This window comes from Vicinamibacterales bacterium (assembly GCA_041659285.1).
Lineage (GTDB): Bacteria > Acidobacteriota > Vicinamibacteria > Vicinamibacterales > UBA2999 > 12-FULL-67-14b.
In genome coordinates this window covers 344,784-460,126 of record JBAZYO010000002.1, presented here as the reverse complement: position 1 = coordinate 460,126, position 115,343 = coordinate 344,784, and the positions used below count along the sequence as shown (strand labels likewise).

General features: G+C 67.8%; 88 protein-coding genes, 1 tRNA gene and 1 riboswitch (2 of these 90 cut by a window edge). Of the genes, 60 read left to right on the top strand and 29 right to left on the bottom strand.

Annotation, left to right across the window (positions count from 1 at the left end; genetic code table 11):
* On the bottom strand, positions 1 to 583 hold the beginning of the coding sequence (locus tag WC815_04575; protein MFA5908034.1) for a hypothetical protein. Its footprint begins 2,216 nt before the window's first position; the window shows 583 of its 2,799 coding nt (coding positions 1–583); its start codon is at positions 581 to 583; its stop codon lies beyond the left edge, outside the window.
* Positions 584 to 668: 85 nt separating this feature from the next.
* Here WC815_04575 and WC815_04570 point away from each other — a divergent pair, with 85 nt between their 5' ends.
* The 5 genes from WC815_04570 (at position 669) to WC815_04550 (ending at position 6,806) form a co-directional block, all read left to right on the top strand.
* The gene (locus tag WC815_04570; GenBank protein ID MFA5908033.1) at positions 669 to 2,387 is read left to right on the top strand and encodes a D-aminoacylase; all 1,719 of its coding nucleotides are present in this window, start codon (positions 669 to 671) and stop codon (positions 2,385 to 2,387) included.
* A gap of 111 nt (positions 2,388 to 2,498) precedes the next feature.
* Positions 2,499 to 3,263, top strand: a complete 765-nt coding sequence (locus tag WC815_04565; protein MFA5908032.1) for a hypothetical protein — start codon at positions 2,499 to 2,501, stop codon at positions 3,261 to 3,263.
* Between the two features lie 15 nt (positions 3,264 to 3,278).
* Complete coding sequence (locus WC815_04560; GenBank protein ID MFA5908031.1) at positions 3,279 to 4,223, top strand: ROK family protein; 945 nt, start codon at positions 3,279 to 3,281, stop codon at positions 4,221 to 4,223.
* A 24-nt stretch (positions 4,224 to 4,247) separates the two neighbouring features.
* Positions 4,248 to 6,353, top strand: a complete 2,106-nt coding sequence (locus WC815_04555) for a PQQ-binding-like beta-propeller repeat protein (GenBank protein MFA5908030.1) — start codon at positions 4,248 to 4,250, stop codon at positions 6,351 to 6,353.
* 12 nt (positions 6,354 to 6,365) lie between these two features.
* Positions 6,366 to 6,806 carry a c-type cytochrome gene (locus WC815_04550; GenBank protein ID MFA5908029.1) on the top strand — a complete coding sequence of 147 codons (441 nt, stop codon included), beginning with the start codon at positions 6,366 to 6,368 and terminating at the stop codon, positions 6,804 to 6,806.
* A gap of 4 nt (positions 6,807 to 6,810) precedes the next feature.
* Here WC815_04550 and WC815_04545 read toward each other — a convergent pair whose 3' ends face one another.
* Positions 6,811 to 7,398, bottom strand: a complete 588-nt coding sequence (locus tag WC815_04545; protein MFA5908028.1) for a hypothetical protein — start codon at positions 7,396 to 7,398, stop codon at positions 6,811 to 6,813.
* Positions 7,399 to 7,453: 55 nt separating this feature from the next.
* Here WC815_04545 and WC815_04540 point away from each other — a divergent pair, with 55 nt between their 5' ends.
* Complete coding sequence (locus WC815_04540; protein ID MFA5908027.1) at positions 7,454 to 8,533, top strand: 6-bladed beta-propeller; 1,080 nt, start codon at positions 7,454 to 7,456, stop codon at positions 8,531 to 8,533.
* A 65-nt stretch (positions 8,534 to 8,598) separates the two neighbouring features.
* On the opposite strand, the gene WC815_04535 is transcribed toward WC815_04540, so the two are convergent.
* On the bottom strand, positions 8,599 to 9,693 hold the full coding sequence (locus tag WC815_04535; protein ID MFA5908026.1) for a HupE/UreJ family protein: 1,095 nt from the start codon (positions 9,691 to 9,693) through the stop codon (positions 8,599 to 8,601).
* A 22-nt stretch (positions 9,694 to 9,715) separates the two neighbouring features.
* Here WC815_04535 and WC815_04530 point away from each other — a divergent pair, with 22 nt between their 5' ends.
* A complete protein-coding gene (locus tag WC815_04530) occupies positions 9,716 to 10,087 on the top strand; it encodes a hypothetical protein (GenBank protein MFA5908025.1) in 372 nt (123 codons plus the stop codon).
* A gap of 181 nt (positions 10,088 to 10,268) precedes the next feature.
* Positions 10,269 to 11,702, top strand: a complete 1,434-nt coding sequence (locus WC815_04525) for a cytochrome c (GenBank protein MFA5908024.1) — start codon at positions 10,269 to 10,271, stop codon at positions 11,700 to 11,702.
* Positions 11,703 to 11,738: 36 nt separating this feature from the next.
* On the opposite strand, the gene WC815_04520 is transcribed toward WC815_04525, so the two are convergent.
* Both WC815_04520 and soxC read right to left on the bottom strand, forming a co-directional pair.
* A complete protein-coding gene (locus WC815_04520; GenBank protein MFA5908023.1) occupies positions 11,739 to 12,320 on the bottom strand; it encodes a cytochrome c in 582 nt (193 codons plus the stop codon).
* Positions 12,320 to 13,564, bottom strand: coding sequence for a sulfite dehydrogenase (soxC, locus tag WC815_04515; GenBank protein ID MFA5908022.1), 1,245 nt, complete (start codon positions 13,562 to 13,564; stop codon positions 12,320 to 12,322). The genes WC815_04520 and soxC overlap by 1 nt, the downstream gene beginning before the upstream one ends.
* Positions 13,565 to 13,804: 240 nt before the next feature.
* Here soxC and WC815_04510 point away from each other — a divergent pair, with 240 nt between their 5' ends.
* From WC815_04510 to WC815_04465, 10 genes are all read left to right on the top strand, one after another.
* Positions 13,805 to 16,318 carry a DUF1592 domain-containing protein gene (locus WC815_04510; protein ID MFA5908021.1) on the top strand — a complete coding sequence of 838 codons (2,514 nt, stop codon included), beginning with the start codon at positions 13,805 to 13,807 and terminating at the stop codon, positions 16,316 to 16,318.
* 5 nt (positions 16,319 to 16,323) lie between these two features.
* The gene (locus tag WC815_04505; GenBank protein ID MFA5908020.1) at positions 16,324 to 17,733 is read left to right on the top strand and encodes a DUF1552 domain-containing protein; all 1,410 of its coding nucleotides are present in this window, start codon (positions 16,324 to 16,326) and stop codon (positions 17,731 to 17,733) included.
* 97 nt (positions 17,734 to 17,830) lie between these two features.
* Entirely contained in the window at positions 17,831 to 19,693 is a 1,863-nt protein-coding gene (locus WC815_04500) for an ankyrin repeat domain-containing protein (protein ID MFA5908019.1), read from the top strand.
* A 110-nt stretch (positions 19,694 to 19,803) separates the two neighbouring features.
* Positions 19,804 to 22,278, top strand: coding sequence for a DUF1592 domain-containing protein (locus tag WC815_04495; protein ID MFA5908018.1), 2,475 nt, complete (start codon positions 19,804 to 19,806; stop codon positions 22,276 to 22,278).
* Positions 22,279 to 22,382: 104 nt separating this feature from the next.
* Entirely contained in the window at positions 22,383 to 23,813 is a 1,431-nt protein-coding gene (locus tag WC815_04490; protein MFA5908017.1) for a DUF1552 domain-containing protein, read from the top strand.
* Positions 23,814 to 23,815: 2 nt separating this feature from the next.
* The gene (locus tag WC815_04485) at positions 23,816 to 25,579 is read left to right on the top strand and encodes an ankyrin repeat domain-containing protein (protein MFA5908016.1); all 1,764 of its coding nucleotides are present in this window, start codon (positions 23,816 to 23,818) and stop codon (positions 25,577 to 25,579) included.
* On the top strand, positions 25,573 to 28,086 hold the full coding sequence (locus WC815_04480) for a DUF1592 domain-containing protein (GenBank protein ID MFA5908015.1): 2,514 nt from the start codon (positions 25,573 to 25,575) through the stop codon (positions 28,084 to 28,086). Before WC815_04485 ends, WC815_04480 begins: the two co-directional genes overlap by 7 nt.
* A 98-nt stretch (positions 28,087 to 28,184) precedes the next feature.
* Positions 28,185 to 29,588 carry a DUF1552 domain-containing protein gene (locus tag WC815_04475; protein ID MFA5908014.1) on the top strand — a complete coding sequence of 468 codons (1,404 nt, stop codon included), beginning with the start codon at positions 28,185 to 28,187 and terminating at the stop codon, positions 29,586 to 29,588.
* Between the two features lie 88 nt (positions 29,589 to 29,676).
* A complete protein-coding gene (locus WC815_04470; GenBank protein MFA5908013.1) occupies positions 29,677 to 31,455 on the top strand; it encodes an ankyrin repeat domain-containing protein in 1,779 nt (592 codons plus the stop codon).
* On the top strand, positions 31,440 to 33,728 hold the full coding sequence (locus WC815_04465) for a DUF5916 domain-containing protein (GenBank protein ID MFA5908012.1): 2,289 nt from the start codon (positions 31,440 to 31,442) through the stop codon (positions 33,726 to 33,728). Before WC815_04470 ends, WC815_04465 begins: the two co-directional genes overlap by 16 nt.
* A gap of 10 nt (positions 33,729 to 33,738) precedes the next feature.
* On the opposite strand, the gene WC815_04460 is transcribed toward WC815_04465, so the two are convergent.
* Genes WC815_04460 through lon form a run of 3 tightly spaced genes read right to left on the bottom strand, consistent with a single transcriptional unit; the run spans position 33,739 to position 38,691 of the window.
* Positions 33,739 to 35,901, bottom strand: coding sequence for a molybdopterin cofactor-binding domain-containing protein (locus WC815_04460; GenBank protein MFA5908011.1), 2,163 nt, complete (start codon positions 35,899 to 35,901; stop codon positions 33,739 to 33,741).
* Positions 35,898 to 36,365 (bottom strand): (2Fe-2S)-binding protein, encoded by a 468-nt coding sequence (locus tag WC815_04455; GenBank protein MFA5908010.1) that lies wholly within the window; start codon positions 36,363 to 36,365, stop codon positions 35,898 to 35,900. Before WC815_04455 ends, WC815_04460 begins: the two co-directional genes overlap by 4 nt.
* Positions 36,366 to 36,408: 43 nt before the next feature.
* Positions 36,409 to 38,691 carry an endopeptidase La gene (lon, locus tag WC815_04450; protein ID MFA5908009.1) on the bottom strand — a complete coding sequence of 761 codons (2,283 nt, stop codon included), beginning with the start codon at positions 38,689 to 38,691 and terminating at the stop codon, positions 36,409 to 36,411.
* A gap of 66 nt (positions 38,692 to 38,757) precedes the next feature.
* Between lon and WC815_04445 the strand changes: the two genes are divergently transcribed.
* Complete coding sequence (locus WC815_04445) at positions 38,758 to 39,183, top strand: MarR family transcriptional regulator (protein ID MFA5908008.1); 426 nt, start codon at positions 38,758 to 38,760, stop codon at positions 39,181 to 39,183.
* 2 nt (positions 39,184 to 39,185) lie between these two features.
* Here the strand turns inward: WC815_04445 and WC815_04440 are convergent, their stop codons facing one another.
* Both WC815_04440 and WC815_04435 read right to left on the bottom strand, forming a co-directional pair.
* The gene (locus WC815_04440) at positions 39,186 to 39,899 is read right to left on the bottom strand and encodes a hypothetical protein (GenBank protein MFA5908007.1); all 714 of its coding nucleotides are present in this window, start codon (positions 39,897 to 39,899) and stop codon (positions 39,186 to 39,188) included.
* An 86-nt stretch (positions 39,900 to 39,985) separates the two neighbouring features.
* Positions 39,986 to 43,090 (bottom strand): hypothetical protein, encoded by a 3,105-nt coding sequence (locus WC815_04435; GenBank protein ID MFA5908006.1) that lies wholly within the window; start codon positions 43,088 to 43,090, stop codon positions 39,986 to 39,988.
* Positions 43,091 to 43,357: 267 nt separating this feature from the next.
* Here WC815_04435 and WC815_04430 point away from each other — a divergent pair, with 267 nt between their 5' ends.
* The 3 genes from WC815_04430 to WC815_04420 all read left to right on the top strand — a co-directional run bounded on the left by WC815_04430 (position 43,358) and on the right by WC815_04420 (position 47,150).
* Complete coding sequence (locus WC815_04430) at positions 43,358 to 44,161, top strand: hypothetical protein (GenBank protein MFA5908005.1); 804 nt, start codon at positions 43,358 to 43,360, stop codon at positions 44,159 to 44,161.
* A 61-nt stretch (positions 44,162 to 44,222) separates the two neighbouring features.
* A complete protein-coding gene (locus tag WC815_04425; protein ID MFA5908004.1) occupies positions 44,223 to 46,019 on the top strand; it encodes a hypothetical protein in 1,797 nt (598 codons plus the stop codon).
* 36 nt (positions 46,020 to 46,055) lie between these two features.
* On the top strand, positions 46,056 to 47,150 hold the full coding sequence (locus WC815_04420) for a tetratricopeptide repeat protein (protein ID MFA5908003.1): 1,095 nt from the start codon (positions 46,056 to 46,058) through the stop codon (positions 47,148 to 47,150).
* A 47-nt stretch (positions 47,151 to 47,197) separates the two neighbouring features.
* Here WC815_04420 and ilvA read toward each other — a convergent pair whose 3' ends face one another.
* Together ilvA and WC815_04410 are read right to left on the bottom strand one after the other, a co-directional pair.
* Complete coding sequence (gene ilvA, locus WC815_04415; GenBank protein ID MFA5908002.1) at positions 47,198 to 48,751, bottom strand: threonine ammonia-lyase, biosynthetic; 1,554 nt, start codon at positions 48,749 to 48,751, stop codon at positions 47,198 to 47,200.
* Positions 48,748 to 51,198, bottom strand: coding sequence for an aspartate kinase (locus tag WC815_04410; GenBank protein ID MFA5908001.1), 2,451 nt, complete (start codon positions 51,196 to 51,198; stop codon positions 48,748 to 48,750). The genes ilvA and WC815_04410 overlap by 4 nt, the downstream gene beginning before the upstream one ends.
* 379 nt (positions 51,199 to 51,577) lie before the next feature.
* On the opposite strand from WC815_04410, the gene WC815_04405 reads away from it, so the two are divergent.
* Both WC815_04405 and WC815_04400 read left to right on the top strand, forming a co-directional pair.
* A complete protein-coding gene (locus WC815_04405; protein MFA5908000.1) occupies positions 51,578 to 53,158 on the top strand; it encodes a serine/threonine-protein kinase in 1,581 nt (526 codons plus the stop codon).
* A gap of 49 nt (positions 53,159 to 53,207) precedes the next feature.
* Entirely contained in the window at positions 53,208 to 55,682 is a 2,475-nt protein-coding gene (locus WC815_04400; protein MFA5907999.1) for a DUF5916 domain-containing protein, read from the top strand.
* On the opposite strand, the gene WC815_04395 is transcribed toward WC815_04400, so the two are convergent.
* Positions 55,679 to 56,242, bottom strand: coding sequence for a hypothetical protein (locus WC815_04395; GenBank protein ID MFA5907998.1), 564 nt, complete (start codon positions 56,240 to 56,242; stop codon positions 55,679 to 55,681). The two genes, WC815_04400 and WC815_04395, sit on opposite strands and share 4 nt — an antisense overlap.
* A 77-nt stretch (positions 56,243 to 56,319) precedes the next feature.
* Positions 56,320 to 56,460: a hypothetical protein gene (locus WC815_04390; GenBank protein MFA5907997.1), complete on the bottom strand. Its 141-nt coding sequence runs from the start codon at positions 56,458 to 56,460 to the stop codon at positions 56,320 to 56,322.
* A gap of 143 nt (positions 56,461 to 56,603) precedes the next feature.
* On the opposite strand from WC815_04390, the gene WC815_04385 reads away from it, so the two are divergent.
* Positions 56,604 to 56,680, top strand: a tRNA-Pro gene (locus WC815_04385).
* A gap of 22 nt (positions 56,681 to 56,702) precedes the next feature.
* On the opposite strand, the gene argH is transcribed toward WC815_04385, so the two are convergent.
* Together argH and WC815_04375 are read right to left on the bottom strand one after the other, a co-directional pair.
* Positions 56,703 to 58,181, bottom strand: coding sequence for an argininosuccinate lyase (argH, locus tag WC815_04380; protein MFA5907996.1), 1,479 nt, complete (start codon positions 58,179 to 58,181; stop codon positions 56,703 to 56,705).
* Between the two features lie 25 nt (positions 58,182 to 58,206).
* Positions 58,207 to 59,802 (bottom strand): M1 family metallopeptidase, encoded by a 1,596-nt coding sequence (locus tag WC815_04375; protein MFA5907995.1) that lies wholly within the window; start codon positions 59,800 to 59,802, stop codon positions 58,207 to 58,209.
* Positions 59,803 to 59,881: 79 nt separating this feature from the next.
* Positions 59,882 to 59,984: riboswitch (SAM riboswitch) on the top strand.
* Positions 59,985 to 59,986: 2 nt separating this feature from the next.
* On the opposite strand from WC815_04375, the gene WC815_04370 reads away from it, so the two are divergent.
* The 3 genes from WC815_04370 (at position 59,987) to WC815_04360 (ending at position 63,051) form a co-directional block, all read left to right on the top strand.
* On the top strand, positions 59,987 to 60,817 hold the full coding sequence (locus tag WC815_04370) for a hypothetical protein (protein ID MFA5907994.1): 831 nt from the start codon (positions 59,987 to 59,989) through the stop codon (positions 60,815 to 60,817).
* A complete protein-coding gene (locus WC815_04365) occupies positions 60,814 to 62,004 on the top strand; it encodes a cystathionine gamma-synthase (GenBank protein MFA5907993.1) in 1,191 nt (396 codons plus the stop codon). The genes WC815_04370 and WC815_04365 overlap by 4 nt, the downstream gene beginning before the upstream one ends.
* Positions 62,005 to 62,067: 63 nt before the next feature.
* Entirely contained in the window at positions 62,068 to 63,051 is a 984-nt protein-coding gene (locus WC815_04360) for an NAD-dependent epimerase/dehydratase family protein (GenBank protein ID MFA5907992.1), read from the top strand.
* A 19-nt stretch (positions 63,052 to 63,070) separates the two neighbouring features.
* Here WC815_04360 and rdgB read toward each other — a convergent pair whose 3' ends face one another.
* From rdgB to WC815_04335, 5 genes are all read right to left on the bottom strand, one after another.
* Positions 63,071 to 63,703: an RdgB/HAM1 family non-canonical purine NTP pyrophosphatase gene (gene rdgB / locus WC815_04355; GenBank protein MFA5907991.1), complete on the bottom strand. Its 633-nt coding sequence runs from the start codon at positions 63,701 to 63,703 to the stop codon at positions 63,071 to 63,073.
* Positions 63,700 to 64,431, bottom strand: coding sequence for a ribonuclease PH (gene rph, locus WC815_04350; GenBank protein ID MFA5907990.1), 732 nt, complete (start codon positions 64,429 to 64,431; stop codon positions 63,700 to 63,702). Before rph ends, rdgB begins: the two co-directional genes overlap by 4 nt.
* The gene (locus WC815_04345; GenBank protein ID MFA5907989.1) at positions 64,428 to 65,051 is read right to left on the bottom strand and encodes a GerMN domain-containing protein; all 624 of its coding nucleotides are present in this window, start codon (positions 65,049 to 65,051) and stop codon (positions 64,428 to 64,430) included. Before WC815_04345 ends, rph begins: the two co-directional genes overlap by 4 nt.
* Entirely contained in the window at positions 65,041 to 66,540 is a 1,500-nt protein-coding gene (locus WC815_04340) for an N-acetylmuramoyl-L-alanine amidase (GenBank protein ID MFA5907988.1), read from the bottom strand. Before WC815_04340 ends, WC815_04345 begins: the two co-directional genes overlap by 11 nt.
* A gap of 144 nt (positions 66,541 to 66,684) precedes the next feature.
* Entirely contained in the window at positions 66,685 to 67,188 is a 504-nt protein-coding gene (locus WC815_04335) for a GNAT family N-acetyltransferase (GenBank protein ID MFA5907987.1), read from the bottom strand.
* A 151-nt stretch (positions 67,189 to 67,339) separates the two neighbouring features.
* On the opposite strand from WC815_04335, the gene WC815_04330 reads away from it, so the two are divergent.
* From WC815_04330 to WC815_04300, 7 genes are read left to right on the top strand one after another with little or no spacing between them, the layout of a single operon-like run.
* Positions 67,340 to 67,777, top strand: a complete 438-nt coding sequence (locus WC815_04330) for a cytochrome c (protein ID MFA5907986.1) — start codon at positions 67,340 to 67,342, stop codon at positions 67,775 to 67,777.
* Positions 67,758 to 68,393 (top strand): cytochrome c3 family protein, encoded by a 636-nt coding sequence (locus tag WC815_04325; protein MFA5907985.1) that lies wholly within the window; start codon positions 67,758 to 67,760, stop codon positions 68,391 to 68,393. Before WC815_04330 ends, WC815_04325 begins: the two co-directional genes overlap by 20 nt.
* Before the next feature lie 15 nt (positions 68,394 to 68,408).
* Positions 68,409 to 70,532, top strand: a complete 2,124-nt coding sequence (locus WC815_04320; GenBank protein MFA5907984.1) for a molybdopterin-dependent oxidoreductase — start codon at positions 68,409 to 68,411, stop codon at positions 70,530 to 70,532.
* A complete protein-coding gene (locus WC815_04315; GenBank protein MFA5907983.1) occupies positions 70,532 to 71,239 on the top strand; it encodes a 4Fe-4S dicluster domain-containing protein in 708 nt (235 codons plus the stop codon). Before WC815_04320 ends, WC815_04315 begins: the two co-directional genes overlap by 1 nt.
* Positions 71,240 to 71,289: 50 nt before the next feature.
* Positions 71,290 to 72,690, top strand: a complete 1,401-nt coding sequence (gene nrfD, locus WC815_04310; GenBank protein ID MFA5907982.1) for an NrfD/PsrC family molybdoenzyme membrane anchor subunit — start codon at positions 71,290 to 71,292, stop codon at positions 72,688 to 72,690.
* Entirely contained in the window at positions 72,687 to 73,181 is a 495-nt protein-coding gene (locus tag WC815_04305; GenBank protein MFA5907981.1) for a quinol:electron acceptor oxidoreductase subunit ActD, read from the top strand. The genes nrfD and WC815_04305 overlap by 4 nt, the downstream gene beginning before the upstream one ends.
* Positions 73,182 to 73,225: 44 nt before the next feature.
* On the top strand, positions 73,226 to 75,856 hold the full coding sequence (locus WC815_04300; protein ID MFA5907980.1) for a DUF5916 domain-containing protein: 2,631 nt from the start codon (positions 73,226 to 73,228) through the stop codon (positions 75,854 to 75,856).
* 52 nt (positions 75,857 to 75,908) lie between these two features.
* On the opposite strand, the gene WC815_04295 is transcribed toward WC815_04300, so the two are convergent.
* A complete protein-coding gene (locus WC815_04295; GenBank protein MFA5907979.1) occupies positions 75,909 to 77,939 on the bottom strand; it encodes a PQQ-binding-like beta-propeller repeat protein in 2,031 nt (676 codons plus the stop codon).
* Between the two features lie 79 nt (positions 77,940 to 78,018).
* Here WC815_04295 and WC815_04290 point away from each other — a divergent pair, with 79 nt between their 5' ends.
* Positions 78,019 to 78,594: a YbhB/YbcL family Raf kinase inhibitor-like protein gene (locus tag WC815_04290; protein ID MFA5907978.1), complete on the top strand. Its 576-nt coding sequence runs from the start codon at positions 78,019 to 78,021 to the stop codon at positions 78,592 to 78,594.
* Between the two features lie 35 nt (positions 78,595 to 78,629).
* Here the strand turns inward: WC815_04290 and WC815_04285 are convergent, their stop codons facing one another.
* Positions 78,630 to 80,333 (bottom strand): GMC family oxidoreductase, encoded by a 1,704-nt coding sequence (locus tag WC815_04285; GenBank protein ID MFA5907977.1) that lies wholly within the window; start codon positions 80,331 to 80,333, stop codon positions 78,630 to 78,632.
* Positions 80,323 to 81,108, bottom strand: coding sequence for a gluconate 2-dehydrogenase subunit 3 family protein (locus tag WC815_04280; protein MFA5907976.1), 786 nt, complete (start codon positions 81,106 to 81,108; stop codon positions 80,323 to 80,325). Before WC815_04280 ends, WC815_04285 begins: the two co-directional genes overlap by 11 nt.
* A gap of 350 nt (positions 81,109 to 81,458) precedes the next feature.
* Between WC815_04280 and WC815_04275 the strand changes: the two genes are divergently transcribed.
* From WC815_04275 to WC815_04250, 6 genes are all read left to right on the top strand, one after another.
* Entirely contained in the window at positions 81,459 to 82,334 is an 876-nt protein-coding gene (locus tag WC815_04275) for an aldolase/citrate lyase family protein (GenBank protein ID MFA5907975.1), read from the top strand.
* The gene (locus tag WC815_04270; protein ID MFA5907974.1) at positions 82,334 to 82,846 is read left to right on the top strand and encodes a hypothetical protein; all 513 of its coding nucleotides are present in this window, start codon (positions 82,334 to 82,336) and stop codon (positions 82,844 to 82,846) included. The genes WC815_04275 and WC815_04270 overlap by 1 nt, the downstream gene beginning before the upstream one ends.
* Before the next feature lie 73 nt (positions 82,847 to 82,919).
* The gene (locus WC815_04265; protein MFA5907973.1) at positions 82,920 to 85,415 is read left to right on the top strand and encodes a DUF1592 domain-containing protein; all 2,496 of its coding nucleotides are present in this window, start codon (positions 82,920 to 82,922) and stop codon (positions 85,413 to 85,415) included.
* Between the two features lie 54 nt (positions 85,416 to 85,469).
* Positions 85,470 to 86,648: a DUF1552 domain-containing protein gene (locus tag WC815_04260; protein MFA5907972.1), complete on the top strand. Its 1,179-nt coding sequence runs from the start codon at positions 85,470 to 85,472 to the stop codon at positions 86,646 to 86,648.
* Between the two features lie 3 nt (positions 86,649 to 86,651).
* Entirely contained in the window at positions 86,652 to 86,861 is a 210-nt protein-coding gene (locus WC815_04255) for a hypothetical protein (protein ID MFA5907971.1), read from the top strand.
* Between the two features lie 40 nt (positions 86,862 to 86,901).
* Entirely contained in the window at positions 86,902 to 88,569 is a 1,668-nt protein-coding gene (locus tag WC815_04250; protein ID MFA5907970.1) for an ankyrin repeat domain-containing protein, read from the top strand.
* Here WC815_04250 and WC815_04245 read toward each other — a convergent pair.
* The gene (locus WC815_04245; protein ID MFA5907969.1) at positions 88,566 to 89,570 is read right to left on the bottom strand and encodes an aldolase/citrate lyase family protein; all 1,005 of its coding nucleotides are present in this window, start codon (positions 89,568 to 89,570) and stop codon (positions 88,566 to 88,568) included. The genes WC815_04250 and WC815_04245 overlap by 4 nt on opposite strands.
* A gap of 98 nt (positions 89,571 to 89,668) precedes the next feature.
* On the opposite strand from WC815_04245, the gene WC815_04240 reads away from it, so the two are divergent.
* From WC815_04240 to WC815_04155, 18 genes are all read left to right on the top strand, one after another.
* Positions 89,669 to 90,433: a uroporphyrinogen-III synthase gene (locus WC815_04240; protein ID MFA5907968.1), complete on the top strand. Its 765-nt coding sequence runs from the start codon at positions 89,669 to 89,671 to the stop codon at positions 90,431 to 90,433.
* 13 nt (positions 90,434 to 90,446) lie between these two features.
* Positions 90,447 to 91,697, top strand: coding sequence for a sensor histidine kinase (locus WC815_04235; protein ID MFA5907967.1), 1,251 nt, complete (start codon positions 90,447 to 90,449; stop codon positions 91,695 to 91,697).
* A complete protein-coding gene (locus WC815_04230; GenBank protein ID MFA5907966.1) occupies positions 91,694 to 92,353 on the top strand; it encodes a response regulator transcription factor in 660 nt (219 codons plus the stop codon). The genes WC815_04235 and WC815_04230 overlap by 4 nt, the downstream gene beginning before the upstream one ends.
* A 71-nt stretch (positions 92,354 to 92,424) precedes the next feature.
* On the top strand, positions 92,425 to 93,525 hold the full coding sequence (locus tag WC815_04225; protein ID MFA5907965.1) for an NAD(P)-dependent oxidoreductase: 1,101 nt from the start codon (positions 92,425 to 92,427) through the stop codon (positions 93,523 to 93,525).
* Positions 93,522 to 94,451 (top strand): hydroxymethylbilane synthase, encoded by a 930-nt coding sequence (hemC, locus tag WC815_04220; GenBank protein ID MFA5907964.1) that lies wholly within the window; start codon positions 93,522 to 93,524, stop codon positions 94,449 to 94,451. The genes WC815_04225 and hemC overlap by 4 nt, the downstream gene beginning before the upstream one ends.
* Positions 94,448 to 95,431: a porphobilinogen synthase gene (gene hemB, locus WC815_04215; protein ID MFA5907963.1), complete on the top strand. Its 984-nt coding sequence runs from the start codon at positions 94,448 to 94,450 to the stop codon at positions 95,429 to 95,431. Before hemC ends, hemB begins: the two co-directional genes overlap by 4 nt.
* Positions 95,428 to 96,726 carry a glutamate-1-semialdehyde 2,1-aminomutase gene (gene hemL, locus WC815_04210; GenBank protein MFA5907962.1) on the top strand — a complete coding sequence of 433 codons (1,299 nt, stop codon included), beginning with the start codon at positions 95,428 to 95,430 and terminating at the stop codon, positions 96,724 to 96,726. Before hemB ends, hemL begins: the two co-directional genes overlap by 4 nt.
* Entirely contained in the window at positions 96,723 to 97,763 is a 1,041-nt protein-coding gene (gene hemE, locus WC815_04205; protein ID MFA5907961.1) for a uroporphyrinogen decarboxylase, read from the top strand. The genes hemL and hemE overlap by 4 nt, the downstream gene beginning before the upstream one ends.
* Positions 97,751 to 99,157 carry an oxygen-independent coproporphyrinogen III oxidase gene (gene hemN / locus WC815_04200; GenBank protein MFA5907960.1) on the top strand — a complete coding sequence of 469 codons (1,407 nt, stop codon included), beginning with the start codon at positions 97,751 to 97,753 and terminating at the stop codon, positions 99,155 to 99,157. Before hemE ends, hemN begins: the two co-directional genes overlap by 13 nt.
* Complete coding sequence (hemG, locus tag WC815_04195; GenBank protein MFA5907959.1) at positions 99,154 to 100,527, top strand: protoporphyrinogen oxidase; 1,374 nt, start codon at positions 99,154 to 99,156, stop codon at positions 100,525 to 100,527. The genes hemN and hemG overlap by 4 nt, the downstream gene beginning before the upstream one ends.
* Before the next feature lie 2 nt (positions 100,528 to 100,529).
* Complete coding sequence (locus WC815_04190; GenBank protein MFA5907958.1) at positions 100,530 to 101,459, top strand: ferrochelatase; 930 nt, start codon at positions 100,530 to 100,532, stop codon at positions 101,457 to 101,459.
* A gap of 2 nt (positions 101,460 to 101,461) precedes the next feature.
* Positions 101,462 to 103,873 (top strand): TonB-dependent receptor, encoded by a 2,412-nt coding sequence (locus WC815_04185; protein ID MFA5907957.1) that lies wholly within the window; start codon positions 101,462 to 101,464, stop codon positions 103,871 to 103,873.
* 41 nt (positions 103,874 to 103,914) lie between these two features.
* Positions 103,915 to 105,729, top strand: a complete 1,815-nt coding sequence (locus WC815_04180; protein ID MFA5907956.1) for a VWA domain-containing protein — start codon at positions 103,915 to 103,917, stop codon at positions 105,727 to 105,729.
* Between the two features lie 210 nt (positions 105,730 to 105,939).
* The gene (locus WC815_04175; protein MFA5907955.1) at positions 105,940 to 107,331 is read left to right on the top strand and encodes a cytochrome c; all 1,392 of its coding nucleotides are present in this window, start codon (positions 105,940 to 105,942) and stop codon (positions 107,329 to 107,331) included.
* A complete protein-coding gene (locus WC815_04170; GenBank protein MFA5907954.1) occupies positions 107,328 to 108,245 on the top strand; it encodes a hypothetical protein in 918 nt (305 codons plus the stop codon). The genes WC815_04175 and WC815_04170 overlap by 4 nt, the downstream gene beginning before the upstream one ends.
* A gap of 63 nt (positions 108,246 to 108,308) precedes the next feature.
* A complete protein-coding gene (locus WC815_04165) occupies positions 108,309 to 108,461 on the top strand; it encodes a hypothetical protein (protein ID MFA5907953.1) in 153 nt (50 codons plus the stop codon).
* 2 nt (positions 108,462 to 108,463) lie between these two features.
* Positions 108,464 to 109,993, top strand: a complete 1,530-nt coding sequence (locus tag WC815_04160) for a phospholipase D-like domain-containing protein (protein ID MFA5907952.1) — start codon at positions 108,464 to 108,466, stop codon at positions 109,991 to 109,993.
* Positions 109,968 to 111,038, top strand: coding sequence for an AI-2E family transporter (locus WC815_04155; GenBank protein ID MFA5907951.1), 1,071 nt, complete (start codon positions 109,968 to 109,970; stop codon positions 111,036 to 111,038). The genes WC815_04160 and WC815_04155 overlap by 26 nt, the downstream gene beginning before the upstream one ends.
* On the opposite strand, the gene WC815_04150 is transcribed toward WC815_04155, so the two are convergent.
* The 4 genes from WC815_04150 to WC815_04135 form a co-directional block, all read right to left on the bottom strand.
* Entirely contained in the window at positions 111,035 to 111,415 is a 381-nt protein-coding gene (locus WC815_04150) for a response regulator (protein ID MFA5907950.1), read from the bottom strand. The genes WC815_04155 and WC815_04150 overlap by 4 nt on opposite strands.
* On the bottom strand, positions 111,415 to 113,913 hold the full coding sequence (locus WC815_04145; GenBank protein MFA5907949.1) for a response regulator: 2,499 nt from the start codon (positions 113,911 to 113,913) through the stop codon (positions 111,415 to 111,417). The genes WC815_04150 and WC815_04145 overlap by 1 nt, the downstream gene beginning before the upstream one ends.
* 17 nt (positions 113,914 to 113,930) lie before the next feature.
* Positions 113,931 to 115,022: a HAMP domain-containing sensor histidine kinase gene (locus WC815_04140; GenBank protein MFA5907948.1), complete on the bottom strand. Its 1,092-nt coding sequence runs from the start codon at positions 115,020 to 115,022 to the stop codon at positions 113,931 to 113,933.
* 280 nt (positions 115,023 to 115,302) lie between these two features.
* Positions 115,303 to 115,343, bottom strand: the final stretch of a protein-coding gene (locus WC815_04135) for a hypothetical protein (GenBank protein MFA5907947.1). It continues 457 nt past the right edge of the window; 41 of the gene's 498 nt are visible here — the last part of the coding sequence; its start codon lies beyond the right edge, outside the window; the stop codon is at positions 115,303 to 115,305.

Genomic DNA, 115,343 nt, shown 5'->3' with positions numbered 1-115,343 from the left:
AGTCGCCGTCGCGCCACAGGCTCTGCGCGATCACCAGGTAGTGCGGCTCATCGCCGGATGGAAACAGCGGCGTGCCGGTCAACCGGGCGCCGGCCAGGCCGGCGAGCACGGCGGTGGCGATCCAAATCGCGGCGGTCACCCTGCCCACGGACCACTTCTCGATCCAGCGCGGGACGAGCAGGCGGTTCTGCCACAGCGTCCACGCCTGCTGGCCGGCCACGGTCAGCCACACCACCGCGCCAAGCGGGCTCGCCAGCGCCTGGAACACCGGCCAGCGATCCGGCACCGCCGGCAGGAACGGCACCACCAGGACGATCAGCGACATCAGCGGCAGCACCAGCTCGCCCAGCCGCGGGCGGCGGTTCGTCGTCGTGCCCTTGGGCGCGTTCAGGTGATCGATGCCGACCAGCACCAGCGCCGCCAGGCAAGTGAACCCGAGCAGCGCCTGCCACGGCGGCAGCAACGCGAAGCGGACGACGCCGCCAGGCGTGACGGTTTGATCGAGCACGCCGCGCGTGGCGTAGAGGGCCGCGCCGGTAATCGCGCAGGCGATCGCGGGCCACAGAAAGGCGATGCTCGACATCCGTCAGTGATTCTACATAGGATCCTGTCCGTCCGCCTTCGCTCTTGACCGGCTCGGGAGCTTCGGCGCGACCAGGAGGATGTGCATGAAGCGGTCATTTCTCATCGCGTGCGTAGCCGGAGTGCTCAGCGCGTGTCAGACGACAACGCCACCGGCACCCGCCGCCACGCCCGCGACCAGCGCCGACTTTGACGTGCTCATCACCGGCGGGCGCATCGTTGACGGCACCGGCTCGCCGTGGTGCCGGGGCGACCTCGGCATCACCGGCGATCGCATCACGGCGATCGGCCAGCTGGCGGGTCGCAAGGCCGCCACCCGCATCGACGCCACCAACCTGGTCGTCGCGCCCGGCTTCATCGACATGCTCGGGCAGTCGGAATTCAACGTGCTGGTGGACCCCCGCGCCGCCAGCAAGATCACGCAGGGCATCACCACCGAGATCACCGGCGAAGGCACGTCGATCGCGCCGGTCAACGATCGCCTGGCCGCCGCCGTGAAAGCGCAGTACGACCGCTTCAAGGTGGTGCTCGACTTCCGCACCCTGGGCGACTACTTCGCCCGTCTCGAGAAAAATCGGCCGGCCATCAATCTCGGCACCTTCGTCGGCGCCGGGCGCCTGCGCGCCTACGTGGTGGGCGACAGCCAGCGCGCGGCCTCGGCCGCCGAGCTCGCGGAAATGCAGCAGCTGGTCGAGCAGGCGATGGAGCAGGGCGCGCTCGGCGTCAGCACCTCGCTGCAGTACGTGCCGGACCGGTTTGCCTCCACCGACGAGATCGTGGAGCTGGCGAAGGCCGCGCGCAAGCATGGCGGCATCTACATTTCGCATCAACGCTCGGAGTCAGGCCAGATCATCCCGTCGCTGGATGAAGTGTTTGCGGTGGCCGAACGCGCCAACATTCCCGCCGAGGTGTGGCACCTCAAGACCGCCTACAAGGCGAACTGGGGCCGCATGCCCGAGGTGTTGAAGCACTTCGAGGCGGCCCGCGCCCGCGGGCTCGACGTCACCGCCAACATGTACCCCTACGACCGCGCCTCGAACGGACTCGACGCGTGCCTGCCGCTGTGGGTGCGCGAAGGCGGGCTCGACACCATGCTCCAGCGCCTGAAGGATCCCACCCTGCGCGATCGCATCAAGCGCGACATGGACGACCCGGCGGCCAGGGATTGGGAAAACCAGTGGTACGGTTCCGGCGGCGGCGCCGGCGTCATGGTGTCCACGGTGCTCGACCCGGCGCTGCGCCAATGGGAAGGCAAGAACCTGATTGAGATCGGCAAGGCCATGGGCAAGGATCCGCGCGACGCGGCGATGGATCTCGTGATTGCCGACCGCGCCGAGACCTCCGTGATCATCTCGATCATGCGCGAAGACGATGTCCGGCTGGCGATTGCGAATCCGCTGGTCGCGATCGGCACCGACTCGGGCGCGAGGGCCGAAGACGGGCCGTTCTCGGAATCGAAGTCCCATCCGCGAGCCTGGGGATCGTTCCCGCGCGTGCTCGGCAAATACGTGCGCGACGAGAAGCTGATCACCCTGGAAGACGCGGTGCGCCGCTTCACCTCGCGCCCGGCCGCGCGCGTCGGCATCACCGACCGCGGCCTGCTGCGCCCCGGCATGAAGGCCGACGTCACCATTTTCGATCCCGCCACCATTCGCGACGTTGCCACGTTCGTGGACCCGAACCACTACTCGACGGGCATCTCCCATGTGCTGGTGAACGGCAAGGCCGTGGTGTCGGACGGCAGGATCACGGCCGAACGGCCCGGCCAGCCCATTCGCGGGCCTGGCTACAAGGCCCAGCCGTGATACCAGGCAACCTCGAGGGCCGCGAAGGAAGCGACATTCGGCGCCGCGCGGTCGGCCCGAATCTGCGCAACCGCCACGGTGAAGCCGCATTAGTATTGCCGCGGAGGAGCCATGGTCGTCTTGCAGCGGAGCCGTCGAGTGCTCGCCGCGGCGGTGGTCGCCGCACTGATCGTCAGCCCGGTTCTTCACGCGCAGATGGCCCATCGCCTCAAGGGCTCCATCCGCACGGACGCCGGCGTGCCGCTGAACCAGGCCACCATTCGCGCCGACGTGTTGAGCGGGTTCCGCGGTGAGCCGTTTGCGGGACAGAAGGAACACCGCATCACCTCCACCGACAAGGGCGAATGGAGCATGGCCGGCATCGAGGCTGGGTTGTGGCTGTTTTCCACCAGCGCGCCGGACATGCTGCCGGCGGTGATCGTGCTGCCCGTGAAGTTTTCGCAACGTCAGCAGGTCAGCGCCGTCGGCAACTCGCTGACGTGGCAGCTGCCGCTGTGGGCGTCACCCGCCAGCGAGCATCCGATGTTGAAGATTGCCGCCGACTTGTTGGCCGCCGGCAAGAAGGACGAAGCGGCGCAGGCGCTCACCGTGGCGCTGGGTCCCGATGTGCCGGCGGCGACGCGCGTGGCCGCCGGTGAGATGGCGCTCCTGGCGCTGCAGCCGAGCCTGGCCAGGACGATTTTCGCGATGGTGCTGCAGGCTGATCCGAAGCACCCGCGCGCGCTGGTCGGGTCGGCATCCGCCGCGCTCCTGGGCCGCGATTGGGAGACCGCGGGGAAGGTGCTGTGGGCGGCGCGCGACCTGGCGCCGAAGGAGCAGCGCCAGGCGCTGGCTTCTGCGATCGGCGACCTGCAGGGCATCTCGCGCGTGCAGTAGCAAGTATCCTTGCCCATGCGCATCGGCATCGATCTCGGCGGCACCAAGATCGAAGGCATTGCCCTGGCCGCCGACGGCCGCGCGCTGCAGCGGCGCCGTATCCCCGCGCCGCGGGGCGACTACGACGACTCGGTGCGCGCGGTGGCGGGCCTGGTCGAATCGCTCGAGCACGACACCAACGCACGCGGCACCGTCGGGGTCGGCATTCCCGGCGCCGTGTCACCGGCAACCGGCCTCCTCAAGAACGCCAACTCCACGTGGTTGATCGGGCGGCCCCTCGCCGAGGACCTGTCACACGCGCTCGATCGGCCGGTGCGCCTGGCCAACGACGCCAACTGCTTCGCGCTGTCGGAGGCGACCGATGGCGCCGGCGCGGGCGCCGGCGTCGTGTTCGGCGTGATCATCGGCACCGGCACGGGCGGCGGCATCGTCGTGAACGGCCGCGTCGTGGTGGGTGCGAACGCGATTGCCGGCGAATGGGGGCACAACCCGCTGCCCGCCCCGCGAGACGATGAGCGCCCGGGGCCGGCGTGCTACTGCGGGCGGTTCGGCTGCATCGAGACGTTCCTGTGCGGGCCGGCGTTGAGCCGCGATTACGCCGCCGCCGGCGGCGAGGGCGTTTTTCGTGGCCTGACCCCAATCATCCCTGGAGAGGCGGTCACCGCCGAGGAGGTGGCGCGCCGCGCGGCGCAAGGCGAGCCCCGGGCCGAGGCGGCGCTGTCGCGCTACGAAGACCGCTTCGCGCGCGCGGTGGCCAGCGTCATCAACTTGCTCGATCCCGACGTGATCGTGTTGGGCGGCGGGCTGTCGAACATCGAACGGCTCTACACGCGCGTGCCGGCGCTGTGGCCGGCCTACGTCTTTTCCGACCGCGTCACCACGCGCCTGGCCCGCGCCGCCCACGGCGACGCCAGCGGGGTGCGCGGCGCGGCGTGGCTTTGGGAGCCCGCGGGACTATAATCCGGCCGTCAAAGGGGGAACGTTATGTCACGTATCGCACGGGTAAGCTTGGCGGCCATCGTCCTGGTGGCCGGCATCGCAGCACTGAATGTCGGCCTTTCGGGTCAGGCCGGCACCGTCAACCTCGCCGACGGCACCACGAAAGGCGAGTGGCCGTATTACACCGGCGATGTCAGGGGCACGCGCTTTTCTCCCCTCGATCAGATCAACGCCGCCAACTTCAACTCGCTCGAGGTGGCGTGGCGGTTCAAGACCGACAATCTCGGCTCGCGCCCCGAGTACAAGCTCGAAGGCACGCCGTTGATGGTGAAGGGCGTGATCTACACGACCGGCGGTTCGCGCCGCGCCGTGATCGCGCTCGACGCCCGCACCGGCGAGCAGCTGTGGGTGTTCAACGGCATCCGCGAAGGCATGCGCGCCGGCGGCGCCCCGCGCCAGCTGTCGGGCCGCGGCGTGTCGTACTGGACCGACAACAAGGGCGACGATCGCATCATCTACGTGACCACCGGCTATCGGCTGGTCGCGCTCAACGCCAAGACCGGGCAGCCCATCCCCAGCTTTGGCCGCGACGGCATCGTTGACATGAAGGTCGGCGCCGTCTATGGGCGCGGCCAGCAGATCGATCTCGAGACCGGTGAGATCGGGTTGCACTCCACGCCCACGATCATTCGCGACATGGTGATTGTCGGCTCGTCGTTCAAGGAGGGCATGACCGTCAAGACCCACAACAACACCAAGGGCATGGTTCGCGCCTATGACGCGCGCTCCGGCAAGGTGCTGTGGACGTTCAACACCATCGCCAAGCCCGGTGAAGTCGGCGGCGACACCTGGGAGAACGAGTCGTGGGCCAACAACGGCAACACCGGCGTGTGGGCGCAGATCACCGTTGATGAAGAACTCGGCACGGTCTACCTCCCCGTCGAGACGCCGTCGTCCGACTTCTACGGCGGTCACCGCCCGGGCGACAACCTGTTCGCGGAGAGTCTCGTCGCGGTGGATCTGAAGACCGGCGCCCGCAAGTGGCACTTCCAGTTCATTCACCACGGCATCTGGGATCACGACATGTCGTCGGCGCCGCTGCTGGTGGACGTCACCGTCGACGGCAAGCCGATCAAGGCCGTGGCCGTGCCCAGCAAGCAGGGCTGGCTCTACATGTTCGATCGCGTGTCGGGCAAGCCGATCTGGCCGATGCCGGAGACGGCGGTCCCACAGAGCGACGCGCCCGGCGAGAAGTCGGCGAAGACGCAGCCCATCCCGAGCAAGCCGCCGGCCTACGCCCGCACCTTCGTCAAGATCCCCGACGATGTGATCGACTACACGCCGGCGTTGCGCGCCGAGGGCCTGACGCTGCTCAAGCGCTACCGCACCGATCAGTCGCCGTACGTGCCCTACATCCTCGGCGACGTCAACGGCCTGCTCGGCGCGCTGAACATCGGCAACACCGGCGGCGGCACCAACTGGCCCGGCGCCGGACTCGATCCGGAAACCAAGGTCGCCTACCTGCCCGCGAGTAACTCGGGCGTGACGGCCGGTTCGCTGGTCGAGGGGCCTCCGGGCTACTCCGACATCCGCTACCTCGCCGGCGTCAAGGGCGCGCAGTTCTCGCTGCGTGAAGGCCCCGGCTTTGGCAGCGCCGCGGACGCCCCGCGCGCGGCCGAACCGGCCGCGGCGGCGGGCGCCGCCGCACTGCCGCCGCCGCCGGCGCTGAACGTCCAGGGCCTGCCGGTCGTGAAGCCGCCGTACGGCGTGCTGGCCGCCATCGATCTGAACAAGGGCGACCTGATGTGGCAGGTGCCGCACGGCGACACGCCCGACGTGGTCCGCAATCACCCGCTGCTCAAGGGCCTGGACATCCCCAAGACCGGGCAGAACGGCGCCGTCGGCCTGGTGATCACGCGCACGCTGGTCGTGCTCGGTGATCCGCAGGTCACGTCGGCGCCCGGGCGGCCGCGTGGCGCCATGCTGCGCGCCTACGACAAGAAGACCGGCGCCCAGGTAGGCGCGGTCTACCTGCCGGCTCAGCAGAGCGGCTCACCGATGACCTACATGCTTGACGGCAGGCAATACATCGTCGTGGCCGTGAGCGGTGGCAACTACTCAGGTGAGTACATTGCCTTCCGCCTGCCCTGATACAATGCCGGTATGAAGCTTCGCATCGCATTTGTGGCAGTGGCGGCAATTTGGACGGTCGGCGTGATGCAGTCGTCGGCTCGGGTGGCGCAGGAACCGGCGGGCCGCACCGTGTGGGACGGCGTGTTCACCGCGGAACAGGCAGCGCGCGGCGCGGCGGAGTACAAGACCGCGTGCTCCGAGTGCCACGGCAACGACCTCGCCGGCGACGGGTTTGCTCCCGCGCTCTCGGGTGGCGACTTCGCCGGAAACTGGAACGAGTTGTCGGTGGGCGACCTTTTCGAACGCATCCGTATTTCGATGCCGCCGAGCGGGCCCAGCACGGTGACGCCGGCCCTGAAGGCCGACATCGTCGCGCACATCCTCAACTACAACAAGTACCCGGCCGGGAAGACCGAGCTCGAGGGCAAGACCGAAGTCCTCAAGCTGATCAAGATCGAGATGAAGAAGTAAGGGGCTAGGGGTTCTTTCGCCACCACGGGTTACCGAGGTTGGTGAAAGGACCCCCATCCACTGAAATGCTGCTGGCCACGCGGTAGCCGAGCGGCGACATCAGCCGCAACGTGTTCTTCAGGCGGATGGTCTTGCCGCCATACGTGAACGGCATGCTCTCGTAGATCAAGTTGTAGATCCCGCCCAGGTCCCCGCCCACCGGACCAAACTCCATCCGGCCGTGCCCGCGTGAATCCGTGACCTGTCGCGCCACCACCTTGTTTTCGCGGTGGTAGGCGATCACTTCGCGCACCGTGAACGGGCCCGCCGGGCCCTGGCCTTCGGTCACCGCTTCGTAGAAGCGGCCATCGATCTTGGTGTAGACCGTGGTGCCGGTGTAGTCGCCGGCGGGGCCGAGCGCGGTCTCCGGCATCGACCACTCGAAGGTCCACTTGCCGAGGAAGTAGGCGTCGAAATCCAGGAGCGGGACCTGGTCGCCGCTCTCGGTGGGCCGGCCGAGCGTCGGCATCTGGCCCTTGGGGACTTGTTGCGCATCAAGGGCGACCGACGCCAGCGCGATCGCGAGCAGGGCCAGGGTCCAGTGTCGTGTCATGTGGTGTATCCTCTCTCACCGAAAGCCAGAAGGCAAAAGGCAAAGGCAGAAACGCATGCGAAAGATCCTCGTCTCTTCGACCCTCGCCGCCGCGCTCATGCTCACCTCGTCGGGCGCGTTCGCGCAAGGTGATGGCGGCTACAAGATCGTGCCGAACTGGCCGAAGCTGCCGTCTGGCGACTTCTTTGGCTTGAAGGACGCGCCGCCGCCGCCGGCCGAGCGCGACGCGCAAGCGGCCGCGCGCCGCGCGATGGGCCGGCCCGCCGGTGCCGCCGCGCCCAACCCGGCCGGTCCCACCAACCAGCCGGGCATTTCCGGCGTGGCCATTGACACGCAGGATCGCATCTACGTGTTCAACCGCGGCGCCAAGCCGATCATGGTGTTCGACACCGCCGGCAACGTCGTGATGGTCGGTGGCGACCAGGAGATCAACGGCAAGAAGCTCAATCCCAACTGGCAGCACTCGGGCGCGGTGGATTGGGAAGGCAACGTCTACATGATCGAGCGCGATGCGCATCGCATCGTCAAGCTCAGCCCGAAGCTGGACAAGTTCCTGCTGCAACTGGGCACGACCGGTGAGAAGGGCAACGACGCCACGCATTTCGATCTGCCCTCCGGCATCGCCGTCCTCAAGAACGGCAACATCGTGGTCACCGACGGCTACGGCAACAACCGCGTGGTGTTGTTCGACAAGACCGGCAAGTTCATCAAGCAGGTGGCCAAGGGCGCCGGCGGCCCGGCCGACAAGGGCAACGGTCCCGGCGAATGGGTGCTGCCGCACAAGCTCGCCGTCGATGCACAGGAGAACCTCTACATCATCGACCGCGAGGGCCATCGCCTGCAGGTGTTCGACAAGAACCTGACCTACCTGCGCGAGATCAAGGTCGAGGGCTGGAACCCGTGGGACATCGCAATTTCGCGCAAGGGTGACGACGGGTTCGCGTTCATCGCCGACCACGCGCTGGAGCGCGTCCACAAGCTGTCGCTGAAGGATGGCAAGGTCGTGGCTACGTGGGGCAAGCAGGGCCTCGGCCCCGGCGAGTTCGACTGGGTGCACGGCATCGTCGTCGACTCGAAGGGCGCGGTCTACGCCGCCGACACTTACGGCCAGCGGATCCAGAAGTTCGTGCCGTAGGGGTCCGACCCCGAGCGGGTGATGGCGAGGGGTCTGACCCCTCGGCGGCAACGTGGCGTCCGCCTTTAGGCGGACCACACCACCCGCGTGATCGTCCAGTAGATCCCGATCGCGGCAATCACTAACGAGGCTGGTATCACCACACGCTGGCGGTACCAGCCTCGTGTCACCAACGGCGCCACCACCACCCACGCCATCGCGATCACGGTCAGCTGTCCGCCCTCCACGCCGAGATTGAACGTCAGCAGTCCCGTGAGGAACTCGTCACGCGGCAGGCCGAGTTCTCGCAGCACGCCCGCGAACCCCAGCCCGTGCAGCAACCCGAACATGAACACCAACGCCAGGCGCCACGGCTTCAGCTCGCGCGTCAGCAGGTTCTCGATCGCCACGTACGCGATCGACAACGCGATCAGCGGCTCGACGACGCGCGACGGCAGCGAGACGATGCCGTAGATGGACAGGCCCAGCGTGATCGAGTGCGCGACGGTGAAGGCCGTCACCTGCAGCAGCATCGTCTTTACCCGCGGGCTGAGCAGGAAGATGCCCAGTACGAACAGGATGTGGTCGAGCCCCTTCGGCAGGATGTGCGTGTAGCCGAGCGCGAGGTACTGCCGCGCGATCTCCCACCGCGTCAGCCGCGGGAAGCTCCGCGTGAGGTCGATGGTGCCGCTCCAGTTGGTGCCGTGGATCCACTCGATGGTGCTGGAGCCGTCGGCCTGGCGAATCTCCAGCGGGTAGGGGTCGGCGACGATGCCGTACAGCCAGCGCAGGTTCGAGGCGCCGCGCGGCATGTGTCCCGTCAGGGTGAACGTCGCGAGTGAATCGGCCGGCGATGCCGGCGGCGGCACGTACGCAACCGACTCGGCCCGGACCTCGCGCCCGTCCACGAACAAGACGATGCGGTCCGCGAAGACGGAGCCGAGCTCGGCGAGGCGCGTGTCGCGTTGCGCCGGCGTGGGATTCGCGGGCACGGTGCCGCCGGCGAACGTCTCGAGCCGCATCAGCATCCACAGCGGATCGTTGGCGACGTCGAGCACGAAGCGGCCATCCGCCAGGAAGGTGAGGACGACGCGCGTCCGCTCCGCTTCGTGCCCGGCCGGGCTCGCGACCGCGACCGCCACCAGGATGGCGGTGATCGCGAGGCGGCGAAGGGGGGTCACGTCGGCTATCATAGCGACCGTCATGACCCTCCATTCGATTCTGGTCTGGTCCCTGGCGCTCGCCGCGCAAGCGCCGGCGGCGAACAAGGCGGAGATTGTCAGCGTGACCGGCTGCCTGCGCGAGCAAGGCGCCGGCAACTGGATGCTGGTCGCCGCCACCGACCCGGTCCCGAGCATTGCCAACCAGGCGCCGGCGGCCGACATCCCCAAGACGCCGCCCGCCGGCAAGAACCGCTTCAAGTTGATCGGGGTGGGGGAGTTCAGCCTGCCTCAGCACCGCGACCACACCATGGTGATTCGCGGCCTGTTCATCAAGGGCACGCCGGTCAGCCGCCTCAACATGACCTCGGCCGTCGAGGCCGTGGCGTCGTGCGTTGCGGGCGCCCCGAAATAGGCTAGTATCCGCGGAGCGGCCGGAGGCCGCGACGACGGACCGCGCCGAAGCTCGCGCAGCGAGCGAAGGCGGGTCGCCGGTCGTTGTGAGGGATGATTGGGGTCAGGCCACGAAATTCACCCTTTTGGGTGAATGCGGTCAGACCCCGAGGAATACCATCCGCGAAACCTGCGAGGGCGATATGAAGCGACTGGCACTTGTCGTGATCGGCGTGGCGGCACTAGGTTCGTTCCGCGCCACCGCTCAGACTCCAGCCCCCACCTCCGCGAGCGCGCCGACGTTTGCCAAAGACGTCGCGCCCATCATGTACAAGAAGTGCGCCAACTGCCATCGTCCCGGCGAGGTCGCGCCCATGGCGCTGCTCTCGTACGACGATGCGCGGCCGTGGGCCAAGGCGATCAAGGCCAAGGTCGTGGCGCGCGAGATGCCGCCCTGGGGCGCCGACATGACCCAGACGCTGCCGATGCGCAACGACGTCAGCCTGTCACAGAAGGAAATCGACACCATCGCCGCCTGGGTGGATGGCGGCGCGGCGCGCGGCAACGCGGCCGAGATGCCGCTGGCGCCCACGTTTGCGTCGGGTTGGTCGTTCGGCACGCGCGAACCGGACGCCGTGCTCGAGATGCCGGTCGAGTTCGAGATTCCCGCCGAAGGCGAAGTCGGCGTGCAGATGTTCTATTCGAAGGTGCCGTGGAGCGAAGACCGCTTCGCGGAAGTCGTCGAGCTGCACCCGAGCAATCGCGCCGTGGTACACCACGCCGGCATCTACTTCGTCGACATCCCAGAGGGCTCGCGCCTGGTTGACGGCCGCATTGTCGGCGCCGACGGCAAGGTCATCGGCGACCGCGGGTCGCGCGGATTGCCGTCCACCGATTCGGGTTTGCCTGGATCGAGCAAGCTGCTCTCGTGGGTGCCCGGCCGCGGCCTCGACATTCACCGCCCGGACATCGGCAAGCGCATTCCCGCCGGCAAGTATGTGAACTGGCAGATGCACTACAACCCGACCGGCACGCCTCAGAAGGATCGGACGAAGCTGGGCATCTGGTTCAACAAGGTGCCGGTGACGCACGAAGTGCTGATCCGCCAGGCTGGCGATCCGCTCGCCACCACCAAGGGCGGGCTGTCGATCTATCGCGCGGAGGGGCGTGAAACGGAATACGTCGCCGACCCGAGCAGCACGCGCCGCAGCCGCACCACGCCGAACATTCCGCCCTACGCGGAGAACTGGAAGCTCACCGGCATCACGCCGGTGACCGAAGACATCACGCTCTACGCGATGTCACCGCACATGCACCTGCGCGGCAAGAGCCTGAAGTGGGTGGTCACCTATCCCGACGGCCGCGAGCAGGTGATCCTGAACGTGCCGAAGTTCGACTTCAACTGGCAGTTCAACTACGAACTGGCCGAGCCGCTCAAGATTCCGGCGGGCAGCAAGATCACCGGCATCGGCGTCTACGACAACTCGGTGCGCAACAAGTGGAACCCCGGCCCGCAGCTCGAGGTGTTCTGGTCGGAGCAGAGCTGGGACGAGATGTACCAGCCGTTCACTGAGTACTCGGTGGACTCTCAGGATCTCACCGTGCTCAAGCCGGTGGGCTCGCCGCAGAAACGGTAGCCCGCACTCCCGGCTTCCGCCCCGTCCCGTGTCGGGCTATTTGACGACCTTGCCGCCCCGGCGATTGTCGACGACGAACCGATCGCGCGCCGGCATCACCACCTTGGCCAGCGTCGCCTGATCCATCACCGCGTCGTCCGGAACGATCTTGTTGAGCGCCAGGATGTAGGCGACCAGCGAGTAGGTTTCGTTCGGCGTCAGCGTGCCGGGTTGCGTGAACGGCATGGCGCGATAGGTGTAGTCGTACAGCGTCGTGGCGTAGGGCCAGTAGTTGCCCACCGTCTTCACCAGTTTGGGATCCATCGCGAAGTTGAAGTTCGGGCCCGAGTCGCGGCCGACGAGGCGATCGAACGCGCCGCCCTCACCGTTGGCGCCATGGCACGAGCGGCACTTGGCGGCGTAGATGGTGGCGCCCTCGGCGACGGTGCCGCGGCCCGGCGGCAAGCCGCGGCCGTCGGGCATCACGTCGATGTCGAGCTTCCTGATCTCGTCAGCCGTAGCGGCTCTGCCGATCTCGAGCCGCGAAGGCTGTCTCGCCGAAGCGCGAGCCCCGGATTGAGCGAGCGCGAAGGCGGACGCGGAAACTGCGACCAGCGCCGTGGCAATAACCGTCTTCATTACGCCCCCCCCGCGAACTTCACCGTGCCATCAGCGAACACCTTCCAGCCGCGAATGTGATTGAAGTGATACGCGGTGGCCGGCCCGCGCGCCGCCATCAGCACGTCGAGCGTCGGCTGCGTGTAGCCGGTCTCGTCGGTGGCGCGGCTCATCAACGTGGCCTCGCCGCCCTTCCATTCGAACGGCAGGCGGAAGCGTGTGTGGCACTTGGGCAGCACCGGATCGTCCAGCTTCGCCGGCTGCCAGGTCTTGCCGCCATCGGTGCTGAGGTCCACGCGTGCGATCTTGCCGCGTCCGCTCCAGGCGATGCCGCGCACTTCCCACCAGCCGGGGCCGGTGAGCTTGTCGGGGAACGCCGGCTCGGTGATCAGCGACTTGGCGTCCATGTCGAGGCTGAAGATGCGCGCGGTGCCGTCGGGTAGCGGGTCGGTGTACTTCGAGGTCTCCTCGCGCGTCATGAACGGCTGATCGGCCAGCTCGATGCGGCGCAGCCACTTGATGCTGGCGTTGCCTTCCACGCCGGGGAGGAACAGGCGGATCGGGTAGCCCTGCTCGGGACGGAGCGGCTCGCCGTTCTGTCCGTAGGCGATCATCGCGTCGTCGTAGGCCTTCTCGATGGGGATGCTGCGCGTCATCACCGCGGCGTCACTGCCTTCGGCCAGGAACCACTTCGCCTTGGGCGAGGCGCCGGCTTCGCGGAACAGGGTGGCGAGCGGCACGCCCGTCCACTCGCTCGTGCTCGTCAGCCCGTCGATCTGCTGCGGGGTGAGGTCGGTCTGGTTGCCTTCGCGGCGATAGATGCGGCCGCCGTTGCCGGAGCATTCCATCATCCGGATGACCGACCGCCCGGGGAAGCGCCGGAGGTCATCCACCGTGAACACCAGTGGCCGATCGACCATGCCATGGATCAGCAGCGTGTGCTGCCTGGGATCGATGGCCGGGACGCCGCCGTGGTGCCGTTCGAAGTGCAGGTCCGACGGGGTGATGATGCCGTCGAGATCCTGGAGGGGCGTCTGGCTCGAGGTGCGGCGGTCGCTGAGCGACACCCGCCTGGGCTGCTCGAACGGCGAGCGCCCGCCGACGCCGGTGCTCAGCGGACCCTGCACCTTGGTCGGGTCGGCCGGCACCTTCGGACGGGCCGCCTGGTCGGGGCTTTGGCCTGCCATTGGCAGGGCCGCACCGACAATTCCGGCCGTGCCGACCGCCAATACCCGCCGCCGGGAGATGGTTTTCCGCCGATCCATGCGCCCTCCGTGAAGGGAGGATTGGGGTCAGGCCGCGAAAAGCGCCCTTCTTGTGGCCAAATTCGCCACAAGAAGGGCGCTTTTCGCGGCCTGACCCCGACCATCCAATTTGTCTGCGGGAATCTACCACGGCGATGACAACCGGTGACAAGAAATGTCTCTAAGTCGTTGAAAATTCGGCTTGTTAGTGTTACAACGGCCCTGTTAAAAACCGTCCCTGGAGCGGGGGACAAGGCGAGCATGAAGAAACTCTCGTTCGTGGTCATTTCCACCATCGTCCTGGGGCTGGGGTTTCGCGTGTACGCGGAACAGCAGCAGGCGTCCGCCTCCGCGGCCGAAGGCCGCTCCGGCGTGACCACGCCGAAGCCCGCGCCTCAACAAGCGGGCGTAGGCGGGCCGGCTGTGGCCGTTGGTCACGCGAACACTTCCGTTACGGAATCGCAGACCGCACTCGTCAAGCAGTACTGCGCCACCTGTCACAACGATCGCAACAAGAACAACGCGGGCGGGCTCACGCTTGCCGGATTTGATGCGTCGAAGGTCGGTCACGACGCTGAAGTTGCCGAGGTTGCGGAGAAGATGATCCGCAAGATCCGCTCCGGCATGATGCCGCCGGCCAGCGCGCGGCGGCCCGAGCCGGCGGTGCTGACGTCGTTCGTCTCCGCCATGGAAACGCGGCTCGATCAGGCTGCGGCCCTCAACCCTAACCCTGGCCGCCGACCGTTCCAGCGCCTGAACCGCGCCGAGTACACGCGCGCGGTCGCCGGCATGTTCGACCTCGACGTTGACGTCACCGCGTTCCTGCCGCCCGATCAAATCAGTGCCGGTTTCGACAACGTGGCCGACTCGCAGAGCTTCTCGGCGGCGTTGATGGAAGGCTACCTGCGCGCCGCCAGCCGCATCAGCTCGCTGGCGGTCGGCGATCCGAAGGCCGGCGCCGCCGAGGTCACCTACAAGGTCCGTCGCACCGGCTCGCAGATGGGGCACGTCGAGGGCGCCCCGTTCGGCACTCGCGGCGGCACCGCCGTGATGCACACGTTCCCCGCGGACGGCGACTACAGCTTCCGCATGCAGTTGCACTCGATCCCCACCGGCCAGTTGTTTGGCAGCACGGTGCGCGGCGAGATCATTGAAGTGTCGATCGACGGGGAGCGCGTCGCCGCGCTCGAGATCAACCCGCGCATGAGCGAGTCGGATGCGACCGGCATGAACCTGACGACGGCGAAGATTCACGTCAAGGCGGGGACGCATCAACTGGCGGCGGCGTTCGTGCAGCGCTTCGACGCGGTGCCCGACGACCTGATGCCGCCGATCGATCACACGCTGGCCGACAGCCAGATCGGTTCGGGCTTCGGCATCACCACACTGCCGCACCTGCGCGAGTTCGCCGTGGGCGGGCCCTTCAAGGTCACTGGCGTGTCCGAAACGTCCAGCCGCAAGAAGATCTTCAGCTGCCGCCCGACGGCGGCGGCGGAGGAGGCCGCGTGCGCCTCGCAGATCATCCGCAGGATCGCGACGCAGGCGTATCGCGCGCCGCTGACCGCGGCGGACTACGACGGCCTGCAGAAGTTCTACCAGCAGGGACGCACGGAAGGTGGGGACTTCGAGTCGGGCATCCGCCTCGCGGTGCAGGCCATCCTGGCGAGCCCCAAGTTCCTGTTCCGTCTCGAGGAAGCGCCGGCGACGGTGCGTCCCGGCCAGACCTACCGCATCGCCGACGTGGACCTGGCGTCCCGCCTGTCGTTCTTTCTCTGGGGCACGGGCCCTGACGCCGAACTGCTGAAGATCGCCGGCCAGGGCACCCTGCGTGGACCGGGCGTGCTGGCGGCGCAGGTCAAGCGCATGCTCGCGGATCCCCGGTCCGAGGCGCTGGCGACGCGATTCGCGTCGCAGTGGTTCCGGCTGCAGGACCTCGAGAAGATCAATCCCGACGCGCTGCTGTTCCCGTACTACGACTTCAAGCTGTCGGAGGCGCTGAGGCGCGAAACCGAGCTGTTCTTCGACAGCATCGTCCGCGAGGATCGGTCGATTCTCGACTTGCTGACGGCAGACTACACCTTCGTGAACGAGCGGGTCGCCAGGCACTACGGCATCCCGGACGTGAACGGGCCGGAGTTCCGCCGCGTCGCGCTTGCCGGCGAGAACCGCCGCGGCTTGCTCGGCCAGGGCAGCATCCTGGCGCTGACCTCGGTCGCCGATCGCACCTCGCCGGTGCTGCGCGGCAAGTGGGTGATGGAAGTGCTGCTCGCCTCGCCGCCGCCGGCGCCGCCACCGAACGTGCCGGCCCTCGACGAGACCAAGGCCGACGCCGGCGAGAAGCAGCTGACCACGCGCCAGCGCATGGAGCAGCACCGCGCCAACCCGCAGTGCAACTCGTGCCACCGCGTGATCGACCCGCTCGGCCTGGCGCTCGAGAACTTCGACGTCACCGGACGCTGGCGCATTCGCGACAACGGCGAGCCGGTCGATCCGGTGGGCGACCTCTACGACGGCACCAAGATGAGCGGACCGGTGGGCCTGCGCGCCGCGCTCCTGAAGCACCAGGACATGTTCGTCCTGAGCTTCACCGAGCGCCTCATGACCTACAGCCTCGGCCGGCGCGTCGAGTCCTACGACATGCCGACCGTTCGCCGCATCATTCGCGACGCGGCGAAGAGCAACAACCGCTTCTCGGCGTTCGTTATGGGGGTCGTGACGAGCCGGGCGTTCCAGATGAGCAGAGCCGAAGCAGTCGAAACGACAGTGGAGAGATAGACACTATGGAATACATCACGAAGAAGCACCTGTCCCGCCGCACGGTTCTTCGCGGCCTTGGCGTCACCCTGGCGCTGCCGCTGCTGGACGCGATGGTCCCGGCGCAAACGCTGCTCGCCAAGACCGCGGCCGCGGGCAAGGTGCGGTTGTCGGCGATCGAGATGGTCCACGGCTCCGCCGGCGCCACCGTGTTTGGCGCCAGCAAGAACCTGTGGTCGCCGGCCGCCGAGGGCACGGCGTTCGACCTGAGCCCGGGCGCGCTGTCGCCGCTCGAGCCGTTCCGTGATTACCTCACCATTGTCAGCAACACCGACGTCCGCAACGCTGAGGCGTTCTCGCTGCCGGAGATCGGTGCCGACCACTTCCGCTCGAGCGCGGTGTTCCTGACGCAGGCGCACCCGAAGAAGACCCAGGGCTCCGACGTCTTCGCCGGCACCTCGCTGGACCAGATCTACGCGCAACATTTCGGCCAGGACACGGCCATCCCGTCGATGCAGCTCAGCATCGAGACCGTGGACCAGTCGGGCGGCTGCGCCTACGGCTACAGCTGCGCCTACACCGACAGCATCAGCTGGGCGTCGCCGAAGCAGCCGCTGCCGATGATTCGCGACCCGCGCGCCGCCTTCGACTCGCTGTTCGGCGTCGGCGCGACCCCGGCCGAACGGGCTGCCCATCGCAAGACCGACAAGAGCATTCTCGACTGGGTCAGTGGCGAGGTGGCGCGGCTCCAGAAGGATCTGGGCACCAGCGATCGCGCCCGTCTCGGCGCGTTCCTCGAAGAGGTGCGCGAAGTTGAACGCCGCATCCAGCGGGTCGAGGCGCACAACGCCTCGGGCGAGGCCCGCGAGTTGCCGGAAGCGCCGATCGGCGTGCCCGACTCCTTCGACGAGCACGTCAAGCTGATGCTCGACCTGCAGGTGCTGGCGTTTGCGACCGACGTCACCCGCGTCTTCTCGTTCAAGATGGGCCGCGACGGCTCCGCCCGCGTCTACCCCGAGAGCGGCGTCCGCTCCGCCTTCCACCCCGCCTCGCACCACGGCGAGCGCGAAGACCGTGTCACCGACTTCATGAAGATCAACCGGTATCACGTGAGCATGATTCCGTACTTCCTGAACAAGCTGAAGAACACGCCCGAGGGCGACAAGAACCTCCTCGACAACACGCTGGTGATCTACGGCTCGCCGATGGGCAACTCGAACGTGCACAACCACAAGCGCTGCCCGCTGTTCCTGGCCGGCAAGGCCGGTGGCGCGCTGCGCGGCAACCTGCACCTCAAGGCCGCCGACGGCACGCCGATGGCCAACGTGATGCTGGCGTTGATGCAGGACCTCGGACTCAACGACCTCAAGAGCTTCGGCGACAGCACGGGACGCTTCGAGTTGACGTCGGTGCCGGCGACCACCGCCGCACTGTAGAACGCAGAGGAGTTAGCCACAGAGGACACCGAGGACACAGAGTGTCCTCGGTGTCCTCTGTGGCCCATGTTTATGGGCAAGTGACAGGGGCTGGCTTATGCGCAAAGTGATCCAGGGACTCGGGCTCGTCGGCGTTCTCGCCATTACGTTGTCGGTATGGCTGAGCGCGGCGGCGTCGCCCGTGGCCGACGCCCGCCTTCGCGGCGCGGACGATCAGGCCGCTACGGCGGGGCCCGCCATAGCGACCAGTAATGCTCCGGTCGCGGCGGCGGCCGCCAGGCGCGACAAGGAAGCCGTCCGCACGCTGCTGAAGGGCGGCGCCGACGTCAACGCGGCGCAGGGCGACGGCATGACGGCGCTCCACTGGGCCTCGCGGAACGGCGATGCCGAGCTCGCGCAGATGCTGCTCTTCGCTGGCGCCAACGTCAAGGCCAGCACGCGCCTCGGCGGCTACACGCCGCTCCTGCTCGCGGCCGAACAGGGCCACGCCGCCGTCATCTCCGCCTTGCTCGCCGGCGGCGCCGACGCGAAAGCGGCCAACGCGCTCGGGACCACGCCGCTGATGCTCGCGGCCTCGTCCGGCAACGCCACGGCCGTGACCACGCTCGTCGAGAATGGCGCCGAGATCGAAGCCCGTGAGAAGACCTTCGGGCAGACGCCGTTGATGTTTGCCGTCGCCAACAATCGCGTCGATGCCGTCAAGGCGTTGATCAAGGCCGGCGCGGATCTGAAGGCCACGTCGAAGGTCGTGAATGTCGGCAGCCTGAGCAGCCAGGAGCAGGAGTTCCTGGCGCAGGCATCGGGCAGCGGCGCCCAGCCGGGCGGCGCCGGCCAGGGCCGGGCCGGCCAGGTGGTGGCGCCGGGAGCCCCGGCGGCACCGGCTGCCGTGCCGGCCGCTGGCGGCGGTGGCGGCGGCGGTCGCCGCGGTGGTGGTGTCGGCACACCTGGGATCGAGCGGCCGTATTTCTATAACGAATTGATCGGCACGCAGGGCGGCGTGACCGCGCTGATGCTGGCGGCGCGCGGCGGCTTCACCGACGCGGTGACGACGCTGGTGGCGGCCGGCGCCGATGTCAACCAGGTGTCGGCCGGCGACAAGACCAGTCCGATGCTGATCGCCGCGATCAACGGCCAGTTCGACCTGGCCCAGTGGCTGCTCGAGCACGGCGCCAACCCGAACGCGGCCGCCGTCAACGGCGTCACCCCGCTCTATGCCGCGCTGAATGTCACGTGGGCGCCGCGCGCGCTCTATCCGCAGCCGCGGGCATACAACCAGCAACGGACCCCGTACCTGGCGTTCATGAAGGCCCTGCTCGAGAAGGGCGCGGACCCGAACCTCCGCCTCACCCGCAAGGTCTGGTACTCGGAATATAACTTCGATCTCGCCGGTGTCGATGAGATCGGCGCCACGCCGATGTGGCGCGCCGCATTTGCCGGGGATGTCGCGGCGATGTCGCTGTTGATGGCGCACGGCGCCGACCCGAACATTCCGACGATGCGGCCAGCCGGACGCCAGCGGCTCGGCGATTCCGGTGAGGTGCGCCAGGGGCAGGACGTCTCGAAGATGGCCCCGGTTCCCCTGGGCGGGCCGGGCGTGCCGCCGTTGCAGGCGGCCGCGGGCGTTGGCTTCGGCGAAGGCTTCGCCGCCAACTCGCACATTCACTCGCCGGCCGGATTCCTGCCCGGCATCAAGTACATGGTTGAAGTGGCCGGCGCCGACGTCAATGCCGTCGATCACGACGGCAACACCGCCCTGCATCACGCTGCGGCCCGTGGCGACAACGACGCCATTCTCTACCTCGTCTCGAAGGGCGCCGACGTCACCAAGGTGAACCGCGAAGGCCAGACCGTGGCCGACATGGCCAACGGGCCGGTCCAGCGCACGCAACCCTATGCCGAAACCGTGAAGCTGCTCGAAAAACTCGGCTCGAAGAACAACCACAAGTGCGTGTCGTGTTGAAGCCGATGACTAGAGCAGTCATCGCATCGTGCTTGTTGTTGGCTGCGTTTGCCTGGCCGCCCGCCTTCGCGGCGGGTCGCTCAGCCGTTTCGGCGGGGCAGGCTCCCGCCGTGGTCAAGCCGCCTTCGCGGCCCGCGATCGAGTCCGCTTCGGCGCCCAAGGCCATCGTCTCCCACGCGCCCGCGTCGACGACGATGCTCCCGGTGGAGCAGAACGCGGTCATCAAGCAGTACTGCGCCGGCTGTCATAGCGATCGCGGCAAGGCCGGCGGCCTCTCGCTCGCCGCCTTCGACGCCACCACGGTCGTCGATCACGCCGACACCACGGAAAAGATGATCCGCAAGCTGCGCGCCGGCATGATGCCGCCCGCCGGGGCCCGTCGTCCCGAGCCGGCCGTAATCGACGCGCTGGCGGCGGCGTTCGAGACGCGCATCGATCGCGCCGCGGCGCTCAACCCCAACCCCGGATCGCGTCCGTCGCAGCGTCTCAATCGCGCCGAGTACGCGCGCGCGGTGAAAGACCTGCTGTCGGTGGACGTGGACGTCAACGCCTACCTGCCGGCCGACACCATCAGCGACGGCTTCGACAACATCGCCGACTCGCAGACCATTTCCTCGACGTTGATGGAAGGCTACCTGCGCGCGGCCAGCCAGATCAGCCGCCTCGCGGTGGGCGACCGCAACGCCTCCGCTGCTTCGACGACCTGGAAGGTGCCGCGCACGGCATCGCAGATGCGCCATGTCGAAGGCGCGCCGCTCGGCACTCGCGGCGGGCTGTCGGTGATGCACGTGTTCCCGGCCGACGGCGACTACTACTTCAAGATCATGCTGCACATGGGCCCGACCGGCGACCTGTTCGGCGGCCCCTATCGCGGCGAGCAGATCGAGGTCTCGATCAACGGCGAGCGCGTGGCGTTGATGGACATCAACCCCCGCATGAACGAGCAGGACCCCAACGGCATGACCATGCAGACGCCGAAGGTCCACATCAAGGCGGGCGAGCAGCGCCTGTCGGCGGCGTTCGTCCAGCGCTTCGACGGCCCGGCCGACGACCTGATCATGCCGATTGAGCACACGCTCGCCGACACCAACATCGGCGAGGTGTTCGGCACCACGGCGCTCACGCACCTGCGCGATTTCACGGTGGCCGGCCCGGTCGCCGTCACTGGCGTGTCGGACACCGCGAGCCGCCGCCGGATTTTCACCTGCCGGCCGATCAGCGCCGTCGAGGAATCCCGCTGCGCCACCGACATCGTCCGCCAGCTCGCCGGCCGGGCCTATCGTGGTCCGGTGCAGGCCGACGACTTCAAGGAGTTGATGACCTTCTACGAGCGCGGCCGCCACGGCTCGCCTTCGCGGCCGGAGGCCGCTACGGCGGAGCCCCGCCGTAGCTCGCCAGTAGATGCGCGAGCAGAGGCGGGGGACTTCGAGTCGGGCATCCGCATGGCGGTGCAGGCCATCCTCGCCAGCCCGCGCTTCCTGTTCCGCCTCGAGCAGGCGCCGGCGGCGTTGCGCGCCGGGCAGACCTACCGCATCACCGACCTGGATCTGGCATCACGCATGTCGTTCTTCGTCTGGGGCTCGGTGCCCGATGCCGAGTTGATCCGCGTCGCCGCGCTGGGCACGCTGCAGACGCCAGCGGTGTTCGAGAAGCAGTTGAAGCGCATGCTGGCCGACCCGCGGTCCGAGGCGCTGTCGACGCGGTTCGCCTCGCAGTGGCTGCGCCTGCAGGACGTCGAGAAGGTCCGTCCCGATCACCACTTCTATTCGTACTGGGACACGACGCTGTCGCAGGCGCTGGTGCGTGAAACCGAGCTGTTCGTGGACAGCCTGATCCGCGAAGACCGTCCCGTGACCGACTTGCTGACCGCGGACCACACCTTCGTCAACGAGCGGCTCGCCAAGCACTACGGCATCCCGAACATCCTGGGCGAGGAGTATCGCCGGGTGACCATCGCCGACCCGAACCGCCGCGGCGTGCTCGGGCAGGGCAGCGTCCTGCTGCTGACCTCGATCGCCGACCGCACCTCGCCGGTGCTGCGCGGCAAGTGGGTGATGGAAGTGCTGCTCGGTTCGCCGCCGCCGGCGCCGCCCCCCAACGTGCCGACGCTCGACGAAACCAAGGCGGTCGGTGATGAGGGCCGGACCCTGTCGACGCGCGGCCGCATGGAAGAGCACCGGAAGAACCCGGCCTGCACCTCGTGCCACAAGGTGATTGACCCCCTCGGCCTCGCCCTCGAGAATTTCGACGTGACCGGCGTATGGCGCATCAAGGACAACGGCGTCGCCGTGGATCCGGCGGGCGACTTATACGATGGCACCAAGCTCGACGGCCCGATCGGCCTGCGCAACGCGCTGCTGAAGCACCAGGACGTGATCATGCTCAGCTTCACCGAGAGCCTGATGACCTACGCGCTCGGCCGCCGCGTCGAGTCGTACGACATGCCGGCGGTCCGCGCCATCGTGCGTGACGCCAAGCGCAACCACTACAAGTTCTCGTCGTTCATTGCCGGCGTCGCCAACAGCGGCGCCTTCCGGATGGGTCGGGTCGCGGCGGTCGAGACGACTACCGCTGCCGGTCGGTAGCACGGTCCGCCTGACGGCGGACGGCACGGTCCGGCTAAAGCCGGACGCCACATGTAGCATCCGGCTTTAGCCGGATTGTTGGTCGGTAATCGGAGGAGAGGCTGATGTTCATCACCAAGAAGCACATTTCCCGCCGCACGGTGCTGCGTGGGCTGGGAGTGACGATGGCGCTGCCGATGCTGGAGGCGATGGTGCCCGCGCGCACCGTGTTCGCCAAGACCGCCGCGGGCAAGGTGCGACTGGCCGCCATTGAAATGGTGCATGGCTCCGCGGGCGCCACCAAGTTCGGCCTCGAGAAGAACCTGTGGTCGCCGGCGGCCGTGGGCAAGGGCTTCGACCTGTCGCCCACCAGCCTGGCGCCGCTCGAGCCGTTCCGCGACTACCTGACGATTGTCAGCAACACTGACGTGCGCAACGCCGAAGCGTTCGAGCTGCCGGAAATCGGCGGCGACCACTTCCGCTCGAGCGCGGTGTTCCTGACCCAGGCGCACCCGCTGCAGACGCAGGGTTCCGGCGTGCGCGCCGGCATCTCGCTCGACCAGCTCTACGCGCGGAAGTTCGGCCAGGAAACGCCCATCCCGTCAATGCAGCTGTGCATCGAGGCGGTGGACCAGGCCGGCGGCTGCTCCTACGGCTACTCGTGCGTGTACACCGACACCATCAGCTGGGCCGGACCGAACCAGCCGCTGCCGATGATTCGCGACCCGCGCCTGGCCTTCGACCAGTTGTTCGGCGTCGGCGCCACCCCGGAGGAACGCGCGATTCGCCGCGCCGAAGACAAGAGCATCCTCGACCTGATCAGCTCGCAGCTGTCGCGGCTGAACAAGGAGATTGGCGCCGCCGATCGCACCCGCCTGTCAAACTACCTGGACGAAGTGCGCGAGATCGAGCGCCGCATCCAGAAGGTCGAGCACTACAACAAGAGCGGCGAGGTGCGCGAGCTGCCGACCTCGCCGGTCGGCGTGCCCGACTCGTTTGACGAGCACGTCAAGCTGATGTTCGACCTGCAGGCCGTGGCCTTCGCCTCGGACATCACGCGTGTGTTCTCGTTCAAGATGGGTCGCGACGCGTCGAGCCGGGTCTATCCGACCAGTGGCGTCACCACCGGGTTCCACCCGGCGTCGCACCACGGCGATCGCGAGGACCGGGTCCTCGACTTCGCCAAGATCAACAAGTACCACGTCGGCATGCTCCCGTACTTCCTCAAGAAGCTGAAGGACACGCCCGACGGCGAGAGCAACCTGCTCGACAACACGCTGGTCGTCTACGGTTCGCCGATGGGCGACTCGAACATTCACAACCACAAGCGCTGCCCGCTGTTCTTCGCCGGCAAGGCCGGCGGCGCGCTCAAGGGCGGCCTGCACCTCAAGGCGGCCGACGGCACGCCGATGGCCAACGCCATGCTCACGGCGATCCACAGCCTGGGCCTGGACGAGGTCAGGAACTTCGGTGACAGCACCGGCGAGTTCAACCTCACCACGGCGCCGGACATCACGGCGGCCGCCTTCGACGGCGCTCAGGCCAAGCAGGAATAGTCATGTTGCGACAGAGACTGTTCGGAAGCCTCGGCCTCGCGCTCTGCCTGACGGTGGCGATTAGCGGGCAGGCGCCCGCGCCGGTGGCTGATGCGGCCCGCCTTCGCGGCGCAACTTCGCAAGGCGCCGCTTCGGCGAGGCTCGCCGTAGCGACTCCGTATGGCTCAGTCGCGGAGGCGGCGAGCAAGGGCGATCGCGACGGCGTGCGGGCGCTCCTCAAGAAGGGCCTCGACGTCAACGAAGCGCAGGGCGACGGCACCACCGCCCTGCACTGGGCCGCCATGAAGGGCGACGCCGAGCTGGCGCAGATGCTGATCTACGCTGGCGCCAACGTGCGCGCCACCACGCGGCTGGGCGCGTATACGCCGCTCTACCTTGCCGCCAAGGGCGGTCACTCCGGAGTGGTCGCGGCGCTGCTCGCCGCGGGCGCCGACGCCAAGGCGACCACCAGCAACGGCACCACACCGCTGATGATTGCCGCCGCCGCGGGCGACACCAAGACCATCACGTCGCTGATCGAGAACGGCGCCGACATCAACGCCAGGGACGGCGCCAAGGGCGAAACGCCGCTGATCTTCGCCGCCGGCTTCAACCGCACCGAGGCCGTCAGGCTGCTGCTGGCGCGCGGCGCCGACCACAAGGCCACCACCAAGGTGGTGGATCTGTTCGCGCTGACGGCGCCGGAAGAAGAAGCCATGGCGCGCGGCGCCGGCGGCAACGCCGCCCGCCCGCAGACCAACCGGCCGGCTGACATCGCCGGCGCCACTCGCGGCTACCGCTACAACGAGTTGATCAGCTCGCAGGGCGGGCTGTCAGCGCTCCTGTTCGCCGCCCGCCAGGGTTACACCGACACGGTGAAGGCCCTGGTCGAAGGCGGTGCCGACATCAACCAGTTGAACGCGGGCGACAAGACCAGCCCGCTGTTGATCGCGATCATCAATGGCCATTTCGACCTGGCGACTTACCTCGTCGAGAAGGGCGCCAACCCCAACGCGGTGGCGTTCAATGGCGTGACGCCGCTCTACGGCGTGCTCAACATCCAGTGGGCGCCGAAGTCGCTGTATCCCAGTCCGAAGGCCTATCAGCAGCAGAAGACCACCTACTTGGAGCTGATGAAGACGCTCCTGGACAAGGGCGCCGACGTCAACGTCCGCCTGCAGCGGAAGGTCTGGTATCAGGCGTTCAACTCGGATTTCGCCGGCGTGGACGAGAGCGGCGCGACCCCCTTCTGGCGGGCCGCCTACGCCAACGACGTGGCGGCGATGAAGCTGCTGGTGTCCTACGGCGCCGATCCGAACATCCCGACCATGAAGCCGGCGGGCCGGCCCTTCACCGGTGAAGGCATTCGTCAGGTGCAGGACCTGTCGGGCGTGCCGCCCATTCCCTACGGCGGTCCCGCGGTGTTTCCGCTGCATGCCGCGTCGGGCGTCGGCTACGGCGAAGGCTTTGCCGCCAACTCGCACCGCTACGCGCCCACCGGCTTCCTGCCGGCGATCAAGTACCTCGTCGAAGAGCTGGGCGCCGACGTCAACGCCGCCGACCACGAGGGCAACACCCCGGTTCACCTCGCCGCGTCGCGTGGCGACAACGACTCGATTCTCTTCCTGGTCTCGAAGGGCGCCGACGTCAAGCGGGTGAACCGCGAAGGCAACACCACGGTGGACATTGCCAACGGCCCCGTGCAGCGCACGCAACCGTATCCGGAAACCATCAAGCTGCTCGAGTCACTCGGCGCCAAGAACAACCACAAGTGCATCACATGCTGAACAAGACTTTCGCAAGCGCCGTGCTGGTCACGGCTGTCATCGGTCTCTCGGCGCAGGGGAGATCCGCCGCCGCCCAGGGTGCCCCGGCGGCTGCGGCGAGACCAGCCTCGACGGCCGGACCAGCCTCGGCGGGGCCAGTCAAGCCGACCACGTCGCATGCCCCGGCCGCCACTGCCATGCTGTCGGCGGAGCAGACGGCGCTGGTGAAGCAGTACTGCGCCGGGTGCCACAGCGAGCGCGGCAAGGCCGGCGGCCTGTCACTGGCCACGTTCGATGCCACCAAGCTCGATGAGCACGGTGAGACCACCGAGAAGATGATCCGCAAGCTCCGCGCCGGCATGATGCCGCCGTCGGGCGCCCGCCGTCCGGAACCGGCGGTGATCACGGGTTTGGCGGCGGCGTTTGAAGCGCGCATGGACAAGGCGGCGGCGCTCCACCCGAATCCGGGCTCGCGTCCCTTCCAGCGCCTGAACCGCGCCGAGTACGCCAACGCGGTGAAGGACCTGCTGCACGTGGACGTGGACGTCACCACCTACCTGCCGCCCGACACCATCAGCCACGGCTTCGACAACGTTGCCGACGCGCAGATCTTCTCGCCGACCCTGATGGACGGCTACCTGCGCGCGGCCAGCCAGATCAGCCGTCTCGCGGTGGGCGATCGCAACGCCACGGCGACCTCGACCACTTACAAGATCGCCCGCGCCGCGTCGCAGATGCGCCGCGTCGACGGCGCGCCCATGGGCACGCGCGGCGGCACCTCGGTGGTGCACACCTTCCCGGCCGACGGCCACTACATCTTCAAGACCTCGCTGCACTACGAGCCGCTCGGCGGCCTCGCCGGCCGCAACTCGATGACCGCCTATGGCCTCACCGAGCAGGTCGAGATTTCGGTCAACGGCGAGCGCGTGGCGTTGTTCGACCTCAACACGCGCATGAGCGAGACCGACCCGAAGAACGGCCTCGAGTTGCAGACTCCGCCGGTGCACGTCAAGGCCGGCCCGCAGCGGATCACCGCTGCGTTCATCCAGCGCCTCGACGGCCCGGTCGACGACCTGTTGATGCCGCTCGAGAACACGCTGGCCGACGTCAGCATCACCTTCGGCATCACCATGCTGCCGCACCTGCGGGACTTCGTGGTGCAGGGGCCGCTGGACGTGACCGGCGTCTCGGACACGCCGAGCCGCCTGAAGATCTTCTCCTGCCGGCCGACCAACGCCGCCGAAGAGGAGTCGTGCGCCGCCGGCATTGTCAACAAGCTCGCGACGCAGGCCTTCCGCGGCGCGCCGTCGGCGGCTGACCTGCAGGACGCGATGAAGTTCTACGAGCAGGGGCGCAAGAAGGGCGGCTTCGAGCCCGGCATCCGCATGGCGGTGCAGTCCATCCTGATGAGCCCGCGTTTCCTGTTCCGACTGGAAGAGCAACCGGCCGGCATTCGCACGGCGAACTACCGCATCGGCGATGAAGACCTGGCGTCGCGCCTGTCGTTCTTCCTGTGGGGCACGGTGCCCGACGCCGACCTGATCCGCGCCGCCTCCCTCGGCTCGCTCAAGACCGCGGCCGGCCTCGACAAGCAGGTCCGCCGGATGCTGGCCGACAAGCGGTCGGAGGCGCTGGCGACGCGCTTCGGATCGCAATGGCTGCGCCTGCAGGACCTCGACAAGATCTCCCCCGACTACCTGCTGTATCCGCAGTACGACGACACGCTCGCCAAGGCCATGAAGCGCGAGACCGAGCTCTTCTTCGACAGCATCGTCCGCGAGGATCGCAAGGTGACGGAGCTGCTGACGGCCGACTACTCGTTCGTCAACGAGCGGCTGGCCAAGCACTACGGCGTTGCCAACGTGACCGGCAGCGCGTTCCAGCGCGTCACCATGCCGCCGTATCGCCGTGGCCTGCTCGGCCAGGGCAGCATCCTGACCCTGACGTCGGTGGCCGACCGCACCTCGCCGGTGCAGCGCGGCAAGTGGGTGATGGAGGTGCTGCTGGCGTCGCCGCCGCCGCCGCCGCCGCCCAACGTGCCGGCCCTGGACGATTCCGTGAAGGCCAACGAAGGCGGCAAGATGCTGTCCACGCGCGAGCGCATGGAGGAGCACCGCAAGAACCCGTCGTGCACGTCGTGCCACAAGGTGATTGACCCGCTGGGCCTGGCGCTCGAGAACTTCGATGTCACCGGCGCCTGGCGCATCAAGGACAACGAAGTGCCGGTGGACGTGGTCGGCGACCTCTACGACGGCACCAAGATGGACGGCCCGGGCGGCCTGCGCGAGGCGCTGCTGAAGCACTCGGACGTGTTCCTGACCGGCTTCACCGAGAGCCTGATGACCTATGCGCTCGGCCGCCGGATTGAATACACCGACATGCCGACCATCCGCGGCATCGTCCGCGACGCGGGGAAGAGCAACAACCGGATGTCCGCGTTTGTGACGGGAGTGGTCAACAGCCCGGCGTTCAAGATGGGCGTGGCCGATACGGGTAAGGAACGCCGCGCGGCCGACGTCGCGCGCTAGGTCCGCCTGAAGGCGGACGCCACATTGCAGTTGGGCAGCAGTAGTTAGATGTAGCATCCGGCTTTAGCCGGATAACGCAGCCGTAGGAGCAGAAGACGATGTACATCACGCAGAAGCACATTTCCCGCCGTACGGCGCTCAAGGGCGTCGGCGTCACCATGGCCCTGCCGTTCCTCGAAGCCATGATCCCGGCCCGGGCCACCTTCGCGCAGGCGAGGGGCAAGGTCCGCCTGGCGGCCATTGAAATGGTGCACGGCTCCGCCGGCAGCACGGCGTTCGGCATCAAGAAGAACCTGTGGGCGCCGGCCGCAGTCGGCCGCGACTTCGACCTGTCGCCGAGCAGCCTGGCGCCGCTCGAGCCGTTCCGCAACGACATCACCATCATCAGCAACACCGACGTCCGCAACGCCGAGGCGTTCACGGCGCCGGAAATCGGCGGCGACCACTTCCGCTCGAGCGCGGTGTTCCTGACGCAGATGCACCCCAAGCAGACGCAGGGCTCGGACGTCTTCGTCGGCACCTCGCTGGACCAGTACTACGCGCAGCGCAACGGCCAGACCACCGCGATCCCGTCGATGCAGCTGTGCATCGAGAACGTGGATCAGGCGGGCGGCTGCTCGTATGGCTACTCGTGCACCTACACCGACTCGATCAGCTGGGCAGCGCCCAACCAGCCGCTGCCGATGGTCCGCGACCCGCGCACCGTGTTCGACCTGCTGTTCGGCGTCGGCGCCACGCCGGCGGAGCGCCAGGAACGGCGCGGGGAAGACAAGAGCATCCTCGACTGGCTGGGTACGGCCGTGTCTCGGCTCAACAAGAACCTCGGCGCCGCGGATAAGGCGCGCCTGGCCGACTACCTGGAGGACGTGCGCGAGATCGAGCGCCGCATCCAGCAGATCGAGGCCGCCAACAGCACCGGCGAGCAGCGCGAGCTGCCCGGCGCCCCCGTCGGCGTGCCCGACTCGTTCGAGCAGCACGTCAAGCTGATGTTCGACCTGCAGGCGCTGGCGTTCGCGTCGGACACCACGCGGGTGTTCGCCTTCAAGATGGGCCGCGATGCCTCCAACCGCGTCTATCCGGACAGCGGCTACAAGGCGGCGTTCCACTCGGCGTCGCACCACCAGGACCGCGACGAGCGCATCACCGACTTCGCCAAGATCAACAAGTACCACATCAGCATGCTTCCGTATTTCCTGTCGAAGCTGAAGAACACTCCCGACGGGGAAGGCAACCTGCTGGACAACACGCTGGTGGTCTACGGCTCGCCGATGGGCAACTCGAACGTCCACAACCACAAGCGCTGCCCGCTGTTCCTCGCCGGCCACGCCGGCGGCGCGCTCAAGGGCGGCCTGCACCTGAAGGCGGCCGACGGCACGCCGATGGCCAACGTGATGTTGTCGGTGACGCACCTGCTGGGCATGGACGACTTCAAGACGTTCGGCGACAGCACGGCGGCCTACGACTTGAATACAGTTCCGGCGACGACCGCGGCTGCTGAATAACATTGGCCACAGAGGACACAGAGGACGCAGCTCGGTGTCCTCCGTGTCCTCAGTGGTTAACGTTCGTGACAGTGACAGGGATACGCATATGCGCAAAGTGATTCGCGGAACGTTCGTCGCTGGTGTGATGGCTGTGGGCTTGTCGGCGCTGCTATCGGCAGCAGGCACGGCGCCGGTGGCTGACGCCCGCCTTCGCGGCGAAGCCGCTTCGGCGGGGCCCGCCGAAGCAACTGCAGATGCTCCGGTTGCGGAGGCGGCCGCTCGCGGTGACAAGATCGCCGTGAAGGCGCTATTGAAGTCGGCGGCCGACGTCAACGCTGCGCAGGGCGACGGCATGACGGCGCTGCACTGGGCGGCGATGAACGGCGACCTCGAGCTGGCGCAGATGCTCGTGTTCGCCGGCGCCAACGTCCGCGCCACCACGCGCCTCGGCGCCTACACGCCGCTGTTCCTCGCCAGCCAGCGGGGCCACGGACCGGTCATCGAGGCCCTGATCAAGGCCGGGAGCGACGTCAAGGCCGGCACCCCCAACGGCACCTCGCCGCTGATGGTGGCCGCCGCCTCGGGCAACGTGGACGCGGTGAAGGCGCTGGTGGACGCCGGCGCCGATGTCAACGCCCCGGACGGCGTGCGCTCGCAGACGCCGCTGATGTATGCCGCGGCTTCGAACCGCGCCGACGTCATCAGCTATCTCGCCTCGAAGGGCGCCGATCTCAAGGCCGCCAGCAAGGTGTCGGACCTCGCCAACCTGAGCCGCGAAGGCCTGGGCTTCGGCGGCAACCCGCAGGTGCCCGGCGCGCCGCCGCCTGGCGGTGCGCCGCCCGCCGCGGGAGGCGCCCGCCGCCCGCCCATGCCTGGCGTGGACCGTAACTACCAGCTCAACGAGTTGATCAACGCCCACGGCGGCCTGACCCCGTTGCTGTTTGCCGTTCGCCAGGGCTACCTGGATTCGACCTCGGCGCTGCTCAAGTCCGGCGCCGACGTCAACCAGGTGTCGGCCGGCGACAAGACCAGCCCGCTGCTGATGGCGGTGATCAACGGCCACTTCGACCTGGCGCAGCAGCTGCTGGACCGGGGCGCGAACCCCAGTCTCGCCAGCGTCAACGGCGTCACGCCGCTCTACGGCGTGCTGAACGTGGAATGGGCGCCGAAGGCGCTCTATCCGCAGCCGCGCGCGCACATGCAGCAGAAGACCGGCTATCTCGACTTGATGAAGAGCCTGATCGACAAGGGCGCCGACGCCAACGCGCGCTTGAAGATGAAGGTCTGGTATTCCGGCTACAGCTTCGACCTGTCGGGCGTCGATGAGATTGGTGCCAGCGTGTTCTGGCGCGCCGCCTACGCCAGCGATATCGCGGCGATGAAGATGCTGGTGGCGGCCGGCGCCGATCCGAACGTGCCCACCATCAAACCGGCCGGGCGGCCGCGTTTCGGCGATGCGGTCGAGCGCGAAGTGAAGGACGTGTCGGGGCTGCCCGCGGTGCCCATCGGCGGTCCGTCGGTCACGCCGCTTCACGCCACGGCGGGCGTCGGCTACGGCGAAGGCTTCGCCGCCAACTCACACCGCTTCGCGCCCAGCGGCATGCTGGCCGCCGTCAAATACCTGGTGGAAGAACTCGGTGCCGACGTCAACGCCGCCGACCACGAAGGCAACACCGCGCTGCACCATGCGGCGGCGCGCGGCGACAACGAAATGATTCTCTACCTGGTGTCGAAAGGCGCCAACGTCATGGCCGTCGATCGCGAGGGGAGAACGACCGTCGACATGGCCAATGGCGCAGTGCAGCGCGTGCAACCCTATCCCGAGACCATCGCCCTCCTGGAAAAGCTCGGAGCAAAGAATAACCATAAGTGCGTTTCCTGTTAGCGTTCGCCGTCCTCCTTTTCCAGACTCATCCCGCCTTCGCGCAGCAGTCGCCAGCCACCCTCGGGGGGGATGGCGCGGCTGCGCCAGACCAGCCGAACGCCATGGTACGGGCCGCCGACGGCCGGGCGACGATCCGGGCCATCAAGCTCACCGAACCGCTGCGCCTTGACGGCCAATTGGACGAAGCGTTCTATCGCACCGCGCCCGGGTTCGGCGGTCTGTTGCAGGTGGCGCCGCTTTACGGCCAGCCAGCATCTGAGAGGACCGAGATCTGGGTGTCGTTCGACCGCGACAACATCTACGTTTCGGCGAGGTGCTGGGACACGGCGCCACCGGAGAAGTGGATTGCCAACGAGCTGCGCCGCGACACCAACCAGATGCGGCAGAACGATCACTTCGGCGTCGGGTTCGACACCTTCAACGATCGCCGCAGTGGCTACATGTTTTACGCCAACCCGATCGGCGGCTTCTCCGATTATTCGGTCGTCGACGAAGGCGCGCCGAACACCGACTGGAATCCGGTCTGGACCGCGAAGACTGGCCGTTTCGATGGCGGCTGGACCATCGAGATGGTGTTCCCATTCAAGTCGCTGCGCTACACCTCCGGCTCGGACCAGGTGTGGGGCATCCAGTTCCGCCGCTCGGTCCGCCGCAAGAACGAGTGGACCTACTGGACGCCGGTGCCCCGCAACATGGCGGGGCCGATGGCGCTCAACCGCGTGTCGGCATTCGGCACCGTGGTGGGCCTCGACCTGCCGCCGGCCGGCCGCAACCTGGAGTTCAAGCCCTACACGCTCGGCCGCAGCTCCACCGATCGGCTGCAGCAGCCGCCGGTGTCGAACGACAAGGACGGCGAGTTCGGGGGCGACCTGAAGTACGGCATCACCGCGAACCTGACCGCCGACCTCACCGTGAACACCGACTTCGCGCAGGTGGAAATCGATGAGCAGCAGGTCAACCTGACGCGGTTCAACCTGTTCCTGCCAGAGAAGCGCGACTTCTTTCTCGAGGGGCGCGGCCTGTTCGACTTCGCGCGCGGCGGCTCCGGGTCGGGCGGCGGTGGCGGCGGCAGCAGCGACCAGCCCTACATGTTCTACAGTCGGCGCATCGGCCTCAACCGCGGCCGCGTCGTCCCCATCGACGTCGGCGGGCGGCTCACCGGCAAGGTCGGCGCCTTCGGCGTCGGCGTGATGAACATCCAGGCCGGCGATGACAGCGTGTCCGGGTCACCGGCCACCAACTTCACCGTGCTGCGCGTGAAGCGCGACATCCTGCGGCGCAGCACCATCGGCGCCATGTTCACCAACCGCAACCAGTCGAGCGCGACGGCCGGCGGTAGCAACCAGGCCTTCGGCGTGGACTCGGCCTTCGGCTTCTACCAGAACGTCGCCGTGACCGGCTACTACGCCCGCACCGAGACCACGGGCCTCACGGGGGACGCCGCGAGCTTCCAGGGCAAGTTCGACTGGGTGCCGGACCGCTACGGCGTGAGCGCCAGCGTGCTGAAGGTGGGGAAGGACTTCAATCCGGAGGTCGGCTTCCTGCGGCGGACGAACTTCACGCGATCGTTCGCGTCGGGGCGGTTCAGCCCCCGTCCACGGCGGCTGCGCGCGGTCCGCAAGTTCACCTTCGAGGGCAGCCTCGAGTATTTCGAGAATGGCGGCGGCGCCGTCGAGTCGCGGCAGCAGACCGGCCGCTTCAATGCCGAACTCGACAACAGCGACACGGTCAACATCGAGGCCAACGCCAACTACGATCTGTTGCTGGCGCCGTTCTCGCCGGCGTCGGGTGTGACCATTCCGCACGGCGGGTATCACTACAACGATGTCACCATTTCCTACAACATGGGCCAGCAGCGCCGCGTGTCGGGCAACGTCGGGCTGCAGCTCGGCGAGTACTACAGCGGGACGATCAAGGCGCTGACGTTCTCACAGGGACGCATCTCGATCCTGAAGCAGTTGTCGGTGGAGCCCCGCGTGACGCTCAACCGCGTGGAGCTGCCGACCGGCAGCTTCACCACGCGCCAGTTCGGCGCCCGCACCGACTACGGCTTCTCGCCGCGCATGTTCGCCAGCGCGCTCCTGCAGTACAGCTCGAACGACAAGACCTTCAGCAGCAACGTCCGGTTCCGGTGGGAATACCGTCCGGGCAGCGAGTTCTTCGTGGTGTGGACGGACGAGCAAGACACCAACCCGCTCGATCCCCGAGCCGGCCGGTTCACCCTGAAGAACCGCGCCTTCGTCGTCAAGATGACGCGGCTGTTCCGGTTCTAGCCACAGAGACTCAGAGCTTCAACGGCGTTTTCCTGATCGGCAGCTCCCGGACCCGGATACCGGTGGCGGCGTGGATCGCATTCGCGAGCGCCGGCGCCAGTGGCGGCACCGGTGGCTCGCCGAGGCCGCCGAGCGCGGCATCGGACCGGATGAACGCCGTCGTGACCTTCGGCGCATCGGCGATGTGAATCATCGGGTAGTCGCGGAAGTTCGTCTCCACGATCCGGCCCTGGGCAATGTTGATCTCGCTCAGCAGCGCCGCCGACAACGCGTAGATGATGCCGCCCTCCACCTGCGCGGTGGCGCTGTCGATGTTGACCACGTCGCCGCAGTCCACGGCCGCGTAGACGTTCAGCACCTTGAGCTTGCCTTCGGGGGACACCGCCACGTGCACCACTTCGGCGGCGATGGAACCGAAGCTCTCGCAGATGGCAATGCCGCGTCCTTCACCAGGCGGGAGCGGCGTGCCCCAGCCGGACATGGCCGCCGCCTTCTCGAGCGCCGCCTTGAAGCGCGGTTGCTCGCCGAGCAGGCCGCGCCGGAATTCGAACGGGTCCTTGCCGGCCGCGATCGCCATCTCGTCGATGAACGACTCCTTGAAGAACCCGTGCTGCGAGTTGAGCACCGATCGCCACTGCCCAAGCCGGATCGGGTGATCGGCCTTCTTCTCGTCGGTGTCCTTCTCGGCAATCGCGTAGGGCATGAAGACCGCTTCGCTGTTGCCGCCACCCGTGTAGTTCGAGTGCGCGGCCAGCGGCACGCCGTTGGCGTCCAGCGCGCCGGCGTGGCGTGACATCGCCGCCGGACGGTAGTAGTCATGCCGGGTGTCGTTCTCGCGCGTCCAGATGGTCTTGACCGCGGTGGGGGAGACCGCCTTTGCCACGCGCGCCGCCAGATCCACGTAGTCGAACGTGAACGGCAGGCGCCGGCCGAAGCCGCCGCCCAGCAAAAAGTTCGTGAGCCGCACATTCTCGACGTCGATGCCGAGCGCCTTGGCGGCGACCGAGCGCGCGTTGAGGGGATCCTGCACGCCGGTCCACACCTCGGCGTGGTCGCCTTCGACCTTCACCGTGCAGACCATGGGCTCCATCGTCGCGTGCGCCAGGAACGGCGCGCGGTAATCCGCCGTCACGACCTTGGCCGCGCCTTTCGGCACCTCAGGAGGCGCTCCGAGCGCCTTGTCGAACGCCGCGAAAATGGACGCCGTGGAGACGTCGCCGTGCCCGGCGTCACTGAACTCCGGCTTCAGCGCCGCCAGCGCGCGGCGCGCGCGCCAGAAGCTGTCGGCGACAACCGCCACCGCTTCGTCCAGCTTCACCACCTTCTTCACGCCCGGCATCGACTCCGCCGGCGTGGTGTCCACCGACACCAGCTTGCCGCCCTGGACCGGTGCGATCTCGACCGCGGCGTAGAGCATGCCAGGCGTGGTGAAGTCGATCGCGTACTTCGCGCTGCCATCCACCTTGGACGGGAGATCCCGCCGCGGCACCGAGGTGCGGCGGATGGTGAAGGTGCCCGGGTCCTTGAGAGCGGGGCTGGTTGGTACCGACTGCGTGGCCGCCGAGCGGGCGAGCTCACCGAACGTGCTGCCACGACCGGATGCCGCGTGGGTGACGCGCGACCCCTTGGCCGCGCACTCGGAGGCGGGCACGCCCCACTGCTGGGCCGCGGCGGCCAGCAGCATCTCCTTCGCGGCGCCCCCGGCCACGCGCATGCCCCATTCGCCGGTGCCCCTGACCGCCGTGGAACCGCCCGTCACCATCAGGCCGATCCACTCAGTCAACTTGTAGGCGCCGTAGTCCACACCGCGCCCAAGCACGGCAGGCACATAGCCGCCGCCCATGGCGCGGATGATGTAGCCGTTGGCGTACTCGTCCAGCGCCGGCGCCTCCTGCACGCGGACCAGCGACCAGTCCGCTTCCAGTTCCTCGGCCGCCATCATCGCCAGCGCCGTCGGCGTGCCCTGTCCCATCTCGCAGTGCGGGATCAGGATGGTGACGAAGTTGTCGGGCGTGATGGTGATCCAGGTGGTGAGCTGACCCCTCTCAGCGGCATCGGCGGAGACGAGGGAGTGCCGGCTCGGGGCAAACGTGAAGCCGGCGACGCCGAGCAGGAAGCCCCCGCCCGCGACGGTGCCGGCGCCAATAAAGGCGCGCCTGGTCCACTTGTTCACGACCCCGCTCCTTCGTTCTGCGCGGCGGCGTGGATGGCGGCGCGCACGCGGGCGAACGTGCCGCACCGGCAGATGTTCGTCAGGCCCTCGTCGATCTCGTCGTCAGTGGGGTTCGGCGTCTTTTCCAGCAGCGCCGCGGCGGCCATGATCAGGCCCGACTGGCAGTAGCCGCACTGCGGCACCTGATGCGCGAGCCAGGCCTGCTGCACCTTGTGGAGCGTGCCGGCCTGCGCCAGCCCTTCAATGGTCGTCACGCTCTTGCCGTTGGCGGCGGAGACGGGCAGCACGCACGAACGCACCGGACGGCCGTCCAGGTGGACGGTGCACGCCCCGCAGGCGGAGATGCCGCAGCCGTACTTGGTGCCGGTGAGTCCGAGCGTCTCGCGAAGCGCCCACAGGAGGGGCATCTCCGGCTCGACGTCGAGCGTCTGGATCGTGCCGTTGACGGTTACCGTGATGGCCATCTGGGGTCCCCTTGATGTTGGCGGACCCCAGTCTAGCCCAACCTCAGGCGGCCTTCGCCAACACCTCCGGCTCGAGCGCCAGGGCCAGCACCTCGTCGATCGTGCTTACCGCGTGGAAGCGCATGTGCTCGCGCACGTCGGCCGGGACGTCGTCCAGGTCGGGCGCGTTGCGTTCGGGCAGAATCACTTCGGTGAGCCCCGCCGCGTGCGCCGCCAGCACCTTCTGTTTCAGGCCGCCGATTGGCAACACGCGGCCCTGGAGCGTGACCTCGCCGGTCATGCCAATCGTGCTCTTGACCGATCGGCCGGTCAGCAGCGAAGCAAGCGCGGTTACCATCGTGACGCCCGCGCTGGGGCCGTCTTTCGGCACGGCGCCGGCCGGCACGTGGAGGTGGAACTCCTTGCCGGCGAAGGCGTCATCGGGGATGCCCAGCGGCGCGGCGTGGCTTCGCACGTAGGTCAGCGCGATGCGTGCCGACTCCTTCATTACGTCGCCCAACTGGCCGGTGAGCACGAGGCCGCCCGAGCCGGCCATCGAGGCCGCCTCGACGAACAGCACGTCGCCGCCCACGCCCGTGACGGCCAGGCCGGTCGCGACACCCGGTGTCGCCGTGCGCGCCGCCACTTCGTGGAAGACCTTCTGGCGACCCAGCGCCTGTCGCACCGCCGCCTCGTCGATCACCACCGGCTTGGCCGCGGTGGCGGTCGCCACCGACGCGGCCGTCTTGCGCAACAGCGTCCCGATCTCGCGCTCGAGCTGACGGACGCCGGCCTCGCGCGTGTACTCGCTCACGACGAGCCGGAGCACTTCGTCCGTGGTCGTCACGTCGTCCGGGACGAGGCCGTTGCGCTCGACCTGCCGCGGCCACAGATAACCGCGGGCAATCGCGACCTTCTCGTCGATGGTGTAGCCGTCGAACTGGATCACCTCCATGCGGTCGAGCAGCGGACCGGGGATCCGGTCAGCCACGTTGGCCGTGGCGATGAACAGCACGTGCGAAAGGTCAATCTCGACGTCGAGATAGTGATCGCCGAACGCGTGGTTCTGCGCCGGGTCGAGCACTTCGAGCAGCGCGGCCGAGGGGTCCCCGCGCCAGTCGGCGCCGAGCTTGTCCACCTCGTCGAGCATGATCACCGGGTTCATGGTGCCGGCATCGCGCAGCGCGCGGACGAGGCGTCCGGGCAGCGCGCCGATGTAGGTGCGCCGGTGGCCGCGAATCTCCGCCTCGTCGCGGACGCCGCCGAGCGACATCCGGACGAACTGGCGGCCGGTGGCCCGCGCGATCGATTCACCGATCGAGGTCTTGCCGGTGCCCGGAGGGCCGACCAGCGTCAGGATGGCGCCCGAGCGCTTGTCATCCGACAACCCGCGTTCGGCGCGGAGCTTACGCACCGCGAGGTACTCGGTGATGCGCGTCTTGACGTCGTCCAGGCCGGCATGGTCGGCGTCGAGCACCTGGCGGGCGTAGGCCGGGTCGAGGCGCTCTTCCGATCGCTTCGCCCATGGCACGGCCAGCAGCCAGTCGAGGTAGGTGCGGATCATCGACGCTTCGGCATTCGAGTCGCCCATCCGTTCAAATCGCGACAGCTCGCGTTCCGCCTGCTGCTGGATCTTCTCGGGCATCGCCGCGGCGGCAATCTTCTTGCGGTACTCGTCGGCGACCGAGGCTTCGTCGTGGCCGAGCTCCTTGCGGATCGCGTCCATCTGCTTGTTCAGGAAGTACTCGCGCTGCTGCTTCTGGGCGCCAGAATCGACGTCGTCACGGATCCGCTTGCGCAGCTGCAGGTCGGTCAGCCGTTCCTTCTGGAGGCGTACGGCCAGCGTCAGCCGCTCGACGATGTCGAGCGTCTCGAGCAGGTCGATCTTCTGGTCCACGCTGAGGTCCGGCGAGTAGCCCGCCGTGTCAGCCAGCGCGCCGGCATCGGTAATCGAACGCAGGAACGCGCTGATGCGCCCGTCGTCGCCGCGCAACTGCAGCAGTTCCTCGACCACGGCGCGATATTCGCTCTCGAGATCGTGGGTGAGACTGGCGGGCGCGGGGGTATCGGAAAGCTCGGTCACGTCCACCCGCAGACTGCCATCCGCGCCGGTAGTGGCCGCGCCAGGCACCGCGCGGTGGAGACCCATCAGCGACACGGCGAACCGGCGGCCGCCGAGCTTGACGCGCTCGGAGACCTCGGCGACGACGCCGACCTTGGCGTAGTCGCGGCCGCGCCGCGGCAGCAGCAGCACGTGCGTGTCGGCGCCCGGATCCACGGACAGGGTGACCGGCATGCCGGGGAAGACCACGGTGTCGTCGAGGGCGATCAGTCGATAGGTAGCCATGATTCCGACGTTACGCGCAATACTTGATGATGTCAACTATTGAGGTAATGAACTATACTGGCGCCGATGTGCGCGAAGCCCAAGGGCCCGCAGGCGTGCGAGGCGTGGCAGCTCCTGGTGCGCTTTTCCTTCACGCAGCGGTCCAACCTGCCGCCCCTCGCCGCCGAGCTCGAGTTGTCTCCCGCGCAGTGCCACCTGCTCAACCTGATCGAGCCCGATCGGCCGATGCCGATGGGGCAGCTGGCGGGCGCGCTGTCGTGCGACGCCTCGAACGTGACCGGGCTGGTCGATCGGCTGGAGTCGCGCGGGTTGCTGCAGCGGCGTCCGTCCGACGAGGATCGGCGGGTCAAGGTGCTCAGCCTCACGCCGCTGGGGGCGAGGCTGCGGGCGGCACTGCTCGAGCGGATGACGGCGCCGCCGCCGACGCTGGCGCGGCTGTCGCGGGAAGAGCAGCGGGCGCTGGTGGGGCTGCTGCGGCGCCTGCTCGAGTAACGCTACTTCTCCGCCACTCGGCCGCCCACGGGCCGGCCACCAATCATCACGTAGTCGTAGGTCATTCGAAAAGTCGAGGCGCCGAACAGCCGCACGTTCGCGGTTGACGACACTTCCACCGGTACCACGGCATCGCCGACCCGCCCGTATTTCCACACCACATCCGTATTGCGGATCCAGAACGACGGGTTCTTCACCAACCGGCCCTCGATCCTGACCATCCGCCCGTCCGCCGGATCGATTACCACGGCTCCCCGGACGATGCCGTGGGCCTTGCGCAGGGGCGTCAGCAGGATGCGTTGAAGCCCGGCATCCACGATGCCGCCGTCGGCAAACGTGTAGTTGGCGCCGATCAGCGGCGCGCGCGTGGGGTAGCCATCAGCGATCAGCTTCAGCTCACCGTTGAGCATGCCTCGCAGCACCTTATTGCGGATGTATTCGCTGCCACCTTCGGCCGTGACCTCGTAACGGAAGGTGCCCGGCGGAATCAGTTCGGTCCAGGCTTCAAGCCAGCCCAGCCGATTGGAGCCGGGGTTACCGGCGTCGAGGCGGCGGAACGCGCGATAGGCCGGAGGGCCGGCGGCGCTGGCCCGGGAGAGCACGCGCTCGAAGTCAGGGGCGGGCGCCGAACGCGCCGATATCGAACCGGCGCTCCCTAATAGTGTGAGCGCCAGGACCAACGACGCCGGTATAAGCCGCCGAAGGTGCAGGTTCATGGGGCCGATCCACGACCGGTGCAGACGGCATGCCAGTCCGGGCCCGTCGAGTCGGATCGACCAGGCCCGTACCAGCGTAACGCGGCTTACTTCTCGCTGATCGGCGCCTTCTTGATGCGCACCAGCATGTTGTTGAACGCCGGCAGCTGATCGGTCAGCGTCTTGTCGAGCCGGTCGGTTTCACCTTTCAGTTCAGCTATCAGGTCGGCAAAGATCGGCTCCACGTTGCCAGTGGGCCGGCCTTCACCCGACACCGCCACGCGCAGGAGCGAGGCCAGCCGGTTGTTGGTCTTGATCGGGAAGTTCAGCGGATCCTGTCCGCTTTGGTTCTTCACCTGGTAGACGTCTTCTTCCACCGTGGACAGCGCCTTGGCCAACTGCTCGCCGGCGCTGCGGACCTCCGCCGGCGCGTCCTTGATGCGATCGGCGATGTCGGTCTTGATGCGACGAACCTTCACCACCGCGAGGTTGGCCTCGTTGACCTTGTCGCGAATGCGGCTCGCCAGGTCCCACTGGAACTGCAGGTCGGCGTCGCTGACGGGACGGAGCGGGTGCTTCAGCACGGCGAACGGCTGCGTCTGCGTCACGCCGTCGGCGGTGAGGCGCACCTGGTAGCTGCCCGGGAGCACGGCGGGACCGTTCTGGGTGGCGCCCCACAGGATCATGCCGGGGAACGTGACCACGCCGGTTGAGTTCAGGTCCCACGTGAAGCGGTTCATGCCGGCCGCCATCGGCGCGCCCTGCGGTCCGCCAAACCCGCCACCACCGCCGCCGCCAGCGGGCGCCTCGCCGGCCGGCCGCGGCGGCACGCCGTTGACCGAGCGCACGACCTGGCCCTTCGCGTCGAGGAAGTCGATGGTCAGCGCCTTGGGCTGCGTCTTCAGGTAGTAGGTCACGATCGGCCGGTCGAGGCCGCGCGTGGCGTTGGCCGGCTTGAACACCGTCACGTCCGAGACCGGGGCGAGGCCGAATTGCCGCAGCGCGGCGATGTCGTCCATCACGTAGAAACTGCGGCCGTGGGTGCCGATGGCGAGCGCGTTGTCTTCCACGATCAGGTCGGCCACCGGCACGTCGGGCAGGCCGTTGCTGAACTTCAGCCACTGCTCGCCGTCGTTGTACGAGATGTAGACGCCGTGCTGCGTGCCCGCATACAGCATCCCGCGGCGCATCGGATCCTCGCGCACCGTGTGCGCGTAGTCGTTGGCCGGAATGCCGTTGACGATCTTCGTCCAGGTCTTGCCGTAGTCGCGCGTGCGGAAGATGTAGGGCGAGCGATCGCCGAGCAGCTGCTTCTTCACGGCCACGTAGGCGGTGCCGTTGTCGAACGACGAGCCGTCGATCTGGCTGACGCGGCCGAGGTCGGGCATGTCGGTGGGCGTCACGTTGGTCCACGTCTTCCCGTGGTCGCGCGTCACCTGGATCAGGCCGTCGTCGGAGCCGGCCCACATCACGTTGATGTCCTTCTTGCCGGGGCCGATCGAGAACACCGTCCCGTAGATCTCAGGGCTGTTCATGTCGTGCGTGATCGGGCCGCCCGAGTCCCCCATGGTCTTCGGGTCGTGGCGGGTGAGGTCGCCGCTGATCGCCACCCAGGTATCGCCGCCGTTGGTGGACTTCCAGATCCGCTGCGAACTGGTGTACAGGGTATTGGGATCCACGTACGAAAAGATGATCGGGTAGGTCCACTGCCAGCGTTCCTTGACGTCTTTCGACGGCTCGCCGGAGAAGAAGCGCGGGTAGGCGCCCACTTCCTTGAACTCGCCGGTGCGGCGGTTCAGCCGGGTCAGGAACGAGCCGTTGTTGGTGCCGCCGAAGAACACGTCGGGGTCGGTGGCATGCGGCGCAATGTAGCCGGGCTCGCCGCCGCCGGCCTGATAGGGCGCCACCGGCGGGTTGCCGCCGAAACCGCCGCCGCCGGCGTTGGTGTTGCTCGGCACGCACAGCGTGCTGTTGTCCTGCTGCGAGCCGCAGACGTGGAAGGGCAGGTGCGCCGTGGTGATGACGTGGTACCACTGCGCGGTCGGGAAGTCCTGGTCGCTCCAGTTCGGCACCCGCGTGTTGACGTTGAAGGTGATGGCGCCGCCGCCGTCGTTGCCGTCGATCACGTGGTTGGCGTTGTCGGGATCGACCCACAGGTCGTGATGGTCGCCGTGCGTGCCCTGACCCACCTGTACGGTGGTCTTGCCGCCGTCGGTGGATCGGAACAGCGACGTGTTCTGCATGTAGACCACGTCCTTGTTGCCCGGGTCGCCGAACACGTGCGTGTAGTAGAAGGCGCGCTGGCGAATGGTGCGCGACGGGTTGGTCAGCTGCCACGACGCGCCGGCGTCGTCCGACACGAACAGGCCGCCGTTCTCGTTTTCGATCAGCGCGTAAACGCGGTTGGAATCCGCCGCGGTCAGCGCCACGCCAATGCGGCCAACCATGCCGGTGGGCATGCCCGGGTTGCGGGTGATCTCGGTCCAGGTCTCGCCGCCGTCGGTGGACTTGTAGAGGCCGCTGCCCGGGCCGCCGCTCGACATCTGGTACTCGATGCGGTACGCCTCCCACATGGCCGCGAACATCACGTTGGGGTTTCGGGTGTCGATGGCCAGGTCCACGGCGCCGGTCCTGGCGTCCTTGAACAGCGTGCGCTTCCACGTCTTGCCGCCGTCGCTGCTCTTGAACACGCCGCGTTCTTCACTGGGGCCGTAGTAGAGGCCGAAGCTCGCGACGTAGACGATGTCGGGGTTGGTCGGGTGGATGCGGATCTTGGAGATGGCGTCGGAGTTCCGGAAGCCGACGTTGGTCCACTTCTGGCCGCCGTCGACCGACTTGTAGACGCCGTCACCCGGCATGATGTTGCCGCGGATGCACGACTCGCCCATGCCGATGAAGACGGTGTCGGGATTGGAGTCGGAGACGGCGACGGCGCCGACCGAGGCACTGGTGATCTGGCCATCGGTGACCGGCGCCCAGTTGTTGCCGGCGTCGGTGGTCTTCCAGAGGCCGCCGCCCACCGCGCCGAAGTAGGCCTCGAGCGGCCTTCCCTTCACGCCTGAGACCGCAATCGAGCGGCCGCCGCGATTGGGGCCGATGCCGCGCCAGCGATAGGCGTCGAGCAGCGACGGATCAACCGCCGGCGCTTGCGCCGCCGCGGAGGCCATCACGGTGTCGAAGTGCCCGGCGTAGGCCAGGGCGCACAGGGACAAACAAGCGAACACGAGCCGAAGCCGGCTGCGCAAAACCATCATCGGAAGGCCTCCAGAAAGGGCTGAGTTTACCAGTACGAATGCCTTGGAACTCGATTCGCGAGGGTATCCGCGCATATCGACGGGTGAGTGCCGTCTTTTAAGTCATGCGCTGCCAGACTCTGAGTCATCCGTTACCCAGATTCGGTCCTGCCGTTTCTCACGGGCGCGGGTTCCGGCCGGGCAACATCGGCACGACGCTTGCTACGTAAGCCAGCGAGGCAATTCATGAAAGCACAGATATCTCTCGTCGCGCTGGCCGCCTGCGTCTTGTCGAGCGGGCTCGTGCTGGCGTGCAACACTCGCGCGGAAGCCATTGAGGAAATTCCGACCGGAACCGAGGTCACCGTGGTGACCCAGGACGGCACCCTCGTGCGCGGAAAGATTGCCAAGGTCAATCCCGAGGCGGTGACGCTCACCGGCGAGCGGCCCGAGACCACCACGCAAGTGGCGCGGACCAGCATCAAGGAAGTGACGCGCGTGACCGCGAAGGCCGACCCGGCCCCGGCACGCGTGCGCACCATCACCATTCCCGAAAACACCGTGCTCGACGTCACGCTCGAGACGTCGCTCGCCTCGGACACCAGCCACGCCGAAGACGCGGTGCGCGGCACGCTCGATTCGCCTGTCGTGATCGACGAGGTCACCGCAATCCCGAGCGGCAGCACGCTGACCGGTCACGTGACCGGCGCCAAGGAGTCGGGCAAGATCAAGGGTCGCGCCGAACTCGGGCTGCGGTTCGACCGTGTCTCGGTGGGGTCAGTGACCTACGACATCTCCACCAAGCCGCTCTACTACGTGGCCGAAGGCACCAAGAAAGATGATGCCCTGAAGATTGGCATCGGCGCCGCGGCCGGCGCGGTGATCGGCGCGATCACCGGCGGCAAGAAGGGCGCGGCCATCGGCACGGCCGTCGGCGCCGGCGGCGGCACCGCGGTGGTGCTCGCGACTGACGGCGACGAGATTCGCCTCGCCTCCGGACGCCAGTTGAAAGTGTCACTGACAGACCCGCTAGTCATCCGCACCAGATAACCGCCTGACCGCGCGGAGGCCATCACTTGGCCTCCGCCGCGCGCCCCTGTCATGATGGGGCGTGCCCGTGACGCCCCTCGACGACTACACCCACCGCAAGGCCGAGCGCGAGCAGGTCGTCGCCGCCCGCACGCGCGCACACGTCCGACTCGGTAACGCCAAGGTCGCGATCTTCATCGCCGTGCTCGCCTACTGGGCGGTGACCCTCAACGGCGTCTCCCATTCCGCCTTCTACGCCGCCGCCGTCGCCAGCTTCATCGCGCTCTCGATCTGGCACGAGCTGGTGATGCGGGCGCTGGCGCGCGCGCAGGCCGCCGTCACGTTCTACGCCGACGGCATCGCGCGGGTCGAAGACCGCTGGACGCGGATTGGCCAGGCTGGTGAGCGCTTCCGCAACGGCGATCACCCGTACGCCGACGACCTCGACGTGTTCGGCGCCGGCAGCCTCTTTCAACTGCTGTCGGGCGCGCGCACGCCGATGGGGGAGGACCGCCTGGCGGCCTGGCTCTCGGTGCCTGCCGAACCTGCCGAAATTCGGGCGCGGCAGGCGCGCGTAGCGGGGCTGCGGCCTCAGACCGATCTGCGGGAGCGCATCGCGGTGGTCAACGCGGATCACCGGCGACGGCTGATGCCGGAGCGCCTGATTGAGTGGGCCGAGGCGCCGCCGGCGGTCGCTCGCGCGGTCAGGCCGATCGTGCTGCTCGCGGCGCTGGCGTTCGCCGCCGCCGTGGTCAACGCGCTGATGGGCGGCCGGGCGTTTCCGCTGGCGATCCTGGCGGTGGTCAACCTCGCCCTGCTGTGGTGGTTGATGAAGCGGTCGGAGGCCGTCGTGGAGGGATTGTCGTCGGCGACGATGTCGGCGGGCCTCGATGTGCTGTCGAAGGTGATTGCCGAAATCGAGGGCGCGTCGTTCGCAGACCCGGCGCTCGCCGGGCTGGTGGCCCGCCTCACGGGCGGCTCGCCTGCCGATTCGGCGTCGCGCGGTATTGCGCGGCTGGCGCGCGTCTCCGACTGGGTTGATTCGCGGCACAACGTGTTTGCGCGGCTGCTCGAGATCCCGCTGCTGTTCACGGTGCAAGTGGCGTTCAGCGCCGAAGCGTGGAAGGCGCGCCATGGCTCCCGCCTGCGCGACTGGGTTGACGTGGTGGGCGAGATGGAAGCGCTGCTGTCACTGGCGGGCTATTCCTTCGAACACCCCGCGGATCCGTTCCCCGAGATCATCGAGCACGCCGACGGCGCGATCTACGAGGCGGTGGAGGTGGCGCATCCGTTGCTGCCCACGCACACGGCCGTTCGCAACACCGTGACGCTCGGCCGCGACGATCGCGTGCTGATCGTGAGCGGCTCGAACATGTCCGGGAAGAGCACCCTGATGCGCACCATGGGCTTGAACGCCGTGCTGGCGCTGGCCGGTGCGCCGGTGCGCGCCGAGCGGGTGCGAATTACGCCGCTCGGCCTTGGCACCTGTTTGCGGCACACCGACTCGCTGCTCGAGGGGCGTTCGGGCTTCTTCACCGAGGTGCTGCGGATCCGCCAGGTGTGCAACCTGCTCGAAGGCTCCCTGCCGGTGCTGTTCCTGTTCGACGAGCTGCTGAGCGGCACCAACTCAAAGGACCGGCGCACCGCGGCGGAAGGGCTGGTGCGGATGATGGTCGCCCGCCGGGCCATCGGCATGGTCACGACCCACGACCTGGCGCTGACCGAGATTGCCGCGCTCATCCCCGGCGAGGTCCGCAACGTCCATCTGCAGGATCACGTGGAAGACGGCCAGATGCGCTTCGATTACAAGCTGCGGGACGGCATCATTACCCACAGCAACGCGCTGGAATTGATGCGGATGATCGGGCTTGATGTGTAGATGCTCCCGGGAGGCCCGTCTGTCTATAATCACCTCGTGACCGCGCCCCGTCTGGCCTTGGCGATCCTTCTGGTCCTTTCGGTCCAGTCGTCAGCCATGGCGCAAACCAGCCCGAAGGCGGCGATGCTCGAGCAGGAGGCCTGGAGCGCGCTCACTGCCGGCAAGGCCGCGGCCGCCGAGCAGGCGTTCCGTGAGGCCATCACCCTCGATCCCAAGAATGCCCGGCTCCACATGGGCCTCGGCACCGCGGCGTTCGTGCTTCGCCGCGACGCCGACGCCAAGGCATCCCTTGAACAGGCGCTGGCGCTGTCGCCGACGCTGACGCGCGCCCGCGCGCAACTGGCGCAGGTGGCCAAGCGGCAGGGTGACATCCAGGAAGCCATCCGGCTCTACGAGCAGGTGGCGACCGAGGTCCCGGATGACGCCGGCGTGCGCGACACCCTGGAGCGATGGAAGCGGGAGTTCGATCTGCACGAGCGGATGCGGCTCACCGTTGGCGATCACTTCACGGTGAGGTTCGAAGGCCCGGAAGACGCGGCCCTGGCGGCCAGGGCACTCGAGTCACTCGACCGCGCGTTCTGGCGCATCTCGGATGTGTTCGGGACGTTCCCGACCAAGACCGTGCCGGTGGTGCTCTACAGCGGCGAGCAGTTCCGCGACATCACGCGGTCGCCGCAGTGGGCCGCCGGCGCCTTCGACGGCACCATCCGCGTGCCGATGCGCGGTGCGATCGAACAGGGCGAGGACCTCGACCGGGTGCTGGCCCACGAGTTTGCCCACGCGCTGATTCGATCGCTGGCCACGCGCAACCTGCCGACGTGGCTGAACGAAGGCCTCGCGTCGGTGCTCGAGAGCGACAGCCTGGGCTGGGCGGAAGACCGGGTCAGCAAGGCGGCGAGCGTGCCGTCGCTCACGGTCCTGTCAGGAGCGTTCAGCAAGTTGAGCGGCGCGGAAGCCCAGGTCGCCTATGCGGCCAGCGCGCTGGCCGCGCGACGGCTGCTCGACGAAGCCGGCGGGGCCGCCGTGGCCAACCTGCTGCGCGATCTCGGCGAGGGCATCGACTTCGAGACCGCGTTCCTGCACCGCATCCAGAAGTCGTTCGCCGACTTCCAGGCGTCGCTCGGAATGTAGCGTCCGGCTTCAGCCGGACCCTCACGCCACGCGCCGGGTCGGGTTCGTCATCCCGGGTGAGTGGCAGTAGCGGACAGGCCTCCAGGCCGCGCGAGAAACAAGTCATACGCCCTGTTGGTCTCCTCGCGTTGATGGAAGTAGCCGAGTGTGCGCAGGAACTGCGCGAAGGCCTCGGCGTCGTCCGCGGGCACCTCGAAGCCGGCGAGCACGCGGCCGAAGTCGGACCCGTGGTTGCGGTAGTGGAACAGGCTGATGTTCCAGCGGCCGCCGAGCCGTTCCAGGAACTCCATCAGCGCGCCCGGGCGCTCGGGAAACTCGAAGCGATACAACCGCTCGTTGGCCACGTCGGCCGATCGTCCGCCCACCATGTAGCGGATGTGCAGCGTCGCCACTTCGTCGTCCGTCAGGTCCACGGTGCGATAGCCCTGGCCCTCGAGCCGGGCCGCCAGCTCGATGGCGGCCTGGCGTGACGGCGTCGCAATGCCGACGAAAATGTGGGCCTCGTCGCGGCCGCTCAGGCGGTAATTGAATTCGGTGACGACCCGCCGGCCGAGCGTGGCGCAGAATTCGTGGAAGGCGCCCGGCCGCTCCGGAATGGTGACGCCGAACAGCGCCTCGCGCGCCTCTCCGGCATCGGCCCGTTCGGCCACGAAGCGCAGGCGATCGAAGTTCATGTTGGCGCCGCTCAACACGGCGACCAAGCCTTGCCCGGTGGTCCCGGTTCGCGCGACCCAGGATTGCAGGCCGGCCACCGACAGCGCCCCGGCGGGCTCCATCAGCGAGCGGGTGTCGTCGAAGACGTCCTTGATGGCGCCGCAGATCTCGTCGTTGGTGACGCGCACGATCTCGTCGACATGCGCCTGCACGATGGGGAAGGTGAGCGCGCCGACTTCGCGGACCGCGACCCCGTCGGCAAAGATGCCCACGCGATCCAGTGCGACGCGCTTGCCCGCCTCGAGCGATCGGTACATCGCGTCGGCTTCGTACGGTTCCACGCCCACGATCCTGATGTCGGGCCGCACCGCCTTCACATAGCTGGCAATGCCGGCGATCAGCCCGCCGCCGCCCACGGGAACGAAGATCGCGGCCACGTCGCGCGAGCCGTGGCCGAGAATCTCCATGCCGATCGTGCCCTGTCCGGCGATCACCAACGGGTCGTCGAAAGCGGGGATCGGGACGCGGCCGGTGGCGGCCGCCAGTGCCTCGCAGCGTGCCGAAGCGTCCGCGTAGGTGTCGCCGGCCAGCTCCACCTCCGCCCCGAGATCGCGCACCGCGTTGACCTTGATCTCGGGCGTGGTCTGGGGCATCACGATCAGCGCGCTGGTGCCCAGGTGCCGCGCCGAGAACGCCACGCCCTGGGCGTGGTTGCCGGCGCTGGCCGCAATCACGCCGCGCGTGCGCTCGGCGTCGGTCAAGTGCGCCATGCGGTTGTAGGCGCCGCGCAGCTTGTAAGTGAAGATGGGCTGCTGGTCCTCCCGCTTCAGGAACACGTGGTTGCCGGTGCGCTGCGACAGCCGCCGGGCCGGATCGAGCGGCGTCGCCCTGGCCACGTCGTAGACGCGGCTGGTCAGGATCAGGCGGAGCATGGCGTCGGTGGTCATGGCGTGCCGAGCGAGTAGATGTCGTTGAGGATGCCTGCCGCGGTCACATCCGCGCCGGCGCCCGGTCCGCTGATCACCAGCGGCTCGCGCTGATATCGCCGCGAGTGGAACGTGATCAGGTTGCGCGTGCCGCCGGCCGCGCCCATCGGGCTCGAGGCCGCCACTGCCATGAGTCCGGCCGTCACCTTCCGCGCCGTGGCCGACACGACATATCGCAATACCCGGCCCTTTGCGGCCTCTGACGCCACCCGCGCCTTCCACGCCGCATCGAGCGCGGGGAGGCGGTCGAGGAACGCCTTGAGCGAGAGTGCCGCGTACGGCCGCGGCACCAGGTCGTCCGGCACCGGCGCGTCCCCGCGATAGCCGAGCATGCGCGCGAGGATGAGCCCCTTGCGCGCCGCATCGCGGCCCGACAGGTCGTCGCGCGGATCCGGCTCCGCATAGCCGCGATCCATGGCCTCGCGGACCGCCTCCGAAAACGGCCGGCCCGCCGACACCTCCGACAGCACGAACATCAAGGTGCCGCTGACGCAGCCCTCGATGTGGAGGACGCGGTCGCCGGTCTCATCGAGCTTGCGGAAGGTGTCGATGATGGGCAGCCCGGCGCCGACCGTTGCCTCGAATCGGACGCGCCGGCCTGATTGGGCGGAGGCGGTGACGAGCCGGTCGTAGGCCTCGCGCGATCCGGCGAGCGGCTTCTTGTTGGCGAGCACCACGTCGAAGCCGCGGTCGATCGCGGTCTGCAGGAGGGGGCCGGTGTCGTCGCTGGTCACATCCACGATCACCGGGTGCGAGACGGCGTGGGCCGCCATCACCGACAGCGCCTCTGCCGCCGACGCCTGGTGGCCGCCGAGCGACGCCAGCAGGGCGCCGGCGTCCTTGTCGCGGGCCAGGCGCAGCAGCCGCGTGCGGGACAAGCCGCGCGAGTCGAACACGTAGCCGGAGCGGTCGAGCAGCCCGACAATCCGGATGTCGCCGGCCGTCTTCGTCGCGATCTGATCGGACAGCGCACGGCCGACGCGGCCGAAGCCCAGCAGGACGACATCGGTGTGCGGCTTGGTGAGCGGCCGCCCGCCGCCAATCTTCGACAGCTGAAACGCCGCGTGCACGCGGCGCGCGGCCTCGGCCGCATCGGCGCTCGCCACCACGAACGAGATGTTAAGCTCCGACGAACCCTGGGCGATGGCCACCACGTTGATGCCGCCGCTCTCGAGGGCCGCGAACACCCGCGCCGAGATGCCCGGCGTGCCGACCATGCCGTCACCAACCACCGCGACCACCGACATGTGCGGACGCGCCGTGACCCCGTCGATCAAGCCCTGCTCGAGCTCGTGCTTGAACGCCTGCCGCAACCGGCGCACCGCGCGGTCGGCCTGCGACTCTGGCACGGTGAAGCCAATCGAGCTTTCGGACGACGCCTGGAAGATGGTCGAAACCGACAGGCCCTCCGCGTCCACCGCGGTGAACGTCCGCGCGGCAATGCCGTGCACGCCGACCATGCCCTTGCCGGCCACCGTGATCACCGCCTGCGCGGGAAGCATCGCGAGCGCCTTGACCGGATAGCCCTTGAGCGCCTGCCGCGCCGACACTTCGGTGCCCGGCAGTTCGGGGTGAATGAACGAGCGCACGTGCAGCGCGATGGTGGTGCCGGCAATGGGGATGAGCGCGCGCGGGTGCAGCACCTTGGCGCCGTAGTGCGCCACTTCGGCGGCCTCGCGATGGTGCAGTTGCGGGATGAGCCGCGCGTCCGGGACCATCCGCGGATCCGCGGTGAGAATGCCCGGCACGTCCTTCCACAACACCACCTGGCGCGCGCCCAGCGACCGGGCCAGCAGCGTCGCCGTGAGGTCCGAGCCGCCGCGGCCCAGCGTGGTCAGGCTGCCGTCGGTCGCGCGGCCGATGTAACCGGGCACGACCACGATGGTGTTGGCCGCGATGAGGGGGGAGAGCACCTTCCGCGCGCGCGTGCGGGTCTCGTCCAGCTTCGGCGTGGCGCCGCCATGTTCATCGTCGGTGCTCACCACGTCGAGGGCGTCAACGTAGACGGCGCGGCGCTTGAGGCGGGCGATCGCGGCGGCCAGCAACTGCGCCGACATCCGCTCGCCACGGGCCACCAGCATGTCCTGCACCCGCGGCGGCAGGTAGCCCAGCACGTCAACCGCGGCGCAGACGTCGCGGTACTCCTGCGCCGAGGCGTCCACTTTTTGCAGGATCGCCCGTAGCGAAGGCCCGCGGCCAAGCACGGCCAGCGCCGCCTGATGGTGCTTGCGGCGAAAAGTCTTCCCAGCGGTGGGCGTGGCCTGCAGCAGCAGGTCGGTGACGCCGGCGAGTGCTGACGCCACCACCACGAGCGGTCCACGGTGGGCCGCGATCTGCGCCGCGGCCTTCTGGATGGCACGTCCATCCGCGAGCGACGCGCCGCCGAACTTCCAGACTTCGAGCTTCATCTAGTGAACTGTCCCTTCGACTTCACGCGGGGCCGTTCCGTAGGAACGGCCCGAGAACGCTGGTTGAGCGCCGGTGACCGTACTTTCAAGATCGTTGATACGCTCCACTGAACATCCCCTTGAAAAGCAAGAGGGCCATCACCCTTGCGGATGATGGCCCCTGTATCAGGCCTGGTGAACGGAGGCTCACCTCATCCGCTGGATGCCGCTCCAGTAATGGACATAGTCGTGCACGTAATCGTGGGACGAGTGGCGGCCGACGGTGCGATCAACATGAGCTGGGCATAGACTACACCATGCGTTCGTGGGTCGGCATTGCCTTTTTGTGCACCGGGTGGGGTCGTCGCGCCCGCCTGGCCCGGCGACGGGCGTCGTCCCGATGAATCCCAAGGTTGTCGCCCGGCGGCTGCCGACGCCGCACACGCCGCCCAGCGGCCAGTCGTCCGTCTCCATGCCGGACGATGTGGTGTCCGAACAGGTGCGGCGCATCGTGCTGTTCAGCGGCGTGAGCGCGTTCATGTGGTCGTTCGGCCTCGTGATGGACGGATTCGTGCTGCCCGCGACTGTCGGCATTACGCCCTCCCCGTGGGGTCTTGCGATCGAGGCGGTCGCCGTGACCCTGACGCTGGCCGCCTTCCTCTTCCTGCGCTTCGTCCACATGACGGCGCACGCGAAGTGCGGCGCCGGCCTGTGGATGCTCCTGCTCAATGCGTCGCTGATTTCCTTCCTCGAGATCTGGAATATCGACATGATCGCGCACGCCATAGGCCATCCGTCGTGGATCGCGATCCTCATCCTGTCGTCGGCGATGATCATGCCGAGCACGCCGAGGCGGACCCTGGTCGGTTCGTTGATTGCCGCGGCGATGGGGCCCGCCGCCATGTGGATCGCGCATTTGAGCGGCCTGCCCGCGCCTCCCGTGGCCACGACCCTGGTGCTGTATCTGCCGAACGTCATCTGGGCCGTCGTCGCGACCTTGCCATCGGCCATGTTTCAGCGCATGGGCCGGCAGCTGCGCGAAGCCCGCGAGCTGGGCAACTACGAGCTGATCGAGCTGTTGGGCGAAGGCGGCATGGGCTCGGTGTGGCGCGCGCGGCACCGGATGCTGGCCCGCGACGCCGCCGTGAAGCTGGTGCGGCCCGAGGCCATGGGCGACACCGAGCCGGCCGCGCAAGCCCAGCTCCGGCGGTTCGAGCGCGAGGCGCAGGCCACCGCGTTGCTCACATCGCCGCATTCGATTCGCCTGTTCGACTACGGCGCGGCGGATGACGGGAGCTTCTACTACGTGATGGAACTGCTCGAGGGGCGCGATCTCGAGTCGCTGGTCAGGCAGTTTGGACCGCTGCCCGCCGAACGGGTGATGTATCTGCTCGAACAGGTGTGCCACTCGCTGGCCGAGGCACACGATCGCGGGCTGGTGCACCGCGACGTCAAGCCGGCGAACATCTTCTTGTGCCGCATGGGCCGCGACTTCGACGTCGTGAAGGTGTTGGACTTCGGCCTGGTCCAGTTCCGCAAGGCCGATCCGGCGCTGGCCGTGACCGAAACGCTGATCACCGCCCAGAACTTGATCGGGACCCCGGCATACATGGCGCCGGAAGTGATCCTCGGCCGGCACGACGTGGACCGCCGCGCCGACGTGTATGCCATCGGCTGCGTGGCCTTCTACCTGCTCACCGGGACCCGCGTGTTCCCGGACGGCACCCAGATGCAGGCGCTGATCGATCACGTGCACGCGGCGCCGGTGGCGCCGTCGGCGCGGCTGCAGGGCAGCCTGCCGCGCGAGGTGGACGACCTGATCCTGTCGTGCCTGCGCAAGGACCCCGCCGAACGCCCGCAGGATGCCGGCGAACTGCTGGCTTCCATCAGGCAGTCCCAGCTGTCCCGCGGCTGGTCGAACGACCACGCCCGCGCCTGGTGGACGGCCAGGCTCCCGGAACTGGCCGGCCCTCTTGCGTAGCACTTCAGACCGAGCGTTGAGTTTTGGTGTCTAAAGCCGAAGACCATCGATGATGCCTCGACTTCATTACGCCCGGCCTGTCGGACTGCTGCTCCTGATGCTCTGGCTGGCCCTCGCCCGTCCTGCATTCGCACAGGGGCCGGCGAGGCCTGGCGAACCGCCGGTTCCCGAGAAGGCCGGGAAAGAACTGGAGGCCTACTACGTGGGCGACCGGGCGCCACGCATCGACGGCCACCTGGACGACGAGATCTGGGCCCAGGCCGACGCCATCGACGACATGGTGCAGAACGACCCCGACAACATGACCCCGCCGACGGAGCGGACGCTCGTCAAGGTGGCGTACGACGACCGCTCGATCTTCGTCGGGGTGGTCAATTACATGAAGGACCCGTCGAAGGTGACGACGGCTCTCGGCCGGCGCGACACCAATCCTCGCAGCGACCAGATCAGGATCAGTTTCGACCCGCGACACGATCACCTCACCGCTTACACCTTCGAATCGAATCCCTCCGGCGTCCAGAGCGACATGAGCTGGTTCGACGACAGCCGTTCGAGCAGCGACTACGACGCGGTGTGGGAGGTGCGCACGCAGCGGACCGCTGAAGGCTGGACCGCCGAATTCCGGATCCCGTTCTCGCAGATGCGCTTCAGCCTGCCCGATGCGGAGGCGGTGGTCTGGGGCTTCAACATCCGCCGCGACATCGTCGGCCGGGCCGAGGTCGATCGGTGGGTGGCGACGCCCCGCGGCGCGCAGGGCTTTGTCTCGCGGTTCGGCCACCTCACATTCGCGAAGGCGCCGGCGCCGCCGCGGCGCCTGGAGGTGCAGCCCTTCCTGCTGGGCCGGCAGGAACACGTCACCGACGCGGGGTATGGCCGCGACTTGTCCGGTGGCATCGATTTCCGGATGGGCCTCGGGACCTCGACCAACCTGTCGGCGGCAGTAAACCCCGACTTCGGCCAGGTGGAGCAGGACCCGGCGGTGCTGAACCTCAGCGTGTTCGAAACCTTCTTCCCGGAGAAGCGCCCGTTCTTCATTGAAGACAGCCGCTCGCTGGTGGCGTCGTATGGCCAGATGCCGATGTTCCACTCCCGCCGCATCGGCCAGCGCCCCGGCCGCTTCGCCGTGCCGGAGGGGGAGACGGTGATCGAGCGGCCCGATGCCACCACCATTCTCGGCGCCACCAAGGTCACGGGGAAGGCGCGGGGCTGGTCGTACGGCGGCCTCACGGCCCTGACCGATCGCGAATACGCCGTCGTGGAATCGACGGCGGCCGGCAGCGACCGCACGGTCCGCGGCGAGCGGCTGATCGAGCCGTACACCTCGTATAACGTCGGCCGCATCCAGAAGGATCTGGGCGGTGGCTCCACGGTGGGCGGGACGGGGACGGCCGTTCTTCGCGAGCAGGATCTCGACGCCTACACCGGCGCCATCGACTACACGGTGCGCTGGGCGAAGAACCGGTACAACTGGAACGGCCAGTGGGCGACGACGCGGGCACCGATCAGCGGCGTCATGCAGACCGGCTTTGGCGGTGTCACCAACCTCAACTACAGCGGCAAGCACCTGGGTATGTTCGGGCGCTACGAATACTTCGATCGCGACTTCCGCAACGCCGACCTGGGGTTCTTCTTCGGGCGGAACAACAAGACGCTGATCAACGCCGGCTTCAACCTCGGCCAGCCCGACCCGACGAGGTACTTCCGCAGCGCCACGTTGTTCTCGAACGTCTTCACCCAGTTCAACGGCGACCGGCTGGCGCTCGACAAGAGCCTGTTCGTCGGGGGAGAGATCCAGTTCCTGAATTACTGGCACGTCTTTGTCGGCACCAGCCGGACACTGCAGACCTACGACGATCTCGACACGCGCGGTGGCCCACCCATCGTCAAACCCGCCGGCTGGTTCCTGAACGGGTTTGTCGGCAGCGATTCGCGCAAGCGGCTGCGAGGGTCGGTCGGCACGAACCTGTCTGGCAACGAGGCGCACGGCTGGAGCCGCGGTGTCAACGCCGACCTTCGCTACCAGCCGGTGCCGCAACTGCAGACGACGCTCAGCGCCCAATACAACTTCGCGGAGGACGCCGCGCAATGGATCACGAACGAGGACGTGACCGGCGACGGCGAGATCGACCACGTCTATGGCCGCCTGCACCGCAACGTGGTCAGCGTGACGGCCCGCTCGACCTACGCGTTCACGCGCGACATGACCCTCGAGGTCTACCTGCAGCCGTTCGTCGCCGCCGGTGACTACACCGACATCCGCCGGCTGGCCCGGCCCAAGTCGTACGACTTCGAGCCGGCGGCCGTGAGCGACAATCCTGACTTCAACCGCAAGTCACTGCGCAGCAACGTGGTGTTCCGCTGGGAATACAAGCGGGGCAGCACGGTGTATCTGGTTTGGAACGTCTCCAACAGCGACAGCGCCCGGCCGGGGGAGTTCTCCGCGTTCCGCGACCTGCGCACCGGCTTCGGCGCCGCCGGCACGCAAGTCTTCATGGTCAAGTTGAACTACTGGCTCGGGCTTTAGCGATCCTGCCGGGAGGGCACTCCGGGTCGGGAGGGCACCTCGGGTCGGGATGATGCCGCGCCGTGGAGAGGTTCCGCTCGTAGTTCCGACCGCACCTGGCGCTCCACAATCCTGGCGGCGCGGGTCTCGAAGAAATCCTGGCCGCTGAGGAGCCGGTGGCCCGACGCCTGATACAAGCGCCGCACCGCGTCGAGGTCGTGCGCGTCGGAGGCGGCGAGCTCGCAGGCGTGCTGCAGCTCGTGGCCGAGGATGGCCGCCCGCGCCTCCGGGCGCAGGTCGGTGGCCAGCGAGATGCGCACGTACCGATACCCGCCGCGGCTCGTCACGAACCGCATGGTTCCGCTGACGCCCATTGGCAGCTGGCGGGACGACTCGATGTGCACGATCAGGTTCGAACCCTCCAGCCGGCGGATCAGATCACGGACCAGCGGCGAGCCGGCAACGGCCTGCTCGAGCGTGTCGGCGGCGAGCGGATCGAGCGGGCGCGGCGTCCGCCGCGATTGGGCCGACACCTCGGCCGCCATCAATAGATACACGAACACCAGGAACCACGACTTCACGGGCCACCTCGAGAAATGGATCGACATCCACGCGGCGCAGGGCGCCGGCGGCATTCACGGACTAACGGTTGTGGGGATTACTGCTGCTGCGACTGCTGGAGCAGGCAGCGCTGAATCTGGAGACAGACGGGGGCGAACTGCTGGCGCGGCGTGCGGCGGGCGGAGGCGGAGGCGAAGGCGAATGCGAGTGTCGACGAACCAGGGTGCGAACTGTCCATGTGCGCCATCGTACGCAACCGCGCGCGCAGATTCAACGCATGAGCGAGTTGCATCCAAGAAACCGGCCCTTTTGGGCGCGGCGGTAGCGAACCGGGATGGTAAGCATGATTGGTGGCCGGCCGGGCTACAATAGGGCCTGGTCCGGGGCGTGGCTCAGCCTGGTAGAGCGTCCGCTTTGGGAGCGGAATGTCGCTGGTTCGAATCCAGTCGCCCCGACCATTCTCCTTCTCTCGATCCACGCCTATTTCGCTTTCCGGCTCGAGAGCCACTGTTGAATCTCGGCGAGCTGCGCGCTCACGGCGTCGGGATTGGTGGACTGCGGCGTCCGCTTGGCGCGCACCGAGGCCTGCGCCGTCACCACCTTCATCACGCCGTCGCCGAACGCCGGATGATACGCCTTCCACTCCGCGGGTGTCAGCGTCTCGAATTCCTTGCCGTCGGCCAGCATCTTGCGGACCATGCCGCCCACCACTTCGTGCGCGGTCCGGAACGCAATGCCCTGGGCCACGAGGTAGTCGGCCACGTCGGTCGACAGCAGGAAGCCGGACGCCCCACGCGTGGTGCGGGCGCGATCGAGCGTCAGTGTCCGCACCACCACCGCAGCCGCGCCGGCGGAGCCCATCAGCGTGTCTTCGGTGTCGAACAGCGCTTCCTTGTCTTCCTGCAGATCCTTGTTGTAGCCGCTCGGCAGGCTCTTCATGGTGGCCAGCCAGCCGGTGAGGTTGCCGATGGCGCGCCCGGCCTTGCCGCGCACCAGTTCCATCGGGTCCGGGTTCTTCTTCTGCGGCATCAGGCTGCTGCCCGTGGCGACGGCGTCGGAGAGCACGAAGAAGCCGAATTCCTCGCCGGTGAACAGGACCACGTCTTCGGCCAGGCGGCTCAGGTGCACCATGGCGAGCGCCGAGGCATGCAGGAAGCTGCTGACGTAGTCGCGGTCCGACGTGGCGTCGATGCTGTTGGCCACCACCTTCGAGAAACCGAGCTTGGCGGCGAGAAACGCGGTGTCGACGGCGTAGTTGGTGCCGGCAATCGCGCCGGCGCCGAGCGGCATGGCGTCGGCCTCGGCGCGCACCACGGTAAAGCGCTCCACGTCACGCCGCAGCGCCGCGGCATGGGCGAGCAGGTAGTGCGCCACCGTCACCGGCTGCGCGCGCCGCACATGCGTGTACGACGGCATCACCGCGTCGCCTGCGGATGCCGCTTGCGTGACCAGCGCGTCGATCACCGCGACCAGGGTCTGCTGGATGTCCGGGATGCGGCGGCGCACGTAGAGGCGCATGTCGACGCCGACCTGGTCGTTGCGGGACCGGCCGGTGTGCAGCTTGCGCCCCGGCTCGCCGATGCGCTCGATCAGCACGCGCTCCACGAACGAGTGGACGTCTTCGTCCGCACCGGACAGGAACGCCGCGTCGGCGCGGCCGCGCTCGAGGATGGCGGAGAGGCCGCGTTGAATGGCCTGCGCTTCCGCCGGCGTCAGCACGTTGGCGCGGGCCAGCGCTTCCGCCCACGCCATGCTGCCGGTCACGTCGTCTTCGAAGATGCGCTTGTCGAAGCCGAACGAGGCGCCCCAGGCGAGCAGCGCCTTGTTGGGCTCGACGTCGAAACGGCCCGACCACAGCGGCTTGGCCGTGTCTTGGGCGACGGCGTCTGCCGCAGGAAGGACGGTCGCCAGCGCAAGCAGGGCAACGAAAAGGAGGTGGCGTCGAGTGCGTGCGGGCATAAGCATTCTCCGTGAGGAGTGTAGCTTACGGGCGCTTGGAAAAAGATCCGGCGTCGTGCAGGAGCCAGGTCGCGGGATCGACGGTCACCGAGGCCGGCTGGCCGTCCACCGCGAAGATCATCGTCGCCGTCCTGGCGGCCATCTCGACCCGTTCGATTCTTGGCAGCGCGCCTGGCGTGGCCGTGACCCCGATGTCCACATTCAGGCGATACGGGTCGGCAACCTGGGCTTGCGTCAGTGTCACTTCGACCTGCTTCTTCGCCGCGTCGTAACGCCACGACCCTTCGAGCTTCGGCACGCCGGGCCGCGTCAGCCACTGCGCGAAGAACCAGTCGAGCGGCTTGCCCGACACCTGCTCGAACACGGTTCGCAACTCCGCCGTTGACGCGTTCTGGTTCTGGTAGCGCCGGTAGTACTCGCGCATGCCGGTCCAGAAGGCCTCGGTGCCGACCTCGGCGCGCAGCATGTGCAGGACCCAGCCGCCCTTCTGGTAGACCAGGCTGTTGAGCACCTTCTTCATGTCGTCGAGGTTGCGATGGACCACCGGAGTGTCGGGCAGCTTCTGTTCGAGCGCGAGCACCTGGTCGCGGCTGCGCGTCAGGCCGTCGACGAAGGCGTCGCGGCCTTCGTCGTGTTCCGTGAACAGCAGCGCGAAGTAGGTGGCGAACCCCTCGCTCAGCCAGACGTCGTTCCAATCGCGCTCGGTCACCGCGTTGCCAAACCACTGGTGCGCGATCTCGTGCACGACGGGCGCGCGGCCGGCGGCCACGTCTTTCTCGCCGTAGAAGATGGCGCTGGCTTGTTCCATGCCGCCGTTGACGCCCGCCGCCTGGACGTTGGCAAGCTTCTCGTACGGGTAGGGGCCGACGTGATCGACGAAGAACGTCATGGCGCGGCGTGAGAGTTCCTCGAACGTGACGAGGCCGGTGGCGCGATCCTGCGGGAACACCCAGGTCTGCAGGGGCACGCCTGTCACGGTGCCCGCATGGTGGGACGTGAAGCGCGCGACGCCAAGCGCGTAGAGCCACGACGAAATCGGCACCGATTGCTTCCAGTGCGTCCGGCGCAGGCCGCCGGGCAGATCGATCTCTTCGATCAGCAACCCATTCGAGACCACCTGGTAGTGGGCCGGGGCCGTGACGATGAACTCACCGGTGGCCTTGTCGTAGGGATGATCGATCATCGGCAGCCACTGGCGAGCGAGGTTCGGCCAGTTCTTGCTGAACACGGTCCGCTCGCCGTGGATGTTGGCGCCCAGCCGCAGGCCGTCCGCGGGCACGCCCTTGTAGCTGACCGTGAAGGTGAACTCCTGGCCGGCCTTCGACGGCGCCGGCAGCGTGACCGACAAGCGGTCCCTGGCGTGGGTGAAGGGCAGCGGCCCAACCGACGCGACGGTCATCCCCTTGCCCGCGCTCGCGGACGCGAGATCGAGCACCACCTCGCGCACGCCGTCGGCCGTGAACTTCACCGTCACCGAGGCGTCGCCGGCAATCTCGTCGGACGCATCACCGAGTGAGAGCCGGAAGACGTAGTGGATGGCGTCCACGCCCGCCTGGCGTGGGTAGGTATCGGCGCCCGCGACGGCGGGGATCACGAGGAGTGCCAGCAAGAGACGTCTCATGAGGCGGCAATTATCGCTGACGCTTGACATCAATCAGCACATCGACATACATTGATTAGGTCTTGCCCGCGCGGCAGGACGGTTATCGAGAGTGGCTGAGGGAACGGGCCCGCAGACGCCACAGCAACCTGGCTGCAAGAGCCGTGGTGCTAACTCCCGCCCCCTTGGGGGAGAGATGAGGGTCGTGGCGATTCAATCACTGTTGGACGAGTGCGAAACGGACGTGTCGGGCTCCCGAATCACGGATCCCGGCGTGTCCTTCTGCCACGTGGCCACGGCCGCGTCGGTCGCGCTGCTTCTGGACGCTGTCGCATCCCAGCCGCTTGTTGCCTCGGTGGACCGCCTGCTGGCCATCGTGGGGGATCCGTCGCGTGACCTCGACGGTGGGGACGCGGCCGGCAAGCTGGCGCTGCTGATCACGGCGCTCGGATGGGGCGGCCTGGCGCAGGCCGCTCTGGATGTCAGCGGCCTCCGTGGTGCGACCCCTGATGACCAGCTCGCCGCCACCGCGAACGGCGGCACGCTCAAGCACGTGGCTTTCGCCGAGCGCGACGATTCGGGCGTCCGCGCGTTTGCCGGTCCCGCGTTTCTGCCGGTGACCGACCCTCTCGCCATCGTCGGCGGCGCGCTCCACGCCATTCGACTCGACGGCAAGTACGTGACGACCGCACTCGTCAGCGGCCCCGGCGCCGGGCCGGCGAGGGTGGCGAGACTGGCGGCGCCGACGTCCCCAGTGACGCCATGGTTCGTTCGCGCGACCTTTCCGGGCGTGGTGCCCTCAGATGCCGCGATAGCCAGCCTGGTCAACACCGCGGGGCTCAACGTTGTCGGCATCGCCGCCGGTCCGCCGGGGCGCTCGCGCTGGCTGCTGGTCGGCCCCCAGACGCGGGCGGCCGTCGCCGCCGCCGTCGCGCGCCTCCGCCACACCCATCGCGTGGACGCCGTCCCATTCCGCCGAATGGTCAGCACCCAAGCACCCCAGCACCCACGCACTCAAGCACCTGGAGACCTATGAGATTCGCGACCCGCGCCATTCACGCTGCTCAACCGAGCGACCCATCAACGGGCGCCCTGATTGCGCCGATCTACCAGACCTCGACCTACGAGCAGGAGAGCCCCGGCGTCAATCGTGGCTTCGACTACTCGCGCACGAACAACCCGACGCGGCAGCGCCTTGAAGACGTGCTCGCTGAACTCGAGGGCGTGCGACACTGCGCGGTGTTCGCGTCGGGACTGGCCGCCGAGCACGCCGTGCTGCAGGCGTACCTGCGTCCTCGTGACGAGGTGATCGTCCCGATCGACGTCTACGGCGGTACCTATCGACTGCTCAATCGCGTCTTCGCCGGGTTCGAGCTCGCCGTCACGCCGGTTGACACCACCAACCTGGACGCGGTCGCCGCGGCCATCACCACGAAGACGCGGCTGGTGTGGCTGGAGACGCCGACCAATCCGCGCCTGCTGGTGTCGGACATTCACGCCATTGCCGGACTGGCGCACGCCAGGGGCGCGCTCGTGGTCGTGGACAACACCTTCGCCACGCCCGTGTTCCAGCAACCCTTCGCGCTCGGCGCCGACCTCGTCGTCCACAGCGTGACGAAATACCTCGCCGGGCACTCCGATCTGATCCAGGGCGCCGTGCTGGCGCGCGATGCCGCGGTGTTCGAGCCGGTGAAGTTCCTGCAGAATGCGATTGGCGCCGTACCGGCGCCGCTGGACTGCTGGCTGACGCTGCGCGGCCTGAAGACCCTCGAATTACGTGTGCAACGCCATGCCGAGAACGCCGGGCGCATCGCCGAGGCGCTGACGTCACACCCGGCAGTGAGGCGCGTCTATTACCCGGGGCTCGCGGACCATCCAGGGCATCACGTGGCGAAGCAGCAGATGACGGGCTTCGGCGGCATGCTGTCGTTTGAACTCGAGGGCACGGTCGATGACGTGACGGCGTTTGTGTCTTCCCGCCGCTTCTTCACCCTGGGGGAGAGCCTGGGTGGGGTGAAGTCGCTGGTGTGCCATCCGGCGCGGATGACGCACGCGTCCATCCCGGCCGATCAGCGCGCGGCCCTGGGCTTGTCAGACACGCTCATCCGGCTGTCGCCGGGCATCGAGCATGCGGAGGATTTGATCGCGGATCTGGTTGAGGGTTTGGGAGCCGTGGGGAATACGGAAGTTCCGACCGGTGTCGCGTTGGTGGGGGTTGAATAGAGGCCTCTGAGTTCCCCGGCGTCCTCCATGGCCGGAGTTGACGCGTAGTAAGCTGTGCCGGGGATGGCGAAATACTTCGTCACGGGCGCAACCGGTTTCATCGGCGGAGAGATCGTCAAGCAGTTGATCGGGCGCGGCCACAAGGTGGTGGCGCTGGTTCGCTCGCCTGAGAAGGCCGGCATGCTCAAGGCGCTCGGCGTGGAGATGCACGCCGGCGACATCACCAATCGCGACACGCTGCGGGCGCCCATGGAGGGCGCCGACGGCGTGTTTCACATGGCGGCCTGGTACAAGGTCGGCGTCCACGAACCCCTGGCCGACCAGATCAACGTCGATGGCACCCGCAACGTGCTGAAGACCATGCGCACGCTGCAGATTCCGCGCGGCGTCTACACGAGCACCGTGGCGGTGTTCTCCGATACCAAGGGCGCCGTTCCCGACGAGACCTATCGCTACGACGGCTCCCACCTCAGTGATTACGACCGCACCAAGTGGATCGCGCACTACCGGGTGGCGGTGCCGAGGATGGAGGCGGGGCTGCCGCTCATGATCGTCATGCCGGGCCTGGTCTACGGCCCCGGTGATACGAGCGGCGTGCACACCGCGCTGGTGGACTTGCTCCGCGGCCGCCTGCCGATGACGCCAGCCCGCACCGCCTTCTGCTGGGCGCACGTCGAAGATACCGCCCGCGGGCACATCCTGGCGATGGAGAAGGGCACGCCGGGCGAGACCTACATCATCACCGGCCCCCAACACACCTTCGAGTACGTGTTCGATGTGGCGGCGAAGCTCGCGCACGTGCGCGCGCCGCTCCTGCACCCCGGGCCGAGGACCATGCGCAGCATGGCCGCGCTCATGAAGCTGGTTGGGCGCTTCGCCAACCTGCCGCCGTCGCTGACGCCCGAGGCGTTGCGCGTGCTGGCCGGCACGACGTATTTCGGATCCAACGCCAAGGCCGTGCGCGAGCTGGGTTTCACGGCCCGGCCGATTGAAGAAGGGTTGGCGCAGACGCTCGAACACGAGCTTCGCGCCCTTGGCCGCGCCTGAAAGTGAACCTGCTTCCTTTTTACGGTTTGCGTAAGATTGAAGCAGGTTCGTTTTTCAGCCAGCGCTGCAAATCGCGGAGGGCGCGGCCGCGATGAGAAACCGCCGCCTTTTCTGAGTCGGGCAGCTCGGCCGTGGTGCGGCCCAGGGGTGGGTAGAAGAAGATCGGGTCGTAGCCGAACCCATGCGCGCCTCGTGGAGATGCCGCGACGACACCCTCGACCGAGGTTTCGGTTTCAAACAGGAGCTCGTCGCCGCGCGCGACGGCCAGCGCGGTGACGAACCGGGCGGATGAGACCCGGCCGGCCAGCCGGCGATAGATCTCGGCGAAGCGTTCTTCATAGGATGCCGATGGGCCGAGAAAGCGCGCAGACTGCACGCCGGGTTCGCCGTCCAGCGCGTCGACCTCGAACCCCGAGTCTTCAGCTACGGTCACCAGGCCCGACGCTTCCGCGTACGCCAGCGCCTTGATGCGGGCGTTCTCCCAGAACGTCTGGCCGGTCTCCTCCGGCTCCGGCACGCCCGCCACGTCGGCGAGCGTGACCAGCTCGATGGCCAGGCCGCCGAGCAGTGGCCGGATTTCCTTCAGCTTACTGGGATTGGTGGTGGCAACGAGAAGCCTGCCCACCGTAGCCTTGTCGAAGGCGGGGTTCATCGGCCGAGGATGGACCCCACGATGGCGCGCTGTTTCTCGATCAGGTCGGTGATGCCCTTGTCGGCCAGCGCGAGCAGGCCGACGAGCGCGTCGTTCCCGAACGGCTCGGCTTCGGCCGTGCCCTGGATCTCGATGAAGCGGCCGTCGCTGGTCTTGACGATGTTCATGTCGACGTCGGCCTTGGAATCTTCTTCGTAGGCGAGGTCGAGCAGCGGCATGCCCCTGACAATGCCGACGCTGGTGGCGGCGACGTAGTCGGCGATCGGGATGGTGCGGATTTGCTCCTTCTGTTTCAGCTTGCCCAGTGCGAGCACCAGCGCCACGAACGCGCCCGTGATCGACGCGCAGCGCGTGCCGCCGTCGGCCTGGATGACGTCGCAGTCCAGCCAGATCGTGCGTTCGCCGAGTTGCTCGAGCTTGATCACCGAGCGCATCGACCGTCCGATCAGGCGCTGGATCTCCATGGTGCGGCCGCCGACCTTGCCGGCCGAGGCTTCGCGGCCCGAGCGGGTGGAGGTGGCGCGCGGCAGCATGCCGTATTCCGCCGTGACCCATCCCTTGCCGGCGCCGCGCAGGAACGGCGGCACCTTGTCTTCGACGCTGGCGGTGCAGATCACGCGCGTGAAGCCCACTTCGATCAGCACCGAGCCTTCCGCATGGATCGAGAAGTTCGGCGTGATGGTGGTGGGGCGAAGCTCGCCGGGCGCGCGGTCATTCAAGCGGTTCATTGGGGACTCAATATCTCATTTTTCCGTAGTGGGCGCCGCAGGTCCACATGACCGGCGAGCGTGTCGACTTCCTGGCCGCCGATCAGGATCTGCACTTCCTGCAGGCTCGGCAGATTGGTGAGCAGCGCATTGACGATGGTGTAGACCGTCATCAGTTCCTGGTGCGATCCGCCGCCGTGCGACGTCTTGATGATCGGGTCGAGATCGACGAACGCCTCGTTGCGCTGCGACACGAAGATGCCGCGCAGCGTGGCGCCCTTGGGAATGGTCGAGACCAGCGGCGCCGGCGGCTCCGCCGACAGTTGCATTTCGAGGATCGCCCGCGCCTGCGCCACCACGCCCTCGGCGAGCGGCACGTCATGTTCGGTCGGCACCAACTGGAGGCCGTCTGCCGACGCGAAATAGAGCGTGGCCTTGATCTTCGGCACCGCCGGGTCCGCGGCGGCCGCGGGTGGTGGCGGCGCCGGCGTGTCACCGGCCACGGTGCCGGGGGCGGGCGCGCTCAACAGCCGGCTCAGGCCGGCGATCAGCGCCCACGCAAACAGCAACGCCACCACGGCCGTGCCGCCGATGGCCGCCCACTGTCGCGGCGCCAGCTTCCTGGAGGGTCTAGTGCTCAAGGAACTCGCGGAATTTGATGAGCGCGTCCAGGAGGGCCTGCGCCACCCGGTCCTGATAGGTGCTGGAGGCGAGCTGGGTTTCCTGCTCGGCATTCGAGAGGTAGCCGATCTCGACGAGCGCCGCTGGCATGTTGGCGCCCACCAGCACGCGGAAGGGCGCCTGCTGCACCGCGCGCGGGCTCATCTCGATGCGGCCCGTCAGCGCCTGCTCCACGAACCCGGCCAGCGCCGACGACTGTTCGAGGTAGCGCGCTTGCGCCGTTTCCCAGAGGATGAGGTCGATTTCGCGCGAGCCGCCGCCCAGGGCCGGCAACGTGGTGGCGTTGTCGCCGGCCTTCTTCCGCGCTTCGGCGTCGGCGCGTTCCACGGTCAGGAAATAGACCTCCGCGCCCTTCATCGCCGGGCGCACCGCCGAATTGGCGTGGATGCTGAGAAAGACGTCGGCCTGGTGGTTGTTGGCGAACGCCGATCGGTCGTCGAGCGACAGCGTGCGGTCGTCCTCGCGCGTGAGGAACACCTTGGCGCCGAGGCGGCTCTCGATCAGCGTGCGCAGCCGGCGCGCCACCGAGAGCGTGACGTCTTTTTCGAGCGTGCCGTTGGCGCCCTGCGTGCCGATCTCCTCGCCGCCGTGGCCGGGGTCGAGCACGACCGTGCGCAGTCCGGTGGACGGCCCCTGCGTCGGAATGACGAATCGCGAATCCGGGGCCGGCGCCGGCGCTGGCGCCGGTGCCGCCGCGGCATCCGCCGTGGTCGCGGGCAGCAGCGTCACGGTGACGCGTCCGGACCCGGCATCCGCCTGCGACGTGGTGACCCGATGCATCGCGTATCGCGGTCCGGTGGTCAGGATCACGGTGTTCGGCGCCTCGCCCGGCGAGAGGCCCAGCAGGAATGTTTGCGGCGGCAGGGAGGGCAGCGCCAGTTCGAGCGCGTCGGCTTCGAACTGCACGACCAGCCGGCCCTGCTGGCTGACGACGCGCGCTTCGGTGTTGGGCGTGACCTCGAAGGTCACGGCGACGTCGGTGGTGCCGGCATCCACGCGCGCGACCACGCGCGGCACCCGCAGGTCGCCGACGACCAGCAGCCGCGTGGCGCGCCGCAGGTCGATCCGCGTGTCGAGCACCAGCGCCAGCGCGCGGGGCATGAAGTCCACCGGGACGAACCAGCGGTTGTCGCGCCGGATCGGCGGCGCCGGGAGCGACGCCAGGCGGCCGCTCACCGAGACGACGTTCTGGTTTTCGGTGAGGACGATCGAGCGCCCGCGGATGGAGATGGTGAGGCCGCCGGCCAGCCGGTCTTCGCGCGAGGTGGTGCCGAAGGCGGTATTGACGTCGTCCACGGCGACGTAATCGAGGTTGTTGATGGTCGTGACGGGGAGCGTCTTGCTCCCCTCGCGCGACAACACGGTCACCGAGGAACCCTGGGCCGTCGCCAGAAGCGACAGCGCCAACATCGAGAGAACGCCGGCCACCTTCAAGTGCAGTCGAGTCAACAGTCAATGATAGCGCGAGGGGACTTCTTGGCGGGGCGGCACAAACAGATCCCGACGGGGCGGCTCTCCTTGCCCTCCGTTGTGACGCTCCGCCCGTCAAGCGTCAACGCCCCCGTCAAGAATTGCCGCCCCGTGGGGAGCAATTCAGAGACGCAGCCCCATGAACCGCGTCCCCGCGATCGGCGTGTCGTAATACGGCGCGATGTCGTGAAACCCGAGCGCGACGTAGAGCCCCTGCGCGTCGCCCATCATCGGCAGGGTGTCGAGTCGTATCTCGTGGTAGCCGAGGGCCCGGGCCTCGTCCAGCAGCCGCACGATCAACGCGCGCGCCAACCCCTGGCCGCGCGCCGACGGCTGCACGTAGAGCCGCTTCATCTCGCCCGCCTTCGCGCTCGGCGCTTCGCCCGCCTTCGCGCTGCGCGCTTTGGCGGGGCGCAGCGCAATCATCGCGACCGGCTCACCACCTTCCGGGCATGCGACCAGCAGGACGCCGCGCGGCGGCGCGTAATCACCGGGAAGGGCATCGAGTTCCGCGTCGATCTCCTGGAACCCTAGATCGAGCCCAATCCACTCCACGTATTCGCGCAACAGGTCGCGGACCTTGGGAAGGTGGTCAGGCGTGGCTGGTTGAATTTCGTATCCCGACAAGTGGCGCCCTCCCGACAAGATGTGCCCTCCCGACAAATGGGCCGGCAAAGGCCACCATCGCTTTTCGTGCTCCTTTGCCTCCGCTTTTTCTATGGGTGCGATAAGGAGACATTTGGTTGCACGGAATGCGACCCTGTGTGAAAATTCTCACATGAATCGCAAATTTAGCGCAGTCTTTGGCGGCGTCGCCCTCGCCTGGGTCGTGGTGACCGGCGTAAGCGTATGGGCGCAGGCGGCCCCGGCGGGCCCCGCGGCCGTGCCGGCCGAGGCCAGGAAGATGAAGGCGGCGTTCGCTTCGTCTCCGGCAGCCATCGACGCGGGCAAACAGCTCTACACCAAATATTGCCGGTTCTGCCACGGCAACACCGGCGCCGGCGACAGCACCATGGCGCCCAAAACCATGACGCCGTCCAACCTGACCGACGCGACGTGGACGCGCGGCTCGAGCGAAGGTGAGATCTTCTGGATCATCCAGAACGGCGCGCCGCCGAAGTACGACATGAAGGGTCTCAAGGGCAAGATCACCGACGCGGACACTTGGAACCTCGTCCACTACGTTCGCAGTCTCGGTGGCATTCCCAAGACGTAAGGCCGCCGGCGCCTGGCCGTACTGGGCGTTGGCGTTCCTGTTCGTGGTAACCATGGCGACGGCGGCTTGCGAGTTCGCAAGCCCCGGCCAGCCGTCGGGCGCCGCCGATCGTTCCCGTTGGGGCACGCCGGCGGTGTTCACGCCTGCGCACGCCACGGCTGGCGACGCGATCAAGTCCTTCTTCGACTCGCGGCCCGACACGGTCGCCCAGCCGTTTGACTTCTCGCACCAGATTCACCTGTCGAAGGGCGCGGTCTGCACCGATTGCCACACCGGCGTGGAGCAGGGGCCGCGGGCCGGCCTCCCGAACGTCAACACCTGCATGATCTGCCACTCGCAGATCGCCACCGATCGACCACTGATCCAGCAGCTCACCAAGATGCAGGAGCAGGGCCTCGACTTGAACTGGAACCGCGTCTACGATTACCAGCCGCAGGCGCACGTGCGCTTCAACCACGCCCCGCACATTCGGGCCAAGGTCGCGTGCTCGACCTGTCACGGCAACCAGGCCGAACAGACCGTCGCCCGTCGCGCCGTGAACATGACGATGTCGTTCTGCGTGAACTGCCATAAGGAAAAGCAGGCGTCGAACGACTGCCTGACCTGTCATTACTGATTCAGTGTGAGCCCAATGGACCGCCGCCACTTCATCAAGCTCACCGCCATTTCCGGCACCACCGCCGCGCTCACCGCGTGCGGTAATCCCGAAAACCAGATCATTCGCTTCATCCCTGAAGACGACCTCGTGCCGGGCGTCGCGACCTGGAAGCCCAGCATCTGCCCCTTGTGCGCCGCCGGCTGCGGCGTAATCGCGCGGGTGATGGAAGGCGACGCCGAGGTCTTCCGCAACGGCAAGCCCGGCGTGATCCGGATGGGCCTGGTCAAGAAGCTCGAGGGCAATCCCGACGACGCGATCAGCCAGGGGAAGCTGTGCCCGCGCGGCCAGGCGGCGATTCAGGTGACTTACCACCCGGACCGACTCGACCAGCCGAAGAAGCGGTCCGGCGAGCGCGGCGGCGGGCAGTTTGCCGACATCTCGTGGGACGAGGCGATCAAGGAACTGGTGGGACAACTCGACGCGCTGGTGGCCGCCAACGATCAGGCGTCACTGGCCTTCCTCGCCAAGCCGCGCCGCGGACGCCGCCTCGAACTGGTCGCGGACCTGTTACAGCGATTCGGCGCCAAGCCGCCGGTGACCTACGAGTTGTTCTCGGACGAGGTCCTCAGGCGCGCGAATAGCCAATCGTTTGGCGCGCACCAGCTGGCGACGGTCGACCTCGAGAACGCCCACTACGTGATCTCGTTCGGCGCCGACTTCCTCGGGACGTGGAACTCCGCCGTCGCCCAGAGCGTGGCCTATGGGCGCATGCGCCAGGCTGGTCCCGGCGCGAGGCCGAAGTTCGTGCACGTCGATGCGCGCCTGACGCAAACGGCCGCCAACGCCGACGAGTTCGTCGCGTGCAAGCCGGGTACAGAAGGTCTGCTGGCCATGGCCATGGCCGCGGTGCTGAACAAGACCGCCGGCGCGGGTGACTACGCGCCCGCGAAGGTCGCCGAGAAGACCGGTGTGCCGGTCGAGAAGATCGAGCGCCTCGCGCGCGAGTTCGCCGCCAACGGCCCGTCGGTGGCGATCGTCGGCGGTGCGCCGCTCGCGCACACCAACGCCGCGTTCCACGCCCACGCCGTCAACACGCTGAACCTCGCCGCCAACGCCTTGAATCAGTCTGGCGGCTTCTCGTTCGTGCCGCAGGCGACCCAGGCCGCAACCCGCCCGCTCACGGAGATTCTCGATGCGGCGCCAAAGCTCCTGCTGATCGACGATGTGAATCCGGTGTTTGCATCGCCGGCGTCGTGGAAGGTGGCCGAGGCGTTGAAGCGCGTGCCGTTCATTGTCAGTTTCGGCTCGTTCGTCGACGAGACGAGCGCGCTGGCGGATTTGATCCTGCCGGATCACTCGTTCCTCGAATCGTGGGTGGAGGCCGCGCCGGAAAGCGGATCGGCGAAGGCCGCGCCGAGCAAGTTCGGCCCGGTGATGCGGCCGCTGTACGACACGCGGTCCACTCCAGACGTGTTACTCGACGTCTCGCGCAAGCTGGCCAAGCCGATCGCGCCGGCGTTGCCGAACACGTTCGAGGAGTATTTGTCCGCGCCGACGCCCGAGGTCCGGCTGAAGCCGGACGCCACATCGGCGCCCATGGCCCGGCTGAAGCCGGACGCTACATCGGCGTCAATGACGTGGACCGAGCCCCAGTTCGATGGTGATGCGGCGCAATACCCGTATCACTTCCTGCCCTTTGCCTCGCAGGCGCTCTACGACGGGTCGCTGGCGCACCTGCCCTGGCTGCAGGAGATGCCCGACCCCATGTCGTCGGCCATGTGGTGCAGTTGGGTGGAGATCAACGAAATCAAGGCGGGCGAGCTCGGCATCGAGATGGGCGACCTGATTGAGGTGACGTCCACGCAAGGCAGCGTCCGCGCGCATGCGTTCCTCAATCCCGGCATTGCGCCGGATGCGGTGGCCATGCCGGTCGGGCAGGGCCACACCAACTTCACGCGCTACGCGAGCAATCGTGGCGTGAATCCCATTGCGATCCTGGCGCCGGCGACGATCGCCGAGACCGGGACGCTGGCGTGGTCGGCAACGCGGGTGAAGATCGCGAAGGTCGGCGGGCCTGACAAGGACGGCCTGATCCTGTTCGGCGGCGCCACCCGCGAACGGCCCGACTGGACGCACGGCAGGGGAGACGAGCACTAATGGCCTACAGATGGGGGATGGCCGTCGATCTCGACAAATGCACCGGCTGCGAAGCCTGCGTCACGGCCTGCCATGCCGAGAACAACATTCCGACCGTGGGCTCGCAACAGGCGGCGCGCGGCCGCGCCATGCACTGGATCCGCGTCGAGCGCTACTACGAGGGCAACTTCCCCGACGTGCGGGTGAAATTCCGGCCGGTGCTGTGCCAGCAGTGCGACAACGCGCCGTGCGAAGCCGTGTGCCCGACCTATGCCGCCCACCAGAACGAGGACGGTCTGAACGCCCAGGTCTACAACCGCTGCATTGGCACGCGCTACTGCGCCAACGCCTGCTCGTACAACGTGCGGTTCTTCAACTTCTTCAACCCGGAATGGGTGAAGCCGCTCAACCTGCAGCTCAATCCCGACGTCTCGATCCGCGAAGTGGGCGTGATGGAGAAGTGCACGTTCTGCGTGCAGCGGATCAAGGCGGCGAAGATCACGGCCAAGGCCGAGGACCGCGGCCTGGTGGATGGCGTGCTGCAGCCGGCGTGCGCGCAGGCGTGCCCGACCACGGCACTGATCTTTGGCGACCTGAACGACCCCAACAGCCGCGTGGCGCGGCTCTCGCACTCGCCGCGCGGCTCGAAGTTGCTCGAAGATCTCGGCGCCGAGCCGAAGATCACTTACCTGGACAAGCAGCCCTGGCATGAACCGGACACTTATTAGTGCGATCGCTGGGCGTTGTATGAGCGAATACTCGCAAAGGGACAACTCCGTTGGATCGCACCTCCAGTAAACCGATCGCGGACGACCTGATCCGGCCGCTGTTCCAGACGTCGATCTGGTTCTACGCGATCATGCTCGCGAGCGGGACGGTCGTGGCCTGTGGCGCGGCCGCCTGGGGGTACCAGATCTGGTACGGCATCGGGGTCAGCGGCAAGCGCTGGCCGACGTTCTGGGCCTTGTACCTCACCAACTTCGTGTTCTGGATTGGCATCAGCCACGCTGGCACGCTGATCTCGGCGATCTTGAGGCTGGTCAACGCCGGGTGGCGGCGTCCCGTGACGCGTTGCGCCGAGGTCATCACCGTGTTCGCACTGTCGATCGGCGCGATGTTTCCCATCATCCACCTGGGCCGCCCGTGGCTGGCGTTCTGGATGTTTCCCTATCCGAGCGACCGCGAGATCTGGCCGAACTTCCGCTCGCCGCTGGCGTGGGATTTCTTCGCCATCAACACCTACCTGACCGGCAGCCTGTTGTTCCTGTTGCTACCGATGATTCCCGACTTCGCGCTCGTGCGCGACCGCTCCACCGGCCTGCGGAAGCGCATCTACGGTGCCCTGGCGCTTGGCTGGCGTGGCACCACCAAGGAGTGGAACCGGCTGGAATCGGCCATGCAGATCATGGCCATTGCCATCCTGCCGGTCGCGGTCTCGGTCCACACCATCGTCTCGTTCGACTTCTCGATGGCGAACGTGCCGATGTGGCACTCGACCATCTTCGGCCCCTACTTCGTCGCCGGCGCCATCTTCAGCGGCATTGCCGCCTTGATCCTCGCCATGGCCGCGCTGCGGAAGACCCTGCATCTCGAGAAGTACCTGCTGCCGCTCCATTTCGAGAACCTGGGCAAGCTGCTGCTGCTCATGAGCATCCTGTGGGGCTACTTCGTGTTCGCCGAGCGCCTCACCGTGTGGTACGGCAACGAGCCCAGCGAGATGGCGGTGTTCTGGGCCACCCAGCGGGGGGCCTACGCTCCGCTCTACTGGACGATGGTGATCTGCAACTTCGTGATTCCGCTGGCCATCCTGGCCAATCCGTACACCCGAACCATCCTCGGCTGCTCGATCGCCTCGTTTGGCGTCGTCATTGGAATGTGGCTCGAGCGGTTCCTGATCGTGGTGCCATCGCTGACCCACAAGCAACTGCCATACTCGTGGGGCACCTACGAGGCGACGCCGGTTGAGCTGACGATCATGGCGGCGACCTTTGCCGGCATGATCTTGCTCTACACGCTGTTCGCGAAGTTCGTGCCGATTATCTCGATTTGGGAGCTGAAAGCCGGCTTGCCGTCGCGCCTTGACACGGCGACCCTGGCCGAGGCGTCGTTGCTGGCGACACGGCTCGACACCGAAGTGTTCTCGCCAGACTCGTCCTCGACCCAGGGGGAGCATCGATGAGGGCCGTCTACGGTCTCTACAACGATCCCCACGTGGCGCAGCAGGCCGTCGACAACCTGCGCGCGGCCGGGGTCGCGGATGCGGACATCACGGTGATCTCGTCCGAGCCGTTCGATCACTTCGAGTTCGGGCACAGGGATGCGAAGACCGCCATGCCGTGGGCGGCGGTGGCCGCCGGCGCCGCCGGGCTGGTGCTCACTTACTATTTGCTCGGCGCCGGGCAGCGGGCATGGCCGCTCGTGACCTCGGGCATGCCGATCGTGCCGATGTGGTCGAACCTGATCATCATCTTCGAGATGACGATGCTGAGCGCGATCCTCGCGACGGTGATCTACCTGTTCTTCTCGACTGGTCTGCCGAGCCGCGGCGGCAAGATGTACGATCCCGAAGTGTCGGACGGCTACATCCTGGTCGGCGTCGAGAACCCGGCCGACGCCGCTCGTCTCGAGCCCGCGCTCGCGATTCCGGGTGGGCGGGTCAAGCGAACCTGATTTGGCGATTTGGTGATGTGGCGATCTCGTGATGTGAGGTTCCGTTGGTTATCCGTGTCGTCGTTCTAGCGCTTGCCGGTCTGCTCGTCTCGGCGCCAACCACGTTCGCGCAGACCCCGGCAGCGGGCGCCGCCAATCGCAAGCACGCCACCGCGACCCGCGTCGCCAACGGCAGCATTCGCATCGACGGCCGGCTCGATGACGAGGCGTGGCAGCAGGCCACGCCGGTCACCGACTTCACCCAGAAGGAGCCGGTCGAGAACTCGCCCCCCACCGACCGGATGGAAGTCCGCCTGGCCTACGACGACGACGTGCTCTACGTCGGCGCGCGGATGTTCAGCCGCGACGGCCGCATCCAGGCACCGCTCGGCCGCCGCGACAACACCGACCAGGCCGAGCACATCCTGGTGTCGTTCGACACCTTCCTCGATCGCCGCACCGCCGTCGTCTTTGGCGTGACCGCCTCCGGCGTGCGCATCGACCGCTTTCACGCCAGCGACAACGAAGACAGCTTCGATGCCGGTTTCGACCCGGTGTGGCGCGCCGAGACCCAGGTCTCCGGCGATCAGTGGACGGCGGAACTCTGGATCCCGTTCTCGCAACTGCGCTTCAATCCGCAGTCCGATCAGACGTGGGGGCTGAACCTGTTTCGCTTCCGGCCCACGCTCGACGAGGAAGACTACTGGATCGTGATCCCGAGGACGGTTCGTGCGTGGTCGTCCCGGTTTGGCGACCTCACCGGCATCGCCAGCCTGGTTCCGCCGCGCCGCATCGAGGCGCTGCCGTACGTGGCCGGCGGCTCGACCATCAACGGCGACCGCGACCCCAGTGATCCGTTCGACGATGGGAAGAACCTGCATGCCAGGGTGGGCGCCGACGTCAAGATGGGCCTCGGTCCGAACTTCACGCTCGAAACCGCCATCAATCCCGACTTCGGGCAGGTGGAAGCGGATCCCGCGGAGGTGAACCTCACCGCCTTCGAGACGCGGTTCCCCGAGAAGCGCCCGTTCTTCCTCGAGGGCGCGCAGCTGTTCAACATCGGCCATCCCAACTTCTACTATTCCCGGCGCATCGGCACGCGCCCGATCGGTCCGGCGACCGGCGATTACGTCGAGTACCCAGACTCCGGCACCATTCTCGCGGCGGCCAAGCTCACGGGCCGCCTGCCGTCGAAGACCTCGATTGGCTTTCTGACCGCGGTGACCGACAACGAAGAGGCCCAGGTGGCCACGCGCGGCCTGGCGGATCAGCGCACCGTGGACGTCTCGCCGCACGCGTACCACATGGTCGGCCGCGTCCTGCAGGAGTTCGGCAAGTCGGCGTCAACCGCCGGCTTTCTCGTGAATTACGTGCATCGCCAGTTCGAGGAAGGCAGCCCGCTCGCCGACCTCTATACCCGCAACGCCCTCGCCCTGGCCGGCAACACGCTGCTGCGGTTCAAGGGCGGTCAGTATGAGTTCCGCGCCTCGGGCGGCGGCTCGGTCATCAACGGTAACGAGCGCGCGATGGAGCGGGTGCAGCGCTCGAGCGCGCACTACGCCCAGCGGCCGGACCGCGAGTACTCACCCCTGGATCGCACGCTGACGTCGCTGGCCGGATGGTCGGTGCAGATGAACTTCGACAAGACCGGCGGCCGTCACTGGCTGTGGGGCGCCAACACCAAGATCGACTCCGAGGATTTCGAGACCAACGACTTCGCCCAGTTGAACGGCGCCGACGGCTGGCTGACCAACGCCAACTTCCGCTACCGCGAAACGCAGCCGGGTACGGTGTTCCGCAGCTACTACCTCCAACTGGATGGCCAGACCGACACCACGCTGCGTGGCCTGATGCAGGCGGGGCACCTGCGCGGCACCTTCAACGTGACCTGGAGCAACTTCTGGACGACCAGCGTGCAGGTGGCGAGGAACCTGGCCACCACCAGCGTGTCGCTCACGCGCGGCGGCCCGCTGATGTCGCGGGGGCCCGGCTGGACCACCAACGTCAACGTCGGCAACCGCGCTACGTCGCGGACGCGGCTGACGGGCTCGATGGTGTTCCAGACCAACGATGACGGCGCGTCCACCAGGCGCGTGACCGGCCTCGTCTCCATGCGTCCCGGCCCGCGCTGGCAGTTCACGGTGTCGCCGTTCTACGATCGTGTCACCGAGCCGCAGCAGTACGTCAGCACGCTCTCCGGCGGCCGCCCGGTGACCTTCGACAACCGTTACGTGTTTGCCTTCATCGACCGCAGCACCGCGTCGATGGAATTCCGGCTCGGGCTGACGCTGCGGCCCGACCTCAATCTGGACGTCTACGCCGAGCCCTTCGCCGCCTCGGGCCACTACTACGACTACGGGGAATTGCTGGCGCCGGGGAGCCGCGAGCGTCTGAGCTACGGCACGTCGGGCACGGTGTTGTCGGTGAATGCGGACGGCAGCCAGGTGGTGAACGCCGGCGGCAGCACGTTGACCCTGCGGAACCGCGATTTCAACACGCTGTCGTTCCGCAGCAACGTGGTGTTGCGCTGGGAATGGCGCGCCGGTAGCACGCTCTATGTGGTGTGGCAGCAGGATCGCGCCGGCTCGGAAGTGCTCGGCAGCCGGGTGAACATCAACGACGCGTTCCGGTCGGTCACCGCGCCGGGCTCGAACATCTTCCTGGTCAAGACGAGTTTCTGGATTCCGATCGGATAGAACACAACCACGAAGGACGCGATTGACCTTCGTGTCCTTCGTGGTTGCCCTTCTACTGAGCGAGTTTGTAAACCAGTAACTCCCCGGCGAAGCCAGGTCCGCTGACGGCCACCGCGATGTACTGCGTGCCGTTGATCGAATAGGTCATCGGCGAGCCCGTCTGCGGGGCGGGCATGTAGACCGCACCCACTTCGGCGCCCGTTGCCTTGTTGTAGGCGCGCAGCATCGCGCCGCGGCCCTGCGGCGTCGTCGCAAAGCCCCCTTCGCCGGCGATCAGCAGCGTCTTGGTGGTCAGCACACCGATGCGGCCCGGGCGTCCGGTGCGCGGGATGGTCAGGCCCTTCAGCGCCGGATGGTTCTTGATGTTGTCCGCCGTGTCGCCGTGCGGGATCTTCCACGCCAGCTCGCCTTCGTTCATCTTGAGCGCGGTGATGGTCGCGTAGGGCGGCTTGATCAGCGGCAGGCCCTGCACGTTCAAGGCGCCGCCGCCACCACCGCCCGGGGCGCCGGCCGCCGCTGCGGGCGCTGGGTTCGGATTGCGCGCGGCGCCGCGGACGTAGAGCATGTCGGAGCGTCCCGCCTCAGGCGGCAGCAGCCCGAGCGTGGTCACCGCCACGTTGGTGAAGATGTAGAACATCTTCGTTTCCGGATCGAACGACCCGCCCTGCCAGTTGGCGCCGCCGGTGACGTCGGGAACCATCAGCGTGCCGCGCGGGCCTTCCCACTTGCTGACGACCGGCGGCGTGAAGATCGGGCCGAGCTTGTACATCGAGGCGATCTTGGCGCCTTCGGCCTTGAGCTCCGGCGTGAAGTCGATCAGGTCGTCCAGCGTGACGCCCTGGCGCTCGTAGGCGGGCGGCTTGGTCACGAACGGCTGCGTCGGCGAATACCACTCGCCGGGGACCTCGCCCTTTTCGACCGGGCGCTCCTCGATCGGCCACACCGGCTTGCCGGTCACGCGATCGAACACGTAGAGCCAGTTCTGCTTGGTCGGCTGCGCCACGGCCTTCACGGGCTTGCCGTTCACCACCAGGTCCATCAGGATCGGCGCGCACGGAATGTCGTGGTCCCAGATGCCGTGGTGCACGAGCTGGTAGTGCCACTTGCGCTGGCCGGTCTTGATGTCGAGCGCGAGCAGGCTCTCGGAGAACAGCGAGGAGTCCTTGACGTTGTCTTTGCCGTGGCGATGGCCGCCGTAGTAGTCGCCGGTGGGGAGCTCGACCGGCATGTAGACGATGCCGAGCTCTTCGTCGGCGCTCATCTGCGCCCACACGCCGGCGTTGCCGGTGTAGACGGTGGCGTCCGGATCCCAGGTCTCGTAACCCGCTTCACCCTTCATCGGGATGGTGTGGAAGATCCACACCCGCTTGCCGGTGCGGACGTCGAAGCCGCGGATGTAGCCCTTGACGTTGGTCTTGCTGCGCGGCGCGCCGCCCTCACGATGCGCGGCGCCAATCACGATGATGTCCTTCGAGATGATTGGCGCGGCATGCAGGCCGATCTCCGCGGTCGTCAGATCCAGGCCCTCCTGATCGAGGCCCTGTTTCAGGTCAACGATGCCGTTGGTGCCGAAGTTGGCGACGGGGTGGCCGGTCTTGGCGTTGAGCGCCACCATCTGGTAGCCGGGCGTCACGTAGATGATGCGCTCTTCCTTGCCGTCGCTCCAGTAGGACAGGCCGCGGCCCGACAGCTGGCGGGGGGCCGCTTCGCCGCGCTTGCCCTCGTTGAGGCTGTGTATCCACAGCGTCTCGCCGGTCGTCGCGTCAATCGCCACGGCGGCCCGGCGCGTGCCGCCGGTGACGTAGAGCACGCCGTTCACCATCAGCGGCGTGCCCTGGAACTGGAATTCCGGGCGCGGGCCAAGGTTTTCGGTCTTGAACCGGAACGCCAGCTGCAGCTTGTTGAAGTTGTCGGCGTTAATCTGGTCGAGGGGCGAATATCGCGTGTTTGCGAGGTCGCCGCCGTAGGTCGGCCATTCACCCACCTTGGGCGCCATTTGGCCTCGCGCGGCCACCGAGGCCAGGCCCACCAGCAGCGCCAGGACTCCGGCGCGCACTATCCAGCGGTTCGAGATTCGATTCATGGCGGCAACTGTATAATCCCGACGGTTAATTCTCAAGTGTCAGAAGGGCGGCACTTTAGTGCCGCCCTAGGGGGACAGCATGCGATTCAGAGTCAGCGTTCGGGGCGTGGCGCTCGCGGCGCTCATGTTCGGCGCGTCGAGCACGGCGTGGGCGCAGACGCCGGCGGCCATCACGGTCACCAGTGCCACGCTCAAGGCGAACGAGACCATTCCCAAGGACCACACCGCCGACGGCAAGAACGTGTCGCCGGCGCTGGCGTGGAGCGGCGCGCCCGCCGCCACCAGGCAGTTTGCCCTGGTGTGTGACGACCCCGACGTGCCGATGCCCGGTGGCTTCGTGCACTGGGTGGTCTACAAGATCCCCGGCACGGCCAAGGGCCTGCCCGCGGAACTGCCGATGGACGCCACGCTCTCGGCGCCGCCGGAGATCGCGGGCACGATCCAGGGGCTGTCAGGCTTCCGCCGCGCCGGCTATCGCGGCCCGGCGCCGCCTCCCGGCAAGCCGCATCACTACACGTTCACGGTCTACGCGCTCGACGCGGAGTTGCCGCTGGCGGAAGGGCTGAACCGGACGCAGCTGATGGAGGCCATCAAGGGCCACATCATCGGGCAGGGCGCGCTCGTGTCGATCTACGAGCGGATGCCGGCTCAGTAGCAGGGCGCCAGGTCCGAGGTCTTAGGTCTTAGGTCCTAGGACGTCACGCTCTTCCAATTCTTCGCGAGATACTCCGCCGTGCGCCACGCCAACGCCTGCGCAGTGAGCGTGGGATTGCGCGCACCGCTGGTGCCCATCACCGACGCGCCGAGCACGCCCAGGTTCGGCACTTCGTGTGAGAACCCCCACGCGTTCACCACGTTGGTCTCCGGGTTAGTGCCCATCCTCGTCCCGCCATACGCATGCGTCGTCGGGCCCATGGTGCCGAGCGGGTTGGCCTGCGTGGCGCCGGCGCCGGCGGCCTTGTACCACTCGGTCATCCGCTCCTGGGTGTGCGCGGCGACCTTCCGCTCGTTGTCCTTGTAGTCGGCGGTGATGCGGCACACCGGGAAGCCGAGCGGGTCCTTCACTGTCGGATCCAGATCCAGGAAGTTGTCCTCGTAGGGGAGCGTCGTCTTCTGGATGTAGGCGGTGTTGGTGCGGTCGGCGTTCTCCTTGATGAACGCCTTCCATTCCTTGCCCCACGCCGGCGTGCGGCCGAAGGTGCCCATGCTGGCCGCGGAAATGGGGCGGCGGTCCGACATCACCCACAGGTTGCCGCCGCCGATGTAGTCGAGCCCGCCGTGGTCGTAGTTGTCGTCGGCGAAGTTGTCCACCGCCACGCCCTGTGCCGGCAGCCCGTACCAGGCGTTGATGTTGAACGGGAACAGCGCCGTGACGCCGGCCCCCTGCGCGTGGCTGAAGTAGTGGCGGCCGACCTGGCCGTGGTTGTTCGACAGGCCGTTGGGGAAGGCCTTCGACTTCGACAGCAGCAGCAGCCGGCTGTTCTCGTAGGTGTAGCTGGCGAGCAGCACGGCCTTGGCCGGCTGGATGAACTCCTGCCCGTCGGTGACGTAGGTCACGCCGGTGACGCGCCCCTGATCGTCGGTGTCGATCGAGGTGACGTGCGCGCGCGTCACCACCTTGAGGCGCCCGGTCTCTTGCGCGCGGGGAATGGTGGTGAGGTGCGGGCCGTTCTTGGCGTCCACGTGACAGCCGCCCTTGTTGCAGAAACCGTGGTACATGCACGCCGAACGGTTCTGGTAGGGCCGCGAGTTGATCGAGGCCGGGCCGGCGAAGGGATGCCAGCCGAGGCCGCGCGCCGCGGCGGCCATCAGGTCGATGAAGCCGGTGCTCCGCAGCGGCGGCATCGGGTAAGGCCGCGCCCGCGGGCCCTCGAAGATGTTGCCGCGCGGGTCGATGGCGCCCTTGATGTTGCCGGCCTGCCCCGAGACGCCGGTCTCGTACTCGACCTTGTCGTAATAGCCTTCCAGTTCGTCCAGGCCGAACGGCCAGTCTTCCACCGTGGACCCCTTCGGCACGCGCGCCGCGCCGTAGCGCCTGGTGGTGTCGCTGACCACCTTGAAGTCCCACGGGTTGAGGCGCCACGACTGCGCCCAGTAGTGGAGCGTGGTGCCGCCGACGGCGTTCATCATCGGATGGCTGCCGGCGCGCGTGGTGTTGGCCTTGGCGTTGACACGGTGCGTCGGCACTTCCTGCTGCGCCTTCTGCACCGACTGCGGCCAGTCGCGGACGTTGTTGCGGATCTCGTCGGGCGCGAAGTCGCGGCGCGTCAGCCACGTGCCGGCCTCGAGCCCCACCACGTCGATGCCGGCCTGCGTGAGCGGCAACACGGCGACGCCGCCGGCGGCGCCGAGGCCGATCACCACCACGTCGGTCGGCTTGAGCTTAGTGGCCATGATTCTTGCCCTCCACGATGTGGTGTCCGGCTTCTTGAGCGCCGAAGCCTTGGCGTAGGCGGTTAGCCGGACCATCCATGTGGCGTCCGCCTTCAGGCGGACCGTCGGGCCCACGTGCCACCGCCTTGGTGAACATCTCGGTGTCGTACGCCGACTTGTGATTGGGCGCCAGCTTCGCGCCCAGCCGCTGGTCGTCGGCCGAGACGTTGGTGCGCACGCCGGGATAGCCAATCAGGTCCCAGCCGACGAAGTTGGCGTTGCCGCCGTAGTAGGGATCGCCGAAGGTGCCCTGGAGTGTATGCGTGCGGACCATGGCGAAGAAGGCCGCCGAGCTGCCTTGGAAGCCGGTCGCCGATCCGGTCTCCACGTCGATGAGCACGGAGTCCTGATCGCGTTCATTCAGTTCCAGGAACGGCTTGCCGCGCGACGACCGGCAGTAGCGGTCGAAGGCCGCGAACCCCGCCGTATACGCGGGCTTCGACGACGCCAGCGCGCCGCCGAGCGCGCGGTCGATGAAGTGCGCCGCCCGCGCCTCGCGCGCGCCGGGGCCGTTCGCGTCGCTCGGAATGATCCGCGCGCAAATGGCTTCGAGCAAGTCAGCCTCAGACGCGGTCAGGTTCTCGATTGGTTCCCGACGCGGTGCGGCCTGCAGGGCCTCTGCGGGTGCCGGCGCCGTGGTTGCTGCCGCCGAATCGCCGCCGCCGACCGGCGTCAGCGGAATCGTCATGGCCGCGCCCGCCATTCCCGCCCTCTTCAACAGGTCGCGTCGAGACACACCTGACTTCTTGTCGTCCGTCATGAACCCTCCCGGTTGCAGCCGCAGAGTAAATCAAATACGGCCGCAGATTACGCAGATTTCGCCGATTCTGAAATGGCAACCCAGGATGCTTGTCGACCGCGAAACCAGACTGCAACGAGCCGCGCCGCCGGTCGAAGACCGGCGGCCGGGAGCGAACACCACCCGGTTCACAAGACCTCACAGCAACGAAACCGGTCTTGCGAACCGGGTGGCGTTCGCTCCCGTGAGGCGGCCTACGGCCGCCGCGGCTCGTTCGTATCCGTGAAATCGGTGAAATCTGCGGCTGCATTTAAAAAGACGGCGCGGTCGGTTAGCATCTACGGACCATGAACGCAGCCTTCATCCGTACTGCCATTGTCACCGTCGCAGCCGTTGTCACCGCGTCGGCGGCTCACGCTCAGGTCATCCCGCTCTGGTCGCAGGGCAAAGTCGCGTTCGGCGTCTACGCACCCAACGAGAACGCGCCCGTCGGCCGCGGTCCGGGCGGACCCGGCGGCGCCGGTGCGCCGGCCGGGGGCGCGCCGGCCGCTCCGCGGCCCAAGCCGCTCTACACCGTCGGCGGCGCCGAGAAGCTCGCCATGAATGCCCTGTACGACTATGTCTTCCTCAACCTCGAAGGCTCGTACGACCCCGACGCAGTGAAAGCCATGGCCCAGGGGCTGCGCAGCGCGAAGGCGACGAGCCGCAAGACGCTGCTGGTCCGCATTCCGCCAATCAGCGCCGACGGCGCCGAGGCGACGAAGGCGCGGGTCAAGGAGATCTTCGATGCCGGCGCCGATGGCGTCACCATCCCCCACATCCGCGACCTCGAGGAAGCCAAGCTCGCGCTCAGCTTCTTCGCCGCGGCCAAGGCCGACATCTGGTCGCCCGCCAATCCCAAGGGCACCAAGCTCGCCATGCTGATGCTCGAGGATCCGAAAGCCATCGCGCAACGCGCGGAGATCGCCAACCTGCCGAACATCAGCGTGCTGGCGTGCGGCATCGGCAGCCTGGCGCAGGCGCTGGGCGGCGATCGCGCCGGTGCCGAAGCCGGCACGCAACAGGTGCTGGTGGAGACCAAGCGCGTGAAGCTTGCCAACATGCTCACCGCCAACGCGAAGGACGTCGAACAGCGGGTGAAGGAAGGGTTTCTCGCGCTGCTGATGCAGGGCGCGCAGGCTGACGAGGCGATCAAGATCGGGCGCGCCGCCGCGGGACGGTAATGACCCAGGTCGGCCCCGCGCTCATCGGCTCGATGCTGCTCGCCGTGCTGAGCACGGTGGCCGACTACGTCTGGTTCCTCGGCATCCCGCAACACCAGGTTGCGTCCGGGACGATCCACGGCTCGGTGTTGTTCGCCGCGCTGGGTGGCCACCTTGGCTGGCGCAAGGGCAGGGCGGTGCCCGGCGCCATCGGCGGGCTGCTGAGCGGCATGATCGCCGCGCTGTCGTTCTACGCGCTGGCGCCCTTCGGCGGCTACCCGATGATGATCGTGTCGTGGGTGCTGCTGTGGATCATGCTGGCCGCTTTGCAGACCCACCTCGACGGCCGGCTCGAGGTGTCGCGGGCGATCGGCCGCGGCCTGGCCACGTCCGTCGCCGCCGGCCTCGGCTTCGTCGTCGTCCTCTTCCAGCTGTACCGCGACTGGCCCCCCGCCGAGTTCCCGGTGGTCCGCCACTTCGTGGCGTGGTCGATGGCATATCTGCCGGGCTTGTATGTGTTGCTGAAGCGGTAGCCCGGCTGACGTCTCTCGATGTCTCGGCAACGACAACACTTAGTTCGCTATACTGGCGTCGGAAAACGACGCCATGAAGCGACTCATCCTTGCGGTGCTTGTCGCCGCCCTTCCCGGCCTGCACTTGGCGGCCACGACCAGCCAAACGCCTGATGCGCCGCCAACCCTGAGCGAGCGGCCGCGCATCGCAGGTGCGCGACCGCGAGTCGAAGGGCAGCAACCAGTTGCCCCCGCGATTTCACACCCGGCCACCCCGCCAGCCCCCGCGTTCAGCGCCGCCGACCAGACGGCCATGGTCAGGCAATACTGCGCGGGCTGCCACAGCGATCGCGGCAAGGCCGGCCAGTTGACGCTCGCATCATTCGACGCCTCGAAGGCGGCCGGCAACGTGGCCGTCACCGAGAAGATGATCCGGAAGCTGCGGTCGCAAATGATGCCGCCGCCGGGCGCGCGCCGGCCCGCGCCCGAACAGATCACGGCGCTGACCGAAGCGCTGGAGGCGCGCGTCGATCGCGCCGCGGCGCTCAATCCCAACCCCGGCTCGCGGCCGTTCCAGCGGCTGAATCGCGCTGAGTATGCGCGCGCGGTGAAAGACATGCTGGGCATCGACATCGACGTCGCCAGCCTGCTGCCGGCCGACACGATCAGCGACGGCTTCGACAACGTTGCGGACGCGCAGGCGTTCTCGCCGACGCTGATGGAAAGCTACCTGCGGGCGGCGGCCCGGGTCACGGCGCTGGCCATCGGCGACCCCGAGGCGCCCGCCACCGAAACCAACTACCGCGTGCCGAAGACCGCGTCGCAGTTGTCGCGCGCCGAGGGCGCGCCGTTCGGCACGCGCGGCGGCCTCTCGGTGCCGCACACGTTCCCGGCCGACGGCGACTACGTGTTCAAGGTCGAACTGCATAGCAACGCCTGCGGCGTGCTGTTCGGCGGCCCCAACGAAGGCGAGCAGGTCGAGGTCTCCATCAACGGCGAGCGCAAGGCGTTGATGACCATCAACCCGCTGATGGCGGAAACCACGACCGGGCTGTCGCTGAAGATGCCGCCCATTCACGTGACGGCCGGCGTGCAGAGGGTGACGGCGGCGTTCATCCAGCGGTTCGAAGGCCCGGTCAACGACCTGGTTGCGCCGATCGATCACACGCTCGCCGACACGCAGATCGGCGTCGCCGTCGGCATCACCACGCTCCCTCACGTCAAGGACTTCAGCATCGTCGGGCCCTACAACGTCACCGGCATTTCCGACACGGCGAGCCGCCGCAGGGTCTTCACGTGCCGTCCCACCTCGGCGGCGGATGAAGGCGCGTGCGCGAGCAAGATCGTCCGCACGCTCGCGACCCAGGCGTTCCGCGGCAACGTGGCGGAGCGCGATCTCACCGGCCTGATGAAGTTCTACGCGGATGGCCGCAAGGAAGGCGACTTCGAGTACGCCATTGGCGGCGCCATCGAGGCCATCCTCGCGAGTCCACAGTTCCTGTTTCGCTTGGAGAACACCCCGGCGGCGCTGCGCGCGGGACAGTCCTATCGGCTGAGCGACGGCGAACTGGCGTCGCGGCTGTCGTACTTCATCTGGGGCGCGGCGCCCGATGCCGAGCTCACGAAGCTGGCCAGCCAGGGCCGGCTGAGCGCGCCGGGCGTTTACGAGAAGCAGATTGCCCGGCTCGTTGCCGATCCCCGGTCCGAGGCGTTGTCGAAGCGCTTCGCCCGGCAGTGGCTGCGGCTCGGCGACGTCGAAGGCGTGTTGCCCGATGCCGTGGCCTATCCCTATTTCGACCGCACGCTGGGAGATGCGTTCGTCAAGGAATCGGAACTCTTCTTTGACTCCATCGTCCGCGAAGATCGCAGCGTGATGGACCTGCTGACGGCCGATTACTCGTTCGTCAACGAGCGCATCGCCCGGCACTACGGCATTCCCAACGTCGCCGGCAACGCCTTCCGCCGCGTCACCTTGCCCGCCGAACGGCGCGGCATCCTGACCCATGGCAGCGTGCTGGTGCTGACGTCGGTGGCCGATCGCACGTCGCCGGTCATGCGCGGCAAGTTCGTGATGGAAGTGATGATGGGCTCGCCGCCGCCCGCGCCGCCGCCCAACGTGCCGGCGCTCGAGGAGACGAAGGGCGAGGTGTCGGGCAAGGTGCTGACCGTGCGCGAGCGCATGGAGGAGCACCGCAAGAACCCGCAGTGCACGTCGTGCCACCGCGTGATCGACCCGCTGGGCCTCGCGCTGGAGAACTTCGACGTCACCGGCAAGTACCGCATCAAGGACAACGGCATGCCGGTGGACCCGAACGGCACGCTCTACGACGGCACTCCAATCAACGGTTCGGCCGGCCTGCGCGCGGCGCTGCTCAAGCACCAGGATGTGTTCCTTCTCAGCTTCACGGAAAACCTGATGACCTACGCGCTGGGCCGCCGCATCGAGGCGCCAGACATGTGGGCCGTTCGCCGCCTGGTGCGTGACGCCGCCGCGCGCGGCAACAAGATGTCGGCGTTCGTGCTGGGCGTGGCCACCAGCCCGCTGTTCACGATGGGTCGCGCCGCCGAACCCGCCACGACAGTCCCATGACCAGAAGTGCCAGAAGGGCGGCACTTTAGTGCCGCCGAGTAACGAGGCGAAAACATGAACATCATCACCGGCAAGCACCTGGATCGCCGCACCGTCCTGAAGGGCCTCGGCGCCACCATTGCCTTGCCGCTCCTCGACGCCATGGTGCCGGCGCGCGCGGCCGCCGCGACCCGCAAGGTCCGCCTGGTCGCCATGGAGATGGTGCACGGCTCGGCGGGCAGCACCGCGTTCGGCATCCAGAAGAACCTCTGGGCGCCGGCGACCACCGGCGCCGCGTTCGACCTCAGCCCCACCAGCATGGCGCCACTCGAGCCGTGGCGTGACTACATCACCATTGTCAGCAACACCGACGTGCGCAACGCCGAGGCGTTCCTGCCGCCAGAGATTGGCGGCGACCACTTCCGCTCCGCGGCCGTGTTCCTGACGCAGTCGCATCCGCACCAGACGCAGGGCTCGGACCTCAAGGCCGGTACCTCGCTCGACCAGTTGTTCGCGCAGAAGTACGGCCAGGAAACGCCGATGCCGTCGATGCAGTTGTGCGTGGAGAACGTCGACCAGGCCGGCGGCTGCTTCTACGGCTACTCGTGCGCCTACACCGACTCCATCAGCTGGGCCTCGCCGAGCGAGCCGCTGCCGATGATTCGCGATCCGCGCGCGGTGTTCGACCAGCTCTTCGGCATCGGCGCCACGCCCGAAGCGCGGGCGGCCCGCCGCCGCCGCGACCGCAGCATCCTCGACTGGGTGACGCAGTCCACCAACCAGTTGAAGGCCAGCCTCGGCGCCACCGACCGGGCCCGCCTCAGCGATTACCTGGACGACGTGCGGGAGATCGAGCGGCGCATCCAGAAGGTGGAAGCGCAGAACGCCGCGGGCGACCAGCGCACGCTGCCGGGCGCGCCCATCGGCGTGCCGGATTCCTACGACGAGCACGTCAAGCTGATGTTCGACATGCAGGTGGTGGCGTTCGCGTCGGACGTCACCCGCGTCGTGGCCTTCAAGCTGAGCCGCGATGTCTCGAACCGCGTCTATCCGGAAACCGGCGTCAACACCGGCTTCCACATCGCCTCGCATCACCAGGACCGCGACGATCGCATCCTGGAGCTGGCGAAAATCAACAAGTACCACGTCAGCCTGATCCCGTACTTCCTCAAGAAGCTGAAGGAGACGCCGGACGGCGACAGCAACCTGCTCGAGAACTCGCTCCTGATCTACGGCTCGCCGATGGGCAACTAGAACGTGCACAACCACAAGCGCTGCCCGCTGTTTTTCGCCGGCCACGCCGGCGGCGCGCTCAAGGGCAACCTGCACATCAAGGCCGCCGATGGCACGCCGATGGCCAATGCCATGCTGGCGGCGATGCGCAGCGTCGGCCTCGAGATGGATGTGTTCGGTGACAGCACGAGCGCGATGGATTTGAACTCCGCGCCCGCGCCCACCGCCGTCTGATGTAGTGTCCGGCTTTAGCCGGACCCCGGGATGAACGCATATGAAGAGACTCGCTACCGTCCTCGCCATCGTCGGTCTCGTTGCTTCTCTCCAGGCAGCGCCCACCGCGCCAATTGCCGATGCGGCCATGGCGAGGGACGCCGCCGCGGTGAAGAAGCTCCTGAAGGAAGGCGTGGACGTGAACGCCGCCCAGGGCGACGGCATGACGGCGCTCCACTGGGCCGCGCTCAACGGTGACGCCGAACTCGCCTCGATGCTGCTGTATGCCGGCGCCAACGTCGGCGCCAGGACGCGCCTCGGCGGCTACACGCCGCTGCACCTCGCGGCCCAGATCGGCAATGCCTCCGTGATCGCCCCACTGATCGCCGCCGGCTCGGTCGTATCGGCCACCACCGCGACGGGCGCCACGGCGCTGATGCAGGCGTCGCATGCCGGCAGCACCGAATCGGTGCGCATGCTGATTGAGAACGGCGCCGACCTGAACATCAAAGAGACCGCCAACGGCCAGACGGCGCTGATGTTCGCCGCCGCCGCCGATCGCGTGGACGTCGTCAGGATGCTGATCGCGCGCGGCGCCGACGTCGGCCTCACCTCACGTGTCCAGGATCTGTCCGCCCTCACCATGACCGCCGACGTCGACCAGAACGGCGTGCCGCGTCCGGCGCCTGCTCGCGGCCCGGGTCCGGACGTGCCGGGCGTGACGCGCCAGTTCAATTACAACGAGCTGATCGGCAAGCACGGCGGCCTCGCGGCCCTGCATTTCGCGGCCCGTCAGGGCGCGCTGCCCACCGTCGAAGCCCTGGTCAAGGGCGGCGCCAACATCAACCAGCGCGGCGCCGGCGACCGGACCACGGCGATGCTGGTGGCCGCCATCAACGGCCACTTCGACACCGTGAGCTACCTGCTCGACAACGGCGCCGACCCGAACCTGGCGAGCGAAGGCGGCGTGACGCCGCTTTATGCGGTGATCAACGTCCAGTGGCAGCCGCGTTCGTTCTATCCGCAGCCGCGCGCCTACCTGCAGCAGAAGATGGGCTACCTCGAGCTGATGACCAGGCTGCTCGACCAGGGCGCCGACCCCAACGCCCGCACCAATCGCAACACCTGGTTCACGCAGTACAACTTCGACCTGCTGCGCACCGACGATTCGGGCGCCAGCCCGTTCTGGCGCGCCGCCTACGCCAGCGACATCGCGGCGATGAAGCTGTTGATCTCGCGTGGCGCCGACCCCAACGTTCCCACCATGAAGCCGGCGGGTGGCCGCGACTTCCAGGGCGGCACCCGCAGTGGCGACGCCAGTGCCGCGCCCCAGCGGCCGGCCCTGCCGGTTGGCGGACCCGGCACGCCGCCGCTGGTTGCCGCGGCCGGCGCCGGCTACAGCGAGGGTTTCGCCGGTAACGCGCACCGCTTCGCGCCCACCGGCATGATGGCGGCGGTGAAGTATCTGGTCGAGGAAGTGGGCGTGGACGTCAACGCCGAAGACGAGGACGGCAGCACCGCCGTGCACAACGCCGCGTCACGCGGCGACAACGAGATGATTCGCTATCTCGTGTCGAAGGGCGCCGACGTGAAGATCGTGAATCGTCGCGGCCAGACGACGGTGGACATGGCCAATGGGCCGGTGCAGCGCACGCAGCCGTACCCCGAGACCATCAAGTTGCTTGAGGGTCTCGGGGCCAGGAACAATCACAAGTGCGTTAGCTGCTAGCGGCCGGCCGCCTTCTTGCCGACTTCAATCGCCTTGAAGCCGGCATCGCCCCAGTTCATCACGAACACGCTGAAGCCCTGCTTCATGCGCATCTCGATGTCGGTGGCGTTGGCGGGGTAGCCGCACGGCACGTTGAATTCCTTGCACGCCGCCAGCACCTTCTGAATCGACGCTTCCCACGCCGCTTCGTCCAGCTTACGAGTGCCGTCTGGCTGCACCGTCGAGAAGATACCGCGCAGCGTGCCGGCGCCGGGCCACAGCACGCCGATGCCCTTGACGGCCGCGATCTCGCGGACCTTCTCGAGGCCTTCCTTGCTTTCGACGATGGTCCAGTTGATCAGCTCGCCGTTCGGGTTGAGCGGCCAGAGGTCGGCCTTGTCCTTGTATTCCTTCTCGCTCATGCCCCACAGCGCCGGCGCCTGGCCGACGTCTTCGGCGCGCGTGCCGCCCTTGGACTTGAAGCGCATGGCGTCGATGCCGGCCTTCACTTCGGCGGCGCTCTCAACCGACACGAACATGATGCCGCTCACGCCGACGTTGAGCTGCTGGCCGATGCTGACCGCGGCGACCTTCGGGTCCGGCGCGATCTCGTGCATCTTCACGACCAGCGGGTGAGTGAACATGCCATTTGGCGATTTGAGGAATGAGCCCGAGCCTGACATCCCCTTCACAAATGCCGTGAACGGCGGCAGCCCGCGTTCCATGCCGCCTTCCATCGTTCCGTCAAAAATGAAGTCGGTGTTCTTGTTGGCCAGCGCTTCGGCCGCGAGCTGAACCGCGGTCTTCTGCGGCAACTCGACCGGCGGCGTGACGACGCTGCCCGGCGCCGCGCCAGGGCGGCCGCCGCCCATCCGCCGGTTGGCTGGGGCATAGAGGCCGAAGACCGGCTTCTTCTGCGACAGCAATTCAATAACGGGGTTGAGCCGCTTGGGGGACTGGCCGACGACCAGCGATCCCGCAGCCACGGTAGTGACCAGAGCAATTACGACGCGTGCACGCATGCTTTCTCCCTTTGCCGGCCGGTATAGCAGGCGCGGCGCCCGAATTCTAACCGAAGTGATTAGTCTCGCCCGGAGTTTGCCGCTATCCTCGTCACGAGATGTCACGCACAGGGTCTCACTCGGCGCCATGGCGAGTGGCGGTGACCAGGGACGAACCGGACGATGGCGCATTGAGCCGGGCCTTGCGCCATCAGGGCTTTGTCCCCGTGTGGTGCAAGGTCCTGGAGGAGCAGGCGCCGGTTGATCCTCATCCGCTTCACGCGGCCGCCGAGGCCCTGGCGGATTTCGACCTGATCGTGTTCTCGAGTGCCCGTGCGGCCCGGGCCGTCACGCGTGCCCGCTCAACACCATGGCCGGCGGGCGTGCGCACGGCTGCCGTGGGCCCGCGGACCGCGGAGGCCGTGGTTCGTGCCGGCGTGCAAACATCGCCGCTGGTGGGCGATGGCGACGGCGCGGCCGCATTGTGGACCGTCCTCGCCGGCGAAGACTGGCGTGGCCGGCGGGTGCTATTGCCGGCAGTGGCAGAAGGGCATCCCCTGCTTGCCACCCAGTTGCGCGCAGCGGGTGCGGCAGTGGAAGAAGTCGTCGCCTACCGCATGGTTCCAAGGCCCCAGGCGGATATTCTCTCGGACTGGAGCGCCGCTGGTCCCGACGCCGTCGTGGTCGCGAGTCCGTCCGTGGCGCACGGTCTGGTGCGTGCACTCGGTGCGGACGGACTGGCCGCGTTGGCGGCGATCGTGGCGATCGGTCCGACGACGTCAGCGGCGCTGGCGGCCGAAGGCGTTCCGCATCACGTGTCTCCGCGAGCCGACTTCGAGACGGTCGCGCAACTCCTGCGGACACTGTGCCCGGCCGTGCCGTGATAACTTGCCAGTCGTGACTCTCGATCGCACGTTTGTCGAGTGCAGCGTCCTGGGCTTCCAGTCGGTGCTGACCACGGCGCTGGCGATCACCTGTTACGTGTTGTGGTTGCGCCAGCGGCGCGACTACTTCCTCACCTGGTCCGCCGCCTGGTTCCTCTACGTGGTGCGGCTGTCGGCGATGTCGGCCTTCCTGGTTCGACGCGACATGATCTGGCTGTTTGTTCACCAGGTCATGACCGGCCTCAGCGCCATGTTGCTGCTGGTGGCCGCCTGGCAGTTCTCGCGGGGCTTCGTCTGGCGCCCGTGGCATCTGGTGATCGCGCCGTTGATGGTCGCCTGGGCGTGGCTGACGATCTTCGGCATGCACAGCATGCTCGTGGCCGGCGTCACCTCGACCATCCTGCTGGCGTCGGTCACCATCTGGACCGGCATCGTGTTCTGGCGCGCCCGTGGAAAACGCCCCAGCGGCGCGACGACGGTGTTGACCTGGGCGTTTGTGCTGTGGGGCGTCCATCATCTCGACTATCCGCTTCTGCGCGGCTTTGGCGCGGCCGTGCTTTACGGTGTCTTCATCGACGTGCTGTTCCTGTTTGCAATCAGCCTCGGTTTGCTCTTCCTGGTCCTCGGCGATGAGCGGGCGCGGTTGGCCGCCAGAACCGCGGAACTCGAACAATTGACCCGGCTGCTGCTGAGGGCGCAAGAAGATGAACGGCGGCGCATCGCCCGTGAATTGCATGACGAGGCCGGGCAGGCCTTGACCGCCGTCAAGATCGAACTCGACCTCGATGGTCACACCAGTGCCGGCGCGCGAGTGGGGCAGGCGCTGGCGCAGGTACGAGACCTCAGCAACCTCTTGCGGCCTTCGGCCCTGGACGATCTGGGCCTCGCCGCCGCGCTCAGGGCCCTCGCGGCCGATGTGTCGGAGCGGTCGCGGCTGCCGGTCGCGCTCGAGATGTCCGGCACGCACGCGCTCCCGGCCGACGTCGAGGTGGTGATCTATCGCGTCATGCAGGAAGCCCTGACCAATGCCGTCCGCCACGCCTGCGCCAGCATGGTGCGCGCGCGTCTCGAGGTCGGCGATCGCAGCGTGATCCTGACTGTGGAAGATGATGGGCAGGGGCTGTCGCCCGGCGCCCATCCCAGCCTGGGCTGGCTCGGCATGCAGGAGCGCGTCACCGCGGCAGGCGGCACGCTCTCGGTGTCCGGTTATGACGTCCCGGGTGTGCGCGTCGAGGCGCGGATTCCTGTGGAGATCAGCTCGTGAGCAAGGCCGGGGTGCGGGTGATCCTCGCCGACGATCACACGCTCGTGCGCGCCGGCATTCGCCGGATCATCGAGTCGCGTTCGGGATGTGTCGTCGTGGGCGAAGCTGCCAACGGCGACGAGGCGGTCGACACCCTGCGAACGGTCGCGGCCGACGTGCTGGTGCTCGACCTGAAGATGGAAGGCCTCGACGGGATCGAGGTGCTGCGCGTGGCCAAGGCCGAGCGCCCCGATCTGAAGGTGATCGTCCTGACCATGCACGCCGGCCGCGAATACGTGGTCCGGGCCATGGAAGAGGGAGCCAACGGCTACCTGCTGAAGGATTCCGCCGTCCAGGACCTGACCGCGTCGATCGATGCCGTGATGGCCGGCCGGACGTATTTCAGTCCGGCGATTCAGCAGCAGATGGCGGCGCTTCTCAAGGGCAGCAGCCCCGCCATGCCCGATCTGCGCGCCCTGACCGACCGTGAACGGGAGGTCCTGATCCTGCTGGCCCGTGGTTTGACGACCAAGGAGATTGCCGCGACGCTGGACATCGGCACCCGCACGGTCGAGACGCATCGGGCAAACCTGATGCGCAAGCTGGGCGTGCGATCGGTGGCGCTGCTCACGCAGGTGGCGATCCGCGAAGGCATCGTCGATCTGCCGTCTCCGTAGTTCTACGGAGGCGTCCTCCGCACTCTTGCGAATTGTCGCGGCGGCACGCGCTCGCTAGTCTGGGCGTAACCGTGCTTGCTCCTTCGCCAGCGATATCGCCGTCAACGCCCTCCGCGCTCGCGCCTCTCCGCGTTCTGTCGATCAGCCATCGGACTCACGGCATGGACGGCCTCGCCGCCCTGGCGGCCACACCGGGCGCCGCCGCCGAAATTCACGCTTCGATGACCAGCCACGGCATCGAGTCCATCCTGCTGACGACCTGCAATCGGGTCGAGTTGTACTGGTGCTGCCGCGATCCCCAGGACGATGTGGTCGCGGCCGGCAGCCTGGCGACGGCCATTGGTGCGCGCCCTGAGGACCTTACCGGGCCCGCGTCATGGCTGGCCGGCGAGGCGGCCGCCCACCATCTGTTCCGGGTTTGTACCGGCCTCGAGTCGGCGGTGGTCGGCGAAGCCGAGGTGCTGGGGCAGGCGCGCCGGGCACTGGACACCTCGCGCGGCGCCCGCCGCTTCATGGTCGGCGTCTTTCGTGGCGCCATTCGCGCCGGCCGCGCCGCCCGTGCGGAAACCGCCATCGGCCAGGGCGCCGTGTCCGTGGCGTCAACCGGCATTCACTGGCTGTCGGCGCGGGTGCCTCTCGCCGATTGCCGCGTCTTGATCGTCGGCGCGGGAGACACCGCGCGAAAGGTCGCCCGCCACTTGAAGGCCGCCGGCGCCGGGTCGCTGGTCATCGCCAACCGGACCGCCGCTCGTGCCGTGGAACTGGCTCGTGGCGTCAGCGCCGAGGCCGTCGGGCTTGACGCCCTTCAGGACGAAATCCTCCGCGCCGACGCCATCATCTCGGCCGTGAACGGCAGCGAGTGGTTGATCACCCGCGAGCACTTGCGCGCGCGGCATGCCGGCGGGCGGCCGCTGTTCATTGTTGACCTGTCGATGCCGCCGAGCGTCGAGCCCGTCGTGGCCGGTGGCGTTGAACGCATCGACTTGGGCCTTCTCGCGGAGGCGGCCGACGCCACCCGCGCGCAGCGGTCGAGCGAGGCGCCCCGTGTGGAGGCCGTGATTGCGCGGGAACTGGCGTGGCTGCGGCGGTGGGCGGACCGCGAGGCGCTTCGGCCGTCGGCCTCAGGCGGGACCGGCGCGACCGCATCACGCGCCGGGCAGGCCGAGGCATGAAACTGCGCCTCGGCACGCGCGGAAGTGCGCTGGCGTTGTGGCAGAGCCGCCATATTGCCGCCCGTCTGGCCGCGGCTCATGCCGGTCTCGAGGTCGAACTGGTGGAAATCGTGTCGGCGGGCGATCGCATCCTCGATGTGCCGCTCTGGCACGTCGAGGGAACGGGGTTCTTCACCGCGGCCTTGGAGCAGGCGCTGATGGCGGGACACATCGACGTCGCCGTTCACAGCTACAAAGACCTGCCGGTGGAGTCGAGCGCCGCGCTCGTGGTGGCGGCCATCCCCAGCCGCGGTCCCGTGGAAGACGTGCTGTGCGCCCGCGATGGCCTGACCTTCGAGCGGCTGCCTGCCGGCGCCCGCGTCGGCACCTGCAGCACGCGACGCATGGCGCAAGCGCGCCTGCTTCGCGCCGACCTCGACCTCGTGCCATTGCGCGGGAACCTTCCGACGCGCGTCGCACGAGTAGGCGCGGACCTCGACGCCGTGATCCTGGCACGCGCCGGGCTCGAGCGGCTCGGCCTCGAGCACACGATCACGGAAACGTTCTCGACGGGCGTGATCATGCCTGCTCCCGCTCAAGGCGCCTTGGCGGTGCAATGCCGAGCGACGGAGGCGGACGTCTGCCGCCGGCTTGCGGTCCTCGACGACCCTCCATCCAGGCGGGCGGTTGACGCCGAGCGCGCCTTGCTGCACGCGCTGGGTGGCGGGTGCTCGGTCCCGGTCGGGGCGATTGCCACGGCGCTGCCCGCGGGCATCCACCTTGCGGCCGGTGTTTTTGGCGTGCGGACCCCGATCGCGATTCGCCTGGCGATGACTGGCGCCGACCCGGTCGCGCTTGGGCGCCTCGCGGCAGCGCGCCTTGTCGAGCAAGGGGCAGGCGACATTCTCGCGGAGTGTGCGTCAGCGCCCGTACGAGCACCGGCATGAACACCCATTTCCATCGCGGCCGCCGCTTGCGTCGGACCGCCGCGATCCGCGAACTCGTCGCCGAAACGCGGCTCTCAGCCGGGCAGCTCGTGGCGCCCTTGTTCGTGTGCGATGGGCACGGCCGGCGCGAACCAATCGCCTCGATGCCCGGTCAGGCGCGGCTGTCGCCGGACCTCGCGGTGCTCGAGGCGGCGGCGTTGTCGGCCTTGGGCATTCGCGCGGTCTTGCTGTTCGGCGTGCCCTCACGTAAGGACGCCGAGGGCAGCGGCGCGTGGGATGACGAAGGCCCGGTGCCACAGGCGATCAAGTTGATCAAGGTGGCCGCCCCGGCGATCAGCGTGTGGGCGGACGTCTGCCTGTGTGAATACACCGATCACGGCCACTGCGGCCTGCTCCACGAGGCCGAGGTGGACAACGATGCCAGCCTGCCGCTGCTGGCGCAGGCGGCTCTCACGTATGCGCGCGCGGGCGCGGACGTGATTGCGCCGTCCGACATGATGGACGGTCGCGTCGCGGCCATCCGAACCGCATTGGACGGCGCCGGCTTCGCCGATCGCGCCATCGTCTCCTACGCGGTCAAGTACGCGTCCGCCTTCTACGGCCCCTTCCGCGAGGCCGCCGGATCCACGCCACAGAGCGGCGATCGGCGCGGGTATCAGATGGACCCGCCCAACGTTCGCGAGGCGCTGCGCGAGGCAATGGCGGATGTTGAGGAGGGCGCGGACATGGTGATGGTGAAGCCAGGCTTGCCGTATCTGGATGTGATCCGCGCCGTGCGCGAGTGCGTGAACGTGCCGGTGGTGGCCTACCAGGTGTCTGGGGAGTTCGCGATGATGCACGCCGCCGCGGACCGCGGCTGGCTTGACCTGGATCGCGCGATGTTCGAGACGGCTGTGAGCTTGCGGCGGGCCGGCGCCACCATCCTGATCACCTATTTCGCTAAGCCGCTGGCCATCGCGCTGTCGGGCAGGGCATCGTGATCGGCGCATCGCCGATCGCGATCGAATGGGAGGCGAGGGCGCTGCGCATCTCGCCGGGCGGCGTGCACTCGCCGGTGCGGGCGTTCAAGGCCATGGGTATGCAGCCGCTGGCGATCGCCGAGGCGCATGGCGCCCATGTCACAGACCTGGACGGGCGCCGTTTCGTGGATTGGATCGGAGGGTGGGGCCCGGCCTTGCTGGGCCACGACCACCCGGCGATCGCCAAGGCCATTGTCGATGCGGTGGCCCGCGGCGTCGTCTTCGGCCTGGCGTCTTCGCCGGAAGTTGAGCTGTCCGAGCGCATCACCGCGCGCGTGCCGGGTTGCGAGATGGTCCGCCTGGTGGTGACCGGCACGGAAGCGACGATGAGCGCCGTGCGCGTGGCGCGGGCCGCGACCAGCCGCCCGCGCCTCATCAAGTTCGCGGGGGGATACCACGGCCACGCCGACATGTTCCTGGTCAGTGCCGGCTCCGGCGCGGCCACGATCGGTGTTCCGGATTCGCCAGGCGTGACCGCCGGCACCGCCGCCGACACGGTGGTGGCCGAGTTCAACGACCTGGCCAGCGTCGACCGCTGCTTCGACCGTTACCCCGGCGAGATCGCCGCGCTGATCGTGGAGCCGGTGATGGGCAACATGGGCTGCGTGCCCCCAGCCGCGGGATTCCTGCACGCCTTACGCGAGCGTTGCACGCGGCACGGTGCCGTGCTGATCTTCGATGAGGTGATGACCGGGTTCCGGGTCGCCCGCGGCGGCGCCGCCGCGCGCTTCGGCGTGACACCGGATCTGATCACGCTTGGCAAGGTGGCCGGCGGCGGGCTACCGCTGGCGGCGTTCGGCGGCCGGCGAGAGCTGATGAACCTGGTGGCTCCCGCCGGACCGGTCTATCAGGCAGGAACCTATGCCGCGCATCCGCTTGCGGTGGCGGCGGGACTGGCGGCGTTCGAGGCCATCGATGCCACGCCGGATCTCTACGAGGGCCTGGAGCGCACGGGGGAAGCGCTCGAGTCGTCGCTACGGCAGGCGATTGCCGCCGCAGGCGTGGCCGCGCTCGTTCAGCGCGTGGGGTCGATGTGGACCCTGTTCTTCTCGGGTGGTCCGGTGCGGTCCTGGGCGGACGCGGCAGGGGTCGACCGCGAGGCGTACGCCACCTTCTTCCGAGGCATGCTCGCCCGCGGCGTGCTGCTGCCACCGTCGCCGTTTGAGTCGGCCTTCGTTTCGATGGCGCACGACCAGGCAGCGATCGCGCAAACCGTCGAGGCCGCCCGCATGACCTTCCGGGAGATGACCCGATGAACGACCGATTCCTGCGCGCCTGCCGGCGGCAGCCCGTGGACCGGACGCCGCTGTGGATCATGCGCCAGGCCGGCCGCTACCTGCCGGAATACCGCGAACTGCGCAGCCGCGTCGAGTTTCTGACCCTGTGCCGGACCCCGGAACTCGCCGCGGAGGTGACGCTGCAGCCGTTGCGGCGGTTTCCGCTGGATGCGGCGATCCTCTTCTCGGACATCCTGCTGCCGCTCGACGCGTTCGGCATCCGCATGACGTTCTCACCGGGGCCGAAGATCGCGGATCCGATTCGGTCGCGAGCCCAGGTGGACGCGCTCGAAGCGCAACCGGCCGCCGAGGTGGTGCCGTTCGTGGCCGACGCGGTCCGCCTGCTGCGGCGCGAACTCGAGGGCAAGGTGCCGCTGATCGGGTTCTGTGGAGCGCCGTTCACGCTGGCGGCGTACCTCGTGCAAGGCGAAGGCAAGGAGGGGTTCGGTGCCGTCAAGCGGATGATGTTCGCCGAACCGGCGACCCTTGAAGCCTTGCTCGAAAAACTGGCGGCCGCCATGGTGGACTACCTGCGGATGCAAGTGGAGGCGGGGGTGCAGGCGGTCCAGATCTTCGACTCGTGGGCGGGCATCCTCGGCGCGGCCGACTACGATCGATTCGCGCTGCCCTACGTGAAGCAGATTATCGATGGCGTGCGGAGCCTCGGCGTGCCGATCATCTATTTCGTCAACGGCGCGCCCCACCTGATCGAAGCGGCGGCGTCGGCCGGCGCCGAGGTGCTTGGCGTGTGCTGGCGGACGCCGATCGATCACGTCGCGGCCCGCGTCGGGCCGGCCGTCGCGCTGCAGGGCAACCTGGATCCGCACGCCCTCTTCGCCGACCCGGCGGTGGTGCGCGCACGCGCTGCCGACGTACTGCGGCGGATGGCCGGCCGCCCGGGCCACATCATGAACCTGGGGCACGGCATCCTCCCCGAGACGCCGATCGCGTCGGTCGAGGCGTTGATCGAGGAAGTGCACTGCTTTGCCGTCACCGAGGCATCATGCGCGACCTGATCGGCGCCGCGCCCTCCACCCTGGCGCTGCTGGAGCGTTACGATCGTCCCGGCCCGCGCTACACCTCGTACCCGACCGCCGTGGAATTTCACGAGGGCGTCGGCGACTCGCACTATCGGGAGCGGCTGGCCAGGGTTGACGCCGATGCGCAGCACCCGCTGTCGCTGTACGCGCATCTGCCGTTTTGCGAAGCGCGCTGCGCGTTCTGTGGCTGCAACGTCATCATCACCAGCCACCGCGACGTGGCGGCCGGCTACCTGGACGCGCTCGACCAGGAGATCGATCTGCTGGCGGCGGAGCTGCCTCGCCGCCGCGCGGTGTCGCAAATGCACTGGGGCGGCGGCACCCCGACGTACTACGAGGCCGATCAGCTCGCTCGCGTCTTCGATCGCATTCATCGCCACTTCACGTTCACGGCCGACGCCGAGCTCGGCATCGAGATCGACCCCCGCGTCACCAGCGTCGTTCACCTTCGCAGGTTGCGGGCCCTCGGCTTCAACCGGCTGTCGATGGGCGTCCAGGACTTCTCGCCGGAAGTCCAGCACGCCATCAACCGCGAGCAGAGCCACGAACTGACCCGCAGCCAGATCGTCGAGGCGCGGGCCGCGGGTTTCTCGTCGGTCAACGTGGACCTGATTTACGGCCTGCCGCTGCAGACCGTGGACAGCTTTCGGCGCACGCTGGAACTGACGGTGGCCCTGAGGCCGGATCGCGTGGCGGCGTATTCGTTCGCGTTCGTGCCCTGGATGCGCGCGCACATGAAGACGCTGGCGAACGAGGAGATGCCCTCGGCGCGGCTCAAGCTCGAACTGCTGGCCCTGACCATCGACGCCTTCGTCGGCGCCGGTTACCGCCAGATCGGCATGGACCACTTCGCGCTGCCGGCCGACGACCTCGGCCAGGCCGTCGAACGTGGCGACCTGCATCGCAACTTCATGGGCTACACGGTTCAGAAGACGCCGGACATGGTGGCGGTCGGGGTCTCGGGCATCGGCGAGGTCCACGGCGCCTTCGTGCAGAACACGAAGAAGCTGCCGGAGTACTACGCCGCGGTCGGCGCCGGGCGCTTCGCTATTGCCCGGGGCTACGAATTGTCGGCCGATGACCTGGTCCGCCGGCAGGTGATCGCCGGGCTGATGTGTACCTTCCGGGTTGACATCAGGCAGATCGAAGCCGATTTTGGCATCGATTTCTCAAACTACTTCGCCGCGGAGTTGCGGGAGCTGACCGCTCCCGAGTCGCCGTCCACAGATGGCCTGGTCGCCGTCGGCGACGCGTCGATCGACGTCACGCCGCTCGGCCGGCTGTTTGTCAGGAACGTGTGCATGGTCTTCGATCGGTATCTCCGGGCCAGGACCGAAGGTCCCAAGCCGGTCTTCAGCCGCACCGTATGACGACACCACGCGTAATCGTGGCCGGTGGCGGCATTGCCGGCCTCACCTTGGCATTCACGCTCGAGGCTGAAGCGGCGCGGCAGGGCGCCGCCGTCGATGTGTTGCTCATCGAGTCGGCAACTGAGGCCGGGGGCCACGCCCGAACCATCGACGACGGGGACTGGCTGATCGAGACCGGACCGAACGGGTTCCTTGATCGCGAACCCGAAACGATGGCGCTGGTCGAGGAACTCGGACTCACGGGCGATCTCGTCACCGCCAACCCTGCCGCCCGGCGGCGCTTCATCTATCGGCACGGCGCCCTGGCGCAGGTTCCTGACTCACCACCGGCGCTGCTGACTTCCACGGCCATCAGTTGGCGAGCCAAACTGCGCCTCTTGAGGGAACCGTGGGCGGCCTCGGCGCCGCCGCACGCCGACGAAACGGTCTTCGAGTTTGCCGAACGCCGACTGGGACGCGAGGTCGCGGAGGCGCTGGTGGACACCGCGGTATCGGGCATTTCCGCGGGGGACAGCCGGGAGCTGTCAGTGCGGTCGCAGTTTCCCGTGTTGGTGGAGTGGGAACGCGAGCATGGCAGCCTGTTTCGCGCCGCGCTGGCGCGGCGCAAGGCGGCCACCGGCCGCGCCCGGCTGGTCAGTTTCACCAGGGGACTCGGAACGCTGACGCGCACGTTGGCCGGCCGCATGGCACCCCGCATCAAGACCGGCCGCGCCATCACGAATCTGACCCGCGCCGCCGGCTGCTGGCACGTGCGGCTGAGTGACGGGACCACCATCGCCGCCGATCGGGTTGTCTTCACCACCCCCGCGCATCGCACGGCCGCCATCGTTCGCGAACTGGATCGCGAGCTGGCCTGCGAGCTGGCGTCAATTCCTTATGCCGGGCTGGCCGTCGTGGCGCTCCGCTACGCGGCGGCCTCACTGCCGCGTCCCCTTGATGGATACGGCTGCCTGGTCGCACGCTCCGAGCAGCTGGCAACACTGGGTGTGCTGTGGGAGTCCTCGATCTTTCCCGGGCGCGCACCGCAAGGCATGGCGCTCGTCCGCGTGTTCCTGGGCGGCGCGCGGCGGCCCGATGTAGCCGGCTTCGACGAGTCGGCGTTGTTGGGCCTCGCGCGAAGCGAGTTGCTCCGCATCATGGGCATAGCCACCCGGCCCCTGCGTCACGACATCTTCCGATGGCCGGCGGCGATTGCCCAGTACACCGTCGGGCACGCCGATCGGGTGGACGGCATCCGTGCGCGGTTGGCCGGTCATCCGGGCCTCGACGTGTGCGGCACCGCCTGCGACGGCGTCTCGTTCAACCAGGCCATTGCGGCGGCGCGCCGCACCGCCCGGTCCATCGCCTTGCAGCTGCGCCCCACCTCATGACCATGCGACATCTCGTCCTCGTCACCTACGGCGAGCCGCTGACGCCGTCATTCGTCGAGCAACTCGTCTACTCCTGGCGCATCCTGCAAGGGTTGACGCGTTCCATCGCCGACATTCCGCAGCCCGCGATTCCGTTCATCGCCTGGTCGCGGGCACGTGGCCGGCGGCGGCTGTGGCAGGAGTATGCCTACTCCTCACCGCTCGAACTGATCACCGGCGCGCAGGCCAACGCGGCCCGCGCCGCGCTCGCGGCGCACCCGGCCGGTTCATGGACCGTGCACGTCGCCTACGAATTCCGGCAGCCGTCATTGAATGTGGTGCTCCACGGCATTCCGGGCGATGAGCCGGTGTGGGTGGCCCCGATGTATGCGGCTGATTCAGCGTTCACGCACGAACTGTCGCGGCAGTCGGCGCAGTCGGCGCTGAAGCGGTCGCGCCGCAGCGCACCGGTGCGTGTGTTGCCGGCCCTCGATGTGGAACAACTTGCCGACATCTCGGCGCGGCACGTTCTAAGGGAAGCGGGAGAGACCGGCACCGGGCCCAACACGGCTCTGGTCCTGGCCGCGCACGGCACCCTGATCGAGCCTGCCCGTCCCATCGACACAGGACGGTGCGTGACCGAGCGGTTGTACGGCGCCATCCGCAAACGCCTGGCGCCGCGCTTTGGGTTGATCCTGAACGGCTGGCTCAATCACACGCGTGGCGGCCGCTGGACCGAGCCGCCGGTCGAAGAAACGCTGGCGCGCGTGGCCGACGCCGGGTTCACGGAAGCCGTCTATTACCCCTACGGCTTCCTGGCCGACAACGCTGAGAGTCAGCTCGAGGGTCGGCTGGCCGCCGCCGCCACACCGGGTCTGCGGGTTCGATTTCTGCCGTGTCTGAACGATTCAGTTCCGCTCGCCGACGCGGTAGTCCAACAAGTCCTGGCGTGAGGGTGTCCTCAATCGCCGGAGGTAATCTGATGCGCTCGTTAGGTGTGACCACGTTCGTTGTTGTTGCCATCTCCGCTTTGTCAAATCTTCATCCCGTCATCGCGCAGTCGCGAGCCGCCATTTCCGGTCACGTCGTGGACATCACCGGCGCCCGGGTGCCTGGTGCACGTGTCACTGCTCGCCTTTCGTCTGATCCGGCCTCCGCATCGGCCGTGTCCGACGCGGCTGGCGGCTTTGTGCTCCAATCGCTCGAGCCCGGTGACTACGAGGTCGTGGCCCAACTCGACGGCTTCTCTCTGACCGAGGCACACGTGACCGTGGACGCCCTGCCGGTCGTGATTGAACTGCGATTGCGGCCTGGCGGACTCGCCGAGGAGTTGACGGTGATCGGCACCAGGCTGGTGGGGTCCGAAGAAATGCGGCGTCGTCTCCCCGGCGGCTTCGACCTGCTGACGCGCGAGACTCTCGAAGCCTCGCACGTGTTCACCACCAGCGAGGCGCTCCGGAAGATCCCTGGCGTCGTCGTCCGGGACGAGGAGGGCTTGGGCTTGCGGCCGAACATCGGCCTTCGTGGGCTCAATCCGACGCGATCGTCCAAAGTCCTGCTGCTCGAGGACGGCCTGCCCGTGTCCTATGCCCCCTATGGGGACAATGCCAGCTATTACCATCCTCCGATCGACCGTTTCGATCGAGTCGAGGTGCTCAAGGGGTCGAGCCAGATCGCATACGGTCCGGTCACACTCGGGGGCGTGCTGAACTACATCACTCCCGACACGCCGTCGCACCCCAAGGGGGCGATTGCCGTCACCGCCGGCAATCGGGGCTATCTGAATGCGGGGGGAACGATCGGCGGCACGTGGGGCAACACGGGGTTCTTGACGCACGCGTTGCGAAAACAAAGTGACGGCGCGCGAGAGAACGTGCACAGCGGGCTGGTCGACGTGATGGCGAAGGTCAGCCGCGCCTTTGGTCCGACGCGTCAGCTGGCCCTGAAAGGCAACTACTACGGCGAGCGGTCGCAGGTGACCTACAGCGGCCTGCGCGAACTGGAGTATCGCCGCGCTCCCAGGCAGAACCCGTTTTCCAACGATCGGTTTGACGGGGATCGGACCGGTGCCACTGCCGTGTATCGGGCGCTGCTATGGTCGCGCGTGGCGATGACCGCTTCCGCCTACGCCTCTCACTTCGCACGCGACTGGTGGCGGCAATCCAGCAATTCGGGACAGCGGCCGAACGACGCCGCCGACCCGCAATGCGCGGGCATGGCCAACCTCAACATCTCATGCGGCAACGAGGGGCGGCTGCGCCGCTATCGGCAGGTCGGCGCCGAACTGCGCGCGCGCCATGACTTCGTCGCCGGCTCGCGCCAGGAGCTCGATTTTGGGGTTCGGGTGCACGGCGAACGCCAGGATCGGTTGCAGGAAAACGGTGAGACCCCGACGGCACGCCGCGGCGTGCTGGTGGAGAGTAACGTCCGGACAACCGACGCGGTCTCGGCCTTTGTGCAGCACCGGTGGCTGGCGGGGAGCTGGACCGTCACGCCTGGCGCCCGCATCGAGCGCATCAGCTACACACGGACCAACCGGTTGCTGGGCGTATCGGGCGACACCTCGACGACCGAGTTGGTCCCCGGTCTGGGTGTCTCATGGGGACCAGGTCCGGATCACACGGTGTTTGCCGGCGTCCACCGAGGCTTCGGGCCCGCGCGTGCGGAAGACGTGATCAACAACACCACTGGCGGTACCGTGGACCTCGAGCCGGAGCGAAGCTGGAACTATGAAGCCGGCGGGCGGGTCCGCATCGGCGGTGTGAAGGTGCAGGCCACGGCGTTCCGCCTCGACTATGCGAACCAGATTATTCCTGCGAGCCTGGCTGGCGGCGTCGGCACGGCCCTCACTAACGGCGGCCAGACGTTGCACCAGGGCGTGGAGGGTGGCCTGGACGTCGACTGGCGTCATCTGCGAGGCACCGGTCATGACTTGTACCTGGGCGCGGCCTACACATGGCTTCCTGTGGCCCGCTTTAGCGGCGTGCGCACCAGCAACGTCCCCGGGTTTGCAGACATCAGCATCTCCGGGAACCGCTTGCCTTACGCGCCGGAGGCCACTGCCTCCGCGACCGCAGGATATCGCCATGCCGTCGGCCTCGACCTGCAGCTGGAAATTCAGCGCGTGGGCGGCCAGTTCGCCGACGACCTGAACACCGTTACCGGCAGTGCCGACGGTCAGCGCGGCCTGATTCCGGCCTACGCATACCTGAACCTGGCCGCGTCGTGGCGGATCCCGAGAAGCGGCGGTTCGGTGTTCCTGGCGATCAAGAATCTTGACGACCGACTGTTCATCATCGATCGATCGCGAGGCATCTTGCCGGGCCATCCGCGCCTGGTGCATGTCGGTACGGCCTGGCGATTCTGAACGCCGTAAGCGTACGCGTATGGTGACGTAACATGGACCCCATGATCAGAGGGGCACTCATCGTCCTCGGCGTGGGCTTGGCTCTGGCCACCGGGTTCGCACAACAGCCCCAGCCGCCGACCACGTTTCGCTCCGGTGTCGACCTGGTGACGATCGACGTGGTGGCGACCAGTGCCAACGGCGCGCCGGTGCACAACCTCCGCGCCGAAGACTTCGAGATCCTCGAAGACGGCGTGCCGCAGCAGGTCCAGACGTTCCAGTTCGTCGATCTCTCCAGCACGGCGGCGGTCCGGCCCTTGCCGCCGGGGATTGCCTCCAACGAGGTCGAGCCAGGCGGGCTGTTTGTCGTCGTGCTCGACGAGCTGGGCCTGCAGGCGGACGATGTCGCGCAGGCGCGGCGGGTGAGCGAGCGGTTCTTCAAGGAGACGCTGCTCCCCAACGACTACGTCGCGATCATTCGCTCGGGCAGCGATTCAGGATTCTTTCTCACGAGCGATCGCGCGCTGGCGTTGAACACCATTCCGCGGATCACGGGCCGCCGCGAGCGCAACCTCGGTCTCGAGCAGCCTGGCGCGGCGGCCGCCGGAACCGCATCGGCAGCCGAGAGCCTGGCCGAGCTCGAGTCGGCCATTGAGACGTTCGGCGTCGGCGAAAACGGGCGCCAGAGTTTCAAGGCGCTCCTCTCGGTGGTCGAGCAACTGCGGCGCATTCCGGCCCGGCGCAAGGCGGTGCTGTGGTTCAGCCGCGGCGGCGACCTGCCGCCCGGTTACTTCGACGCCGTCGAGATGGGCCGCCTCACCGGTCGAGACGACGAGGTGTTTTCGAAACTGATCGACACGGCGCGTGCCGCGAACGTGGCCATCTACACCGTGGATCCCCGTGGACTGCAAAGTTCCGCGGCTGACGTCAGCCGCGACCCTGAGCCGTTCGACACGGGCACGGTGCGCGATCTGGCCGGGGCCACGGGCGGTCGCGCGCTGCTCGGCAACGATTCGAACGCCGCGCTGGCGCGGGTCGCGGCCGAGAACCGCGCCTATTACCTGATTGGCTATGCGCCGCCTGCCGCGTCCGGCAAGAACCGGGCGCGCAAGCTGACGGTGCGGACGCGCGCGCCAGGCGTGTCGCTCCTGCATCGCCGGGTCTACCTGCCATCGACCGGGACGCAGACGACGGCGCTGAGCTTGATTGAGTCGGCGCTGCCGATCGCGGACCTGCCCATCGCGCTGGCGCCGGCCGCGGTCGCGGGTGAAGGCAATCGCCGGGGCATCATCGTGCCCTTTGAGATTGGCGACGGGCTGCAGGACGGGACGAGCATCGACTACGTCGTGGTCGCACTCGACCCGGCAGGGAAGGCCGCGGCGCGGACCAGCGGCGTCGTCACCGCGCGAGGCGGGCACGCGATTGGCGAAGCGCGTCTTGCGGTGGACGCGCGGATCTACCAGGTCCGCATTGCGGCCAAGGTCGGCGGCGAGGCGCCGAAGGAAGGCCTGGCGTTCGCGACCGTGGCGGTGCCGGAAGGGAAGTCGAAGAAGGCCGAGTGCTCCGGCTTCGTGTTCGAGCAACCAGGCGAGCGGGCCGCGTTGCGCGAGTTCCCGCGCGGCGCGCCGATGACCATCTCCACGATCGTCTCGGCGGAGAAGCTGAACGAACGTGCCCTGGCCATTGGCCTGGCTCCCGCCGGCGGCCCGGTGGCGCGCAGTTGGCCGGTGCAGGTCGGCAAGCCGCTCGCGAAAGGGCTGTGGCGCGTCGCCCTCAGCCTCAAGCCGCCCCTGCCGGGCGGGCACCTCGAGGTGCGGGTGACCGAGGATGGCTTCCTTCTTGATGAGAGTTGTCGTACGGAGTTCGTGTTGAAGTAAATCCCAGGCAATCTTCCGCATGGGCTGGGGAATTTCTCGCCCCGCCTGCGGAAATTTCCCCAGCGATCCGCCTCACCGTCGCCGAAATCCCACCGGTTTTCCCGGCTCATCCTCGGCACATTGCTTGCAGGTTGCGCCTGCAATCCAGAGCCCTGCGCGCCGGTTGCTGGCCGTCGCGCCTCGATACTGCAGTTACGAAGGGAGCCACAGATGGTCGGACCGAAGGTTCACGTTGGGTTGGCCGCACTTGCGGCCTGCGCGCTGTTAGCGGTGCATGTCACGCCGGCCTCCGCGGAGCCGGCAACCACCCCGACGTTCAGCAAGGATGTCGCGCCGATCTTCCAGTCGAAGTGCCAGTCGTGCCACGAGCCTGGCTCTATCGCGCCGATGTCGCTGATGACGTATGACGAGGCGCGTCCCTGGGCGAGGTCGATCAAGGCGCGGGTGGCGGCCCGGCAGATGCCGCCGTGGCACATCGACCGCAGCGTCGGCGTCCAGAAGTTCAAGAACGACATGTCCCTGACCGACGCCCAGATCGACACCATTGTCCGCTGGGTGGACCAGGGCGCGCCGCAGGGGAACCCTGCCGACATGCCGGCGACGCGTGCGGCGGCGACCGGCCTCTACTGGCAGGCGGAACGGGACGGCTTCGGTGCCCCCGACATCGTGGTCAAGACCCCGGAGCAGACCATGCCGGCGCTGCACCAGGATTCCTGGTGGCGGCCGCTGGTCGACATCCCGGTCACCGAGCCCCGGTGGGTGAGGATGGTGGAGATTCGTCCGACCAACATCCAGGGCCGCAAAATCCTGCATCACTCGATCGCCTACCAGGTGCTCAACCCGGGCAACGTGGATGCCGTCAACACCGGCACGGGCCGCGGCTTTGGCGGCGTGGCGGCCAACCCGACGGTCGACGATCGGGTCAACCGGCGTCCGCAGTTGATGGAGTGGGCCATCGGCAAAGGCTACGACCGCTTCATGGACGGCACCGGCAAGCTGATCATGCCGGGCGAGAAGATCTCGTGGGACAACCACATCCACGCGGCGGGCGAAGACATCACCTCCGGTGCCGAACTCGGAATCTGGCTCTATCCGAAAGGCCAGGAGCCGAAGAAGCGCAGCTACCTGATCGGGTTCACCGGCCTCAAGAACGGTCCCGGCGCGCTCGACATTCCGCCCAACCAGATTTCGCACACCGAGGGCTTCACGGTGCTGCGCGAGAACACCATCATCACCAACTTCCAGCCGCACTTCCACCTGCGCGGCAAGGCGATGATGGTCGAGGCCATCCTGCCGAACGGCTCGACGCAGGTCGTCAGCTACGTCTCCGACTTCAACTTCAACTGGATGACCAACTACATCTACGACGAAGAGGCGGCGCCGGCGTTTCCGAAGGGCACCATCGTCCACGTCACGGCGTGGTACGACAACACCAAGAACAACAAGAGCAATCCCGATCCTGATCAGTGGGTGGGCTACGGGGACCGCACGGTGGACGAGATGGCGCACGCCTGGATGAACGTGGTCTACCTGACGGACGCCGAGTACGAAAAGTGGCAGGCGGACCACAAGAAGCCCGCGACCACGGAGCGACAGCGATGACGCGACCAGGCCTCCTGCGATTCGGCGCGCTGCTGGCCCTCGTGGCCGGCGGCGCGATGGTCTCGGCCCAGACGCTGCTGCCGAGCACGCCGCCCAAGGGATTTGGCGCGAGCATTACGCCGGCCTTCGAGGGCTGGTTTGACAACGCCGATGGCACGCACACCTTCATGATCGGCTACTTCAACCGCAACACCGCGGCTGAGGTCGACGTGCCCCTCGGTCCGAACAACATGTTCACGCCCGGCACGCCCGACATGGGGCAGCCGACGCACTTCCTCACCGGCCGGCGTTACGGCATGTTCATCTACACCGTGCCGAAGGAGTTTGCGAAGACCCAGAAGCTGACCTGGACGCTGACCGTGAACGGGGTCACGTCGAAGGTCCCGTTCTACATGAGTTCGGACTACAACATCACGCCGATGCGGGCGTCCGAAGAGGGGCCGCGCGGCTACAACGTGCCGCCGGTACTGCGGTTTGGCACTCCGGGCGAGTCGTTCACGGGGCCGATTGGAACCATCGCCAAGGCCGTGTCCCGCATGGCGACGGTCGGCGTGCCGATGGCGCTCGACCTCACGGCTGACGACGACGCGCAGTACTCGAGCGGCGCCAACACGCCGCTGAACAGCGCCGGGTCGCCGGTGGAACTGGTCATTTCCAAGTACCGCGGTCCCGGCAACGTCACGATTGCCGACCCGCGCGCGAAGATGACGGCCACCAAGGGCGGCAAGCCCGATCAGCCGTTCTCGGGCAAGGCCGCGACCACGGCGACGTTCGACGAACCCGGCGATTACCTGCTCCACGTCACGGCCAACGACTATTCCGGCAACGGCGGCGGCGGCGCCGCGTGCTGCTGGACCACCGCCCTGGTGAAGGTCTCGGTGAAGGGGGACACGCCGCGAATGACCGGGCGCTGAACGCCCCGGTGGTAAACTGCGCACGTCCGACACCTTGCTGAGGTTCGGAGGGAGGCGTGTGCGGTGGCTCGTTCGCACGGTTGGGCAGTGGTCGGCATGCTGTTGTCGGTGGGACTGTTTGCGCGGCCCGATGCCGTACTGACCCAGTCGAGCCGGCTGCCGCCCACGCCCGACAACCGTCTGCTGAAGGCCGCACTGGAACGGGCTGCCCGCTGACCATGCCTGCCTCGGCGAGAGTGCGGCGCGCCAAGCGGGAGGATCCCCGATCGGGCCTCACGGCGGCCCGCCAGCTGGCGAACCAGGTGTTCTCGCGAGCCTCGGGCGCGCACCTGCGCGAGGGCAACAGCGTGCGGCTGCTCAAGGACGCCGCCGAGAACTACCCGGCCTGGCTGGCGGCGATCGCCGCGGCGCGCCAGACGATCCACTTCGAGATGTACATCATTCACGAAGACGAGCAGGGCCGGCTGTTCGCGGACGCCTTGCTGCGGAAGGCCGCTGAAGGCGTCCAGGTCCGCCTGCTCTACGACTGGATGGGCGGCTTTGGCGCCGCCTCGAGGGCCTTCTGGAACAGCCTGCGCGCCGGCGGCATCAGCGTGCGCTGTTACAACCCACCACGGCTCGATCAGCCGCTCGGCTGGGTCAGCCGCGATCACCGCAAGGTTCTCGTCATCGACGGAACGATCGCGTTCGTGACCGGGCTGTGCGTGGGCCGGATGTGGGCGGGCGATCCCGCCGCGAACCGGCAGCCGTGGCGCGACACCGGCGTCGAGGTCCGCGGCCCGGCGGTCTCTGATATCGCCGAGGCGTTCGCCGAGGCCTGGGCCACCTGCGGCGAGCCGCTGCCCGACTCCGGGGCGCCGCCCGCCGAGGCCCAGCCGGCCGCCGGCGACGTCGCGGCGCGCGTCGTCGCCACCGTGCCGAATACGGCCGGCCTGTTCCGCGTGGACCAACTGGTGGCCGCGATGGCCCGCTACACCTTGTGGCTCACCGATGCTTACTATGCAGGTACCACTTCGTACGTGCAGGCCCTGCGCGCCGCGGTCGCGGACGGCGTGGACGTGCGCCTGCTGGTGCCGGGCGTCTCCGACGTGCCGGTTGTGAGCGCGTTGTCGAGGGCAGGCTATCGCCCGCTGATCGAGGCCGGCGTGCGGGTGTTCGAATGGAACGGGCCGATGCTGCACGCCAAGACCGCGGTGGCGGATGAGCGCTGGGCGCGGGTCGGCTCGACCAACCTCAACCTGGCGAGTTGGATGGGCAACCGCGAGCTGGATCTGATTGTCGAGAACCAGCCATTCGCGCGGCAGATGCAGGAGATGTTCCTCCACGACCTGGCCAACGCGACCGAGGTCGTCCTGCATGCGCGGAGCCGCGCCCGCGCTCCCAGCGCGCCGAAAGGGCGGCGGGATCTGCTGACCAGCGGCGGCGGCAGCCGCGGGCGCGTGGCGGCCGGGGCCATGCGCATCGGCAGCACCGTGTCGGCGGCGATCACCAACCGGCGGGTGCTGGATTCGATTGAAGCGAACGTCCCCGTGATCGCCGGGTTGGGCCTGGCGGCGCTGGCGGCGCTGGCATTCGCGTTCCCCCGAGGTTTTGCTTACCCGGTTGCGGCGATTGCCGCCTACGTGGCGGCGGCCCTGTTGTATCGGGGCGTTGCGCTGTATCGTGAACGACGGCGGCAAGGTGTCCCGTCACCGCCGCCAGTTCGCCGACAGGAAGAGACCCATGCCAAAGAGCCCACGATCCCCTGAAACCGGCACGCGTCTGGCGTTTCAGTGGACGTTCTTCCTCTGCGCGACCGCCGGCGTCGTCTACGTGTGCCTGTTGATCCTGGGGCCCTTCGCCAACGTGCTGGCGTGGTCCTCGGTGCTGGCTATTGCGTTCCACCCCTTGCATCACTACTTCGTGCGCAAGACTGGGCGGGTGTCGCTGAGCGCCCTGATCACCAGCGTGCTGGTGGTGGTGGCCATCCTCATCCCGCTCGTGTTGATCACCGGGATTGCCGTCACGCAGCTGCTGGCGTTGAGGGACTACCTCCAGGAGACGTTCAGGGCCGGCTTCGAGCTGTCAACGATTGCGCCGGTGCGGCAGGCCAATGAATGGGTCGCCCAACGGCTGGGGCTCGAGCCGCCGGTGGTGGTCGCCTGGCTCACGCGGCACCTGACCGATCTCGGTGGCCTGCTCGCCTCGAATTCGCTGACCATGGCGGCCGGCGTGACCAGCGTGGTGGCCTCGTCCATCTTCACCGTGTTCGCGATGTTCCTGCTGTTCCGGGACGGGGAGCAGATTGTCGCCCGGATCACCGCGCTGCTGCCGTTCGATCTGGCGCGCCGGGACGCCATGCTGATGCGGATCCGCGACGTCATCTATGCCAGCGTCTACGGCGTGGTCGTGATCGCGATGCTCCAGGGCGCGTTGTGCGGGGCGATGTTCTGGGTGCTCGGCATCCCCTCGGCCGCGCTGTGGGGCACCGTCACGGTGCTGACCAGCGTGCTGCCACTGGTCGGCGCCGCCGCGGTGTGGGTGCCGGGCGTGATCTATCTGATGGCCACCGGCCATTGGCCGCAGGCCATCGTGCTCGGGGTGTGGGGCACCCTGGTGATTAGCGGGATCGACAACTTCCTGCGGCCCAAACTGGTGGGCGGCCGTGTCGGCTTGAGCGAACTGGTGATGTTCTTCGCGCTGCTGGGCGGCCTGCAGACGTTTGGCCTGCTGGGCATCGTGATGGGGCCGGTGTTCTTCGCGGTGGCGGCGTCGATCCTCGACGTGCTGAACGACGAGCCCGCCCAAAGCTAGTTCGGGATCGGCGCTCTCGACAGCTGCGCGGCGATGGTCGCCAGGAAGTCCTGGATGCCGATTGGCTTGGCGATGTAGCCGTCACACCCGGCGGCCCGGATGCGCTCCTCATCACCCTTCATCGCCAGCGCGGTGAGGGCGACCACGGGAACGGCGCGCGTCGCCTCGTCCCGCTTGAGCAACGCCGTGGCTTCGAGGCCGTCCATGCCGGGAAGCTGAATGTCCATCAGGATCAGGTCGGGCCGCTCGGCGCGGGCCAGCGTCAGCCCGGCTTCGGCGTCGATCGCCATCAGCACGGTGTGGCCCACCGACTCCAGCAGCATGACCGTCAACACCATGTTGTCGGGGTTGTCTTCGACGACCAGGATTCTTGCCATCAGGCGTTCACGCGCCGTCCGGCCATCGCCCGCCGCACTTCGGCGATGAAGCGGTCACGGCTGAACTCGGTCTTCTCCATGATCGTGGTCACGAAGCCATTCAGGTTGGCGCGGTCCTCGGCGGTGATCTGCTTGGCGGTGACGACCAGGATGGGAATGCGAGCCGTGCCCGGTTCCTCGCTGAGCGCCTTCACCACGTCGAAGCCGTTCACCCCGGGCATCATCAGGTCCAGCACGATCACGTCCGGTTGCTCCTGCCGCGCGGCGGCGATGCCGGTGTCGCCGTCGTAGGCGCGCAGCACCGTGCTGGCCAGGCCCTGGATGCGGACGGCGACCAGCTCCACGGCGTCGGGATCGTCGTCAATGACCAGGACCTTGAGCGCGCGGCCCTGCGGGAGCGGCAGCAGCCCCAGCTCGACGAGAGAGTCAGACAGGTCCTGCCGCGACATCGGTTTCTGCATGATGGCCGCGGCGCCGAGCGCGAAGCCCCGGTTGCGGTCCGCCACAATCGAGATGATCACGACCGGGATGCGCATCAGCTCCGGCACCTGCTTGATGCGGGAGAGGAATTCCCAGCCGTCCATGTCGGGCAGCATGATGTCCAGGGTGATCAGCGAGAGCGGTTGTTGCACCGCCAACACCAGCGCGGCTTCGGCCGAGGCCGCGTGCAGCACGGTGAAGCCCTCCGCCTCGAGCTGCAGGCGAATCAGGTCGGCGGACTTGAGATCGTCTTCCACCATCAGGGCGGTGCCGGCCGCGGCCTGACCCTCGACACGGGGGAGCGCGGGCGCCTTGGCCGGCGTCAGCGCCCAGACCTCCGGCGCCCGCAGGGGCAGCCAGACGGTGAAGCAGGAGCCCTCGTCGACGGCGCTTTCCACCGCCACCGCGCCACCGTGCAACTCGGCGAGGAGTTTCACCATGGCCAGCCCGAGTCCGGTGCCCTCGAACCGGCGCGCCAGGCCGCTGTCGATCTGGCTGAACGGCGCGAACAGGTGCGCCAGGCCCTCCGGCGAGATGCCGATGCCGCTGTCGGTGACGCTGATTTCGAGATACTCCGCGAACGTGTCGTCGGCCACCGGGAAGGCCCGGCTCGCCCGCGCGCCCGACACCCGGCCGGCCCCGGCGCGCGGGACGCGACTGGCGCGCAGCGTCACGTGCCCACCCTCGTTGGTGAACTTGACCGCGTTCGACAGCAGGTTGTAGACGATCTGCTTGACCTTGCGCGCGTCCACCTGGATCGCGCCCAGGTCGCCGACGGCCTCCATGCCCAGGCGAATGTGCCGGCCCGCGGCCTTCTCCCGGATGATCGACAGGCTGTTCACCAGCAGCGAAGACACCGGGACCGGCTCGAGGTCGAGCGTCATCTTGCCGGCCTCCACCTTGGACAGGTCGAGGATGTCGTTGATCAGGGCGAGCAGATGCTGGCCGCTGGTGAAGATCTTGACCGCCAGCACCTGCTGCTGGTCGGTCATCTTGCCGACCAGGCCGTCGCGGAGCACCTCGGAAAAGCCCATGATGGCGTTGAGCGGCGTCCGCAGCTCGTGCGACATGTTGGCGAGGAACTCCGACTTCAGGCGGCTGGCGTCTTCGAGCTCGGCGTTCTTCTGCTGCAACGTCTGCTCGAACAGCTTCAGTTCGGTGACGTCGCGCGCCGCCGCGACCACCCCTTGCAGGCGCCGGTCGCGGTCGTGGAAGGTGGTGGCGTTGTACGACACCACGGTGAGCGTGCCGTCCCGGGCGCGCGCGGTGAGCTCGTAGTTGGTGACGGTGCCTTCGGCCAGCACGCGGTTGATGCCCGCCTCGGCGCGGGCGGCGTCGGTGAAGTAGTTCTTGAACGGCGCCCCGATCAGCTCGTCGCGCGTGCACCCGGTGAGCGCCTCGGTCTGCTTGTTGACGTCGGTGATGATGCCGCGCGGATCGGTGGTCATCAGGGCGTCGATGTTGGATTCGATCAGCGAACGGGTGTAGAAGTGCTGGTCGCGCAGGCGCTGGTCGAGCTTCATGCGCTCCTCCTCGACCTGCTTGCGCGCGGTGTTGTCGGTGCCGATCAGCAGGTAGCCGATGATCGCGTCCTGGGCGTCGCGCAGCGCCGTGATCGAGACCACGGCGGGGAAGCGGCTGCCGTCCTTGCGGATGTAGGTCAGCTCGTAGATGTCTTCGATCCCGCGCGAGGCCTTGAACACCAGGGCCTCGAAGCCGGGCGTGATCGGGGTGCCGAGCTCGACGCTCAGCGCCTTGGCGCGGGCGATCACTTCCTGCGGGTCGGAGATGTCGGCCGGCGTGATCCGGTTCATCACTTCGGCGGCGGTGTAGCCGAGCATCCGCTCGGCGCCGACGTTGAAGATCTGGATGACGCCCTTCGCGTCGGTGGCGATGCTCGAGAAGTTGGCGCTGTTGAAGATGGCGCTTTGCAGGGCCCCGGTGGTCAGCAGCGCCTCGGCGTGCCTGGCGGCCGTGTTCATTTCCGCTTCGGCGAGGCTCTTGTCAATGAATGGCATGTGGCTTTCGGGGTGGTCTACGCAATTGCGAGAGCGGGGACCGGGCACCGCGGCAGGTCCACGGTGAACACGCAGCCCTCGCCAGGGAGGCTGCGCGCGGTGATGCGGCCGTGGTTCGCCTCGGTGGCCCAGCGGCTGAAGGCGAGGCCCAGGCCCAGGCCGGTGCGGTTGGCGCCGCGCTGCTCGAACGGGTGGAACAACTGCTCCACGTCGCCCTTCGGCAGACCGCCGCATTCATCCTGGATCTCGATCTGGACCCGCTCGGCGGTGGCGCCGACGCGCAGCGTGACGGTGGTGCGGGGCCGGGTGAACTTGAAGGCGTTCTGCAGGACGTTCATCACCACCGCCCCGAGCACTTGCCGGTCCCCTTCGATCGCCAGGTCAGGTGCGACCGCCGCGACCGCGAGCGTGATGCCATGGCCGCCCGCCGCCAGTGTGGCGGCCGGGGCGAGTTCGCCGATGAAGTCGGCCACCAGGAACAGCTCCCGGTTCTGGACGCCTTGCGTGAGCCGGGTTTCGGCGAGCGCGCGGGCGACGAGGTCGCGCGCGCCGAGGAGGCTCCGCTGGAGCACGGTGCCGGTGGTGCCGGCGACGCCGACGTTCCCGGACTTGACGACCTCGAACGCGAGCAGGGCCGTATGCAGGAGGTTCTTCAATTCATGGGTGAAGAACCCCAGCCGCTCGTTCTCGCGAACGGCCAGGCCGTCGAGGGTGGCTTGATTGCGGTCGCGCCCGTACTGGGTGACGGCGCCGGCGATGGCGCTGTCGAGGCAACCGTTCAGCATCCCAAAATCTTCGGTGCTGATCGGCGCCTGCGTTTCCACGGCGAGCTCGGTGATCGACTGACAGACGTCGCCGTAATCATGCACGACCTGCGACATGGTCAATCCCTGCAGCAGGAGGTCGCGCCCGTGCAGGAGGGCGGTCTGGCTAATCTCGAGGCTTGAGGTCTGGCCGAGGCGCAGCGCGTCCACCAGTTGATCCAGGAACAGGGGCACCCCGTGATCGATCTCCGCGGCGGTCGGCGGCGGCATTGACCGCGACGCCACCTTCGCCCGGCAGCGGCGGATGATCTCGTCGCGGTTCAGCGTGATGAACTCAAAGAGCATGGTGCCTCTGACGATGAGCCGAGCGCGCCGCGGTTGCGAGTGGGGGCTTGGGGGAGGCTGTTGCTCAGCCGATTCCCGCGTAAGGGGCTGGGGTAGGACTCACGAAAGCTGGAGACTGGCTAGACGGTACCACGTCTGCGCCCGGGGCGGCAGGAAATGGACGGCTGAGGTGGAGGGTCCGGTCAGGACGCGATTCGGTTGCGGCGGGCTACCCTGAAAAGCAGAACGGCCGCCGGTGATCCGGCGGCCGCGTGCTCGCAGGGCGATCCGTCGCGCGGGGCTATTTCTTGCGGCGGACGTAGGTCACGTGCGTGACGCCCG

Excerpts from the sequence above, each read along its gene's own strand:
- WC815_04570 (MFA5908033.1), top strand. The coding sequence starts at position 669 with ATGAAGCGGTCATTTCTCATCGCGTGCGTAGCCGGAGTGCTCAGCGCG.
- WC815_04565 (MFA5908032.1), top strand. The coding sequence starts at position 2,499 with ATGGTCGTCTTGCAGCGGAGCCGTCGAGTGCTCGCCGCGGCGGTGGTC.
- WC815_04560 (MFA5908031.1), top strand. The coding sequence starts at position 3,279 with ATGCGCATCGGCATCGATCTCGGCGGCACCAAGATCGAAGGCATTGCC.
- WC815_04555 (MFA5908030.1), top strand. The coding sequence starts at position 4,248 with ATGTCACGTATCGCACGGGTAAGCTTGGCGGCCATCGTCCTGGTGGCC.
- WC815_04550 (MFA5908029.1), top strand. The coding sequence starts at position 6,366 with ATGAAGCTTCGCATCGCATTTGTGGCAGTGGCGGCAATTTGGACGGTC.
- WC815_04545 (MFA5908028.1), bottom strand. The coding sequence starts at position 7,398 with ATGACACGACACTGGACCCTGGCCCTGCTCGCGATCGCGCTGGCGTCG.
- WC815_04540 (MFA5908027.1), top strand. The coding sequence starts at position 7,454 with ATGCGAAAGATCCTCGTCTCTTCGACCCTCGCCGCCGCGCTCATGCTC.
- WC815_04530 (MFA5908025.1), top strand. The coding sequence starts at position 9,716 with ATGACCCTCCATTCGATTCTGGTCTGGTCCCTGGCGCTCGCCGCGCAA.
- WC815_04525 (MFA5908024.1), top strand. The coding sequence starts at position 10,269 with ATGAAGCGACTGGCACTTGTCGTGATCGGCGTGGCGGCACTAGGTTCG.
- WC815_04520 (MFA5908023.1), bottom strand. The coding sequence starts at position 12,320 with ATGAAGACGGTTATTGCCACGGCGCTGGTCGCAGTTTCCGCGTCCGCC.
- soxC (MFA5908022.1), bottom strand. The coding sequence starts at position 13,564 with ATGGATCGGCGGAAAACCATCTCCCGGCGGCGGGTATTGGCGGTCGGC.
- WC815_04510 (MFA5908021.1), top strand. The coding sequence starts at position 13,805 with ATGAAGAAACTCTCGTTCGTGGTCATTTCCACCATCGTCCTGGGGCTG.
- WC815_04505 (MFA5908020.1), top strand. The coding sequence starts at position 16,324 with ATGGAATACATCACGAAGAAGCACCTGTCCCGCCGCACGGTTCTTCGC.
- WC815_04500 (MFA5908019.1), top strand. The coding sequence starts at position 17,831 with ATGCGCAAAGTGATCCAGGGACTCGGGCTCGTCGGCGTTCTCGCCATT.
- WC815_04490 (MFA5908017.1), top strand. The coding sequence starts at position 22,383 with ATGTTCATCACCAAGAAGCACATTTCCCGCCGCACGGTGCTGCGTGGG.
- WC815_04485 (MFA5908016.1), top strand. The coding sequence starts at position 23,816 with ATGTTGCGACAGAGACTGTTCGGAAGCCTCGGCCTCGCGCTCTGCCTG.
- WC815_04480 (MFA5908015.1), top strand. The coding sequence starts at position 25,573 with ATGCTGAACAAGACTTTCGCAAGCGCCGTGCTGGTCACGGCTGTCATC.
- WC815_04475 (MFA5908014.1), top strand. The coding sequence starts at position 28,185 with ATGTACATCACGCAGAAGCACATTTCCCGCCGTACGGCGCTCAAGGGC.
- WC815_04470 (MFA5908013.1), top strand. The coding sequence starts at position 29,677 with ATGCGCAAAGTGATTCGCGGAACGTTCGTCGCTGGTGTGATGGCTGTG.
- WC815_04455 (MFA5908010.1), bottom strand. The coding sequence starts at position 36,365 with ATGGCCATCACGGTAACCGTCAACGGCACGATCCAGACGCTCGACGTC.
- lon (MFA5908009.1), bottom strand. The coding sequence starts at position 38,691 with ATGGCTACCTATCGACTGATCGCCCTCGACGACACCGTGGTCTTCCCC.
- WC815_04445 (MFA5908008.1), top strand. The coding sequence starts at position 38,758 with ATGTGCGCGAAGCCCAAGGGCCCGCAGGCGTGCGAGGCGTGGCAGCTC.
- WC815_04440 (MFA5908007.1), bottom strand. The coding sequence starts at position 39,899 with ATGAACCTGCACCTTCGGCGGCTTATACCGGCGTCGTTGGTCCTGGCG.
- WC815_04430 (MFA5908005.1), top strand. The coding sequence starts at position 43,358 with ATGAAAGCACAGATATCTCTCGTCGCGCTGGCCGCCTGCGTCTTGTCG.
- ilvA (MFA5908002.1), bottom strand. The coding sequence starts at position 48,751 with ATGACCACCGACGCCATGCTCCGCCTGATCCTGACCAGCCGCGTCTAC.
- WC815_04410 (MFA5908001.1), bottom strand. The coding sequence starts at position 51,198 with ATGAAGCTCGAAGTCTGGAAGTTCGGCGGCGCGTCGCTCGCGGATGGA.
- WC815_04405 (MFA5908000.1), top strand. The coding sequence starts at position 51,578 with ATGAATCCCAAGGTTGTCGCCCGGCGGCTGCCGACGCCGCACACGCCG.
- WC815_04400 (MFA5907999.1), top strand. The coding sequence starts at position 53,208 with ATGATGCCTCGACTTCATTACGCCCGGCCTGTCGGACTGCTGCTCCTG.
- WC815_04390 (MFA5907997.1), bottom strand. The coding sequence starts at position 56,460 with ATGGACAGTTCGCACCCTGGTTCGTCGACACTCGCATTCGCCTTCGCC.
- argH (MFA5907996.1), bottom strand. The coding sequence starts at position 58,181 with ATGCCCGCACGCACTCGACGCCACCTCCTTTTCGTTGCCCTGCTTGCG.
- WC815_04375 (MFA5907995.1), bottom strand. The coding sequence starts at position 59,802 with ATGAGACGTCTCTTGCTGGCACTCCTCGTGATCCCCGCCGTCGCGGGC.
- WC815_04365 (MFA5907993.1), top strand. The coding sequence starts at position 60,814 with ATGAGATTCGCGACCCGCGCCATTCACGCTGCTCAACCGAGCGACCCA.
- WC815_04360 (MFA5907992.1), top strand. The coding sequence starts at position 62,068 with ATGGCGAAATACTTCGTCACGGGCGCAACCGGTTTCATCGGCGGAGAG.
- rdgB (MFA5907991.1), bottom strand. The coding sequence starts at position 63,703 with ATGAACCCCGCCTTCGACAAGGCTACGGTGGGCAGGCTTCTCGTTGCC.
- rph (MFA5907990.1), bottom strand. The coding sequence starts at position 64,431 with ATGAACCGCTTGAATGACCGCGCGCCCGGCGAGCTTCGCCCCACCACC.
- WC815_04330 (MFA5907986.1), top strand. The coding sequence starts at position 67,340 with ATGAATCGCAAATTTAGCGCAGTCTTTGGCGGCGTCGCCCTCGCCTGG.
- WC815_04320 (MFA5907984.1), top strand. The coding sequence starts at position 68,409 with ATGGACCGCCGCCACTTCATCAAGCTCACCGCCATTTCCGGCACCACC.
- WC815_04315 (MFA5907983.1), top strand. The coding sequence starts at position 70,532 with ATGGCCTACAGATGGGGGATGGCCGTCGATCTCGACAAATGCACCGGC.
- WC815_04305 (MFA5907981.1), top strand. The coding sequence starts at position 72,687 with ATGAGGGCCGTCTACGGTCTCTACAACGATCCCCACGTGGCGCAGCAG.
- WC815_04295 (MFA5907979.1), bottom strand. The coding sequence starts at position 77,939 with ATGAATCGAATCTCGAACCGCTGGATAGTGCGCGCCGGAGTCCTGGCG.
- WC815_04290 (MFA5907978.1), top strand. The coding sequence starts at position 78,019 with ATGCGATTCAGAGTCAGCGTTCGGGGCGTGGCGCTCGCGGCGCTCATG.
- WC815_04285 (MFA5907977.1), bottom strand. The coding sequence starts at position 80,333 with ATGGCCACTAAGCTCAAGCCGACCGACGTGGTGGTGATCGGCCTCGGC.
- WC815_04275 (MFA5907975.1), top strand. The coding sequence starts at position 81,459 with ATGAACGCAGCCTTCATCCGTACTGCCATTGTCACCGTCGCAGCCGTT.
- WC815_04270 (MFA5907974.1), top strand. The coding sequence starts at position 82,334 with ATGACCCAGGTCGGCCCCGCGCTCATCGGCTCGATGCTGCTCGCCGTG.
- WC815_04265 (MFA5907973.1), top strand. The coding sequence starts at position 82,920 with ATGAAGCGACTCATCCTTGCGGTGCTTGTCGCCGCCCTTCCCGGCCTG.
- WC815_04260 (MFA5907972.1), top strand. The coding sequence starts at position 85,470 with ATGAACATCATCACCGGCAAGCACCTGGATCGCCGCACCGTCCTGAAG.
- WC815_04250 (MFA5907970.1), top strand. The coding sequence starts at position 86,902 with ATGAAGAGACTCGCTACCGTCCTCGCCATCGTCGGTCTCGTTGCTTCT.
- WC815_04245 (MFA5907969.1), bottom strand. The coding sequence starts at position 89,570 with ATGCGTGCACGCGTCGTAATTGCTCTGGTCACTACCGTGGCTGCGGGA.
- WC815_04240 (MFA5907968.1), top strand. The coding sequence starts at position 89,669 with ATGTCACGCACAGGGTCTCACTCGGCGCCATGGCGAGTGGCGGTGACC.
- hemC (MFA5907964.1), top strand. The coding sequence starts at position 93,522 with ATGAAACTGCGCCTCGGCACGCGCGGAAGTGCGCTGGCGTTGTGGCAG.
- hemB (MFA5907963.1), top strand. The coding sequence starts at position 94,448 with ATGAACACCCATTTCCATCGCGGCCGCCGCTTGCGTCGGACCGCCGCG.
- hemE (MFA5907961.1), top strand. The coding sequence starts at position 96,723 with ATGAACGACCGATTCCTGCGCGCCTGCCGGCGGCAGCCCGTGGACCGG.
- hemN (MFA5907960.1), top strand. The coding sequence starts at position 97,751 with ATGCGCGACCTGATCGGCGCCGCGCCCTCCACCCTGGCGCTGCTGGAG.
- hemG (MFA5907959.1), top strand. The coding sequence starts at position 99,154 with ATGACGACACCACGCGTAATCGTGGCCGGTGGCGGCATTGCCGGCCTC.
- WC815_04190 (MFA5907958.1), top strand. The coding sequence starts at position 100,530 with ATGCGACATCTCGTCCTCGTCACCTACGGCGAGCCGCTGACGCCGTCA.
- WC815_04180 (MFA5907956.1), top strand. The coding sequence starts at position 103,915 with ATGATCAGAGGGGCACTCATCGTCCTCGGCGTGGGCTTGGCTCTGGCC.
- WC815_04175 (MFA5907955.1), top strand. The coding sequence starts at position 105,940 with ATGGTCGGACCGAAGGTTCACGTTGGGTTGGCCGCACTTGCGGCCTGC.
- WC815_04170 (MFA5907954.1), top strand. The coding sequence starts at position 107,328 with ATGACGCGACCAGGCCTCCTGCGATTCGGCGCGCTGCTGGCCCTCGTG.
- WC815_04160 (MFA5907952.1), top strand. The coding sequence starts at position 108,464 with ATGCCTGCCTCGGCGAGAGTGCGGCGCGCCAAGCGGGAGGATCCCCGA.
- WC815_04155 (MFA5907951.1), top strand. The coding sequence starts at position 109,968 with ATGCCAAAGAGCCCACGATCCCCTGAAACCGGCACGCGTCTGGCGTTT.
- WC815_04150 (MFA5907950.1), bottom strand. The coding sequence starts at position 111,415 with ATGGCAAGAATCCTGGTCGTCGAAGACAACCCCGACAACATGGTGTTG.
- WC815_04145 (MFA5907949.1), bottom strand. The coding sequence starts at position 113,913 with ATGCCATTCATTGACAAGAGCCTCGCCGAAGCGGAAATGAACACGGCC.
- WC815_04140 (MFA5907948.1), bottom strand. The coding sequence starts at position 115,022 with ATGCTCTTTGAGTTCATCACGCTGAACCGCGACGAGATCATCCGCCGC.